This window comes from Taklimakanibacter albus (assembly GCF_016595235.1).
Taxonomy (GTDB): Bacteria; Pseudomonadota; Alphaproteobacteria; order Rhizobiales; family Aestuariivirgaceae; genus Taklimakanibacter; species Taklimakanibacter albus.
Genome location: NZ_JAENHL010000007.1, coordinates 833,526 through 942,513, shown reverse-complemented (window position 1 = coordinate 942,513; position 108,988 = coordinate 833,526). Strand labels below are relative to the sequence as shown.

Below are 108,988 nucleotides of genomic sequence, written 5' to 3'. Positions count from 1 at the left end.
CGCAAGGCGCTGCTGCTCGTCATGCCGGGCAATAACGCCACCAGCATCCGCCGCATCGAAGGCTTCGGCGACGTATGGCGGCAAGGCGGCGGTGAATTCGCGATCGTCAAATCGGACCTGACCGAGCAGGGCGGCCGCAAGGCGGTGCTGCCGCACATCGAGGCCCTGCGCTCCGGCGAGGTCACCGCCATCTTCGCGCTCAACGACTTCATGGCGATCGGCGCCATCAACCAGCTGCGGAAAGAGGGCATCGACGTGCCGGGCCAAGTCTCGGTCGTCGGCTTCGACGACGTCTCAGCCGGCTCCTATTGCTATCCGCCGCTCACCACCGTGCGCCAGAATGTTCTGGGCCTCGGCGTGGCGGCGACGACGACACTCATCGATTCCCTCGAAGGCGTGAAGCCGCTCACTGGCGAGCAGGTCGTGCTGCCCATCGAGCTGATCATCCGCGAATCCACAGGTCCCCGGCGCATATGACGAAGCCTCAGCAGAAATATTCGGTGTTCTTCGGCGATGTGGCGGAAGATGAATATTATGCCGCGCCGTTCTTCCCGTCGGCCGGCGACAAGCTCATCGTCAAGACGCTGCCGCCGCAATATGGCGGCATGATCGCCAATGCCGCTTCGATCTTCGCTCATTACGGGATGGCGACCACCTTCATCTCGCAGCTGAATTCCGGGCCCTTGACCCAGAAGCTGCTCCGGCAATTGCGCGAGGCCGGCCTCAATACCGACTATGTCATCTTCGACGAGGCGGTGCCTGATTCGAAGTGCATCATCCTGATCTCCGGCGATCAGCATATCGTCATCATCCCGAAGCTCGGCATCACGCATTCGGAAATCACGCCCCAGATGTTCGAGCATATTGCGGGCGCCGAATTCCTGTTCACCTCGCTGACCGACGCGCGGCCGTTCCGCATGGGCGAGCTCACCGCGCCGCAGGTGCTGCAAGCCTTGCGCCGGCGCGGCGTCAAGATCGTGATGGATCTCGATGTCTACAATCTCGAGAACCATCCTTCCGGCCTCATCGAATATTGCGACATCCTGTTCATGAATTCGCGGGGCAAGAAGCGCTTCACGTCCGTCGGCAACGATATTCAGCAGCTTCTCGCGGCGGGCGCCACGGCCATCGTCGTCACCAAGGACAGTGAAGGCTGCGACCTCCACACGGCCAAGGGCGTCAAGAGCATCCCAGGCTACAAGGTCGAGGTCGTCGATGTCACCGGCGCCGGCGACACCTTCTCGAGCTCATTTCTCTACGCCTATTCGCAATCCGGCGACCTCGCCGCCGCCGCCGAATTCGCCAATGCGGCAGCGGCCTTGTCGGTCGGCAAGGTCGGCGCCCGGGGCGGGATGACGACCGACAAAGCCGTGCGGGCCTTCATGCAGGAACGCGCGGTGCTCGTATGAACCATCAACACCAAGCAACAATTGGGAGGAGTGACTAATGTCTATCGATAATGCCATACAGGGCTATGGGCGTCTGACGATCTTCATGATACCGATCGGCATCGCCATCAATTTCGTGGGTGGCCAGTTCGCCCTGCTCTTGAAGCTGCCGGTCTATCTCGACAGCATCGGGACCATCCTGGTCGGCGCGACCTGCGGCGGCATTCCTGGTGCCATCGTCGGTGCGATCTCGAATGTGCTCAATTCGATCACCTCGCCGCCGACCATGGCCTTCGGCATCCTCAGCATCATGTTCGGCCTGCTCGCCGGCTGGCTCGCCAAAAAGGGCGTGTTCCTGAGCCTCACCAAGACGCTGCTCAGCGCCATTCCCTTCGCGCTCATCGGCGGCGTGCTCGGCGCCATCCTTACCATCTGGATCTTCGGCGGCCTCGCGGTCGGCGGCGGCGCGCTGGTGGTTGGTGCTCTCACGGCGGCCGGCTTCGACATCAATACCGCCAACTTCCTGGCGCAGGTGCCGATGGACATCCTCGACAAGGTACCGACGGTGCTCGTCGTCTATGCCATCCTGAAAGGCATGCCGAAGCGCATCTTCGCCAAGCTGCCGCTCGGCTACATCTATCTCGGCAAGCGCCCCGGCGCGGCGGCCTGAGATATGCAAAACGACGCCACGAAAGGGCGCGCCGGGATAGACCGGGATTTCGTCGAAAGCTTTCGACGCCCGGTCACCCAGGGAAACATGATCCGGGACATCAACCCGATCATCGCTTTCCTGGTCCTCGGCTGCCTTGCGATCATTCCCATCTGGATCACGGGATTGACCGCGCCGCTCATCATGTGCGCGGTTTTCGTGGCGATCTCGCTTCTTGCCGGCGTCGGCCGCCAGTTCATCCCCGGCTATCTCAAGCTGTTCCTGGCGGTCGGCTTCGTTCTTTTCATCCTGAGAGCGGCTTTCGAGCCCGGCAGCCATGTGCTGTTCACCCTGGGGCCACTGACTCCCACTCTTGAAGGCGCCATCGGTGGCGCCCGTTTCGCGCTCGTCGTCATGGTTCTGTGCGGCGCGCTCACGCTCTTTGCGGCGCTGATGCCGGCCAAATATCTGATGCTGGCGCTCGAGGAGCGCGGGCTGACTCCGCGCGCCACCTATGTGCTCCTGTCCTCGCTGCAGTCGATCACCGATCTCGGCCGCAATGTGCGCGTCGTCATGGACGCGCAGAAGTCACGCGGCATCGAGACGGAAGGCTCGATCTTCACCCGCAGCAAGGCGTTCTTTCCGATCATTGCGCCGGCCTTCCTCACCGCCATGACCCAGACGGAGGAACGCGCGGTAGCGCTCGATGCCCGCGCCTTCAATTCCAAGACCGCGCATACACGTCTCGCCTTCTTCCGGCAGCCGCGTCTTTGGGAATATGTCCTGCTCACTGTCGCCTTTGCCGGCCTCGTGCTGGCCGTCGTGGGAGCCGCGCTGTCATGGCTCTGATCTCGATGCAGGATGTGAGCTTCACCTATGCCTATTCCGAGGCGCCGGCGCTCAGCAATGTGTCGCTCACGCTGGAGGAGGGGCTTCTTTATGGCGTGATCGGCGTCAATGCGAGCGGCAAGACGACCTTGTGCAGCCTCATGCGCGGGCTCATTCCGCTGTTCCATCCGGGAACCCTGACGGGCAAGGTCGAGATCCGCGGGCGCAACCTGCTCGAATGGGATCCGGCCGAGCTTTCGCGCGCCATCGGCTGTGTGTTCGAAAATCCCTTCACCCAGATCAGCGGCATCAAGGACACCGTTTTCGAGGAGATCGCCTTCGGCCTCGAGAATATCGGCGTTCCGCGCGATGAGATGATCGAGCGCGTGCTCGAGGTGGTCGAAAGACTGGGCCTCGAGGCGCTCATCAAGAAGAACCCCAATGAGCTGTCGGGCGGCCAGCGCCAGAAGGTCGCCTTCGCCGCGATCGTCGCCATGGATGCCGATTTCATCGTCATCGACGAGCCGACGTCGCAGCTCGATCCGGAGGCGTCCGATGCGGTGTTCGAGATCATCGGCGATTTGCGCAAGCGCGGCAAATCGATCGTGCTGGTCGAGCACAAGATCGACCTGATGGCGCAGCATGCCGACCGGATCATCGTCATGAAGGACGGCCGTGTCATCGGTGAAGGCCCGACGGCGGAGATCGTCACTTCGGCGCTCATGGACGAGGCGGATGTGCCGCGGCCGGAGGTCACTGAACTGGCGCTGGCGCTACAGGGCGCCGGCAAGGCGTTCCCGTCGCTGCCGATCACGCGGGCCGAAGCCTTCGCCGCCTTGTCGTCCAGGCTGGGGCGGTGAGCATCATGGCCATAACCTTCACCAATGTCTCCTTCGCTTATCCCAGTGGCTGGCGCGCTGTCGACGATGTCAGCTTCACCGTCAGGCCAGGCGAGCGGCTCGCCATCGTCGGCCAGAACGGCGCCGGCAAGACGACGACCGTCAAGCTGATGAACGGTCTGCTCAAGCCGACCAGCGGTACCGTGACGGTCGATGGCGTCACGACGGCGGAGCGCACCACCGCCAGCATCGCCGCGACGGTCGGTTATGTGTTCCAGAATCCGGACGACCAGATCTTCGCCAGCACGGTGCGCGACGAGCTCGAATATATGCCGCGCTATCGCAAATGGGATGACGCCAAGCGCGACGAGCGGGTGGCGCGCGCCGCGCGGCTCGGCGGCATCGAGCGTTATTTCGATAGCAACCCCAACGATCTGCCGCTGGTCATCCGCAAATTCGTGGCGATCGCCGCCGTGCTCGTCGGCGAGTGCAAATATATCGTGCTCGATGAACCGACCGCCGGGCTCGACCGGCCGGGCCAGCGCCGTCTCGTCGGCCTGATCGACCAGCTCGAATCCGAGGGCGTATCGGTCGTCACCATCACCCACGACATGCGCTTTGTCGCCCAGACCTTCACACGCGTGATCGCCATGGCGAACCGCCACATCATCGCCGATGGCGACTGCGCCAGCCTCTTCGCCAGCGACGAGCTGCTTCGCCAGGCCAGCATAAGACGGCCCGAGCTCGCGCAATTGGTGAGGGATCTGGGCCTGAGCGACAGGGCCTACCGCCTCGACGAGATCGCGGCGCTCATTCCCGACAACCGTTAACCGACACAACACATGGCAGTTCTATGAGCGCGAACAGGTTTCTTTCGACTTTCAATAATCGCATCCCCGTCTTCGCCATGCTGCATCTCAAGGGGGACTCTCCCGCCGAGAAATTCGACATTGCGCGCCGCGAGACGCAGATCCTGTGGGAGAGCGGCGTCGATGCGGTGATCGTCGAAAACTATTTCGGCTCGGTCGACGACGTCGTCGCCGTCTGCCGGTGGCTCAAGGATGAGGCGCCTGAGGTGGTGTTCGGCGTCAATATCCTGAAGGACGACAAACGCGCCTTCGAGGTCGCCAATGAATTCGGGGCACGTTGCGTTCAGCTCGATTCAGTGTGCGGACATCTCCCCGTCGCCGATGACGGCGCCTTCGGTGACTGGCTGAATGCCCAGCGCGCCGCCTCCAAGGCCTTCGTCCTGGGCGGCGTGCGTTTCAAATACCAGCCCTATCTGTCGGGTCGGCCCCTGGTCGAGGACCTGCTCATCGGCATATCGCGCTGCGATGCCGTCGTCGTCACTGGCGAGGGGACCGGTCTGCAGACGCCAGTCGACAAGACAGCTGAATTCCGTGCCATTGTCGGGCCCGGCTTTCCGATCGTGATCGGCGCTGGCGTCACACCCGATAGTGCTGAGCGCGATCTCGCCAAGGCCAATGCGGTCATCGTCGGCAGCTATCTGAAGGATACCCATGTCGATACCGGCAATGTCGACAAGCAGCACACGCTCGATTTCGTCCGGGCCATCCGGGCCCTGGGCTGAGCACCGTAAGAACTGAGGGAATGAATATGGCTCACGAGAACATCACCGACACGGTGCCGGCCGGCCTGGTCGAGGCCCAGCGCCTGGCGATCCGGCTGGCGGAAGCGATTTGCGCCGATGCGAAGCCGGGCGAGACGGAGATCGAGGTACGCGACCGTGCCGACCGTTATGTGCGCGACTTCGGTGGCACCGGCCTGTGGACGCCGACCACGATCGGCTTCGGCATCGGCACGCTGAGCTGCTTTCCGACCGACAAGCCGACCGCGCGGCAATTGTGGAATCTCGATCTCGGCATGGTGGACATCCATCCGATCACGCCGGACGGCTGGTGGGGCGACTGCACGCGCAGCTTCCAGCGCGGCGACAATGTCGCGCAGCGCAAGGCGCTGGAGACGATCGACGCGATCCATGCGACGCTCCTCGCTTCGGTCCGGCCCGGCATGCGCGCCTGCGAACTCTTCGCCATTTTCGATGCGGAGGTGAAGAAGACACCGTTCCTGCTGCTCGACCGCCTGTCGAATATCGGCCACTCGCTCGACGCCAATTCCTCCTATGACGCCGGTTATATCGATGCCTGGAACGAAACCCCGATGACCGGCGCCTGGGCGATCGAGCCCTTCATCGGCAATCATCTCTATGGCGTGAAGAAGGAAGACGTCGTGTGGTTCGGCCCGGGCAAGTGCACGATCGTCCGGTGACCGCCGAGGCCGCCGCCTAGCGCATATTTTGCCATCTCAATAATTTTGGCCGCCGCGCAATATCTGTGCGGTGATTGATCCCTATTGACAGTCGTCGAATTTGCCTCCTAATCTGCGATCCCAGAAATAAGGAGGCGGCTTTGAACCTTCAGGGACTACGCGTCATCATCACCGGCGCGGCGGGGGGAGCGGGAATCACCATCGCGCAGCGTTTTCATGCGGCGGGTGCGCGCGTTCACGTCGCCGACATCGACGAAGCGGCCATCGAGGCGGTGAGCGACGGCGATGACGGAATCTCGGCAAGCCGATGTGATTGCGGCAATGCCGATCAGGTGGCGCGGCTCTTCGCCGAAGCCGACACGCGGCTGGGCGGGCTCGATGCGCTCATCAACAATGTCGGCATCGCCGGGCCGACCGCGGCCGCGGAGGATGTCTCGCCCGAGGAGTGGGACCGCACCATCGGCGTCAATCTCTCCGGCTTCTTCTATTGCGTCCGGCAGGCGATACCACGCCTCAAGCAGACGGGCGGCGGATCCATCCTCAATGTCTCCTCGACCAGTGCGCGCACCGGCCTGCCTATGCGGCTGCCTTACGCCGTCTCCAAGGTCGGCGTGCTCGGCATGACCGAAACATTGGCCCGCGAGCTCGGCCCCTTCAACATAAGGGTCAATTCCATCTTGCCCGGCTGGATCAACAATGCCCGCGGCAATGCGGTGATCGAGCGCAAGGCGGCGGAGCTCGGGGTTGATCTCGAACAGATGATCGCCGAGAACACCGAATTCATCTCGATGCGCACCCGCATCGAGCCGGAAGAGATCGCCGACATGATGATCTTCCTCTGCTCGCATCAGGCCCGGCACGTGTCGGGCCAGCATATCGGCGTATGCGGCAATGCGGAGTATGAGCGATGAGCGGCGCGGCGGCGGTCTCCTTCACCCGGGTCAGCAAGACCTATGATGGCAGGACCGCCGTGGTTGACGACCTCGATCTGACCGTCGGCGAGGGCGAGTTTCTAAGCCTTCTCGGCCCGTCGGGCTCGGGCAAAACCACGACCTTGATGATGCTCGCCGGCTTCGAGACGCCGACCGCGGGGGAGATCACGCTCGCGGGACGCTCACTCGCGCATGTGCCGGCGCATCGACGCGACATCGGCATGGTGTTCCAGGACTATGCCTTGTTCCCGCATATGAGCGTCGCCGACAATCTCGCCTATCCGCTGCGTCTGCGCGGGCTTGCGCGCGAGGAGATCCGCGCCCGCGTCGACAAGGCGCTCGCCATGATCAACATGTCGGGCTTCGGCCAGAGACTGCCCGCAGCACTTTCGGGCGGCCAGCGCCAGCGCGTGGCGGTGGCACGCGCCCTCATCTTCGCGCCGCGCCTGGTTCTCATGGACGAGCCCCTGGGCGCGCTCGACCGCCAGCTGCGCGAGCAATTGCAGATCGAGATCAAGCAGCTGCATCGCGAGCTCGGCCTCACCATCGTTTATGTCACGCATGATCAGGCGGAGGCGCTGACGCTCTCCGACCGCATCGCGCTCTTCCATCGGGGGCGGATCGAGCAGCTCGGCACGCCGAGGGATCTCTATGAGCGTCCCGACACGCCTTTCGTCGCGAATTTTCTCGGCGACAACAATCTCATCCGCTGCATGGTGGTCCGGTCGGACGGGCAGGACTGCCAGCTGCGGCTGCCTTCCGGCGATCTCCTGGCCGGAAAAGCCGCTTCGGGCCTCACATCCGGCGACAAAGCGGTCGTGGCGATCCGGCCGGAAGCCATCCGCCCATGCATCAACGGGCAGGCGGCGACCGCCGAGGCCGAGGTCATCGAGGCCATCTATACGGGCGATCAATTGCGCATGCGCTGCCGCGCATTCGGCATCGACAATCTGCAGATCAAAGTCTCGTCCGCCGACATGCCGGCCCAAGCGGCGGCGGGGACGCGATTGCGGTTTTCCATCGCGCCGGAGGCGGTGCGCGCCATGGCCGATAGCTGATTTTCGAAATTTCGAATCGTCCGCGCGTGACCGGGCCACGGCGGTGATCCAACAAGCAAGCCCGAGATGAGGAGAACGTTCATGCCAGGACTGAAAATCCTGCCGCTCGCGGCGGCAGCATTGATCGCCTGTTCGACATTGGCCATAGCTGAGGAGCTGCGCATCGCTAGCTGGGGCGGCGTCGTCACCGACGCCAACCGCGCCGCCTATTGGAATCCCTATGAGAAGGCGACGGGCACCAAGATCATCGACGACACCTTCAACGGCGAGATCGCCAAGGCGCGCGCCCAGGTCCAGGCGCAGTCCTATCAGTGGGACATCGCGGAAATGGAAGATGCCGAAGCCGTGGCCGGCTGCGAGGAGGGGCTTTACGAGAAGCTCGATCTGTCGCGCGTTCCGGTCGCCGATCTCCTGCCCGACAGCCATGACGAATGCAGCGTCGTATCGCTGACCTCCGGCACCGGGCTGACCTACAACAAAGCCAAGATGGAGAACGGTCCGCAAAACTGGGCCGATTTCTTCGATGTGCAGAAGTTTCCGGGCAAGCGCGGCTTGCGCAAGTCGGCGACCATCACGCTGGAGGTCGCACTTCTCGGCGCCGGCGTGCCGAAAGCAGACGTCTACAAGACATTGGCGACCAAGGAAGGCCAGGATCTCGCTTTCGCGACGCTCGACAAGCTGAAAGGCAACATCGTCTGGTGGTCGTCGGGAACCGAGCTGGTGCAGGGTTTCATGTCGGGCGAGTTCGACATGGCGGTCGCTTATAATGGCCGCGTTGCCGGCGCCAACAAGACGCAAGGCCAGAAGCTCGAATTCGTCTGGTCGGCCGGCTATCTCATCGGCAACAACCGCTGGGTGATCCTCAAGGGCACGCCCAAGGCCAAGGCGGCGATGGATTTCATCGCCTGGGCGACGACGCCTGAGCCGCAGGCGGAATTCATGCGCCATATCGACTATGCCTCGGCCAACAAGAAGGCCTTTCCGCTTCTCGAAGCCGAATATCTGGCCTATATGCCGAATACGGCGGAACGCGTGCCCTACGGCCTGACCGCCGATCTGGCGGTCTGGCGCGACAATCTCGACACGCTCACCGAGCGCTTCAACGCCTGGGCCAGCCAGTAATGGCGGCGGGCCTCGCGCAGGCCGCGACGCCACCCGGACAAGAGACGACTGCCGCGACCTCCGCGCGGCAGCCGTCCCATCAGGGTGTCACCGGTGCGTTCGCAGCCAATGACGATCTGCGCCGGCGCTTGCGGCGGATCGACAGGCTGCGCGAGGCGAAGGCGCTGGCGCTCACTTTGCCGGCGCTGCTGTTTCTCATCGTGGCGCTCATCGCGCCGCTCGTCTTCTTCATGAGCCGGGCGGCCGATAATGCCGATCTCACCGACCATCTGCCACGCACCAGCCAGGCGATGGCCGGCTGGGACGGCGATGGCCTGCCACCCGAAGACATTCAGCGGATTCTCGTAGACGAGCTCTCCGGCATCGCCGGCACGCCGGGGCTCGCCGTGCTGGCGCGGCGACTCAATTACCAGGAGCCCGGCTACCGCTCGCTCATCCAGAAGACGGCGAACGGCCTGCGCGCCGGCGGATCGGGAACCGCCGCCGAGCGGCTGACCGCGATCGATGCGCGCTGGGCCGAGCCGTCGATCTGGCAGACCCTGCGCCAGGAATCGGGGCGCTGGACATCCTTCTTCATGCTCGCGGCCATCGATCTCAAGAAGGATACTGCAGGCGCCATCGCCTCGGCGCCGCCCGAGCGCGCCATCTATCAGCGGGTCTTCGCGCGTACCTTCATCGCGAGCCTCAGCGTCACGCTGATCTGCCTGGTGCTGGGCTATGCCACCGCCTATGCCCTTCTGCGTTTGCGCACCGGGCTCGGCCGTATTGCCTTGCTGGTGATTCTGATCTCGCTGTGGACCTCGCTTCTGGTGCGCACGCTCGCCTGGATCATCATCCTGCAGAAAAACGGCGTGCTCAATTCGGCTCTGATGGGCGCCGGCATCGTCGATGAGCCGGTGCAGTTCATCCGCACCTGGTTCGCGGTCATTCTCGCCATGGTGCATCTGCTGCTGCCTTTGATGATCCTGCCCATTCTCGCCGTCATGCGCGGCATTCCGCCGTCTTACATGAGAGCGGCGCAGTCGCTCGGCGCCGCGCCATTCCGCGCCTTCTGGTCGGTCTATCTGCCGCTGACCTATCCGGGGATCGGCGCCGGCGTCGTGCTCGTCGCCACGACCTCGCTCGGCTTCTTCATCACGCCGGAGCTTCTGGGTGGCCCGGAGCATCAGATGATCAGCTATTTCGTCGCCTTCTTCACCAATATGAGCGTCAATTGGGGGCTGGCCTCAGCGCTCGGCGTATGGCTTTTCGTCATCACCATCGCGATGTTCGCCGGCGTTGCGAAGGGCTTCGGCATTGCGAGGATCAAGCCATGAGCACCACGTCCTTGCCGCAACGCGCAGGAAGCGCCTTCCTCAATACGATCCTGCTCGGCATGCTGGGTTTCCTGCTGTTGCCGATCCTGTTCGTCATCCCCTTGTCGCTGAGCGCCGGTGAGTTCTTCATCTATCCGATGCCGGGCCTGTCGCTGCGCTGGTATGAGGCGTTCTTCAGCGACCGGGCCTGGATCTCCTCCCTGTGGAGCAGCATCGTCGTCGCAACCTCGACCATGGTGCTCGCCACGGTCCTGGGCACCCTGGCGGCGATCGGGTTCTGGCAGTCGCGCAGCCGGCTCGGCATGGTCATTCTGGTCGTGCTGGTCTCGCCTCTGATCATACCGGTCGTCGTCGTGGCGATCGCCTTGTTCTTCTTCTATGCGCGTCTCGGCTTCGCCAACAGCATGTGGAGCCTGGTGATGGGACACACGGCGATCGCGTTGCCGCTCGTCGTGCTGACCGTGGCGGCGACGCTGCAGACCTACAATCCCAATCTGACGCGCGCCGCGGCGAGTCTCGGCGCCTCGCCGGTCCGCGCCTTCTTCGACGTGATGCTGCCGCTCATCGCGCCCGGTGTCGCGACCGGCGCGCTGCTCGCCTTCGCGATGTCCTTCGATGAATGCGTGCTGTCGCTGTTTCTCGGCAGTCCCGAGCAGCGGACCTTGCCGCGCCAGCTTTTCTCGGGCCTGCGCGAAAGCATCACGCCGGTGGTGGCGGTGGCGGCCACCTTGATCATCGTGCTGGCGAGCGCCTTGCTTCTGGCGAGCCTGTTGCTCAAGGCCCGTGCCGAGAGGCTGCGCGGAGAGAGTCCGTGAGACGGTCAGGCGCGGGCGCGCAATTGCGGGATGAGGTCCCTTGCGGCGCTGGTGAGGTCGTCGCGCAGTGCCGCCTCGGCCGCTTCGGGATCGTTGCTGGCGACCGCCTGCAGCATGCGGTTATGGAAGGTCGAGATGCTCATGTCGCCATGCGGCGGCATATGGCGCTGCAGCGTCGGGCCGATCCTGAGCCACAGCGTCTCGATCATTTCGACCAGGGTCCGCGAACCGGAGAGCTTGTAGAGCTCGAAATGAAAACGGAAATTCACCTGCAGCGAATAGGAGCTCGAGGGATCGGAGCCCGAAAGAATCTGCTGATATTCGTTGTTGATCTTGCTGAGGAGGACGAGATCGGCTTTCCGCGCCTTCATGGCCGCGAGCCTGATCGCCATGCCTTCGAGATTGAGGCGGATTTCGAGCAGCTCGGCGAAGTCGACCTTGTCGGGATCATAGACGAAGAAGGCGCTCTTGTTGCGGCTGACGACGGCACCGTCGGCATCGAGGCGCTTGAGCGCCTCGCGCACCGGCGTCGGGCTCACCCCCAGGGCTTCCGACAATGAGCGGGACGTCAGCCCGGCGCCCGGCTGTATGGCGCCGCTCATCAAAGCGAGGCGCAGCACCTGATAGGCCTGGCGTTCGACGGAGATGCCTTCGATCGGCACGAGGCGCGGAAGGGTCGGTGCATTCGCCTTGCGCCGGCCGGCCGCCGAACGGCCGGTCTTCTTCTTGCTCGTTTTGCGCATGCCGCTCATTTGCCTTTGGTTTTCCGCCATTTGCCTATTTCGCAGATTGACACGGCGCGCAACCCCATGCAACATTTCTGAGATCGCAAAAATAACAATCACCCCCACGCGACTTCCAAAAAACCTCCGCGAAAGGACCGCCAAATGAGCCGAAAGGTCATTCTCACCTGCGCCGTCGTCGGCGAGAACAAATACAACCGAGCCCATCCGAATTTTCCGATCACGCCGCAGCAGATCGCCGATTCCGCGCTCGAGGCGGAGCAGGCGGGCGCCTCGGCCGTGCATCTGCATGTGCGCAACCCCAAGACCGGTGAGGGCAGCCGCGATCCGGACCTGTTTCTCGAAATGGCGACGCGCGTGCGCGACAATGGCGTCAAGGCGGTGATGAACATCACCTGCGGCGGCGGCGGGGTCTATCGGCCGGATCCTGCCGATGAAAGCCGGGCGGGTCCCGGCTCCGACGTGGCGCCGGCCGCGGAGCGTGTGCGCCACATCGAGATGGCGCTTCCCGAAATGTGCTCGATCGATGTCACGACGCAGAACCAGATGGATGGTGACAGCGAATATATCTATCTCAATTCGCAGGCGACCTTGCGCAAGATGGCGAAGCGTTTCCAGGAGCTCGGCGTCAAGCCCGAGATCGAGGTCTTCGCGCCGGGCGACATCCTGCTCGCCAATCAGATGCTCGCCGACGGCTTTTTTGACGCTCCGCCGATGTACCAGATCGTCATGGGCACCAGATGGGGCCTGCCGGCGACGCCTGAAACCCTGATCTATATGCGCAACCTGTTGCCCGCGGGCGCCAACTGGGCGGCCTTCGGGATCGCCCGCATGCAGATGCCGATGGCGGCGCAGGCCGTCCTGCTCGGCGGCAATGTGCGCGTCGGGCTCGAGGACAATCTCTATCTGAAGAAGGGTGTGTGGGCCACCAACGGCACGCTCGTCGCCTGCGCCCGCGAAATTATCGAGCGCATGGGCTACGAGGTGGCGACGCCGGACGAGGCGCGCGCCATTCTCGGCCTGCGCAAGCGCTGAGACGGGAGAGGCGCATGACCAAGTTTCGTATCGGCCTCATTGGCCTGGGCGGCGTGGCGTCGGCCCATCTCGCCGCCTTTCGCTCACTCGATGAGGTGGAGATCGTCTCGGTCTGCGATATCGCGCAGGCTGTTGCCGAAACCACCGCGCGGGAATTCGGCGCGCGCGCTTATACGGATTATCACCGCCTCCTCGCCGATGGTGGGGTCGATCTGGTCCTTGTCCTGACGCCCGCCTCCACCCATCGGGTGATCGTCGAGGCCGTCGCTGAGGCGGGCTTGCACGTCTTCTGCGAGAAGCCGCTGGCGGTGACGCTCGCCGACGGCGAGGCAATGGTCGTCGCCTGTGAGCGTGCCGGTGTGAAGCTCTTCTATGGGTCCTGCTATCGTTTCCTGCCGGCCATCGTCAAAGCGCGGGAGCTCATCGCCGAAGGGGCGATCGGCAGGATCGTGCTGATGAAGGAACAGCTTGTCGGCGGCACGGGGCACGCGGCCTATCGCGAGCTGGGGCCGGTGCATTATCCACCGGGCGGTCCGGGCGGCGCCGGCATGGGCCTCGTCGACCACGGCATTCACTTGATCGATGTTTTTTCGTGGTTCGCAGGTGCTCCGCCCGACAAGGTGCTGGGCCGGGGCCAGATCGCCGGCGCGGCCCCTGTGAGCGAGTTCATGACGATGGCGTTTCCGGGCGGCGCCTCGGGGCATCTGCTCTACAACGCCGCGACCTTCAGCGCGGGCCTGCCCGGTGAGGGCATCTTCAATGGCGGGCAAGGCTGGCTCGCCGACGGCAGCATCGCCGAAACCGGGCGGTGGGAGGAGGAGCCCGGCTCGATCTCGGTCCACGGCACTGAGGGCGCGCTGCGGATCTTCCATTATGCCAATGCGCTGTTCATCCGGAATGAAGCAGGCCTGCGGCAGGTGCCGCTGCACGGGCGTCCGGCCTTCGGCCACTTCGCCACGCAGCTCGAAGCCTGCATCTGGGCGATCCGGCGGAACGAAGCGCCTCCGGTCGGCGGCGTCGATGGACTCAACGCGCTGAAAGCGCTGCTCGCCGTTTACACTTAGGAGGAACTCCCATCCATCGAACGACGTTGTCTCGCGGATAAACAATCATGCGAGGCTTGGATGACCACCATTCTTCTGGTTATTTTGATTCTGCTGCTCATCGGCGCGTTGCCGAATTGGGGGTATAGCCGCAACTGGGGCTATTTTCCGAGTGGCGGCGTGGGGATCATCTTCATCATTCTGCTTATTCTGGTGCTCACCGGACGGGCCTAGCCCGCCGTCGGCAAATTTCAGTCAGGACCTGCCTCAAAAGAAGAGCGGCTCGTTGCGTGAGGGCATATCACCGTAACGAGCCGCTGCTTCGGCTTTTTGCCGAACGCCCCTGAGGGCAGGGAGCGCCTTCAAGGTGTTCCGAAACTGACTTGTGAGCAAGTTGGACCAAGGGGTAACAAGCCGGGTCGGCCCGCCAGGGTTGTCGAGAGGGATTGAAAATGAGCACCTGGCGGGCCTTACGCCAGTTGGCACTATGATAATCGTGAGCGGCGACGTTTGTTCCCGACGCTTCTTGGCGCCATCATGCCCTAGAAAGTGCGGCGCAGCCTGGAGGCGACGATCAGCAGCAGGGTCACGATCGCGATATTGGCGGCCGCCAGATTCTGCAGCCCGCCGGCGTCGCTTACCGAGGACATGCCATGGAACATGAAATTGGTGAGTGAATCCATGGCATAGCCGGCGGGGAGCGCCTTCGACAGAGAGTAGAAGAAGAACCGTTCCGGATCGAATGCCGAGATCAGACCGGAAAACAGGAACGAGACGACGAAATAGACGAGCGCCATCATTATGATCCGTATTTCGCTGCGCAGAGCCAGCGAGGCCGTGAGACCGAGAAGGGCGCCCGCGGTCAGGGACAGAGCCTGTATCGCAATGGTCGTGAGATCCGGCGCCGTTATCGTGAATCCGTGGCGATTGGCCGATATCGCGAGCAGGAAACACAATACGGAAAGCGCCAGCAGGCTCGCCACCGTTGCGCGCGCCAGGATGGTGGGCCACCAGTGGCCGTGCGAAGCGGCGACGATCGTCGACAGCGTATTTCCGGCGATGTCCCTGGCGACACTGCGGCAAGCGAAGCCGAAGGCGACGAAATGGCAGAGCATCGCGATGATCTTCGGCAGGAAGATCCGCGCATGGCTCCCGGGGCTGGTCGCCGGGTTGGAGATGTTCACCGCCGTGGGCCAGTCCGTGGGCAGCTGGGCCACGTCCTTGTCGCCCCTGAACAGCTCACGATAGACCTTGATGAACCAGGGCTCGTGCCGGCTCAGGGTAATGGCGGCAAGCTGCGCGGCGCGAACCAGGCGTTGGTGCTCAAGATCGGAACGGCCGATGACCGATATCCGCCAGCCATCGTCACCGCAGAGGATGCCCAGATCGGCCTCATCCTGTATCATCTGGACCACGAGTTCCGACTGAGTCCAGGGCCGTCTCGAAATATCGAGATCCACCGTCTCGCGCAGGAGCTCATGCGCCTCGACGAGAAAGGTCTGACATTTCTCGGATGTGTCGTCACGGCTATAGAGCATCACCTTGATCCGGCCTTCGCCCACATCCAGGCTGGCGACACCATCAACCGTGAGAGCGAGGCCGAGAAAAAGCAGGACCAGCAGCGCGGGCCGTAGCGCGACTTCCAGCATCTCGAAGAGGATGAGTGACATCTTGGGCTCAGAATTTCAGGGGAGTGTTCCAGAGTTTCTCGAATTCGGCCGGCAATGCATTGCTCGTGGGCTGCGAGGCGATCACGATCTTCGCCGTGTTGAACGCCTCCTCGATCAGCGCGATCGCCTGGGCGAGACGTTGGTCGTCGAGCTGCGACAAGGGTTCATCGAGTATGATGACGTCGGAGCGGGTTGAGCACACCTGCTGCAGGGCGAACAGACGGCGATATCCGCCGGACAGCGTCCCGAGCGGCATGTGCGAACGGTCCTTGAAATAGGCTTCGACGACGTTCTCGTTCATCGCCACGCCGCGGCCGATGATGAGGCCGAGGAGCAGCCTGTTGAACCTGAGCGAAAGGTCGGTGAAGCCCATGATGGCCTGCGGAAGATACGAAACCGACAGGTGCTCCTGCGATTTCCGGATAAGCCCGCCCTCATCGGGCTCCGTCAGGCCGGCGACGATCCGCAGGAATGTGGATTTGCCGCATCCATTCGACCCGCGCACCAACACGCGTGCCCCCGGGCTCAATGCGAGATCGACCGGCTTGAAAATCTCCGGGCCGCCATAGGACTTGGTGATGTGCTCCAACCGCAGGAGTGGGGCCGTCGTCATTGCTTGGATGTCTCCCGCTTCAACGAAAGAGTTGCGGCAATGCCCTTGCCGTCCTCCTGTCCATTCAGGCTGATGGTCATCAACCTATAGGGAATATTGGTCCTCATCTCCGTGAGAGCGTTTTGTATGCTCTCTTCTTTTGAAAGGAAGGTCGATCCATCCACGGCCGCGTTGAACTTCGATGTCGATGGCTTTGTCGACATTGCCCTCTCCAGCTCCCTGATCAGCTTCGAATTTCCGCGCTGATAGAAGATGAGCGCGAAATTCGATCCGCTCATGTCGACGCTGTCGACCTGTAACTGTTGTCCCTCGAGGACCGGTTTCATTTTGTCCAGCTTTGCGCTCGCGCATGGAGCGCCTATCTCGTCAATCGTCGGAAGCGAAACGAACCATTCCAGAAGCCCGCCGTTATTGTCGTTCTGAGCGGGAGCCCACGCCGCGAGGGTCTCGGCGGTCTCCTGCATCGCCGAGACCTTGTCGATATCGTCGGTCATGGCGTCGCCCCAAAGCTTGATTGCTTCGTCGATTTGCGCCCGCATCACGTTCATCTGGTCGCCGTCAAGCAGATAGCCCCAATCGTGACGTGCTTGCTGCAAGAGGGCGGCGGCGCTCCGCAGGTCAGCTTTTATCTGCTCGCTGCTCTTGCTGATGAGCCCTCCGGTTTCACGATCTTCGATCGTCGGTGCTAGCAATTGATTGAATCTCGCGAGTTTTTCCTTCGACATGGCGGCGACGGAAGCGGTCATGCCGGCGAGCGCGGAGCCCCATGACAACTCGCCGGGAAACTCCATTGCGCCCATGCGTTTGGTGAACCCGATGCTGGACTCGCGCTTGAAATCGGGCGGATGACTGGCCATCAGCCGATCGAAGGCGGGAAGATCCTGCGCGGCGACGGCGTCGACGAATTCCTCGAGCTCGGGCGTGTTCTCCTCGCGCGTGCAGGACAGTTCCGACAGAGTGGCTTTGATTGCCGCGGCTTCGTCCAACGTCTTGTCCCGGTTTGCCTGTTGCGCCCGGCGCTCGATCATTTTGGTGAAGCAGTCTTTGCCGGAAGCAGACGCCAGAGTGCACGCCATCGTGAGATAACTGCCGAGACCGGACATGATCGCGGCATTGCGGCGTAGAGTGTCATGACGGGAAAGGACTTCCAGCAACCGTGAAACACCTGCCAGGTCGCTTTTGGCGTGTGACGTGACGATCGCCACGGGCGCCAGCCAGTCGGACGTTTTTTTCAACGACGCGAAGCTGACCGCGGAGATGCCATTGTCCAGGAGGTCGAAGAATAGGGGGTATACGCGGCCCTTGGCCTGGAGCATGCCGGTGAGATCGGGAAAGATGGTGTTGAGCAGCTTCGGGTATGATCGCAGGGAGGGATCGTTGAACGAGATCTGTATGCCGGAGCCGGGCGGTCCGGACCACTCGACGGCTTGCTGTTCCCCCGGTTTCAGAGCGATCAGTTTGAGAAGCTCCATATCTTGTGGAGCAAGGTTGACGATGAGCGAGACGATGAGTTCGTCCTTGTTCATCGAGATGGCCAGAGGTGTCGTGAGATAGAGAGGGATGGCGGGCAGGCGTGGATTCTTCTGGAGCCGCATACCGGAGGTCGGTCTTATGCCGCCAAGCAGCGTGACGTGATCGCGGTTCTGAGCGCGCAGAGAGGTAACTGCATCTTTGAAGGCTCCGTCGTGGCCGATACTCGTTGACGGCCTGTCCAGCCGCCTTGCGAGGGAGGCCTTGCCTTGATCGCCGACATAGGCGGAGAGTACGACGTAGTTGTCCAGTTTCTGGCCGGTATAGCCTCCGAAGCTGGCGGGGAGGCCGCTCTCGAAAAGGTCTGCTTCTTTGTCATCCAGAGCGGTGCGCGGCAATGGCAGGCTGTTGCGGTCCTGGCAGGCAATCGCGGAGCCTGCGACCATGAGCTCACATTGGCATTTCAATGTGGTCTTGCCGCGGAGCTTGCACATCGGCCTGACCGAGGCTTCCTTCAGCCCACTGCTGATGATGGGCACAAGCTCGATGTTCAGCATCTGGTCCGACTCGGCCGTGAACATTCCGTTTATCGTCAACTGATCTATCGCGTCTGTGCCGGGGGGCAGGGACAGGCAAGGCTGGTATCCGTCGGCGGAAATATTGAGAGATGCCCGACGATGAAGCGGTCCGGCCGTTTCGCGAGCCCAATATCCGATGCTGATTGTCGGCACCGGGTCCACCAGACCGGCGGAGAGATAGTTGATCAACGACAGCGGTTTCGTCGCCGGCAGAAGAAAATATAGGCGGTTATCCTTCCGGAACATTGCCGTGGACCCGGAGATGTCCAGGCCATTTTGCTTGAGCGTCTCGTCATCGCGGCTCAGCAGGCAATGCAGGCTCTTGTAGCCCCTGGGCGAGTCTCCGACCAGCAGGGCGTCGATCGACTGATCAAGCTGTTCTTGACTTCCGATCCCGCCGTTCGTCGGCCAACCGCCGCTATCATCCAGCGCTGAACGCATATAGGCCAGATGCGTGCCAGAGAGTGTGGTCAGGTCCTTTATGGTATCGGACAAGATGAACCAATCCGCGTCCGCCGGCACGTAGTTCACGCTTGCCGGCAGTTCTTGGGCGCGCCGCTGCTGCAGCCAGAAAAGTGTCAAGGGCAGGCAGACCGCCAGAAGCACCGCGAGGAGAACCTGCGGCATCCAGCTTGTCGCCAGCCGGGCAGCAATGGCTCGGTAAGCGCGAATGGCGGGAGCGATCCGCGAGAAGCTCTTTGCGTCGTCTCGCGGTTCATGCGCCATATTCTAGCCTTCGTTCAGCAAGGAAAGGACACGCGCAAGACTGCGCTGGTTGGCGTTGAAGCAGTTGAGATAAGTGGCGGTACTGCGCCCGCTGGAAGCACTCGGCCGACGATCGCCGACCCCGAGAAGCAGATCATCCATGGCCTGCTGGCTCTGCGGCGTCAGGAGCCAACCGAGCGGAGGAGAGGGTGCCATGTTGGGGCACAGCCTGAATTGGATGAAGAGTCCCTTTGGATTGTGCATGGTCTTGATCAGGGACTTCGAGGCCATGACCTCGCGCCCGCCGGACGTATTGTAGAGGCCGAGCAGCGCGCCGGCGACTTGCGAGAGCAAAGTGGGCACTCCTTTGTCTCCGGGCGGTGTCGTATTGGCGACCTGGATACCAAAATCATCCTGAATCTCGTTCCAGACCGCGTAATCCTGTTCGGCATAATTGGGATTGTTGAGAATCTCGATCACCACCGGCGTTGGGCGTCTTTTGCCTTCAGGCCACCGGTTATCGATAATCCGCATGGTTTCGGTCACCAGCTCTTCGAGCGTCGCCGCGCCGTTGTTCTCGAAGTAGCCGCCGTCGATGATGTGGCCGAGGGTGGTGTCTCCGCCATTGGCCCCGTCAACGACGACTCCCGAGGGTGAAACGATGGGAAATCGCGCCGAATTGAGCACCGAGGCGGCGATGGGGATATCCTTGCGGGTAAGGTTCGAAATGAAATCATAGGCATCGGTGAAGACGGCCTGCCTGATCTTGACATGTGAGGTGATGACTCGCTTTCCGGTTTCCTGGTGCGTGCCATTGAGCAGAAGGATGGGAATCCAAGCCAGGTTGACGGCGGCCGGCCGCCAGAAATCGCGCAGGGTCGAACGGCGCAAGGCGAAGAAAGATGTCTTGTCGAGATTGTTCGGCACGCAGGCCGCGTTGCTGCCCGGGCGGGCGCAATGTGCCTGCCAGGCGATCGACATTTCGTGTTCGAAGACGACGGCCCGGTCGGATCCGGGAGGAAGCGGCAGGAAAGCGGAAGCGATGTCCCTGAACAGATAAGTGCCGAGTACCGGCGTCAGGAAGTCGTAGGCGAGGATCTGCTTGGCTTGTGATTGATAAAGCCCGATGGGAAGCGGCACATCGGCCATGGACAGAGGATGGCGGGAGCATAATGGCGGAGGGTTTGGCGGTACTCTCGACCGCGCTTCGCCGTCCAGGCTGTTGCGCAATTGGGCAGCATGGATCACCGCGCCGAGGCTGCCGCCCGAAACCCCGCTTATGGCGAAGAGACGATCGGAAAATTTCTGTGAGCAATCGGCTACTCGCCCGAGAACGGCGGTCGTCCAATAGGCTGCGCGGATGCCGCCGCCGGCGGCATTCACGAAGAAGATGTAGGGGGGCGGATTCTCTTTCCATTCTGGCTTGTCCATCCAGCGCTGGACCTCATCTTCGAGGGGCGCCTGCAATTGCGGTGCGTCGTCCGCGGCCATGGAGGTTATGGTGTAGGCAACCCGGCTGTAATTCTGCAGGGCGGCGAAGGAAAGGAACGCCGCGATCCCGACTGCGATTGCCGCGGGCGGATTGCCGCGCCAGAGCAGAACCATGCCGAGCACGCCGAGGATCGCGCATCCGACCTGCGGCCATATTCCATAGGTGTTCAATCCCGTGGCGTTGATCAGGAACGGCAGCAAGAGCGGTAGAGATAAAAATAGCGCCGTGACCGGGAAGTTGGTGTTCCTGAAGAGCAGGCGCGGAATGGCGAAGAGCGGAACGTAGATCGCCATGGCCAGGATGACGATGCCTATGGTTCCGATGGTTAGGGCGAAATCCGCTCCCAGATACAGGGCAAGCAGCAGGCCGCCTATGCTGGCGGTGATGCTGAACGCCATGCAGATGCGCCAATAGGGTAGCGGCAGGTCGATCGCTTGGGCGGGGAGACGCAGCAGGCTCCGCATCGTAGGCCCGATCCGGCTCATGTTCCTGCTGGGGATGCGGGCCTCGTCTTCGCTGATCACGAAGCGCGCGGATCCCGCCATGATGGCGGCCATGACGAACAGGCTCGCGAGGCTGATCAGGAAGACGAGACCAAAACGTTCGGTGCTCCAGAAGTGATATAACTGTGAGCCGGCAACGAAGAAGGCCACGCCGATAGGCACGAGCGTGGTCGCGATCCTCCTGGTGTGCTGCTCGAGCGTCCGGTGCTTACGGTGCGCCGGCATGCCGCCGCCGAAGGCGTCGATGCTGCTGAGCTCAAGCCTGAGGCGGCTCCAGAACCAGACTTGAAAGCAGAGCAGTATCAGGGCTGCGAAAGTGAACCAGGCGCTGGCGCTGCGGGTTTCGTCATAGAGGGAGCCGATAAGCTCGGCACCCTGTCCGGTGAAAAACAGGATGTTGAGAATGAGGGGGACAAAAAGCATCGCCCGGCACTGGCGGAGCGCCCACCAGACGGATCGCAACGTAGCCCAACGAGTTGTCATATTTTCTTACCTTACGGCAAAATTATGATACTTTCAATCGGTGGATCTGGCGGATGTGTTGTTTATGCGCCGGCCGGCGGAACGTTTTCGATGACCACGGATTGATCTGGAAATGGACAAAAAAGCTCTATGGGCGAAAATTGCCGAGCTGCGTGATGCCGCCGAACAGGCGCGGGCACTGTCGGTCGATTTGAGCGATCCCAAAACGGAACAGGGCTTTCTGGAGCTCGCAAGGAAGCTCGAGGCGGAAGCTGCGGCGCTTGAAAAGAAGGCGGGCGACAAGCCGGATGAGGTGGCTGGCTCTTGGTGAATCCTGGATTAACTATCTTGCCGGCGCGTCGATCTCAGGCAGCGAGGGTCCGCGTCGCCTCGATCAGGGCGTCGGTGATGGTCTCGAGCGCATTGAACTGGCGATAATAGTCGATCCCATGCGTGTGCTGTTGTTTAAGGCCATGCCCGGAAGAGAGATGCCAGACCCCGCCGCCGGAGTTGTATTCGAGGGCGAATAGCTTGCCGGTGCCGTGCTCGCGAATGATGTCGATCCCCATCACCGGAAGATAGGGGACTTCCTTGTGGATGGACTTGGCGAGCGCGATGACTTCGGGGTCATTGGCGAGGGCGACCTTGCGCGGCATGCCATTCGCCGCCACGGCGATGTCCAGCGTGTCGTCGCCCGCCTGATCGAGCGGCGCGCGCGGCTCGACCGCCGTCGAGGTGACGGAGTAGATGGGCCGTCCGAGGACCGTGAACACCCGATAGCAGGTCACGAGAGGGCCGGTGTCGACGTAACGCTGCGCCAGGAGATCGACGCCATGCCGGGGATCGTCCTTCGGCAGCTTGGCGGTGTTCGTCCACTTGACGTCTCGCGTACGCATCAGGCGGACGCCGCGCCCCTGAAGTCCCTTATTCGGCTTGACGACGGTGAACGGCCCCCATTCGGCTTCATCGAGTTTCAGATCCGGTGTGATCACATGCGTTTCCGGTGTTGCCGCGCCGGTGCCCGCCAGAAGCCGCAGCTCCTCGAGCTTGCTGACCCCCGCCGACATGAGGCGGGTGCCTCGCGCGGGGACATCGATGCGCGCGAGATAGGAGGGAGAGAAAATGAGCGTCGGCCGTTTCGCGGCCTTCGTCCAGAATTCGGCGGGAATGACGCCGCCGGCGGAAATGATGTGAACCTGAATGTCGTTCGCCCGCCCGACCATCATGTTGCGAATGACCATGAAGTCGGAAATGCATTGCCGGGTCGGCACGTGATAGAGGACGAGATTGTAAGTCGGCTCCACGCGAGCATCCTCCGCCAGGGAGGGATGGCTTTAGCACGGCCTCATTGTCTTGGGCAAAAGGCCATCCGGTGCGTGAAGGAGCTTTCAGCGATGCCGGTTGAGTAGGGTGCGGCCCGCCTCTCGTGATGTGCCGTCCCTGGTTGGCGGGCCGCACCCCTTGCTGCGCCTTGGAGACGCAACAGTCCGTCGTCCGGCTGATATCCAGTTAAGTTACGACTTGCGACGAGGAGCAAGTCGTCGCACCGCTCGATCGCTCGCATTGCGCTGACCGCATGGCCGCTCATGCCATCATGGCAGTGCGAGCTTCCGTTTCCTTGTTTTCAAGGGGACGCCTCTTTCGCATGAATTGAAAGTTAAAAAGGACGCGCAGAGGCAAAAATGAATTCGAAGCGGCCCGCCAGGACAACGGGACGGCGAAGGTTGTTTGACGGGCCGCCGCCCTTCAGAAGCCTCCGAAAGGCGGGAAAATTATATCGGCTGGCCGATGGAATTCAATGGCTCTCAGTGCCGGTGTCTTGCAGCTGAGGGCAATTAGCCGGTCGCTCAGTCTACTTTCTGAAACGGCGGCGGGACCCATGCGCCGTCCAGCGCCTCAGGCTTCGGCGCGTAGATGCGAAGGGTTGGGCCCATCGCGCCCGACATGGGGGAGGGAAGCCAATTGGATTCCCTCTCCTTGCCGGGGGTTTCGGCCTGAATGTAGAGGTCGAGCGAGCCGTCTTCATTGAATTTCAGCTTGTCCCGGTCGCCAATGGCAAATCTGTCGATCGGATTGGGGATCTGGAAGCCCTGATTGTCATACATGGTGAGCGACCAGAAGGCGCCGGCCGGCGGTGTCTTGCCCTTGTCGAAATGCAGGACATATTTGCTGGCGCCGTCCAGGGGCTTTCCTTCGCCATCCACAAAGGCGGCAGGATAGATTGCGTCCGCCGGGAGATTGGCGCCGAGCCCCGCCAGGGCGACGATGGCGCGCTGCCGGTAGGAGGTGCCATAGGTCCCCATATTGTCGACGACGACGTTCCAGCCATTGACATGCGTGCCGCTACTCTTGATGCTGGCCACCATATCCTCAAGGCCCTCTTTTGCGCCGGCATTGATGGCATCGATCGTTGTTTTGTCGAGCTTGCTGCCGTCCCAGCTTTTGCCGGGCTCCAGCCCGATCGCCCGCATCCTGAACAGGATGGGATAGTCGTTGCCGTGCGCCGGGAACTTCCGCATCAGCTCGGCAAGACGGGTGAACAGCTCTACGCCCGTCATCTTGTCGACCTGGACGAGCGGCGGTGTCTTGGTGTCCACGCTGGCATCGACCGCAGTTGTCACCGGCGGCGCATAGGACTTGCCCCAGTGAGCGAGCGGCGTCAGCTTCAACCCGTCCTGGACCTTATGAACATTCTCGTAGTCGGCGGGACCATTGGTCTGGACACGTCCCATGATCCAGATCATCGATGTCGGTGCGTCGATCCGCTGGATGCCTTCAGGGAGGTCACCTTTCCAGCCCGGCGGCACGTAGGCGAAGTTGCCGGCGCCCGTTCCGGTCGTTCGGGCTCCCACCGACGCAAAGATGTCCGTCCACATGTCGAGAGACGGCACGAGATAGAAGCGCCCGCCGGTATCAGGCACCGACAGGATGATCGGTTCCTTGCTGAGATCTACCCAGGCGAAGGAATAGAGCGTGTCGAAGTTGAACCTGACAACGTCCTTCGCATCTGCTTTGGGATAGGTCCGGAAGTAAGCGAACTGATTGATCGGCGCGCGCCCCGATACCGCGGCGGCATTAGGTACCGCTGTGGTTTGGCGCGCCGTCATATCCATCAGAACGATGGGATAGCCATATTGGTAAACGTCACGGGCAAGGGCTCGGACTTGATCCGCGGACAGAGGTGCGTTTGCCTGTGCCGCAGCCAAAGTGAACCAGAATCCGATGAGAACGCTGATCAGATGCCTCATCACCCCTCCTCGAATTGCGACGGCCATGATTCATGGCGGGCGCTCACAGGTTATGAGCTTTCTCCAGAAGCAAGCTTTTCGCGGCGTGACTAGTTGGACCTAAGGCCCATGAAAAATTGCCCGATTTCTCGAGAGGGAAACCCGCCCTCCGCGCCTCAGCCCCTCGGCAGCTGAGGGACGCAAGCAAGCTCCATTTTTGGGACGCATCACCTTGAGTGCCTTCGTGTCGTCGACGGTGAGCGGGACGCAAAAAAGCGATGCCGGCTTTCGCGAGCGGGCTTTAAATAGCCCGCATGACAGCGAATCGGATCTGGGCGTTTTTGAGTGGTTGTGGAGTTGGCTCCCTCGGTGGTCTCATTGGCCTCGGTGGCGCAGAGTTCCGTTTGCCGATCCTGATCGGCCTGTTTCGCTTCGGCGCCCTTGAGGCCGTTATCCTCAACAAGGCTATGAGCCTCATCGTGGTCGCGACGGCATTGCCGTTTCGGTCTTCGACGGTGCCCTTAGCCTCTATCGCGGAGCAATGGCCGGTCATTCTCAATTTATTGGCCGGCAGCCTTATCGGCGCCTGGCTCGGTGCAGACTGGGCCACACGCCTCTCGTCGCAAACCCTCTACCGCGTCATTGCGGTCCTGCTCGTGGTCATTGCCGGTATTCTGCTGCTCGGTCACAGCGGCGAAGCCGCTGGCGCATGGCTTCATGGCCCTGCCCAGATCGCCGCCGGCGTGATGGCGGGGCTTGCCATTGGAGTCGTTGCGTCCCTCATGGGGGTGGCAGGCGGGGAGCTCCTTATCCCCACTTTGATCCTGCTGTTCGGCGCCGACGTAAAGCTGGCGGGCAGTCTGTCGCTTGCGGTGAGCCTGCCCACGATGCTGGTCGGGTTCGCCCGATACAGCCGCGACCAGAGTTTCGTGGTCCTGCGACGTAATCTCGGCTTCGTCGTGGCCATGGCGGTGGGCTCAATCGCTGGTACATTCATCGGTGGCCAATTATTGGGGCTGATACCCAGCTCAATCCTGCTGCCGCTGCTTGCGGCAATCCTGCTCGTATCGGCGGTCAAAGTCTGGAGACATGCCTGATCAGCCGCCCGCTTTGATGCGAACATGTTAGTGCGGGCGAGCGTTAAGCAAGTAAAACACCGGGGCAAATGCGGGGGCGAATTTGCCGTGCTTTTTCTGCCGTCACTGCAGTATAACTCCTGACATGCTTACCCGTTTCTGTTGCGCGATCGCGCTTGCTGCCAGCCTCTGTTTCTCCGCCGCGCTCTTGATCCAGGGCGCCGCTGTCGCTGCTGCCGTCTCCGGCCAGGCCGTCATCGTCGACGGCGATACTCTGCAGATCGGTCGGGTGATCGTCCGCCTTCACGGCATCGACGCGCCCGAGCTCGGGCAGAAGTGCCAGCTTCCGAAGGGCTCCTGGGACTGTTCCAAGGCCGCGATCGACGCCCTGTCGATGATGACCGCCGGCGAGACAGTTCACTGCGAGCCAAGGCAGCGCGACGACTATGGCCTGCTGATTGCCCGATGCTTCACCAAAGACGAGCCCGACATCGGCGCGAAACTCGTCGCCTCCGGACTGGCCTGGGCCTTCGTGAAGTACTCGGCCGACTACATTGATCTTGAGATGAAGCCGCGGCGCGAGGAGATCGGCATCTGGCAGTCGAAGACTCAAACGCCCTGGGAATACCGCGCCTGGCGCCGGGAGACGGCCAGGCAGGTCGCTCCTGAAGGTTGCCCGATCAAGGGAAACATCGATGCCAAAGGCCAAAAAATCTACCACGCTCCCTGGTCGCGACAATACGCGCTGGCGAAGATCGACCAGGCGAAGGGCGAACGATGGTTTTGCAGTGAGGCCGAAGCCATAGATTCCGGATGGCGAGCATCGCATCGATGAGGGTAGGACAATGAGCAACGGTCCAGCGGCGGGCAGAGTTATGAGGTCGTTGCGCGGTGCGTGGTCCTGATGAACCCCAGCCGCTGACCGATGCGTTCGCCGGGTCGTTGAAGGCGGCCTGGGCATCACCGTGATGCCTGCCGGTGCGTCGGCAAGCGAGGTCATCAAACGAGGACTTGCCTGCGTGCCGCTCGACCATGAATGGGCTCGCTGCGATATCTATATCGCGACAAAAGGCGGGACGGAGACCCAGACCGCGCTTTCTGGATTGAAAGACGCCTTGCTGCGGTAGCATCGCTACTTGCCGAAAACCGAACACAGATTGTTGAAAGGCCAATCGACTTTGCCTTCGCAGCATCGTTCGTTCCCTCCTTAGCGAGGAGCCCCATGAGCGAAGATGCAAGCAACCAATGCCCCCACGCCAAAGCACATGGGGTCCCGGAGTATGACGTGGATTTCTATGCGGACGACGTTATCCGTCATCCGTGGGATCACTATGCCGCAATGCGAACGCTTGGATCTGTGATCTGGCTCCCGCGGCACCGAAACTTTGCCTTTACACGCTATGCGGCCGTCCGGGAGGCACTACGCAACTGGAAAGTCTTCTCATCTGCAAGTGGCGTTGCGGGAGATGACTTTGGCTGCCAGTTCCTCCGAGGAAACACCCTCATGTCAGACCCTCCGCGGCACGACGAAATGCGTGCCGCCATGGCTACCCCCTTGCTACCGGCGGCGCTCGAAGGCCTTCGTGAGAGCATAGAAGTGGCCGCAGTGAAGGTGGTGGACCGTGTGGTCGGCAGCGGCGGGTTCGACGGGATGGCCGATTTCGCCCGCAAGCTGCCTCTCTCGCTCGTGACGGAGTTGGTTGGACTGCCCGACGACGGGCGCGCGAACATGCTGAACTGGGCGGCGGCGTCTTTCAACATTCTCGGCGTGCAGAACGAGCGCGGCCGCAGAGGCGTTGAAACGCTCACGGAAATGCGGCAGTGGATCGCTACGAAAGCAACGCTCGATCGCCTCAAGCCTGGAAGCTGGACGGCGCGCATCCATGAGCTTGCCAGAGATGGGGCGATCCCCGTGGATTTCGTCCCGCATCTGTTTCGCGACTACATCAATCCGAGCCTGGATACGACCATCTCTGCGACCGGCCATCTCATCTATCAGCTCGGTCGAAATCCTGAACAATGGGAACTGCTGCGAGCCGATCCGACCCTCGCAGCCAACGCGGTCAGCGAGGCCGTCCGCATCGGCTCGCCCATACGCTCCTTCACGCGAACGCTGACGCAAGACTGCACCATTGACGGGGTGGACATGCCACGAGGCGCCCGCGCCATGATGCTCTATGCGTCTGCGAACAGGGACGAACGTCGGTTCGAGAACCCCGACCGCTTTGATATTGCGCGTCGGGATCTCGACCATCTCGGTTTCGGACATGGTGTTCACGCTTGCGCGGGCATGCATTTGGCCCGGATGGAGATGGAATCGCTTCTCAAGGCCATGATGTCGCGTGTCGACCGGATCACCGTTGGGGAACCGGAAATTGCCCTGAACAACACTATTCATGCGTTCAGCCGCCTGCCGGTTATCTTCCATCCTGTTGCCGCCAGCGCGTCGAAGCTTGCCACAGGCAGTGCGGCGAGCGGCGCGATCGAGGTCCGGGTCATTGACCGCAGGCAGGAGGCTGAGAACATCATCTCCCTGCGCCTAGCCAGAACAGATGACAATCCACTCGAAAGCTTCACCGCCGGCTCGCATATCGATCTGGTCCTTGGGGATGGAATGATCAGGCAGTATTCATTGTGCGGCAGGCCAGGAGCCGAGGGGCCTTACCGTATCGCGATCCTTCGTGAAGAGCCGTCGCGAGGCGGTTCGGTCGCGGCGCATGACAGTCTGAAGGTCGGCGCCACCTTGCGTATCGGTTTTCCCCGCAATCTTTTTCCGCTGGATGAGACCGGGTCGAAATACATCCTTATCGCTGGCGGCATCGGCATCACCCCGATTCTTTCCATGGCGTACCGCCTGCATGAAATGGGCGGGGACTTCGAACTACACTATGCCGCCCGCAGCGAGGCCAACGCAGCCTTTCTCGAGGAGCTTCACGAGGCGCCATTTCGACGCCGCGTCAGCATCTATCTCGGCACAGATCCGTCCGGGATGCGCCTGGACCCGCGAAGGGTCCTGTCCGGCCCGAGGATCGACGGCCGTGTCTACTGCTGTGGTCCCGCACGTTTGAACAACGCGGTTGCAGCTGCCGCCAAAGCGACAGGCTGGCCCGTCGGCAGTGTCCGCTTCGAGCGATTTTCCGTTGGTTCGGACGACGTCGACACGGCGTTCACTGTGGTGGCGCGGCGCAGCAACCTACGCCTCATGGTGCCTGTTGGCCGTACGATCCTGCAAGTCCTTCAGGAAGCTGGCGTCAGCGTTGGGTCATCGTGCCAGTCGGGTGTCTGCGGCACATGCCTTACGCCTGTTGTGGAGGGACTGCCGGATCATCGCGACCAATGGCAGTCGGACGAGGAAAAGGCGACGAACAGGCAGATGACGATCTGCTGCTCGAGGTCGCTTACACGCGAGATCGTCATCGACATCTGAAGCACTAGCCGAAGGAAGAGGCGTGAGTGTGGAAATGATCAACAAGAATGGAGTAACGCCGTCCGCGGCGTTCCGGCTGCTTCATTTGGGATCTCGTCGATCGGACCGACATGTTCATCGTCCAAGAGACGATGCCGCTTGAGCCACTTTTACAAGCACGCGAAGCCGACAGAGCTTCGCACTGTAATTATCGCCCCGGCGCTCGTCGACCCGCACAGATCTTTTGGGGTTTCGAGAACGGCAAGTTCATGCACGACGTCCTTGAGTGCGATATTCGTGACATAGTGTGACTTTCCCAGCGCGAACACTGCGAACTTGTGGCTGCTAGCTAGGCGGTAGTGACGATTTGACGGCTTGGAGCTGGGAATTGCGGGCGTAGGCACAACTACCGCCATGTGGCTGCTCCAGTCGATGTATGACTTGAATGGTCGCGTTTCTGCAATTAGGGACGCAGCAGGAGACCTTCGAAGCGACTCAACCCAGTTTGGTGATGATCTCCGAAGGATCAATAGCCGGCTTGAAGAGAATTTTTCGATGTTGAGGTCCGATATCGGCGCGATCAAAGACAAGGTCGAGAAGCTGCAGAAGCCTCAATTGCCGCCCGACCGTCCCCGGCCATAGTGGCGGCGGGGCCTCCGCAATGCTTCCTGACGGCTGCATCGAAGGTCATGCTCGGCGACAATGCGTCCCCGGTCCACTCGGCTGATTTACAGGATGGCGCCGCATAGGGCGGATCAATTCGCCCTGTCGAAACCCGCCCCGGCCTCCTATATGCTTAGCGGAAAGCATTGGAGAGTTTATGTCAGTGTCTTCGTTTCTCTTTTCTGTGACGGTCAAGAAGTCTGATTCTACTGTCTTGTTTCGAGGGACGATATGGGCAGCGGGAGAGAGCGAAGCAGAGGCCGCTGTGATGGAAGATCACCGGGATATTCCATTGGTCGATGGCGACTTCTCGGTCACCGTAGAGCGCTTACATGCCTAAAGGCCCTAAAAAGGCGAGAAGAATTGTTCCTCGCCGGTACAATTCTCTAGGCGCATCAGTCAAATAGCCCGCTTCGCGTTCTCACATAGCGAATGACCTGCTTGTGACCTTCGCATCTACTGCACTTCCCTTCGTGGCGATCACAATTCGGCAACCGTGCCAGTGCACTCGTGTGGCGGCCCACATGTTGGTCGGCGCTCAGGCCGAGCTTCTCGGTTATGCAGTCGTCGCAAAAAGCGACGCAATTGGCATCCTTGATGAACTCTGCCACGTGCTCGAGCGGTGTCATATCAGACGGCTTTCTTCGCCTTGTCCACCTTGATGTGAACATCGGCGCCGATCTTGTCGAGGAAGCCAAGGAGGGCTTCCAGTGAGAACTTATCCACCTTGCTGTTGATGAACTCGGATGACCGGGGCTGGGTAATGCCAAGCTTCTTCGCGACCTCAGCCTGGCTCCACTTGCCCTTTTCGATCCAGTCCACCGCGCGATAGATGCCCGACACGTCCTTGGCTCGTATTTCCCGGAAAATCCGGATCTGATCCATTCGTCGTAGAGATCCTTCCGAAGCAGACCAGTCTCATCGAAGTTGAGATAGAAGCCTGAGACATTCCCGATCTGCTCCGGCACTCCTTTTGCGTCATCAATGGTGCGCACTTTGAGAACAAGGACTGCCGCAAAAAGAGACTAGAGAATTTATCGGCGGTTGCCGACGCGTTCGAGTTTTCCTCCTGAGCTTCCGCCCCATCTCTGCCCCATGAGAGCGATGAGATGCGTATTGCTCAAAATGGCCCGCTCGCAACTATCTGAAATTTTTGAAGAAGAAATGGTGGGCGGTACAAGGATCGAACTTGTGACCCCTACGATGTCAACGTAGTGCTCTACCGCTGAGCTAACCGCCCACGCCATTGCTTGAAGCGGCCTGCGTATATCGGGAAGCGGGCCTGAGTGCAAGACCTATGACCGGCTGTTCGCGGTTTTGCTGGCGGTCCTGCGCCGACCCGAGATAACCGGGCAGGGTGTTGCGATTTGTCGGGCTTCGGCAAGGGTTTAGCCGACTTTCCCTAGCGGTCGGCTTGAGTGAGAAGGCGACCTGCAATGGCCGGGCCTGGTGGCGCGTCTAAGCCGCCATCATGCGGTCGACTTCGGCGACCAGCTCGCGCAAGTGGAAAGGCTTGGACAGCACCTTGGCTTCCTTGGGGGCGCGCGAATCGGGATGCAGTGCCACCGCGGCGAAGCCGGTGATGAACATGATCTTCAGGCTTGGATCGAGCTCGGCGGCCCGGCGGGCGAGCTCGATGCCGTCCATTTCCGGCATGACGATGTCGGTCAGGAGAAGGTCGTACGTGCTCTGCTTGATTTCCTCGAAGGCGCTGGCGCCCTCGCCGAAAGACACGACGGCATGGCCGGCGCGCTCCAGCGCCCGCACCAGAAACCGCCGCATATCCTCGTCATCCTCAGCCAAAATGATCTTGGCCATCATATCCCTGATCGTTCGCCATCGTTGAGCTGACGGGTGTTATAGTCCAGCACACTAGGCCGGACAGGTAAATGTCCTATAAAGCGCGTCTATCCTGTGGACAACGGCGCTTTTGACCGCGATACTTGGCGTGAATAAGCCACCAGGGAGCTTCGCGAATTGGGCAAACCCGCCGAGTTGGAAGCCTTCGCCATCATCGCCCCCCGTAAGTGGACACGGCCGGTGATCTTCAACTCACCGCACAGCGGTCGCGTCTATCCGGCGGAATTCCTCGCCGCCTCGCGGCTCAACCCGCATGCGCTGCGCAAATCGGAAGACTGTTATATCGACGAGCTCTTCTCGTTTGTCGCCGATCTGGGCTCACCCTTGCTGCATGCCCATTTCCCGCGCGCCTTTCTCGACGTGAATCGCGAGCCCTATGAGCTCGACCCGCGTATGTTCCGCGAGGAGCTGCCGGGCTTCGCCAACAGCTCCTCCATGCGCGTGGCCGGCGGGCTCGGCACCATCCCGCGCATCGTCAGCGAGGGCGACGAGATCTATCGCGGTCCCCTCAAGCTCATCGATGCACTGGCGCGCATCGAAACGATCTACCGGCCCTATCACCGCACTTTGGCCGATCTGATCAACCGGGCGCGGGACGCCTTCGGCTATTCGCTGCTGATCGACTGCCATTCCATGCCGTCGACCGCCTGCTCGCATGTGACGCCGCATCAGGCGGGGCGGGTGGATATCGTGCTGGGTGATCGCCACGGGGTGGCCTGCGCCGATGAGATCGTCTCGACGCTCGAGGAGCTGATCCGCAGCCAGGGCCTCCGGGTCTTGCGCAATAAGCCCTATTCCGGTGGCTTCATCACCCAGAATTACGGCTCGCCCAATCACCACCGGCATGCGCTGCAGATCGAGATCAACCGGGCCCTTTATCTCGACGAGCGCAGCCTGGAGCGTAACCGCGGCTATGCCGCCGTAAAGCTCACCTTGCACCGGATATTCGCCGGTCTGCTCGCCAGCCTCCCCGATATCATGCAACCCCGGCGTGAGGCGGCCGAGTAAGAAAAAAGGCCGGTATCACTTTCGTGAACCGGCCCAAGTCTAGGGAGGAAACGCCCAGGAAGGGCATGCGAGGGAGGACGTCGTCCTCACTCACGAGACCTATTTGGCAGTGCAGCAGCGAAATTTCAAGTCAAAGAGTCAATCGAAGTGAATAATTCGGATCAACTTTAAGAAAACGCAGATCATATAATTTGTGTCTATCATTTTGTTTTTATTCGAAAATATTTGAATTTTAGAAGGGCATCCATACATCTTTCGATAAAGGGCATGCGCTCGGTGCATGCCTCGAGCCTGGATAACTCTGCTGCGATGCAGCAAGATTTCTCCGGTTTTGAATAGAAACTCCATAAAAGTGGTCGAGTTTTTGCTTTTGTGGGAATCGAATCGGAAAAGCGATATCCCTCATTTCCCGGCGCCTCACGCCAAACTAGAAAAAATCCTCCGCTAGCGCGGGATGCGAAAAGTGGATCCCGGTTTTCGCAAGAATCCCGCGCTAAAATATTAGAATCGATCACGTTCATGAATTTGGATCGATCCGATCCAAATTCATCGTGATCCAGAGCCAGAAAGCTGCCCCATGCCCACCCCGAACTGGACTGAACTCACTCGATTCGCGCTGGACCTCGCCGAGGCGTCAGCCCAGGAGATCATGCCGCATTTCCGCAAGGACATCCCAGTCGACGTCAAGGCCGGCGCCGTCTGGGACCCGGTCACCGAAGGCGACCGGGCCGGCGAGCGGATCATGCGGGCGATGATCGAGGCGCGTTATCCCGATCACGGCATCCATGGCGAGGAATATGGCAAGAAGCCCAGCCGGTCGGGCCTGACCTGGGTGCTCGATCCGGTCGACGGCACCCGCGCCTTCATTTCCGGCATGCCGACCTGGGCGACGCTCATCGGCCTCAATTTCGAGGGCAAACCCAAGGTCGGGGTGATGAACCAGCCTTTCGTCGGCGAGACCTTCTACGGCAATCCCGACGGCGCCTGGTCGCGCCACGGCGGGGCCGAGCGCAAGCTCGCCACCCGTCCCGCGCGGCCCCTGGCGCAGGCCACCTTTACCACCACCGCGCCCGAGCTCTACCGCTCGGATGCCGAGAAGGAAGTGCTGCGGCGGATGACCCAGGCGGCGCGGCTCACACGTTATGGCGGCGATGCCTATTTCTTCTGCGTGCTGGCCGCCGGCCAGACCGATGTCGCTTTCGATGCGCGCATGGAGCCCTATGACATCGCGCCGCTCATCCCGATCATCGAAGGCGCCGGCGGCATCGTCACCACCTGGGAGAAGGGCGATCCGGCGCAGGGCGGCAATGTGATCGCCGCCAGCTCGGCCGCCCTTCACGACGAGGCGCTGGCCCTCATCACGCCCGCGTAAAGGCGTCGAAAGCGGCGAAGAACTGCTCGCGGATGCTGTCGCGCTCGAACAGGATCTCGTGGCGCGCCTCGGGAATGACGGCGAGCGACACGCCGGTGGCCGCCGCGCAGAAGCGCCGCGTCGCTTCATTGTCGACGATGCGGTCGCGTCCTGCCGCCACGATGAGGATCGGCGAGCGAAACACCATGGACTTGCCGAACGCATTCATCTGGCGCAGCGCATGCAGCGCGGCGTTGAGCCAGGAGAAGGTCGGCCCGCCGACGCCGAGATCAGGCTGCTGCGCCAGAGTGGTGGTCGCCTGATGGAAGCGGCGCTGGTCGCTGGTCAGGTTGTTGCCGGGAAAATTCTGCGGCGCGATCGGCAGCTTGCTCTGGCCCGGCAGGAACAGCCGGCCAAGTCCGACCTTGGGCGCCACCGCGCACAGGAGACGCACGACCGACAGCGGCCAGAATCCCGTATCGACGCCGATCAGCGGCGCCGACAGCACGGCGCGCTCGAACCAGGTACGCTTCGTCAGCGCGCGCAGCAGGACGAGGCCGCCGGTCGAATGCCCGATCGCGTAGAAGGGCGGCGGGCAATCCGGCAGGACGACCTGCATCATGAAGGAGGTGAAATCGTCGTCATATTCGGAGAAGGTCTTGAGGCCATCGCGATAACGGTCCTCATAGGCGCGCTCCGATCCGCCCTGGCCACGGAAATCGAAGGTGGCGACGGCGAAGCCGCGGCGGACGAAGTCGGCGATCGTCTCGAACCAGCGCTCGATGAAATCGCCGCGGCCGCAGACCAGGACGACCGTGCCCTTCGGCGAATTGGGAACCGCATAGGCGGCGCGCAGCTTGCGCCCGTCCTTGGCCGTCACCAATGTGGCGACGAGGCCTTCCGGCAAGCCATTGCCGGGCAGGGGAGTCAGCGGAATCAAGGGCGGGTGCAGATCCACGGGCCTAGCGCTTACAGGAGGCCGGTCCGGCCGGCAAGAAACAGAGTTTCACCCTGTTTCCCGCCTTGCCGGTGAAGCTATTTGAGCAGCTTGACGTCGGTCAACTGGCCAGAGGACGAGTTGAGCTTGACGGAGAAGGGCTTGCCGTCGCGCGTCGCGTTGAAGGCGTAGACCTGGCCTTTGCAGGTCACCTGCTTGACACTCTTGAAGCCATAGCCGGAAACGATCTCGCCGGCCTTGGCGCAGGTGATCGAGGTCGGCTTCTTCCTGGTGGCCTGCTGCTGCTTGCGCGGGGTCTGCGGCCGTTCCTGGAACTGCGGCTTCGCATAGACCTTGCGCTTGCGCGGCGGGATATATTCGGGCTCGTAATAGTCCGGCTCGTAAGCGTAATCGTCGTAATCATCCTGATCTTCATAGAGATAAGCGGGACGATCGCGACGGAAGTAGCGATAGTAGCGCGGCTCCGGAATGTATTCGGGGCCGTAGTAGTAATCATAGTCCGGATCTTGGGTGTAATATCTGAACTTCAGCTTCGATCCGGCATCCGCGGCGCCCGCGAAAGCGATCGTCCCGCACACCAGGGCAGTCGCTACAAGTCCAAGCTTGGTCAGCATGATCTCAAACCTTCTTTTGTCGGAGGGGGAGCGTTTGCGCTCCCCCATGGATCTCACTCTCAATAGTCGTCGTAGTCGTCATCGTAACCGCCGCCCCAGCCGCCGCCGCCTCTGCGGATCCGGTCGACATCCTTGATCTGGCCGGAGCGCGAGCGAATCTGAATGCGGTACAGATCGCCACGACGCAAGCCGTGATACACATACTCGCTGCCGCTGCAGTCCACCGGACGCACCCGGCGATAGCCCGCCGAGGCGGCAATCCGCGCACCCTGGCGGCAACTGATGCGGCCACGACCATAAGACGGACCAGGCTGGTAATATCCGCCGCCGCCACCAACGCCAATTCCGATATCGATATCGGTGCCGGCCACGGCCTGACCCGCCGCGCCGAATCCCATCACGCCAAGAGACACCACTCCGGCGGTAATCAATTTCTTGAGCATAACCCCAGTACTCCTCAGCTGCACCCTCTCGTGCAACGAGGGCACGTTGCGTGAGGATCGTGAAGAAAATGCGGCGGACATGGCGCCTTTCCGCCGTGGTTTGTAACACTCTGTAATAGCAAAGGGGCCCCTTGTCGGGGCCCCGGAAAAGCGATCCATTACAGTCGTATCGGACTTTCGACCTACAACCGATGGCGTTTGAGAACATCGCCGGTGCGCGGGTCGAGCTCGATTTCAAGCCGTCCGCCGTCGCGTTTGGCGCTGAAACGATAGGACGATCCCGAACAACTCAGCTCCTCGATGTCCTCATACCCCTTCAGTTTGAGAAGGCCTACAGCCTCACGGCAGCTCAAGGTCAGATTGACGCCCTTATAGGCGGGCTTGGCATAGGCCGGGCCACCGCCCTTGGTGCCATAGGGGACGTAAAAGTCGTAATGCGAGGGCCATTCATAGCCCGGCTTGTCCTTCGGCGGATCGGACTGCGCGCTGGCGGGAGCCGTTGCGAGCGGCAAAGCGAGAGCGAGAAAGGGAAGGGCGTAGCGCAACTTGACCGTCATGATGGCTCCTTGTGTCCGGTTGATCACAAGCATCGCAGAATGCGCCTGAATATCCTCACAAGGAGATATTCACTCGGGGTTCATTCCCCAAACGAAAAGAGCGCCCGGGGGCGCTCTTTCCATAAAGCCTATGGGAACTCTTAGAGGGGGTCGACATCGACGATGTTGCCCCAACGGTTGACCTTCACGCGATACCAGTCGCCGGACTGCTTCGCGTTGAAGCGCATGTGCTTGCCGCTGCAATCGACGGCCTTGACCTTGTAGAAGCCGTGGTTCTGCACGATCTTCCTGGCCTTCATGCAGCTGATGCCGCCATAGCCGCCGCCATAGACCGGGTAGTAGCCGTAGCCGCCGCCATAGTAGCCGTCGCCATAGCCATAACCGCCACCGTAGCCGCCGCCAAAGCCCAAGCCGACATTCACATCGATATTGGTCTTCGCCTGGGCCGGCGCCGTGGCAACGGCAGCAGCGGTCAGAGCGGCAGCGGCAACGAGAAACTTCGTAAACATTGTTGTCTCCTTGACCTTCTTCAGTGATGGCCTCGCCATCGATGGGCAGGAGATTACGGCTTTGTAACTGAATGGGGATCGAAGGGACCGTTCATTCGTCATTCATTTTTCGCGCCAAAGATTCTGAATTAAGCGGCTGTAATATATAGGGAAAATCAAATCCCCCGCGCGCCCTTGAAAATCCCCGGACAGAAATTATTTGAGTTGATGCGAGCGCCGCCCCGGCGGGTTCGCAAATTGAACGGCCCGGTCAATGAAGACGGGCTCACCCCACTGCACCTTGCTCAAGGAGAATGTGCACATGTTTGACCTTTCCCCCCTTTATCGTTCGACTGTCGGCTTTGACCGCCTGGGCCAGCTTCTCGACAATGCCGGGAGCTTCGAGGTTCCGGCCTATCCGCCCTATAATATCGAGCGCGTCAGCGAGGACGAATATCGCGTGACCATGGCGGTCGCCGGTTTCGGTCAGAACGACATCACGATCGAAGTGAAGCAGAACACGCTCAGCGTCTCCGGCAAGAAGGCCGAGAAGAGCGAAACCAAGAGCGAGTTCCTGCATCAGGGCATCGCCCAGCGCGCTTTCGAGCGCCGCTTCCAGCTCGCCGACTTTGTACAGGTCGTCGGCGCCGAGCTCGACAATGGCCTCCTCCATATCGCTCTCAAGCGTGAGATTCCGGAAGCCATGAAGCCGCGCACCATCGCCATCACGGGCAGGAACGAGCCCAAGGTGATCGAGAACAAGAAAGCCGCCTAGAGCGCTTGCCGCCAAAGTTGCTCGACTTTGGCGATAAGGAAGCGCTCCAGATTATATGTTTTCGAGCCCTTTTACCCGTTTTGATCGAATCGGAACGATTCGATCAAAACGGGAAGGGCTCTAATACCGGCTGCTTGATCTGAACGGGGCGTCCGCGTCGCAAGATGCGGGCGCCTTTTGCCATTCAGCGCCCGGTATGGACACCGGCGAGATTGATCAGGTGGATCAAGGCGAGGAAGGCGATGAAGCCTCCGATGACGATGACCGGCGTCGTCGGGATCAGGCGCGGGTTGATGCTGGTGCGCGGGCGCTTCTCGATGATGACCATTCGGGCGACAACCGCCAGGGCGGCCAGGAGAACCAGGACCGTGATAATGAAATTCGTCGTGAACATCGTGAGTTGGACCGTCTGAACCGGGCGGGAAAGCGCAAGGGCGGAATTGACAGGTCAGGTCCATATCACTATGGTCCCGCCTCGAAAAGAGGCACCCGGAAACACGTTCCGGGTGCGATTTATTTGGTGATTGTCATGAAGATCCGTAACTCATTGAAATCGCTCTTGAAACGCCACCGTGACAATCGTCTCGTGCGGCGCAAGGGTCGCGTTTATATCATCAACAAGACCAATCCGCGGTTCAAGGCCCGCCAGGGCTGACGCGATTCCGTCTACGGTTTTGTGATCACCGCCGCGAGACCATCGCGGCGGTGATCATTTTGTTGCCGCAGGTGCTGCGGTATACTGGCGCCATGATGATCCGGCGCAGCCTTGTCGCTTTATCCGCCCTTGTCTTTCTCGCTTCGGCCGCCGCAGCGCAGACCGAGGCGCGCGACAAGAGTCCCGAGGCAATTCCCGCCGCCGTGACCCGGCTCAAGCCCGCGGAAATGCGGGCCGAGCAGATCGACAGGCTTTTCGCCCGGCTGATCAAGAGCGAGGACGGGCCTGAGGCGCAGCGGGCCGAGCAGTCAATCTGGAATCTGTGGATGACCTCCGACAGCCCGACGGCCGACGCGCTCCTGGCGCAGGCGATGCGCGCCTCGGCGGCGAAGGAGACCGGCACGGCTCTCGCCATCCTCGACAATGTGATCGAGGTCCATCCCGATTATGCGGAAGCCTGGAACAAGCGGGCGACCGTCTATTTCTTGATCGGGCGCTTCAATGATTCGCTCCAGGACATCGAAAAGGTGCTCGAGCTGGAGCCCCGGCATTTTGGTGCATTATCCGGGCTCGGCATGATCAAGCGCCAGCAAGGCGATCTCGCCGCCGCCCGCGCCGCCTTCAGCGAGGCCTTGACCTACAACCCACATCTCGACGGCGCCAAACGCGCGCTCGAGGAGATCGAAGCCGAAGAACGGCCGATCTGATCCGGCAAACACAGTGCTTCCACGTGGCGCCCGGGTGACGCTGTTTGATCACGTCCCCGTATCGTGGCAGAAAGTCGAAATGGATAAGATCGCTCTGCTTGCCCTGTTCACGAAGGCCCGTCGGCGTGCGGAAGCCGGCGACCTTGGCATCGCGGATCAACATGAAATCGTGACGGAACTCGAAAGGCAAGGGCTCTCATCCGAGGAAGCGCGGCTGATTCTCGCCAAGCTCGTAGATGCCCAGGAACTCGACCTTGCTGAGATGGAGCGGCTTCTGGATGTGATGGACAAAGGTTGAGATGGAACTCTTTTGCGGCGCCGGCGTTATCGAACTGCACCAACCCCTTCTGGCGCATCTACCCTTACTAGAAACCCGCTGACGCGGGTTTTCTTTTTGGAACACTCTTAGCGTTGGATTGAATTCACCGCGAGGGCCTGGATCACGACGAGTTTGGGTTGAATCAACCCGGACTCGTGAACGTGATTGATTGTCATATGTTGGCGTGGGTTTCTTCGGCATCCACTTTTTCGCATCCCGCGCTAGTGACTTTCACATTCATCCATTGGATCCGCCGCCGGTCTAACCTTCTGCCAAATTCAGAAGTGATCAGCAGCCTGTTATGGCTGCCGTCATTCATCACAAGTTCCATTTGCTTTGCAGGACGCTTCAGCCAGACAACCTGATCGGCGCCTCTTCATCAGGAACTCCAAGCCAGCCGGCGGGTTAGCGTGCGCTCAGGAGATTGTTCCAGGGCAAACATGGAGGCATCACATGGGCCGCGGCATATTGCTTTGGTTATTGGGCGTTCCGATTCCGATCATCCTGCTTCTTTTCATCTTCTTTCGATAGGAGGGCCTCATGGCCAATGTCACTGTAGAGACCCCTCTTGCGGAAGGCTCACGGCCCGCCGTTGTCTGGGGGCCTATCTTCGCCGGCGCATTTGCCGCGATCGTCGCGACTGTTGTGCTGATGCTGCTCGGTTCCGGTTTGGGGCTGACTCTCGTATCCCCGTGGTCGGCGGAAAGCGCCAGCCTGACGACCATCGCCGCTTCGACGGCAATCTGGCTGGTCATCGTTCAATGGCTTTCGTCAGCCCTCGGAGGTTATCTATCCGGCCGGCTGCGTACCAAATGGGTCGGGGTGCACACGGATGAAGTGTTCTTCCGCGATACCGCCCATGGCTTCATGGCATGGGCTGTGGCAACGCTGGTCATCGTCGGACTCATCGGGCTCCACACGACCACGCTTCTCGGTGCCGGCACTCAGGTTGCGGCCAGCGTTGCCGGTGGTGCGGCCAATGCCGCAGGTCAGGCCGCTCAGTCGAGCGGCCAGAATGATCCGACGGGCTATTTGGTGGACAGCTTGCTGAGGCCCGCCGACCCTTCGCGTTTGGCCACCTCAGGCGTGGAAGGCGATCAAGCCGCGGCAGCACAAGCGTCGCGTATTCTCGCCATGGGCGCCATCCAGGGCGAGGTAACGCCTGAGGACCGGACCTATCTCGCCAGCCTCGTCGCCGCGAGAACAGGGCTTGCACAACAGGACGCACAGGCACGCGTGGAGGCTTTCCTGACCAAGGCCAGCGAGTGGAAGGCCAAGGCACAGCAGGCGGCCGATGAAGCCCGCAAAGCGAGTGCCACGGCGGCTATTCTCGCCGCCCTTTCAATGGCGATCGGGGCATTCATCGCTTCCGTGGCCGGCGCTATGGGGGGAAGGCAGCGGGACGATGACGAGCTTCTAGTTATCAGTTCGGCTCGCTAGAACCTGCGCAAATCGCGCAGATCCCTTTCGTGAGAAGTCGTCACCCGGGACTGCGAACCTTTGGTTCGCGGTCCCAAATCCGCTGATGTTTGGCCATGCGTATATAGGCTTCGATGCCGGCGGCATCTTCGATGGTGATCACACCTTCATCGAACATTCCTGACAATCCGGCTTTGTTCAGGAGCGCTACCGAGGGGCCGTTCAAGCCGATAACCTTCAGATGTCCAAATGCATCTCGTACCCAATCGATGGCGGCCGCCTCTTCGGCGAGCTCGTTCGCCCCTTCGTCGCTCGTGAGAATGGCCACCGCATCGAAAATGACGGACGGCGCGGCGGAAAGAGCGTGATCCGCCGGCAGCTTGATCTTGTCCGAAAGGGTTACCCCGCCGATCTTGCGGCAGACGACAGCCATTTCCGCGCCTTCTGCCTCGATCGCTTTCTTCAACCGTTTCAAGAAGCCGCCGTCGACGCCATTCGACAGCAGGACGCCTATCGTCCGCCCGCGCAGGGTAGCGGGGGCCTTCTTGATCAAGCTCAAAGCGGGTGACGGCGCCAGGTCGCGTGGTTCAAGAGCGGGCGTGATGGGATCTATCTCATTCGTCCCCAGCGCTTTGCTGACACCCCCGCATAGCGTCTTGTCGATAATGGCGAGATGCCCGAGCATCCGCTTGCGAATGGCCGGTGTTTCGACCTTGCCGAGCTCGAATGCGAACGCGCTGACAATATGCCGTTGCTCCGGCTCCGACATGGAATTGAAGAACATACGCGCCTGGCTGTAGTGGTCCTTGAAGGTTGCGGACCGCTCGCGCACTTTCTCCGAGCCGAAATCACCTTGCGGATGAGTGACGAAGCCAGACGGGGTTTCTCGCGGACCATCGGGGGCGAGGCTGTTCGGTTCATAGGCTACACGGCCCTTGGGAACGTCCATGCGGCGCATGCCGTCACGCTGGAAATTGCGCATCGGACAGCGCGGCCGATTGACCGGAATTTCGTGAAAATTGGCGCCGCCCAAGCGCGAGAGCTGCGTATCGAGATAGGAGAACAGCCGGCCTTGCAAAAGCGGATCGTCCGAGAATTCGATGCCCGGCACGAGATTGGCCGGGTGGAAGGCGACTTGCTCGGTCTCGGCGAAGAAATTGTCGGGGTTACGGTCCAGCACCATTTTCCCGACGATCTGCACGGGAACCATCTCCTCCGGGATGAGTTTGGTGGCATCGAGAATATCGAACTCCAGTTCGGCGGCGGCCCGATCGTCCAGGACCTGAACGCCGAATTCGAATTCCGGGAAATTCCCGCTGTCTATCGCTTTCCATAAATCACGCCGGTGAAAGTCCTGGTCCGCCCCATTGATCTTGACAGCCTCATCCCACAGGACGGAGGCCGCACCGAGAACCGGTCGCCAATGGAATTTCACGAAATTTGATTCACCCTCGGCGTTCACAAAGCGGAAGGTGTTGACGCCGAAGCCCTCGATCATGCGCAGTGAGCGTGGAATTGCCCGGTCCGACATGACCCACATGAGCATGTGCATGCTCTCAGGCATAAGCGAGACAAAGTCCCAGAACGTATCATGGGCGGAGGCGTTCTGCGGAAAGCCGCGATCGGGCTCCATCTTGACCGAATGAACCAGATCGGGAAATTTCACCGCATCCTGGATGAAGAAGACGGGAATGTTGTTGCCGACGAGATCGAAGTTGCCTTGGTCGGTATAGAATTTTACGGCAAAGCCGCGAACGTCCCGGGGAAGATCCACCGATCCAGCGCCGCCGGCGACGGTGGAGAAGCGCACGAAAACCTCGGTGCGCTTTCTCGTGTCCTGCAGGAACGTCGCTTTGGTGAGATGCCGGAGCGATTTATTGAGCTCGAAGTAGCCATGGGCGCCAGATCCTCGAGCATGCACTATCCGTTCCGGAATCCGCTCGTGATCAAAATGCGTGATTTTCTCACGCAGCAGAAAGTCTTCGAGCAGCGTGGGTCCACGCGTCCCCGATTTGAGAGAGTTCTGATTGTCGGAGATCTCGATGCCCTGATTGGTGGTCAGGTTTTCGCCGGATTTCCCGCTCTTCTGATGCAGCTCGCCGCCAGAACCATGTTGCTGTTTCGGGCCCGGTGTGCGTGAGGATGGCATGTGAGACTCCTGTTGAACAGCTTTTCAAGCAAGGTGAGTTGATGTGGCCAAACGCCCGTGGGCCTAACCGGCATTAAAGAATTAGCCCCGAGGTGAGTCGGGGCTAATAAGAGATGGGCAGCCTAGTTCGGTCGCCTGATGCGCTCGATCTCGGCTTCGGTAAGTTTATAGGGAGGGGCTTCGGGATTGTAGGATTCCCAGCCTGTCTTCTTGTAGTCTTCGCCCAATCTCACCGGGTCGAGAGGCTCATTCCTGTCAAGGATTGCCTGCGCGCGCACAGCGTGCTGACTATCTGTCTTCACCGACAGCAAGGTGCCGCCGCGCCGGATGGCTTCGGAATAGACATGAGCATGTTCTTCAGGAACACCGACATCGACAAGCGCGCCCACAATACCGCCCGCAGCTCCACCTGCAACGGCGCCTGCAGCTGTAGCCGCCAACCAGCCTGCCGCCACGATGGGCCCGACTCCAGGAATGGCCAGCATGCCCAAGCCCGCCAGCAGACCGGCACCACCGCCGACGGCGGCGCCAAGGCCGGCGCCCGCCGCTGTGTTGGACGCCTCATCCTTGTCGACATACTTCGCGTTTACATGACGGTTGGCGATCAAGCTGATATCCGTCGAGGGAATACCCGCCGCCTCAAGGTCGCTCACGGCTCTCCTGGCCCGCTCGTGACTGTCGAATACCTTCGTTATCGTTTGCATGGAGTACCTCTTTCTGAATGGCTGGAATTAGTTGGCGACGACGTTGCCCTTGTAATCGACGGCGACTTGAACGGACTTGCCGTCCTTCATAGCGGTGCCGCGCCATATACCCTTGTCGTCCTTGGCCAGAGCTGACACATCCGCATAACCTGCGGCAAGTGCCCGATCCTGAGCCTGGCCTTCGGTGAAGCTGTTCGCGCCTTCCAGCGGAGCGCCTTCATCGATCGCGGCAGACGCAAACACGCCAGTTTTACAGTTCTCAAGGAAGGCCGCCTTGGCGATCGTGCTATCCGCCGGCACGCTTTGTCCATTGATCCGCATCCATGCAGCGTAGCGGCTTGCTTCTCCACCACTCAATGAACCGTCGTTATTCGCATCGGCTTGCGACCACATCGTGTTGCATTCCGCATCGGTCATCGCGAAAGCAGGCGTGGTGAGCAAAAGACAAGCCGCGGCCGTCATGAGAAAAGATTTCATGTAGATCTCTCGGTTGTTGAAGGTTTCCCGCGGGAAGCGAGGTACACTTAATGCTTGCGATGCCGGTTGGTTCCTTCTCACCTGACAATTTCTGGATCGCCGGGCTCCGACTCCTCATCCAATTTTGGAGAAATCATTCTTCCCGGTGTCTGACCACCAACTAGGCCATCTTCATTCGGGCCCTGCGGTGAATGCGGCTCGTCAGAGAAATGACTTTCCTCGCCGGCACTTTTGTTGCCGTCCGACAATCGTGAGACCTCATGTTCTCTTGCCAGTTGCTTGGCCACGAGCGGCTGCGGCGGACGGCCCGTGCGGGCGTCATGCGTCGCATCATAAGATGGAAGAGGAACTTCAGAGGCTGGCGTAGACGCGTCCTCGTGAGATGGTTTTTGACTCTCGATGATACGGTCGGGGAGGCGGTCCACATATTCTTCGGCGGCCAGATCCTCGCCGGTTGCGCCTTCGGCTAAAACGCGTGTCGCCGCCTCATCCTTGAGTTTGGGGTCAGTCGGAATAGGAGCGGTGCGGGCCGTTGCCGTAGGTCCTGTGACACCTGCCTGCTCTCCGTGCCGAGCGGACTCGGCAAATTGGGCGAGCGCTTCCGGGCGTTCGTTTGTCATCGCGGATTTCCTCCTTGTGGAATCAAAGGAGCAAACCGTTCTTCACCCGGCAAAGTTCCTATTCGCGGGCTTGGGCATCACCGAAGCGGTCGAACACGGTGAATTGCTGCCGTGGTTGGACTTGGATCAAAGAGCCATGTTCTCAAGTGAAACCTGCTCGTCCGCAGCGAGACTAGTATCCCTTTAGGAACGAATAGACACGTTTCGCTTTGATCCTGGCGTGTTCCGTTATTGCCCCCCGGGGCACGCGGGCCCGCTGGGAGTTAATCCGCTCTGCGGATTCCCGGCGGGTCGACGGCATTGTTCAAATTCATCGCGGCGGCAGTGATAAGGCGTCGGGGCTTGACTCGCGGTACTGCGTAAGTCCGCAGCGCTTGGCGCCTCGACGCAAATCGGTGTGCGGAACAATTATTACGGTCGACGCCTGGCCAGCTACATTCCGACCAAGTGCCAAGCGTCTTCCGAGAAATATTTTCTAGGCGTGACCGTTGCCTTCCGAGCTCGACCCGCCGTCGAGAACGCCGAAAGTCGAGGACCGCTGCCCTTCTTCGGCGGTGTTAAACCCTTCAGCCGCCAAGCCGCGTCTGATGAGTTCCCGGACAGCAGCGGCGCGGCTGGGCATTCTGGCCTTGAAGCGGAAATTATCCAAAGCTCTAAGCTCTTGAATATCCAGCATAATTTGGAGACGTTCTTCGCGTTTCTCGATCATGGCAGAATCTCACAGCGTTTTGAACAAGAGTGGGTTTATGAGTAAGTAGTGCTTTTTGCTGGAAATGACAAGATTATGTAAGTGGCTGAAAATCAGTGGAATTGCTCGCTGGAGCCTCTGGCGCATATGCCGCAGACACTGTTGCTTCCGCTCTTGCGGGATTGAAGTTGCGTGAGGGAGGCGTAGCGTCGCCTCAAACAAGGAGGCTCCGATGACAAAAGTTTTGTCACCTGCCGCAACTGCTGCCGTGAAAGAGATTGTCCGAGAGGCCGAGGCCAACAATGAAATCGTTGATGCCTATGGCGTGGCGGAAAGGATCAGACGGTCCTTTCCCGACGAAGAATTCATGCCCGGCGAAGTCATCGCGGTGATGCTCAGGTCAGGTCTTCAAGCCGTAGAGTTGGCGCCAGCGCCTCTTATTATCGAGATCATACTTCCACCTGAAGCTCCCGGTGAGAATGAAGATCTGGAAGAACAACGTCCAAGCTGATTTACGGCATGTGTTGTACTGAAAAGACAGGCGCTGCGTCCGCGGGATCGTCTTTTTGACCGCATACGCGCGCGGAGACCAAAACTATAAGAGCTAGGTTTGAGCCGTCACGCAGGAGCCGTGGGTTCGGTAACGACGAACTACTCTTTATCTTTGTCGGTAGAATGAGACGGCTTCTTGTATTTGTCGGCGATCTTATTTGCCTTCCCCACTTCCGTGTCCGCGTCAGGACCGGATTCGGTAAGCTCTGCATCAATTGGTGTGGCAGGTCTGAGGGGCGCTTTTGACATCTGAAACCTCCAATGACTGGCCTATGCTTTCATTTGGTCGGATCGGCCCGAGGGTCGATCATCGAGAAAACAGCGCGCTTTGGCGGAAAGGACGGCAATCGGCGCGGGGGCGGTCCATCACCCGTATTGTGACGTTGCCCTTGCAGCGACGAAGGAGAACTTCGACGGGTGTGCGAACAGTCATCGGTGATTTTATCAGCCCATTGCGTCGAGTCTTCGAATTGCACCGTGTCTACCTCTAATTCTGTCGCTTTATCGCCATACAATCGGAGCGATCCTCGCCACCAACGAACGGCGTGACAATACGTTCCAACAGGAACATCTGCGTTGGAGGCGCGATTCAGCTGGACGGTAGCCACCATGGCAGCTGATTGGTCCTCCCCGATCGCATCCGAACCCCCGAATATGAGCCCTCTATTCCCCCTCTATTCCAATGCCGCACGGAAACCGGAAGTGCTTTGATGCGTTATTGTTGCATGGTTCGGGAGGAGCTCATGCGGCGGTTAACCGAGGCGCGCGACCGAGCGGAACGGGCTTATCTGGACATAGTCATTCACACTCACGAGGCGGATAAATTGCGGGAAGCCGGGCTGGACGCGTCGGAAAGCCATCGGCGCATGAAGCTCGCTGAGAACGCAGAGCAAAAGCATCTTCAGGAAATGACCTGGATTCTAGATCGATTGGACAAGCTCTAGAGGCTGGGCATGGGCAAGATAAATGCCGCCTTTAATTGACCTGCGTCGGGATATCGAGGGCGCAATATAGAAAGAAAACAATGCCGAATGGATGGTTATCTCTCTCCACTCAGATGATGAGACTGGGAATGGAGAGCCAATTGATGATTCTGCGTCGCTTGTCGTGTCTTCAGGCTGGCGGCTCGTTTGCGCGAAATGAGGCCGAGAGAATGGTCACCGAAAAAACCACCGCTGCCGCAGTCGAGACTTTCGCACTGAGTGTCGCCCTGATGTCCGGCAAAGCACCCCTTGCCGCCCTGGAGTCGACGGTGAAATCCTACCGTAAGAAAGTCGCTGCAAATCGGCGACGCCTGACTCGGCGCCCTAAAAAATAACCTGCCGTCTGACGGTCGGGCGCCGCAATCATGCGCGGCGCCCGGCATCAGATGTCTGATGCTATCTCTTCCGGCTCTTCCGGTTGGCTGGCCCGCTAGAAGGCCGGCGCCGGCTCGCAGGCATCGGACGGCGATACCGGGGTGCCGAGATTGTGGACATCATTCGCATTCACCTTCACCCGCGGATAAGAGGCGTTCGGTAAAGCCGGGCCGAATGTATAGGTTCCGCTATAGACTACGCGGACGATACCGTTGGTGGACGGGTTGGCGACATCGACGATATTGCTGTTGATCAACACCTCGCCGCCATCGGTCGCCGCGGCGATCCCCCACAGACAATTGCGCACGACATTGCCGGTGACGAGGAGGTCGCGCGTGTTGCCGTTGACGCCGAGATTGATGCCGACCAGATCGCAGCATTCGACGACATTGCCGGTGACCGAGGCGTCGCCGCTGACGCTGATCCCCTGTCCCTGGCCTTCCGGGCCATGGCAATTGCGCACGATATTGTTGGCGACCGTTGACAGGCGGCAGCCGGCATTGTTGAACACGAAGTTGGTGACGGTGATGCCAAAGCGGCACTGGTTGACCGCGTTATTGGCGAAGATCGACTGCACCGGATGGCTGCCGGGAACATAGCTGCCGTCCGGCTCCTCGCAATAGAGGGCCGTTTCGCCCAAAGCGTAGCAATCATTGCCGGTCACCGTGACGCCCGAGCATGAGTTGAAGCGCGCCGCCGAGAATCGGCAGAAGCGGATGGTGTTGTTGCTCACGGTTACATTGTTGGCGAGCCAGCAGGTGATGCCGTTGCCTTCCTGGCCGGTGGAGGAGGGATCGACCACCTCGATGTCGGTGATGAAATTGTCCTCGATGCGGGCGCCGGAGAACTGGCTGTAGAACAAAGATGTGCCGCCGGGGCCCGGACGGCTGGTAAAGTCCCAGTGCATCACCGATACGCCATTGCCCTTGATCGCGCGGATCACGTTGTTCTTGATGAGGAGGCCGGTGCTGCGGTCTGAGGTGATCGCATTGCCGAAGCAGGCGAATATCTCGTTGTCGATGATGGTGGCGCCCTTGTCCTTGAAGCCTGTCGTCACGCTGTTTGGTTGGCCATGAGGCCACCAGACGGCGGGTGGTGAGAAGGCGGCCTGGGTGCCGCATTTTTCGAGCCGAAGGCCGGCATCCGAGCTCGCGAAGATCCGGCATTTCTCGATCCTGACGCGATTGGAGAGCAGCGCATAGATGGCGCCCCATGTCACGGTGATCGGGGAAGGTGCGGCCGGATCATAGGAGGCGTCGAAATCGATGCCGCTCACCTCCACTTCCGAGGCGCTCTCGATCTTGAGGATGTGGCTGGCGGATTGGCCGAGCTTGAGGGTCACGGTGCCGGGCGCGGCGAAGAGGCGCAAGGCTTTCTTGTTGTTGTTCGCCGTCTGCGGCCGGATTTCGAGATTGCCGACGGTGTAGATCGCGGGCACGGTCGGGCTTGTCGGCGCAGGCGTCAGATAAAGCGCCCGTCCGTTCTTCATCGCCAGGTTGATGGCGTTCTGCAGATCGGTGCTGGTTCCACCATTGAACACGATGACGTCATCGGTCGAGAGTGTGGCCATGTCACAGGCTCCTTGGTGCAAGGTTGGGGGAGACGGAGTCGGGATGGGGCTAACGCGGCATGCAGGCGTTGGCGCGGGATCACTTCAGATCGGGTCGACCTGATTTATTGCCGACGCTGGAAATTCCCGTGTTTGCGTCCGCGAATGCAAGCGGAAAGAGTGATCGCCTTGCGGAGGATGACTCTTGCATCATTGGGCGCAAGGGTGGAATCACTGCCGAGGTGAGTTCCGCTGTTTCGCGAATTTTGCGGAGATCCCTGCAAATCCCTGCAGATCCGCTGATAATCCCCTGCAAATTCCGCTGTAAATTACAGGGGAATTGCAGCGGATCTAGAGCATGATCCGGAAAAGTGCGAAGCGGTTTTCCGGAAAGATCATGCGCAAACAAATAGACTAAAGCGCGCTGGCGACGCTTCCTGAAGTCATCGCGCTTTAGTCTCGGTTGAGATAAGCGACGCGCAGCATGTTGGTGGCGCCCGGCGTGCCGAGCGGAACACCGGCGGTGACGATGATGCGTTCGCCGGGAGCGGCGAAGCCCTCGGCCTGCGCGATGTCGCAGGCGCGCGAGACCATGTCGTCGAGATCATGGGCGTCGTCGGTGAGCACGCAATGCAGGCCCCAGACGAGGGCGAGGCGGCGGCTCGTGGCGGTGATCGGCGACAGAGCGATGATCGGCACGTCGGGGCGCTCGCGCGACATGCGGATGCCGGTCGAGCCCGAGGCCGTGTAGCAGACGATGGCGGAGAGCTTGAGCGTCTCGGCGACCTGGCGCGCCGCCGCCGATATGGCATCGGCGCTGGTCGGCTCGGGCTCGCTTCTCTGCGCGGTGATGATGCCGCGATAGAAGGCGTCGTTCTCGACCGATCGGGCGATCGCGTCCATGGTGGCGACAGCCTTGTCCGGCCATTTGCCGGTAGCGCTTTCGGCCGAGAGCATGATCGCGTCGGCGCCTTCATAGACGGCGGTGGCGACGTCAGAGACCTCGGCGCGGGTCGGCACCGGCTCGACGATCATCGATTCGAGCATCTGGGTCGCGACCACGACGGGGCGGCCGGCGCGGCGCGCCGCGCGGGTGATCTGCTTCTGGCGGGCCGGCACCGTCTCGAGCGGCAATTCGACGCCGAGATCGCCACGCGCCACCATGATGCCGTCGGAAATCTCGAGGATCTCCTGCAGCACGTTGAGGGCCGAAGGCTTCTCGATCTTGGCCATGACGCCGGCGCGCCCGGCGATGAGCTTGCGCGCCTCGGCCACGTCTTCGGGACGTTGGACGAAGGAGAGCGCGATCCAGTCGACGCCGATATTGGCGGCGAAATCGAGATCGGCGCGGTCCTTTTCGGTCAGCGCCGGGATCGGCAGGATCGTGTCGGGCAGGTTCAGGCCCTTCTTGTCCGACATGACGCCGCCGAAGATCACCCGTGTGCTGATCCGGTCCGGTTTCACATCGGTGATCTCGACGCGCAGGCGTCCGTCATTGACGAGCAGGTTGTCGCCCGGCTTCACCGCCGAGAAGATCTCGGGATGGCGCAGATGGACGCGGGTCGCGTCGCCCGGCGCGGGGTCGGTGTCGAAGGTGAAGGTCTGGCCGGCGGTGATGCGCACCTCGCCGCCCTGGAAGGTGCCGAGGCGTAGCTTCGGGCCCTGGAGATCGGCCAGAATGCCGATCGGCCGGTTGAGCTTCTGCTCCACCTGACGGATAGCGCCATGGAGCTCCTCGAGCAGCTTGTGCGAGGTATGGCTCATATTGATGCGGAAAACGTCGGCGCCGGCGAGAAACAGCTTCTCGATCATCTCCGGGCTGGAGGAGGCAGGCCCGAGAGTGGCGATCACCTTGACGCTGCGATTGCGCCTCACTGTGGTTGCGCGCCGCCGTTGGTGCTCGTCTTCTCGCCGGAAAGAGAGATCGTCCAATCGGTTTCCTCTTTGGTGTCGACCTCGAAGAAGCCGGTCTTGTTGTAGCCGCGGTCAGTGCAGTTGCCGATGCCGCGGATGGTGAAGATCTTGTCCCGGGTGCACATCATCGATTTGCCGCCCCAGGAGCCGCCTTTGTCATAGTCGACGGCGAAAATATAGTAGTAGCGGGCGATGAGCGGGCCCTTGAGCAGGGTCTCGCAGCCATTGGCGCCGATATTCCACCAGCCCTCCGACGCCCAGCCGTCCTTGTCCTTGTAGCCGAGCGCCACGCCGACGCGGCTCTCGGTCTTGTTGCAAAGCTTGAGATCGGCCTTGGCGCTCTGCGCCATGAAGGCGAGCGCCACGACCGCCGTAGCCAATACTGCCGAAAACTGTGCCATCCGTCCCCTGGACCCCGGTGATACTAGCGAATCGATCATAACATTCCCTGTCAAAGAACATGCGTCAACAGGCGGGCCTAGGGCGAGCCAAGTTGTGCCACGACCAGTCCTGCCGTCAAGTTTGGCAAGATGATGACTGGCCGAATGGGACCCCCTATAAAACCTCGAATGTTTGAAACAAGCCTTAATGATAGTTTTGCCCGAATTGACGGGAATTTGAAGCGGGGATTGATCCTTCTCGCCGACCATGCCCGCAATACGATTCCCCCCGAATATGGCGCCCTGGGGCTGCCGCCGGAGCAGTTCGAGCGCCATATCGCCTATGACATCGGGGTCGAGGCGGTGACGCGGGGGCTCGCCCGGGCGCTCGATTGCCCGGCCCTGATGGCGACCTATTCGCGCCTCCTCATCGACCCCAATCGCGGCGCCGACGATCCCACCCTCATCATGCGGGTCTCGGACGGGGCCATCGTGCCGGGCAACGCCCTAGTCGACGACGCCGAGCGGGAGAGGCGCATCGCCCGGTTTCACCGGCCCTATCACGGCGCCATTACGGCCGAGATCGAGCGGGCGAAGGCGCTGGGCGTCGATCCGGTGCTGGTGTCGCTGCACAGCTTCACGCCCTTCTGGAAGGGCATCGCGCGCCCCTGGCATGTGGGTGTCCTGTGGGACACCGACCGGCGCTTCGCCGGGCATCTCCTGGCCGCGTTCCGGGCCGCGGGCGACCTCTGTGTCGGAGACAATGAGCCCTATTCCGGCGCGCTCGTGGGCGACACCCTATATACCCATGGAACCAGCCGGGATTTGCAGCATGGCCTCATCGAAATCCGCCAGGATCTGATCGCCCGGCAATCAGGTGTGGATGAGTGGATATCGCGGCTGGCGCCCATCCTCGAAGCGTATATGAAAGGTGGCTCATGATGATCGATCCGAAGACCCAGACCGAGCTCGAAGCCGCGGTGTTCCGCCGGCTTGTCGAGCATTTGCGCGGGCGCAGCGATGTCCAGAATATCGATCTGATGAATCTGGCGGGATTCTGCCGGAACTGCCTGTCGAACTGGTATGAGGAGGCGGCCAAGGCGCAGGGCCTCGAGGTGTCGCGCGATGATGCGCGCGAGCGTGTCTATGGCATGCCCTACGCCGACTGGAAGGCCAAATACCAGCGCGAGGCGAGCCCGGCCCAGGACGCGGCCTTCAAGTCAACCCACAAGCACTAGATCAGCTCAGGACACCTTCTATGGACGCCAAGACCAGTTTTGCCCAAGGCCAGCTCAAGAGCATCGTCGAGCGCATCGAAAGGCTCGAAGAGGACAAGAAGGCGATCGCGGCCGACATCAAGGAAGTCTATGCCGAGGCCAAGGGCAACGGGTTCGACACCAAGATCTTGCGTAAGGTTATCTCTTTGCGGAAGAAAGACCGCCACGAGCGCGAGGAGGAGGAAGCGATCCTTGACCTCTATATGAACGCGCTCGGCATGCTGCCGGCGGAAGAAGCGGCGTAACCAAAAAATATTTTTTTGTGGCCGGAACCAACCGGCGTGCTTTGTGTTCGCCCATCTGGAGCGGGCGCGACGTGACGGCCGGTATCGCATAAGCCCGCCCAGCCGCAGTGGAGGGCACGACTATGACGCATTACCAGCCGGCGAGCCGACCCCCTATCCAGAAAGCCCAGATCGTCGAAACGCTCCTGCGCATGGCGGGCGGCGGCTTGACTATCGGCTTGCTGATCGTGCTGCCGGCCCTGAAGATCCTGGGCGTCGCCTGAGCTTGGACAAACGGGCGCAACTGATCCTCGAACGAGCGCGCGAGCTGCATGGGCGCGATCATCCCGGCCAGCCCTGGCCCGTGGCCGCCGGCAAGGATGACAACGCAGCCCTGGCCATCCAGGGACGCTATCTTGCCCGGGCCGAGGACCTGCTTCTGAAGGAAGGCGTGATCGAATCGGTCGATCAGAGCTGACCGCATGTCCTGAAGATTTTCTCAAACCTCGGCGCGATGTGAAGTCATTCTGCGGTCGCCGCGAAGTGCTGGAGGCCCAATTCCCGACCCTGTTGCATGAAGAACACGACCGCATCGCAATGCGCGGCCGATAGCGGCCTGGTCGATTGACCGGCACGCTTTGGCGCGCTTATGTCCGCGTCACCACGCTGCTTTTGAAGCTTACCCTGGTCCCAGCCCAGGGAAGGTGACCGGAGAGTGGGCGATGCATGCTCAAGCCTCTCTCGACAGCAGGTACGTGTCTGCTCTCCGGTTTTCTCTCAAATCCGAATTTGGACGGAAACGCCCGGCCGGTCAGTTGCCGTCGGTGACGTCTTCGATGAACTGGCCGAGGGTCTGACGCTTCTTCTGCATCACGACCGGCTCGTTCATGAGCATGCTGCCCTTGGCGGAACGGTTGACCTCGAGCATGTCGCCCTTGCCGCTCGTTACCGTCTGCAGCGACGGCATGACGGCGGGCGTCGCGGCATTGGCCTGCGCCATCATCAAGGTCGAGGACGACGAGAGCTGCGGTGCTGCCATCTCGGCGATGGTTTCGCTGTCATCCGGCACGACTTCTTGCGGCATGCCATCGCGGCGGACGGCCTGGTCGGGGCTGAAGGTCAGCTGCTTGGGCCACCAGAAGAGGTCGTCATTGCCGGCGGAAGCGGCGAGCGGGCGGATCAACGGGACATCTTCCGCCGTGCCGTCACGCAAAGAGTCGGCGAAGCTACCCTTGGCGGAGACATTGGCGGTCTGGGTGACGTCGGGCTCCTCGACCATCGACTCGGCACCGGCCACGGGGCCCAGATTGTCGTTATAGATGCGCGACTTGAAGTTGGTCTCGACGCCCTTCGGCGGGGCGGAGGCCGGCTCGATCTGCATGTTGGCGGCGGCCATCATCAGGACTTCGATGGGCTTCGGCCGCGGCAGCGGCACCGGATAGGCCTCGACCACCTCGACCGGGCGCTGAACCACCGGCTTGGCGCGCGGTGTCGGGGCGGCGGGTGCTTTGGCTTCCGTCTCCACCACGGCAGCAGTGGTGGTGGTGGCATCGGCAGCGCCGCCATCCTCGTCGTCATCGCCGCTATAGCTGTTGGCGATGGAAGCCAGCTTCGCCTTCATGGCGCCGTGATCAGGCTGCGACTCGGAGGTCGCGACCATGATCTGGTCCTGGGCGTTGCGGCGGGCGCCGACGGTCTTGCGGTAGTCGCGGAAAATCTTGGCCAGCTGGCTCGGCGACACGCGCGGCCACATGCGGACCTTGCCCGAATCGACGTGAACGAAGCCGTACTGGCCGGAGGTCGGATAATAGCCGACGCCGCCCACTTGGCGGACGAGGGCGCTGTTGCGGACCTTTTGGGTCGGAACGTCGGGGAAATAGATGTCGATGGCCTTGCCGACCATGTGCTGGCTCTTCTTCGCCACGTTACGGCCGATGCGCTTCAGGAAGGCATTGGTCTTCGGCGAGCGGAAGCCGGAAACGATATGGACGGGCCTCGTGGAGCCCAGATCGGCGTGCAGCTCCCAGACCAGGTCGATGGTCTTGGGATCGATGCGGATGACTTCATTCCGGCGCCAGTCGCGCAGGATATAATTGAGCTTTTCCATGGCCGAAGGAATGTAGCGCCCATTCACTTTGTAGGTGACGGTCAGGCTTTCCTTGGTGTGGGTCTGGTAGAGGGAGAGGGTGCGGGTCTCGCCACCGGCGGTCGCCTCGCCATTGCTGAATCCGAACCACAGTCCGGCGGCAAGGGTGCCGGCCAAAAATGTCGAGAAAGCGATCCGTTTCGCGCGCGAGGTCAATGATCCACGGTGTCCGTTTTCAGCGGCCAGGAAACCCATACTCACTTTTAGACCGGCTGAACCCCGGTTCCCCTAGTTAGTGTCCCGAAAACAATGGTCACCCGTCCCAGAAACGGATTACACCAGTTCCATGCTTGCGACAAGAATACGGCTACTCTTAGGCAATCCGTCTGTCGATAGGTAACCTAAATCACTATCATTAACAGGGGCTTAAGCAATAAAGGCAGGATGACTCTGGGGCAATCCGCAAGGTCACCTTACCGCCACAGCCGTGGCGGAGAAAGCGGTCTCCATGCGCTGATCGCGGCCATAGACGTCGTCATAATAGACGATTCTGCCGCTCTGGTCGGGCCAGGCGGTGAAATAGGTCAGATGAACCTTGAACTCATCGCGCACCTTGGCGCTCTGGCTGACGCCGCTGTCGATGCGCTTGGCGACTTCGTCGGCATCGAGCTTGAGCAGTGTTTCGGCGAAGATACGCGGATTTTCCACGCGCACGCAGCCATGGCTGAAGGCACGGGCGGAACGCTCGAACAGCGAGCGCGCCGGCGTATCATGGAAGTAGATGCTGTGTGAGTTGGGGAACAGGAATTTCACCTCGCCCAGCGCATTGTCGTCGCTCGGCGGCTGCTGGATCGAATAGGGCACGCCCTTGTTGTAGGCCGACCAGTTGACCGAGCTCGAGCGCACGATCTGGCCGTTCCTGGTGACCACCCGATAGCCCAGCCGGTCCAGATAGGACGGATCACGCCGCAGAATCGGCAGCATCTCGTTCTTGATGATCGAAGGCGGCACGCCCCAGGACGGATTGAACACCACCGTTTCCATGCGGTCATGGAAGGCCACCGTCTGGGTGTTGGGTTTGCCGATGATGACCTTGGTGCGCCACACCTCGCGGCCATTGTCGACGACCTCGAGCTGATAAGCGGCCTGGTTCACGAAGATATATTTGCTGCCGAGCGATTTCGGCAGCCAGCGCAGGCGCTCCATGTTGTAGCCGAGCTTGGCGACCATGCGCGCTTCGCTGCGCCCGTTGAGGGCGTTGACCGTCGCCTGATCGAGGGCGCCGGTGACTTTGATCTGGGCTTCGGTCTGAAACACCTTGAGCGCCGCCGAGACGTCGGCGTCGAGAACCTCTTTGGCGTCCGCCGCGCTGCCGCCGGTGGCGGCGGGAACGATGTCCGGCTCGGTGCCGGCGACTTTCAGATAGCCGAGGCGCTCGAGATGGTGGCGTGCCAGAACGATACGCGGGTCCTTTTCGCCGGGCTTCACCCGGCGCCCGAGCGGAATGGTCTCGCTCTCCGCCGCATGAAGCTGGGCCCGCTTCTGGGCGAGCTCGGTCTTGAACAGGGCATAGGCCGGATGTTTGGGCTGCAGGCCTTTCAGATATTCAACCGGGAACGGGCTCCAGGCCAGGACCTTGACGGCAGTGGCCGGCGCCACGGGATCCGGCGTGATGTCGTTGTATTTCGTCAGGCGGTTGGGAATGATCCGGCCACCCGAGGCATGGCGGGCATATTTCAGCGCCATCGCGGTGAGGCCGAGATCGAGCCTCGCCAGATGGACCATGTCGCCTTTGAACGAGGCAGGGCTGTCGCTGAAGGCGCCGAGCGCCGGGGGCAGATAGTCGGAGGGCTCCATCGCCTCATCGGCGCTCATCGCCAGGAGGTTCAGGACGTCCTGGCCGCGCTGGTCGAGGCCATCGGCCGTCGTCCACAGCGGCTTGAATCCATTGGTCCGGTAGAGCTCGATGATTGCCGACTTTTCGTCGCGGGTGACGCGCGCGGTGGCCTCTCGGCTCTGCAATTCACGGTAAACGGCCTGGGCCAGAGGCTCGGTCGGCTCAGTTTCGGTAAAGCTGTCGGCGCGCAGAGCCTCAAGCTTTTCGGGCTGGTAGACCAGCGGCGGCTCAGGCTTGTCGGCCTCGATCAGGGGCGCATTCTGGATGCGCGGGCCGGGTTCGCGGTTGCGGCGCAGCTCGTTGCGGCGATCCTCGCGCTTGCGCTTGAAATAGTCGAAAATGGAGCCCGACTTCTGGACCCGGCTGGGCGAATGAGTGTCGCGTTCAGCAAAGGCCTCCGGTGCCGCAAAACACCAAGCCAAAACAAGCGCAGAGGTGCCCGCCAATCCCCGCCGCAGCCGCATTATCGGTATACTCCCAAGAGTTGCTGCCTTAGCTAACCGGGGCTTCATGGCATTTCAACGGTCAGAGCTTCCCTTGGTTGCATTAAACCAGGACTGTCACGTTTTTGCCGCAACCCCGGACCATCAGGCGGTCGAACGGCCGTTTTCGTCGTCGTCGAGGCCGAGGTCACGCATCTTGCGGTAGAGTGTCGACCGCCCGATGCCCAATTTCCGTGCAACTTCCGACATTTGGCCGCGATAGCGGTGGAGCGCCAGGCGAATCATGTCGGCCTCGATCTCCTCCAGCTTGCGGATATGGCCGCCATCGGTAACCGCCGGGATACCGATCGCCATGCCATCCGAAATGACCGAGCCGGTCGAGCGTGACGGGCCGGCCCCGACGGGCGCCGGCGCCGGGATTGCCGGCAGCTCGGGGATCTTCACCTCATAACCTTCGACCAGCGAGGCGATCTGGGGGAAATCCTGGATTTCGAGAGTGTCGCCTTCGCACAGGACGATGGCGCGGAACACGGTGTTCTCGAGCTGGCGGACATTGCCCGGCCAGCTATAGAGCTGCAGCATCGCCAGCGCCTTGGGCTCGATGCCGTGAACCTTGCGGCCTTCCTCGGCGGCGAAGCGGGTGATGAAGTGGTTGACGAGGGCGGGGATGTCGTCCTTGCGGTCCTTGAGCGGCGGCACCATGACCGGGAAGACGTTCAGACGGTAATAGAGATCCTCGCGGAACTCGCCGGCCTTGACCATCTCGATCATGTTGCGGTTGGTGGCCGAGATCAGCCTTATGTTGACCTTCGTGGGCTTGCGCGATCCGACCGGATCGATCTCGCCTTCCTGAATGGCGCGCAGGAGCTTCACCTGCATGTCGAGCGGCAGCTCAGCCACTTCGTCGAGGAACAGCGTGCCGCCATCGGCTTCCTGGAACTTGCCGATATGCTTGGCGGTGGCTCCGGTGAAGGAGCCCTTCTCATGGCCGAACAGGATGCTTTCGACCAGGTTTTCCGGTATGGCGCCACAATTGACGGCGACGAAGTTGCGGCCGCGCCGCTCGCTCTCGCCATGAATGGCGCGGGCGATGATCTCCTTGCCCACACCCGACTGGCCTTCGATCAGGATCGGGATGTTGGACTGGGCGCCGCGCCGGCCGAGCCGGATGACGCCCGCCATCCCGGCGGATGAGGCGATGAGGTCGTCGAAGGTCAAGGCGCCGCCGACCTTCTTGTTGAGGCGTTTGACCTCCTCGGTCAGCGCGTTGACCTTGAGCAGATTCTGCACCGAAACGCGCAGGCGTTCGGGCGAAATCGGCTTGACCACGAAATCATCGGCGCCGGCACGCATCGCCTTGATCACCGTCTCGATCGAGCCTTGCGCTGTCTGCACGATCACCGGAATGTGGCCGCGCACGCTGTTCATGCGCTCGAGGAACTCGAGACCGTCCATGCCCGGCATCATGAGGTCTAAGATGACGAGCTCGATCTGGCCGCCGGTCGTGCCGGCCAATATGTCGAGCCCCTTGGCGCCGCTGTCGGCGCTCACCGCTTCGAAGCCGAAGCGTTTCATCATCTCTTCCAGAATGCGCCGCTGGGCCGGATCGTCTTCAACTATAAGAACGCGCGCTGTCATGCTTGACCGACACCACTCAGATAAAATGGCCATTCGGGGCAAAAGCCGTCTTGGGATGCGCACCGCCCAGCAGCATCCCGGCCTTCCCCCGTCTCAGGGTCGACTGTGGCAAAGAAGGGTAAAGGGCACATTAAGGACATGGCGAGAATGGGGACAGTTGCGCGCGCTGTCCAGTGTCCTCGGAAAGTGGCCTTGCGTCAGGCGAGGCACGCGGCCTTATTGCCGAGGTCACATGCATGGGCCATATGAACAGCAAAACAATCGAACGGATGGATCATGGACACTGCCGCCACCGCCAAGAAACTGGGCCCGTTGCCCGAATGGAATCTCGCCGATCTCTACGCGTCACCCGAAGATCCCGCTTTCGCTGCCGACATGCGGCGCGGCGAGGAGGACGCGAAGGCCTTCGCCGAGACCTACAAAGGCAAGCTCTCAGGGCTCGCCGGCGGCGATCTCGCCAAGGCCATCAAAGCCTACGAGGCCTTGAGCGATCTTCTCGGCCGCGCCGGCTCCTATGCGCAGCTCTATTATGTCGGCGACACGACCGATCCGGCGCGCGCGAAATTCTATGGTGATGCGAGCGCCAAGCTGACCAATATCTCGACCGTGCTGCTGTTCTTCGAGCTCGAGCTCAACAAGATCGCCGATGACGATCTGGCGGAGAAGCTCAAAGTTCCGGCGCTGGCGCATTACCGGCCGTGGATCGACAATCTGCGCATGGAGAAGCCCTATCAGCTCGACGACAAGATCGAGGAGCTCTTCCTCGAGAAGTCGCAGACGGGTTATTCGGCCTGGAACCGGCTCTTCGATGAAAGCCTCGCCGAGATGCGTTTCACCGTCGATGGCGAGGAGCTGTCGCTCGAGCCGACACTGACGCTGATGATGCATCCCGACGAGACGAAGCGCAAAGCGGGCGCCGAAGCGCTGGCGCAGACCTTCAAGAAGAATCTCCGGCTGTTCACCCACATCACCAACACGCTCGCCAAGGACAAGGAAATTTCCGACCGCTGGCGCGGCTTCAAGGATATCGCCGACGCGCGGCATCTGTCGAACCGGGTCGAGCCGGAAGTCGTCGCCGCTCTCGTCGAGGCGGTGCGCACCGCCTATCCGCGCCTGTCGCATCGCTACTACCAGATGAAGGCCAAATGGCTCGGCAAGGCGAAGCTCGATCACTGGGACCGCAACGCGCCCTTGCCGCATGAGGACACGCGCGAGGTCGCCTGGGAGGACGCCAAGGCGACCGTGCTCGACGCCTATAAGGGCTTCGCGCCGGAAATGGCGGAGATCGCCGGTCGCTTCTTCGATAAGAGGTGGATCGACGCGCCGGTCAGACCCGGCAAGACGTCAGGCGCCTTCGCGCATCCGACGGTGCCTTCGGCGCATCCTTACGTGCTTCTCAATTACATGGGCAAGACGCGTGACGTGATGACGCTCGCCCATGAGCTGGGCCATGGCGTGCATCAGGTGCTCGCCGCCGATCAGGGCGCGCTCATGGCGCAGACGCCGCTGACGCTCGCCGAGACGGCATCCGTCTTCGGCGAGATGCTGACCTTCCAGGCGCTGCTCAAGCAGGCGACCGACCCCAAGAAGCGCAAGGCCATGCTCGCCGGCAAGGTCGAGGACATGCTCAATACGGTCGTGCGCCAGATCGCCTTCTATACATTCGAGCGCAAGATCCACACGGCGCGCAAGGAAGGCGAGCTCACCGCCGACCAGATCAATGCGCTGTGGCTCGAGGTGCAAGGCGAGAGCTTAGGCTCCGGTATCGCCTTCTCGGAAGGCTATGAGACCTTCTGGGTCTATGTCTCGCACTTCATCCATTCGCCCTTCTATGTCTATGCCTATGCCTTCGGCGACTGCCTGGTGAACTCGCTCTATGCGCGCTACCAGGAAAGCGCGGAGGGCTTCCAGGACAAGTATTTCACCATGCTCAAAGCCGGCGGCACCCAGCATCACACGGAATTGCTGAAGCCCTTCGGCCTCGATGCGAGCGATCCGGCCTTCTGGCAGAAGGGGCTCAAGGTCATCGAGGGCTTCATCGACGAGCTCGAGGCGATGGAAGCTGCGTGAGGCATTAGGTGGCAGACGACGAGAACAGCCTGACTGGTCGACTGCTCCGCTACGCCAATGTCGGAACGGGGGTGGGCGGCGCCGTGGCGCGCATCGCCGCCGGTCGGCTCTTCGGTGGCGAGCGGGGCTCTTCGGCCGAGGGCCAGCTTCTCGCCGAAGCGCTCGGTAATCTCAAAGGCCCGCTGATGAAGGTGGCGCAATTGCTCGCCACCATTCCTGATGCACTGCCTGAGGCTTACGCCGCCGAGCTGGCGCAGCTCCAGTCGCAGGCGCCGGCGATGGGCTGGGCCTTCGTCAAGCGGCGCATGGCGGCGGAGCTCGGTCCGGACTGGCGGAAGTCCTTTGCCGAATTCTCGCATGAGGCGGCGCATGCGGCCTCCCTCGGCCAGGTGCACCGCGCCTCGTCGCATGACGGCCGGCTGCTCGCCTGCAAGCTGCAATATCCCGACATGGACTCGGCCGTAGAGGCCGATCTCAAGCAGCTGAACATCATCTTCGCCCTGCATCGGCGGATGTCGCCGGTGATCGACACCAGCGAGATCGGCGAGGAGATCGCGGCACGCCTGCGCGAGGAGCTCGACTATGTGCGCGAGGCGAAGCACATCCGCCTCTACACGGAAATCCTCAAAGGTCATCCCACCATCCATGTGCCCGAAGTCGAGCCGCAATTGTCGACGCGCCGGCTCATCACCATGAACTGGCTGGAGGGGCGAAAGCTGCTCGAGTTCAGGGAGCATGATCTCGACACGCGCAATCTGCTTGCCCGGCATCTTTTCGAGGCGTGGTGGATGCCGTTCTGCGGCCACGGCGTGATCCATGGCGATCCGCATCTCGGCAATTACTCCGCCTCCCTCGACGAGACGGGCCGGCCCAAGGGCTTGAATCTTCTCGATTATGGCTGCATCCGCATCTTCCCGCCGCGCTTCGTCCAAGGGGTCGTCGATCTTTATCATGGCCTTCGCACCGATGACCGGGCCCGCATCGTCCATGCTTATGAGACCTGGGGTTTCCAGAATCTCAGCAACGAGCTGATCGACATTCTCAATATCTGGGCGCGCTTCATCTACGGCCCTTTGATGGAGGACCGGGTGCGCGCCATCGCCGACGGCGTGTCGCCCGCCGAATATGGCCGCCGCCAGGCGTTCACCGTGCATCGGGCGCTGAAGGAGAAGGGGCCGGTCAAGGTGCCGCGCGAATTCGTATTCATGGACCGCGCCGCGATCGGCCTCGGCGGAGTGTTTATCCATTTGAAGGCCGAGCTCAATTTCTACCGGCTGTTCAACGAGGCGCTGGAAGGCTTCAGCGTCGAAAACGTCGCGGCCCGGCAGGCGGCGGCGCTCGCGTCGGCTGGACTTACATCCAGTTCCCCATGAGGATGAAGGCGGCCCAGTAATAAGGATGAGCGGTGGGGACCTCGCTGACGGTTTCCTCCGTGTCTTCGAGCGCGGTCATTGCACGGCTGGCCTGGGCGACTTGCGGTTCCGGCTTGGCGCCTTGGATCAGATCGAGCTGGGCCTGTCTCAGGGCCCGGGCCTTATCGAGGTTCTGGTTGATAAGACCTTCATAGAAGTCCGCCATGAGCTTTGCCGTCGACTCGTCGGCAATCTGCCAGAGCGTCGACATCACGGCTGAGGCGCCCTTGTTTTGCGCGAGCACGCCGAAGCTTTCGATTTCCTCCCCCTCGGCGCCGCCGCCGAGAGCCGTCTCGCAGGCCGAAAGCGTGATCAGATCGATGCCCCGGAAATTATACTGCTTCTGTGAGCGCAACTGATCCAGGGAAAGACCGTCGCCATTGCCGAGGAGCAGATAGGAGTTGGCTTCGTTGCCGGGCCGAAAGCGGAAATGACTCGCAATATGGAGGATCTGAGGTTTGCTCGAGAGCGCCTTGGCGAGGCTTTTTTGGGTGAAATCGTCGTCTAGTCTGGGCTTGCCCGCGATGATCTTGAAAACTGTTTCCAGCTCGCGCGCCGTGCCCGGCAAGGCCGCGAAGCCGGGGAATGGTCGCGTGACGCCGAAGCCCGCACCTTTGATCCGATCACGGCGCATGGGCGTGAAACTTGTCGGGCTGGCCGGATTGTAGAGTGCCGGTGCGAAATCCTCGACAAGATAGCGCCGGCCGTCATAAAGCGCGGCGAAGGGCACGTAACGCAGGAAGCCGGACAGATCGAGGAGAAGAACCGGCGCGTCGGTGCTCTTCAGATCGACTGCGGCATCGAGATCGGAACGCACCGGCCTGATGATGTCATCATAGAGGGCCGCCAGTTGGGCAAGGGCGTCCTCGTCGTGATCCCGCACGGCGGCGAGCGCTGCCGACACCTTGTTGGCAAGCTCCGTGCGGCCCACGGGCAGCATGCGATAGATCATCTGGCGTCCGGCGGCTCTGATGAAGACATGCAAATTGTTATCCTGGCTCATGATCTGCAGGAGGACCGTATTGGGGCTCATGGAGCGCAGATCCGACTCAATCTTGTCCGCATAGCGTTGCCCAAACTGGACTGCCGTCTTCTTCGCCGTTTCGGTGCGGTCGATGAGGTTGCGGGCGGATGCAACAAAGACCTGCATGGCCTGATCACGCTTGGCGGCGAGCTCCTGCATCTTCAGCTTGTCTTCAAGCAAGGCGGTTCCTGTCTCCTCCCGCGTAGCCTTGAGCGCGCGCATTTCCGAAGCGATCTGGAGGACAGGTTCCATCGATGCCCGCATGTCCGTCCAGAAGCTCTGTTCGACTTCGTCGAGACGAATGCTGCCCGGTTCAATATCCCGGCTTGCCGAAGAGCGGCCGGCGCCGCCGCGCGTGAACTCGTAGAATTCCTGCTGCTTCAGCAAGCCGGCGACGAACTGCGCTTCCGAGAATTGTCCATCGGCGAGAAGCAAGTCCGACAGTAGGCGATAGGAGGGCTGAAAGCTCTGCCCGAGCGCCGCTCTTGTTTCATCCGACAGGTTGCTGTTGCGGGCGCGCACCTCCTGGTGCGTATTGACCGCCTGCTTGGCGAAGAAGATGGCCGTCGTCCTGTTGCCGGTGGCCGAAAGAGTGCGCGCCAGCATGCGATAGGTGTAGCGCTCATTGTCGACATCAGCATCCGTGGCGCTGGTTTGAATGAGCAATGCCTGAAGGCCGTATTCGAGAGCCGCGTCGTAGCGTTTGAGCTTCAAGGACGTATTGCCGATCCGGCTCAGCATGCCGGCCGTCTCGGCATGATCGGGGCCGTAGGTATCGAGGATGATGCTTAAGGCTTGTTGATAGTTCGTCAGGGCGCTCTCGAATTCCCTGAGCTCGTCATCCACATTGCCGAGATTGATGAGCGGATGCATCATATCAATGCGACTGGCGCGGGGGTTGTTCTCGATTATCGTTGCGGCGGCGCGAAATTGCGCGCGAGCGTCGTCGTAGCGGCGAAGGTCCCGATAGGCGAGGCCGAGAATGCCGTGGGTGGCGGCGAGCGTGCTTTGATCGGGTGAGGGTATCTGACCGTAGAGGGTCAGCGCGCCTTGCGCCGCCTCGATCGCTTCCTGATTGCGGCCAACCAGATTCAGGACGCGGCTGCGGTTCCTGAGGACATCGGCGATCCGGACGGCTTGAGCGCCGAGCTGCTGGTAGACAACCTCGGCTTGATCGACAGCCGCAAGCGCCTCGCCGTAGCGTGCGAGGCTGATGAGACTGACCGCCTTGTTCAGATAGAGACTGCCCAGGGGCTCTTGGTCAGTGCCGGGAAGCCGGGAGATCACCCGTATTGCGGTCTCCGTGGCGGCGAGGGACTCTTCCTGGCGTCCGGCGCCGGCGAGGCCGTTGGCCAGGTTCATATAAGCGCCTGCGACCTGCGGATGGCTCTGGCCCAGCCTTTCCTCGAAGATGCGGCGGGCCGCTTCATAGGCGACGACGGTCTCGTCGAAGCGGCCGAGCTTTTCGTAGATGAAGCCGAGCTGAGACTGGATATTGGCTTCGAGGAATTCCTGCCCCTTGCGTTTCTTTGTCAGGCTCAAAGCTGTGACCGCATTGCGCAAGGCCTCGTCGAGATCGCCAGGCCTGCCCCTTTCCCTGAGCGCGAAGCTCAGCAGATAAAGGGCGTCGGCGTCATTCGTGCGGGCAAGAGGAGTGAACCAGCCAACGGCTTTATCGAGATCGCGCTTGACGCCGTTGCCGTCCAGATAGGCCTCGCCAAGCGCGAGCATTGCGCCCCGGTAGCCGGCCTCAGCCTGCCGCGTGAGGAGAGGGATATCGAGCGGTGTAGAATCCTGCGCCACGCACAGTCCCGCCAGTCCCGGAAGTCCCAGGAGAAACATGAGCCAGAGGACAACCAATCGCCGTCGCATGTGCCGTCCGGGGCAGGGGAACGGCGAGGATATTGCCCTTCCTTTGCGGGATTTTGAAGGCGGGTCTGGGACTCATCGCCGCGCCGGGCCTCAGTTCTTGCGGCGGGTAAGGCTCTAGGCTAGGTAAGTCTCCTCAGATTCCAAGGTTTTGAGGGGATTTTCGACATGGCGGAGCAATCAGTCGACCACCATCTGGATATGGATGCGCATCGCAGGACCTATAGCGCCTTTATCCGGGGCTCGGTGGCGCTCGGCATCATCTGCGGCTTCGTGCTCGTCGCGCTCAGCTGCTTCGCCTTCGGCAAGTCCTTGAATGTATTCATCGGTTTCGCCGGCCTGATCATCGGTTGCATCGCGGTTCTCATCGATGCGCGCTCGGGCTCGGAGCGCTGGCTGCTGTCGGCCGGCGCCCTCGTGCTCTTCGGACTGATCACCGCCGTCAACGTCGGCTAGGACCTCCGACATATGAAGATCGCGGTCTCAGCCGAAACATTCCCGGGCGAGAGCCGCGTTGCGGCGACGCCCGACACCATCAAGGCCTTCATTAAGAAGGGTTTCGACGTCGCCGTCGAGGCCGGGGCGGGCAAGGGCGCGTTCATTTCGGATGACGCTTTCGCTGGTGCCGGCGCCAAGATCGGCAATGGCGAGGCGGCGCTCCAGGACGCCGACATTCTGCTCAGCGTCCGCCGTCCCGAGGCGCGGACCACGGGATCGCTCAAGAAGGGCGCCCTGGTGGCGGCCATTCTCGACCCCTATGGCGACCGGCCAGGGCTCGAGACGCTCGCCAAGCAGGGCCTGACCCTGTTCGCCATGGAGCTGATGCCGCGCATCACGCGCGCCCAGTCGATGGACGTGCTGTCGTCGCAGGCCAACCTCGCCGGCTACAAGGCGGTGATCGACGCCGCGGCGCAATTCGGCCGCGCCTTCCCGATGATGATGACGGCGGCGGGCACGGTTCCGCCGGCGAAGGTCTTCATCATGGGCGTCGGCGTCGCCGGTCTTCAGGCCATCGCCACGGCGCGGCGCCTGGGCGCCATCGTGTCGGCGACCGACGTGCGCAAGGCGACCGAAGAGCAGGTGAAGAGCCTCGGCGCCAAATTCGTCTTCGCCGACGTCGCCGATGCGGCGACCGCCGGCGGTTATGCGCGCGAGCTCTCGGCCGAGGACAAGGCCAAGCAGGCGGCCCTCGTCGCCGAGCATATCAAGATCCAGGATATCGTCATCACCACCGCCCTTATTCCAGGCCGGCCGGCGCCGGTGCTGGTGACTCAGGAAATGGTCGAGACGATGAAGCCCGGCTCGGTGATCGTCGATCTCGCGGTCGAGCGTGGCGGCAACTGCCCGCTGTCGAAGCCGGGCGAGATCGTCATGCACAAGGGCGTCACGATCATGGGCAATCTCAATCTCGCCGGCCGGCTGGCCGGCAATGCCTCGCCGCTCTATGCCAGGAATCTGCAGAACTTCCTCGATCCCCTGATCAAGGACGGGGCGCTCAAGATCGACTGGGCGGACGAGATCATCACCGGCACGCTTGTCGCCAAGGACGGCGAGCTGGTGCACAAGATGTTCAAATCCTAAAGGGGCTCCCCGCGATGGAACATGCGATCGATCCCTTCGTCTCGCTTTTCGCGATTTTTGTGCTGGCGGTGTTCGTCGGCTACTATGTGGTGTGGAACGTCACGCCGGCGCTGCACACGCCCTTGATGTCGGTCACCAACGCGATCTCCTCGGTCATCGTGGTCGGAGCACTTCTCGCGGTCGGCGCCGGCGCCATCGCGTCGGGTTCGACGCTGGCGATGATCTTCGGCTTCCTGGCGCTCATCCTCGCCTCGGTCAACATCTTCGGCGGCTTCCTCGTCACCCAGCGCATGCTGGCGATGTACAAGAAGAAGGACCCCGGCGCTTCCAAGACGCCCGCGAAGGGACATTGATGGGCCTTCTGGCGAAATGGTCGCGCCTCTGCCTCATGACGGTGGTCATGGGGCTGTTGCCGCTCGCCGCCGTTTCAGCCAGGGATCTGACTTCCGCCGAGCGCGCCGCCTTGGCGCAGACGGTGGAGCGCTTCAACGGCCTGATGAACACGCAGGACTGGCAGGCGATGGTCGAGACGACGATCCCGCCGCGCATCATGGACAATATGCTGACGCGCAGCGGTGTCACCAAGGAGCAGATGCTCAAATCCATCGCCGCCCTCATGGCCGAGACGATGGCCAAGGTCACCATCGATTCCTATGCGATGGACCTCGCCAAGGGTGATGAGAAAGAGCTCGCGGATGGAACGCCCTATGTGCTCGTGCCGACCGAAACGGTCGTCAAGGTCGAGCAGGGCGACAAGATCGCGGTGCGCTCGCACACGCTGGCGATGATGGATACGGAGAAATGGTACCTGCTGCGGATCAGCGATCCGAAGCAGGTCAACATGCTGGTCGAAGTGTATCCCGAATATAAAGGGATCGAATTTCCCGGCGACAAGACGGAGATCTTGAAGGAATAGCCATGGGCACGTCACTCGCTGCATTTCTGCGCCATCATGGCCGGGCTCGACTGCTCGCGACGGCTGTGGCTGTCCTGTGCCTCGCCGGCACCGCTTCGGCGCGCGACCTCACTGACGCCGAGAGCACCATGCTCAATTCGGCCGTCGAGATGTATGACAAGGCGATGGAAGGCAAGGATGTGCCCATCCTCGTCAAGGCCATCCCGCCGCGCATCATCAAGCAGATGGCCGAGCACGACAAAGCGAGCGAAGACGACATCCGCAAAGCTCTGGGCGACCTCATCGGCCAGACATTGGAAGCACTGCCGGTGCATTCCTTCACGATGGACATGGCCAAGGCCGAGCATGGGCATGTGGCGGACGGAACGCCTTATCTGCTCATTCCGACCGAAACGGTGATGACGACCGGTGGTGAGGGCAAGACCCTCATGCGCACGGCGACGCTCGCCATGCTGGACGGCGACCTCTGGTACATGGTCCGCGGCAGCGATGCGCAACAGGTCGCGGCGCTACGCGAAGCTTATCCCGAATATGAAACGGTGGTGTTCCCGGACGCCACCATGGAGCTGGTCAAGGAATAGTCATGAGCGCTTCTCTCGCCGCCTTCCTCTATCTGGTTTCCGGTGCCTTGTTCATCATGGCGCTGCGCGGCCTGTCGAGCCCCGAGTCATCGCGCCAGGGCAACATGTACGGCATGATCGGCATGGGGCTCGCCATCGTGACGACGCTGCTCCTTGCCGCACCCGCCAGCGGGCTCGCCTGGGCGCTCATCATCGGCGGCATCGCCATTGGCGGCGCCATCGGCGCCGTCACCGCCAAACGCATCGCCATGACGGCGATGCCGCAGCTCGTCGCCGCCTTCCATTCGCTGGTCGGCCTCGCCGCCGTCTTCGTCGCCGCCGCCGCCTATTATTCGCCGGAGGCTTTCGGCATCGCCACCAATGGCGAGATCCATGCCCAGAGCCGTGTGGAGATGGCGCTCGGCGCCGCCATCGGCGCGCTCACCTTCACCGGCTCGATCATCGCCTTCCTCAAGCTCGACGGGCGGATGAGCGGCAAGCCGATCATCCTGCCGGCCCGGCATCTCATCAATATCGCGCTCGCCCTGGCGCTCATCGTCTGCATCTACAGCTTCTTCGCCAGCCAGAGCGCCATTGCCTTCTGGCTCATCGTCGTCATCAGCCTGGTGCTCGGCCTCTTGCTCATCGTGCCGATCGGCGGCGCCGATATGCCGGTCGTCATCTCGATGCTGAACTCCTATTCCGGCTGGGCCGCGGCCGGCATCGGCTTCACGCTCGCCAATACCGCGCTCATCATCACCGGCGCCTTGGTCGGCTCGTCGGGCGCGATCCTGTCCTACATCATGTGCAAGGGCATGAACCGTTCCTTCATCAGCGTCATTCTGGGCGGCTTCGGCGGCGAGACCGCAGCCGCGGCGGGCGGTGGCGAGGCCAAGCCCGTGAAGCAGGGCTCGGCCGAGGACGCGGCTTTCATCATGAAGAATGCCGGCTCGGTCATCATCGTGCCGGGCTACGGCATGGCGGTGGCGCAGGCCCAGCATGCGCTGCGCGAGATGGCCGACCATCTCAAGAAAGCGGGCGTCACGGTCAAATACGCCATCCATCCGGTGGCGGGCCGCATGCCCGGCCATATGAACGTGCTCCTGGCCGAAGCCAACGTGCCCTATGACGAGGTGTTCGAGCTCGAGGACATCAATTCCGAATTCGCGCAGTCGGACGTCGCCTTCGTCATCGGCGCCAATGACGTGACCAATCCCGCCGCCAAGGACGACCCGACCTCGCCGATCTTCGGCATGCCGGTGCTCGAAGTATGGAAGGCGAATACGGTGATGTTCATCAAGCGCGGCATGTCGTCTGGTTATGCCGGCATCGACAACGGCCTGTTCTATCGCGACAATACGATGATGCTGTTCGGCGACGCCAAGAAGATGACGGAAGAGATCGTCAAGGCGATGGGCTGACGCTTGCCGGCGTCCGACTTCGAGCGCGACGGTGTCGCGCTCCGCGAGAACGCCGTCGACGTCGCTATCATTGCGACACTGGCCGAGGAATTCGATGCGGCCGGCGTGCGCATCGGCGCGCGGCCGTTCGATCTCTCGCCCACCATCAGAGCATTGATCGGTCCTGAAGGCGCGCTCGGGCGGAGAGCGCGCGAGCTTTCGGGTGCACCACCGCGGCCGGTGCGGGTTCTCGCTTTCGACAAGACGCCCGATGCCAACTGGCATCTGCCCTGGCATCAGGACCGGGTCATCGCGGTGAAGCGCCGTGTCGTGCTCGCGGGCTTCGGCACCTGGACGATCAAAGGCGGCCAGCCGCATGTCGAGGCGCCGGCCGGCCTGCTCGAGAAGATGTTCAATCTGCGCCTCCATCTCGACGACTGCGATGCCGGCAATGGCGCGCTGAAGGTCCTGCCCGGCACGCATCGCCTGGGGCGCCTGAGCGATGCCGAGGTCAAGAGCGCGGCCGTCAAGGGGCAGGCCATCCTGTGCGAGGTCAAGGCCGGCGGCCTCCTGGCGATGAAGGCCCTGGCGCTCCATGCCAGCGACGCTTCGACCTCGCCACGCCGCAGGCGTGTGCTGCATGTCGATTACTGCTGGGGCGAATTGCCGAACGAGCTCGACTGGGCGCTCGATGCCTAGTCGTGAGCTTGCGGGCTCCCGGTGAGCCCGTAACGGTTCTCCAGAACGGACAGGACTTGCTCATATTTGTCGCCCGGCCTGATTGCCGGCAGGCCATGCAGGTAAGCAGTCACAGCCAGCCCAAGGACATAGGTGCTCGCTGGTGGTTTGATCTTGTGGTAGAGGTGCACGCCGAGAGTGTTCATCACGCCTGATGCCCGCACGAGCTCGAAGGCCATGCACAGGCTCTGCAGGTGAGAGGCGGCATCACTGTCGATATAGATCAGCGACTTTTTGATGACGCCGGTGCGTTTGTCGTAATACATGACCGTTCAACAAGGGGCGGCGACATGTCCAAAGGCGGCAGGGCCAAAGTTCACGATCGTCTTGGCCGTGATGTGGGCGTTCAGACGAAGCAGCGTATCGGTATCGTGATCCCGCCGGGTGAATTCTTCGGGCTCCGGCGCCATGTAGACTTCAATGCCGGAGGTGTCGGCCGCGCCGGTAAGCTGGCCGATCGCGCCAGGTGCATAGGACTGGAGGGTCTTCAGGCTACCCATGGCGGCCGGTGCACAGCCGCCCTCCGGACAGGTCACGTAGATTTGAGGCGGAGTTCGATATTTGAGGATGCCGGGAGACATCACGCTCGCCCAAGCGTAGCTCTCGACCAGCCAGCTGCGCCTCTCTTGCGGCAAGTCCTTGATATAAGCATCCATTTTGTCGATGGGCGTGGCGGTATCGGGGGCGGCGGCAGATGCCGCCATCCACAGAGCCGCAACGACATCCCGAGACGCAAACCAAGGCAGCAGGGCCATGGGCTCCCTCTATCCACGCCGGGAAATATAGGTAGCCGCCGCCTGGAAACCACGAGGCGCCGGAAAAGCTTCACCGTCTCGCTGTTAACCCGCCACGCAATCGTCTAGATTTACGGTCATTTACCGCGCCCTGAGGTTCCCAAGCCGCCCATGACCGACGCCAAAGAACATACGGTTCTCGAACTGCCGAAAGTCTACCTCGTCCGCATGATGGTGTTCACGCTGGTCGTCACCATCCTGGTGGTCGTGCTGTTTCCTCATATGCAACGGGCCTTTATGGCCAATCCGGCACTCAACGGCGTGATCATCGGCGCCCTCATTCTGGGCGTGGGCTATTCCTTCCGCATCGTCTGGCGGCTGTGGCCCGAGATCAACTGGGTCAACAGCTTCAAGATCAACGACCCCGACCATGATACGACTCACCTGCCGCGGTTGCTCGGGCCGATGGCGACGCTCTTCCGCGACCGGCCTAACCGCACCGTGCTGTCGCCTCTGTCGATGCGCTCGCTGCTCGATTCGCTCGCCTCCCGCCTCGATGAAGCGCGCGACATCTCGCGCTACCTGGTCGGCCTCCTGATCTTCCTGGGCCTTCTCGGCACTTTCTGGGGCCTGCTCGAAACCGTGACGTCGGTCGGTGACGCCATCCGGTCGCTCGACGTCTCCTCGGCCCAGTCGGCCACCGTCTTCGAGGAGCTCAAGACCGGCCTCGAGGCGCCCTTGTCGGGCATGGGCCTCGCCTTCTCGTCCTCGCTTTTCGGTCTCGCCGGATCGCTGATCCTGGGCTTCCTCGAATTGCAGGCCAGCCAGGCGCAGAACCGGTTCTACAACGATCTCGAAGACTGGCTGTCGACCATCACCGATCTCCAGGCCGGCGAAAGCGGGACACTGAGCGTGCCGCATTATCTAAGACTTGACGTGGCGGGCCTGCAAAAGGGCATCGAGCGCATCAACCAGACACTCGACGAGGCGCTCGCCTCCGAGCCGGCTCCGTCGGCTTCAGCGCCGGCGCCGGTTTCCTCGGGGCTCGGCCTGCCGGCGCTCTCCGCCCAGGACGGCGAATCCATGGAGAAGCTCGCCGACGCGGTGGCGAGCCTGGTGCAGCAGATGCGCGAGGAGCAGAAGATCGTGCGGCAATGGGCGCAGGCCCAGCAGGTCCAGCAGAACGAGATGCAGAAGCTCATCCTGCGCGCCTCCAAGCAGCAACCGCCGCAGAGCCAGGGCCCGGCGAGCCGGTTCAGCCAGGCCGCCGCGGTCGAGGACGAATAAACCATGGCGCAAGCCCTCTCGCGGCGCCGGCGCCATGACGATGCCCCTTATTGGCCAGGCTTCGTCGACGCGATGGCGCAGCTCCTGCTCGTCATCACCTTCCTCTTGTCGGTCTTCATCGTCGCGCAGTTCCTCCTGGCACGCGAGATCTCAGGCCAGGACAGCGCGCTCGGGCAATTGCGCTCGCAGATCGCCGAGCTGACCCAATTGCTGGCGCTCGAAAAATCGGCCAAGGCCGAGCTCGAACTCAATTTCGCGACGCTGGGCGATGATCTCCAGGCCGAGAAGACCAAGTCGTCCAACCTGATGCTGCAGCTCGAGGGCGAGGCCGCCAAGGGCGACAGCGCCGGCTCCACCATCACCGGCCTGCGCACCGCGCTCGACCAGGAGAAGCAGCTGTCCGCCGACGCGCTCGCCAAGGTCGAACTGCTCAACCAGCAGCTCGCGGCGCTCCGCCGGCAGATCGCAGCCCTGTCAGGGCTGCTCGCCGATGCCGAAACACGCTCGCGCACCGACCAGGCGCAGATCATCGATCTCGGCAAGCGGCTCAATTCGGCGCTGGCGCAGCGCGTGCAGGAGCTGACGCGTTATCGCTCGGAATTCTTCGGCCGCTTGCGCAAGATCCTGAGCCAGCGCTCCGATATCCTCGTCGTCGGCGACCGCTTCGTCTTCCAGTCGGAAGTGCTGTTCCCGAAGGGCTCGGCGACCATCAATCCGGCCGGGCTCGTCGAAATGGACAAGCTTGCCAGCGCGCTCAAGGAGCTCGAAGGCGAGATCCCGCCCGATATCGCCTGGGTGCTGCGCGTCGACGGCCATACCGACACTGACCCGATCCAGACGACCTTCAAGTCGAACTGGGAACTGTCCTCGGCCCGCGCCATCGCGGTCGTCAACTACCTGATCCAGCAAGGTGTGACGCCCAAACATCTGGTGGCGGCGGGCTTCGGCGAATTCCAGCCGCTCGATCCGGGCGACAGCGAAGAGGCGAAGACGCGCAACCGCCGCATCGAGCTCAAGCTCACCGAACGGTGATTCAACTACAATCCTCACCCTGATGTGCGCGCCGAAGGCGGGCCTCGAAGGGTGGCAAGCGGCAAGATCCTTGTACCTGGATCATGCTTCGAGGCTCGCTGCGCTCGCGCCTCAGCATGAGGGTGTATTAGTAATAAGCCTAGGCCGACTGAGCGCTGAACTGCAGCTTGGCGAGGCGTGAATAAAGCGGGTTCGTCTGGGCGAGCTCACCATGCTGGCCCTCGGCGACGATGCGGCCTTCATCGAGGACCAGGATACGTCCGGCATTCCTCACCGTCGCCAGGCGATGGGCGATGACCAAAGTCGTGCGATGCTGGGTGAGTTCGGTGATCGCTTCCTGGATCAGGGCCTCGCTCTCGGCATCGAGCGCGCTTGTCGCCTCATCGAGGAGAAGGATCGGCGCGTCGCGCAATATGGCGCGGCCGATGGCGATGCGCTGGCGCTGGCCGCCTGACAAAGTGATGCCACGCTCGCCGACTTCAGTGTCGTAGCCTTTCGGCAGACGCTCGGCGAATTCATCGATGCGGGCGGCGCGCGCCGCTGCCTTGATCTCGGCGAGCGATGCTTCGGGCCGGCCGAAACGGATGTTGTCGAGGACGCTCCCCGAGAAGATCACGGTCTCCTGCGGCACCACCGCGATACGCGACCTGACGGCGCGCGGATCGGCCTGGCGCACATCGACGCCATCGACCAGGACGCGGCCCGTCTGCGGATCATAGAAGCGCTGCAGCAGCGCGAAGATCGTCGACTTGCCGGCCCCCGATGGGCCGACAAGGGCCACCGTCTCACCCTTGGCCACGGCGAAGCTCACATCTTCGAGCGCCGGGCCATCGGGCCGGGTCGGATAGTGGAAGCTCACTCTGTCGAAGACGACCTCGCCCTTGGCGGGTGAAGGCAGCGGCACGGGCGAAAGCGGCGCGGCGATGGCGGGCTTTTCGTCGAGAAGCTCGGCAATGCGTTCGGCGGCACCCGAGGCGGCCTGAACTTCGCCCCAGACCTGCGACAGCTCGCCGAGCGCGCTCGCCGCGAGCACGGCATAAAGCACGAACTGGCTGAGCGATCCCGCCGTCATGGCGCCGGTGATGACCTCGCGGGCGCCATACCAGAGCACCGCCGTCACCGAACCCAGCGACAGGAAGATGATGGCGCCGGTGAGGAAGGCGCGGGCGCGGGTGCGCCTCGCGGAGGCGTCGAAGGCGACAGCGGTCGCATCCTTGAAGGCCTTGATCGCGGTGAGCTCCTGGACGAAGGACTGCACCGCCGTCACCGCCAGAAGACGCTCCTGAGCGTAAGCCGCCGAATGGGCGAGCGTGTCCTGGGCCTCGCGCGACAGCGCGCGCACCCGGCGGCCGAAGAAGATGAGCGGCAGCACGATCAACGGAATGGCGAGGAGGACCAGGCCCGACAATTGCGGGCTCGTGACCACCATCATCACGGCGGCGCCGATCAGCATCACCAGATTGCGCAAGGCGATCGAGGCCGAGGTGGAGAAGGCCGACTTGATCTGGGTCGTGTCGGCGGTGAGGCGCGAGACGATCTCGCCCGAGCGGTTCGCTTCGTAGAAGGCGGGGCTGAGATCGAGCAGGTGCTTGAACAGGAGGTCGCGGGTATCGGCGACGATACGCTCGCCGAGCCAGGTGACGAGGTAGAAGCGGGCGGCGGAGGCGAGTGCCAGGACCGCGACGACGGCCAGCATCACGGCAAAATACTGGTTGATGAGGAGGCTGCCCTCGGCCGAAAAGCCATGGTCGATGACCCGGCGGACCGCCAGCGGCACGATGAGGGTGGCGAGGGCCGCCACCACCAGGGCCAGGAAGGCCAAAGCGACGGGCAGGCGATAGGCCGTGAGCAGGGGTAAGAAGCGGCGGAGCGGCTTCAGGCTCTTGCCGGCAGGCCGGGCCGGGGCGGTATCTTCGGTTGAACGAGCCATTTTGCTCCAGTTAGACCAGCCGGACCGCCCTAAAAAGGGGCCAAGCCGCCGCACTTGCGCTGGGGCCCCCCCTCCTGTATAGACGCCGCCCGAAGCCCCTAAATTCGCAGTTTCCGGGCGCCGCGGGCGCGCCTCCAAGAGAGTTTACGCCATGAAGAAAGACATTCATCCCGAATACCACATGATCAATGTGGTGATGACCGACGGCAGCAAGTTCCAGACCCGTTCGACCTACGGCAAGGAAGGCGACACGCTCAATCTCGACATCGATCCGAAGTCGCATCCGGCCTGGACCGGCGGCCAGCAGACGCTCCTCGATCGCGGAGGCCGCGTCAGCAAGTTCAAGCAGAAGTTCGGCTTCCTCAACAAGTAGGCCTGGCTTTCAGCTTTGCGCCCTAAACCCGGCCTCGCGCCGGGTTTTGTGTTTTGGGAGTCCCGTTACCCGGCTGGCATTTCGGTCGATTGATAGGCCACATTCTGCCAGCGGCCGTCTTCTCTCACCCAGACCGACAGGAAGCGCGCCTGATAGTCGAATGAGGCGGCGCCATTCCGTCCGCAGGCGCTCCAGCGGCCGGTGACGACGGCCGTCCCGTCATAGAGGCGGATGTCGAGCTGATCCACCGAGGCCTTGTCCCAATGGCGCGCGCCCTTGCGAAAGGACGCCAGCGTCTCGGCTTTGTTCTCGGCGGCGCCACCTGGCTGGATGATGATGTAGTCCTTGTGGAGAAGCTGATCGAAGAGTGCCAAATCGAGACTGAGATGCGCGTCGGCCAGCGCTCGCTCAGCCTGAGCAACGGCCAGCAGGTCATCGAAGTTCTTGGCTGAGGCCATAAATGCAGCTTTCGGTGGGCAGGGATGGATAGCGTTGGAGCCAGCGCTTACATAGCAAGCTTTGTGAATCAGGGAACCAGCCATGCCGACGGAAACCCAGCCCCGCATCGCCATCACCTATTGCACCCAGTGCCAATGGCTGCTCCGTGCGGCCTGGATGGCCCAGGAGCTGCTGTCGACCTTCACCACCGAGCTGGGTGAGGTCGCCCTCATACCTGGCACCGGCGGAATCTTTCAGATCACCTGCGGGGATGAGCTCATATGGGACCGCAAGCGCGACGGCGGCTTTCCGGACGTGAAGACGCTCAAGCAGCTGGTGCGCGACCGGGTGGCGCCGGAACGCGATCTCGGCCACACCGACCGGGCGGCGGAAGAGCGCAAATGACGTTGGCCTTCCGGCCACTCAGCCGGGATAATCTTGCCGATGTGGCTGGGCTCGATGGCGCCTTCACGGTCGAGGCCGAGCTCATCCCTTCGGCGCGCCACGGCGTCGTCACATATGACATCGAACCGGTGCCGGCCTACCTAAAGCGGTATGCCGACAATGAGGAAGGCGAGCTCGCCGACTTCATCGATGCGCCGGACAAGATGTTTCTCCTGGCCTATGCCGACGGCGAATTGGCGGGGCATATTTCGGTGGCGATCCATTGGAACCGCTATGCCTTCATCGATCATCTCGCGGTCGACGCCCGATCCCGGCGCCATGGCGTGGGCAGGGCGCTGCTTGCACAAGCAATCGACTGGGCGCGTGCGCGGCAACTGCCGGGCGTGATGCTCGAAACCCAGAACAACAATGTCGCCGCCTGCAGGCTCTATGAACGGCTGGGCTTCACGCTCGGCGGCTTCGATCGTTTCCTTTATCGCGGCGAGATGCCGGAGACGCGCGAGATCGCGCTGTTCTGGTATCTGCCGCTCGGCTGAACTGACGCGAGCATTAGCTCGTTCACATTCATGCCGCCAAATCCCCGTCCGGCTGGTTGAGATAGATCAGCACGCCGATGATGGCGACGTAGAATTTGAAGGCGGCTTCCTGGCCGTTCCAGGTCTGCGACTGCCACATCGCGAACCATTCGCCGCCCACCACCATGAAGCCGAAGAACCAGACGAGGAAACCCATGGTGGCGGCGATGACGGCTAAGCGTTTGGCCTTGTTGAATTGAGCACCGGTTGCGTGGCGCGCCTGCCAGAGATGGAGGGCGCCGATGAGGAATAGGAGGAACGTCACGGCCTCGCCCAGAATGATGAGCCAGTAGGCGACGTGCCAGAGACTCTCACTGGTGATGGCACGATACATCAGCTTGTTGCCCGGGAAGGTCGTGTCCATGCTGAGCACATGCTGGACGAAGGCGAAATTGGAGCCGTAATCGGTGATGTTGCCGAAGGCCACCATGAAGGCGAAAGCCGCCAGGCACAGGCACATGATGATCTTGGAAAGGCGCACGGTCATGGTCGAATCTTCCCCATATGCGATTGCGTCATTTTAACTGGAGAGTGATCCTGTCGCCATGGGATAGTCGGCCGACCCCGGAGGATCCGCCATGCGCAAGACCAGCATCGCCTTGACCGACAGCGCTGGACGTTATGTCGAGCGACACGGCATCAGGGCGGAAGTGACAAAGCTCGATCTCGACGCCCAATGCACGATCGGCGACATCGTTTCACTCGAGCGTGAGGAGATGCCGCATGACTTCGTCGTCCTGCGTCGGCGCTGGGTGATCTCAGGCAAGGGCCGCGAGCTCGAAATCACGCTCGATTATCCGGCTCGCCCCCTGAAGATCTGAAGCGCTGAGTTCCCTGTAACATGCAGGAGCATTTACAGTGGAATTACAGGGGTTTTCAGGGAATTTTCGCGAAATCCGCGGAACAGGGATCTCGCCCTCATCCGGCGATACTCGCAATATCCAACATCTGCGCCCGGGAGTTCAACCCCGCGAGATCTACCGGCGTGCCGTTTTGAACACCGCCGCCAGCCGGTCCATCTGGTGGCTGACGGGGCTGGGCTGCGGCGGGGCGACCCGCGCTTTGGTGGACAGCATCTCGTCGAGCTTCTGAATGCGCTCATGCAGCCTGAGCGAACGGTCGACGAGGTCCTTGAGGGCCACCGGAATCTGCTCATAGCCGGTCATGACATGGCCGGCCCCGATTTCGGAAAGATGGATGCGGTGCTTCTCCTTGGAGGCGTCGTCGACCGAGATTTCCCCGGCCGAGACGGCGCGCTGGAGCAGAAGCCACGAGGCGAGCTGCATCAGCCTGGTGGTCAGGCGCATGCTTTCGGTGGCATAGGCGATGGCGCCGGTGCGGTCGAGCAGGCGGGCATCCTGGCGGCCGGGACCGTCGAGATAATTCGCGGTCTCCTCGACCAGGCCCATGCCTTCCTTGAAGATCGAAGCGAATTGATCCGAGGCGGTGAAGCGCGCCAGAAAGTCGACCAGGCTCTCGCCGCGGCCATTCGTAGAATTGTCCCCTGTCACCATCATGAGAATCGTTTCTTTCGTTCTTTCTCCGTCGCACCCTCAGCGGAATGGGTTTAACGGAACATTAAAACCTGCGTCATTTTCGGCCACTATCCACAGAAAATGGCCCGGTGCTCTGGTGACGAGCAAATCGCGGGCCAAAAAAAAGCCGCGCAAAAGCGCGGCTTAAAAGGTTCTAACAGGGAGGCGTCAAACAGAGTGGACAGGAGCCACTCGGAGAATCCAGATGACTGGATTACATTGATGAAAATACAACCGAATCCCTTACTGATTGGTTAACGATACGGTTGCTTAACGCAAAAAGAGTCTAAACGCCTCCTCAGCTCCTGAAAAATGCGTCGGCAGCGGCCTTGCTCGACTGCTTGCCGGCGATGGCTTCACGGATGCGAACGATCTCGGATTCCAAAAGGTGAACGCGGTGTTCGAGTTCGGCTACCGACAGGAGGGCCAAATCCTCACCGATGACGATCTCGGGCTTCTTGATCCGACGGATGTCGTCGAGGTCCATGCGCCTACTCCCTTGACGATGTGAACAGAATGGGCAGTTTGGCCTGCGCCCTCCGCCTCTGCAAGTCCGGCCGCGATCAGGCAAAGGGGATCGCCCGCCACCCGAACAAGGAGTCCTCCATGACCGCGCTGCCCGCCAAGATGACCGCCATCGCCATCACGACGCCGGGCGGTCCGGAGGTGCTCAAGTCCGCCCTGATCGCTGTGCCGGTCCCCAAGGACCATGAGGTGCTGATCAAGGTCGCCGCCGCCGGCGTCAACCGACCGGATGTGCTGCAGCGGCAGGGCGGCTACCCGCCGCCCGCCGGGGCGCCCTCGACACCGGGCCTCGAAGTGGCGGGCCATGTGGTGGCGAAGGGCCCGCAAGTGACGCGCTATAAGGAAGGCGACATCGTCTGCGCCCTGGTGCCGGGCGGCGGCTATGCCGAATATTGCGTGGCGGCCGAGGACAATGCGCTTCCGGTTCCGGGCGGCATTTCGCTCATCGAAGCCGGCGGCATTCCGGAGACTTTCTTCACCGTATGGACCAATGTCTTCGAACGGGGCGGGCTTAAACCCGGCGAGACGTTGCTCGTCCATGGCGGCTCGAGCGGCATCGGCACCACGGCCATCATGATGGCGCATCAGCTGGGATCACGTGTCTTCGCGACCGCGGGCTCGACCGACAAATGCCGCGCCTGCGAGGCCTTGGGCGCCCAACGCGGCATCAATTACCGGGAGGAAGACTTCGGCCAGGTCGTCAAGGCCGCCACCGACGGAAAGGGGGCCGATGTGATCCTCGACATGGTGGGGGGCGATTATGTCGGGCGCAACCTTGCCGCCGCAGCGATGTTTGGCCGGATCGTCAATATCGCCTTCCTCAAGGGCTCCAAGGTCGAGGTCGATCTCCTCCCCATCATGTTGAAGCGGCTGACCCTGACCGGTTCGACGCTCAGGCCGCGCAGCGTCGCCGAAAAGGCGGAAATCGCCCGGGCGCTCGAGGCCCGGGTGTGGCCGCTCCTGTCCCAAGGCAAGATCCGGCCGCAGATCTTCAAGACATTCCCCCTGGCGGAGGCTGCGCAAGCGCACCGGCTGATGGAATCGAGCGCCCATGTCGGCAAGATTGTGCTTGTGCCGTGAGGGCCCTCGCGCCTATATAACCCTTATTCCATTCATCTTTTGATCTCGCGATCACAGAGCCATCGGTTCTGAAGGAGTTTTTCCCTATGTCACGCGCACCTTTGATGCCCAAGGCCACCGCCGTGTGGCTCGTCGAGAATACCGCGCTCACCTTCCGCCAGATCGCCGATTTCTGTGGTCTGCATGAGCTCGAGGTAAAGGGCATTGCCGATGGCGATGTCGCGCAGGGGATCAAGGGCCTCGATCCGGTGACCGGCGGCCAGCTCACCCGCGAGGAGATCGAGAAGGGCGAGAAGGACGCGGAATACCGTCTCAAGCTGCTCGAGCCCAAGGTCAATATCGCGATCCAGAAGGCGACCAAGGGGCCGCGCTATACGCCGGTGTCGAAGCGCGGCGACCGTCCCGACGCCATCGCCTGGCTCCTGCGCTACCACCCCGAGCTGCCGGATTCACAGATCATGAAGCTGGTCGGCACCACCAAGACGACCATCGCCGCAATCCGCGACCGCACCCATTGGAACGCGCCCAACATCAAGCCGGTCGATCCGGTGTCGCTGGGCCTGTGCTCGCAGATTGATCTCGATTTCGCGGTGCAGAAGGCGGCGCGCAAGTCGGGCCGGGGCTATGTGCCTGATGCCGAGCCGGTGCGCACCCTCATCCCGGCGGCGGCCGCCGTGGCGCCCGCCGAGCCGCATCACGAGGAAGCAGCCCCGCATGCGAAGAAGCATGAAGAAGAGGAATATGACGCCGATTCCGTCTTCGCCAAGCTGAAGGGCCTTAAAGCTCCGTCCGAGGACGAATAATGCGTGTACTGATCATTGGCGCGTCGGGCGCGCTCGGCCAGGCCGCCGTCGCGGCATTGAAGGGCCGCCATGAGATCGTCACCGCCGGACGTTCGTCGGGCGATGTGAAGGTCGACCTTACCGACCGCGCCTCGATCGAGCGCATGTACAAGGATGCCGGCAAGCTCGACGCCGTCGTGGCCTGCACCGGACATGCGCATTTCGGTCCGCTCGCGACGATGACCGAAGATCAGTTCATGCACGGCCTCAAGGACAAGCTGATGGGCCAAGTGAATGTGGTTCTCATCGGCCAGTCGCTGATCAATGACGGCGGGTCCTTTACGCTGACCGGCGGCGTGCTCGACCGCGATCCGATCCGCAAGGGCGTCAATGCCTCGACGGTCAACGGCGCGCTCAACGCTTTCGCCCTGAGCGCCGCCATCGAGCTTTCGCGCGGCATCCGCATCAATGTGGTGAGCCCGACCGTGCTCGAAGTGTCGGCCAAGAAATATGACGGCTTCTTCCCGGGCCACCAGCCGGTCTCCTCGGCGCGCGTGGGTCTCGCTTATGTGAAGAGCGTCGAGGGCGCCATCACCGGCCAGGTGATCAAGCTCGACTGAGCAAACTCGCAAATTGGTTTCGCCGAATACGGAAAGGCCGCCTCATGAGGCGGCCTTTCGCATTTGTGGGACTATTCGGCCCATATCCGCTCCCGCACAGGTTGATTTCTCTGCAGGAAACATTTCTGCGGCATTCTGTCCATATTTTTGTTGTAAGCACAACATTTGCATTGTAATATGCGAATTACTCTAAGCGATTTCGCTGAGCGGCAAGTGTCCATTCGCCGCGAGCAACAACAAAAACTGTAGTTATTACAATGGGTTCTTGATGAACCCCATATGAACGGAGGAACGGGGAATTGTTCAGCCAGTGAATTTTATGTTGGACATTGCAACACTGGAGATAATTAAATGTTCAACACATTCACTTTCAAGATCCTGTCTTCCCTGGCCCTGATTGCAGCGGTGACGGTCGCCGCGGCCGGACCCGTCGAGGCCGGCAAGAAGAACAAGATCCCCGGTCATTGGGAGCGCGGCCAGGATGGCGGCTTCGAATGGGTCGGCAAGAAGAAAAACAAGCCGATGAACGTTCAGCCGGTGGTGCGTGACCACCGCAATGGTTCGGGCGGCGGCGGGGTAACGGTGACTGAGACCGGCGCTCCGATCGTTCGCGACCATCGCACCGAGCCTGTCGTGCGTGATCATCGCGCGCAGCCGGAGGTGCGCGACCATCGCAAGAAGAAGATTTTTGGAATGCCCGGTTTTTGACGAAGGAGAAGTGAGAAGGCTGTTCATCACAAGGTTGGGGCGCCGGTTCGATGGAGCCGGCGCCGGGACGCGGGAATACCGAATTTTTCACAACGATGCGGTGTATGGGAATGACCAAACTTGTATGGGATGAATTCAGCACCCAGGTGCTGCCGGAACGCGATCACTTCGCGGTCTTTCACGACGAAACAACAAGGCGTGAGCCGGCGCTCAGCGTCGTCACGCAGAACGACACCCAGTTCTCGGGCACGATCAAGCGCTGCCGGCTCGGCATTGTCGGTGTTTCCAAAGTCACGGCCAATGCGACGAGCTATATACGCACGCCGGAGCTGGCTCAGGATGGCGGCGACGCCATCGTCGCGGTCTTATGCCTGCAGGGCAGCATGCTGTGCACGCAAGGCGACGCTCCGGTGCAGCTCGGTCAGGGCGATGGCGTTCTATACGACAGCGCCGAAGCGGACGGGCTGCATATAAGTCCCGGCGCCTGCTATTGGGCCCTCAAGATTGCGCGCGCCGACATGGCGAAAGTGGCGCCGCATGTGAAACGCTTCGCCGGGCTCAAGCTCGCCAATACCGGCATGGCGCTCAAACTCCTGAGCAGATATCTCGACGGGCTTCAGGACAGCGAGGCGCTGGGCGACGAGCAGGAGGCGCGGATCTTCGGCGACCATCTCGTCGACCTGATCAGAATGGCGATCAGCCACGAAAGCGAAGCCCTGCAGCTCGCCGAGCGGCGCGGTGTGCGCGCGGTGCGCCATGCCGCGGTACTGCGCGAAATCGAGCGCAATCTCGCCGACACCACTTTGAGCGCCGCGGCGGTGGCCGATCGTCTCGGCGTGACGCCCCGCTATGTGCATTTCCTGCTCGCCGAAAGCGGTCTCACCTTTTCCGAGCATGTGCTGGTGCGGCGGCTGCGGACCGTCGAAACAGTGCTCGCCGATCCCGACAAGGTCATGCTCAAGATCTCGGCCATCGCTCGCCAGGCGGGCTTCACCGACATGTCCTATTTCAACCGCAGCTTCCGCAATCGCTTCGGCGATACGCCCTCGGGCTTCCGCAAGCGGGCGGTGAATGGCGCAATGGAGCCGAATGACGTTGCGGCATAAGACTGACCCCTGATGGCTGAAAACGCTGTCAGGGGAACTCTCTTTATTTTTACGCATCGGCTTGCCCGAAAACCGCAGGCACTTTTCGGGCCGATGCTCGCGGATACCAGGTCTTGTAATTCGGCAGGTCGACCCCATATTGGGTGTGTCGAAGTTTCGCCCAACATTGTTGGCCGACGCGCTTTATGAGCGCGGAAATCACCGATTTCAGAACATCGATCTCACGGGCTTGGCCCGAGTCAGCAGCGCAGACCGCGGATGTACCGGCTGCGCTGCCGACGAATTGTGCATTTTGACTAGCTGCTTGAGAGAGTTCAGATGTCCTATTCCATCAGTGCGGCCAAGGCCAAGGCCACCCATGACACGGCCATGAGCATCATCGAAAAGGAAGCGCGGGATCGCGCCTCGCGGACCGCTCATCTGCGTCAATTGCGTCTCGCCAAAGAGGCCGAGACGGTCGATCAAATCGTCGCGGTCGCCGGCGCGAAAACGCGCGCGCGCAAGAAGAGCAACTAGAGCGCCGGGCGATTCTCATAGAATCGCGCGTGAACTCTCTATCTCATTGTCTTGCGCATCGGATTATCCGAAAGCCGCTTCGCACTTTTCGGCCCGATGCTTTAGATCCGATCAGCCAATGAGCGACTTGCGGAACAGCGTGTCGCCAGGATCGCCCTCATCCGTCGCGCACCAGCCTTTCAACGCATAGAAGCGCGCCGCGCGTGAGCCGGTCGCGGTGGTAAGCCAGGCTTCCTGATGGCCAAGCTTCGCGAGCCACGCCTCGGCCGCGGCGAGAAGCGCCGATCCGTAGCCACTTCCTTCACAACCGGGCTTGGTGAAGAGCGCGAAGAGCGAGGCATCACGGCGGTCGGCCATGGCGAAGGCGACGATGCCGTCACCATCCTCCGCCACCCAGGCGCCGAGATCGCCTGCCGCCATTTGGGCAAGGGTTGCCTCAGGGGTGATGCCGCGCTCCGCCATCTGCGCGATGCTCATATGATTTTCAGTCACCGAAATGCGGATCGCCGTCAGCGCCGGCAGATCTTCCGGCCGCGCCGCGCGGATCATGATTTCACCGGCACCATATAATTCAGCGGCAACCTGCCGCCATCGGCATAGATGGTCTGGCCGGTGATGTAGCTGGCATCGTCGGAGGCGAGGAAGGCCGCGATGGCGGCGATCTCCGCCGTCTCGCCGATACGCCCGAGCGGCGTGCGCGACAGCAAGCGATGGCGCGCTTCCGGATCATTGTTCACCGTCGTCAGCATGTCGGTCATGATCGAGCCAGGCCCGATGGCGTTGACGCGAATGCCGTGCTCGGCGAGGCCGAGCGCCATCACCTTGGTGAGCTGGTTGATGCCGACTTTGGAAGCGGAATAGGGCACCTGTGTCGCGATGGTGACCACGGCATTGACGGACGACATATTGACGATGGCGCCTGGTTTGCGTCCGTCCTTTACCTGCTTCACCATCTGACGCGCCACCGCCTGACCCATCAGGAAGGCGCCCTTCAGATTGACCCTGATGACGCGGTCGAAATCGGCTTCCGAAATTTCGAGTATGTCGCCCGCGGCGGTGACGCCGGCATTGTTGACGAGGATGTCGATCGCGCCGTGGCTCGCCGTGACCGCGCGTACAATGCCGTTCACTTGCGCCGAGTCGCCGACATCGCAATGCAGGTAGGAGGCATCCGGCCCGAGCTGCCGCGCGGTTTCGTTTCCGCGCGTGTCTTCGATGTCGGTGAGAATAACGCGCGCACCTTCGGCGAGAAGGCGCTCGGCGCAGGCACGGCCAATGCCTCTTGCCGCGCCGGTGATGATGGCGGTTCTGTCCTTGAGCTTCATATCAGTCCTGATCTTATTCCGAGAAAGTGCCGCCGTGATCGGGGTCGATGACGAGCGAGGCGAGAGTCACATGTCGGGGCCGCGTCAATGCGAAGATGCCGGCCTCGACGATATCGCGATTGGTGACGAGAGAGTCCGCCGGGCGCGGGGCTTCCCAGGCTTGTGTATCGAGCGGCGAAATGTCGACGAGATTGGGCGGATAGAGCGCGCTCACCCGGACGGGACGGCCCTTGAGCTCCTGCTTGAGGCCCTCGGTCATGCCGGTTTGCCCGTGCTTGGCGGCGTGGAAGGCAATCGACGCGCCCTGAAGCGGCACATTGGGGAGACCCGAGATCGAGACGATGTTGAGGATGTCGCCGGCGCCCGACGCCTCGAGCGGTTTGATGAGGCCGCGGGTGAACAGCAATGTCCCGGTGACGCCCGAGGAAATCGTGCTGACGATGGCATAGGCGTCGTGCTCGTCCATCTTGCCGGCGAGCCATTGCGCGCCGTTGTTGATGAGGATGTCGATCTTCGCCATTTCGTCGCGCAGCTTCTTGGCGGTGAGGGTAACCTGGCCCGGATCGGCGAGATCGAAGACGAGGGTGCGCGGCCGCTTGCCGGTGCGCAGGCCGATCGCCTCAGCGGCGGTGGTCACCTGCTCGGTGTTGCGCCCGGTCATGATGACCTCGGCGCCGAGATCGGTGAGGACGACGGCGAAGGCGGCACCCAGGCCGCGGCCGGCTCCGGTGATCACCACGGTCTTGCCCGTGAAATCCGGCTTGCTCATCATGTTTCCCTCTGTTCGTCGCGTTGGCGAGTCTAGCTAATAGCGGTCAGCCGCGCCAGCGGCGCGGGCCGAGACGGCAATGACGAGTGACGCCAGCACGACGAGGCCAAGCGCCATGGGCAATCCGCTCAGCTCGGCGACGAAGCCGATCAAGGGAGGGCCGGCGAGAAAGCCGGTATAACCGAGCGTCGTCACCGCGGCGATGCCGCGTCCCGGCGCGTCGGGCTCAAGCCTACCGCCACCGGCGAAAAGCACGGGCGCCGCATTGCCGAGCCCCATGCCGGTCAAAGCAAGGGCGGCAATAGCGATGGGGGCCGATGGAATGACGAGGGCGATGGCCATTCCTGCGGCCGTCATGAGCGCGCTCCAGCGCAAGAGCCGAATGGCGCCGAATTTGAGGCGCAGCCGGTCACCCAAAAGGCGCGCGGCTGTCATGCCGACCGCGAAGGCCGCGAAGCCCAGCGCCGCCGTGGTGGCCTCGAGCAGGAAGCGCTGGCGCAGAATGAGACCGGACCAGTCGATGACGGCGCCCTCCGACATCAAGGTCAGGAAGCAGAGGGCGCCTAATCCGAGAGAGGCGCGTGTCGGCCAGACGAAGATCGCCCCCGGCGTCCCTCTGTCGACGCCTGATGGGAGGTAGTAAGGGATGCAGGCGAGGAACAGAGCGAGGCCCAGCGCGCTGGTGAGCAGGATCTGCGGCGTCTCGCCGATCACCTTGAGGAGCAGGGCGCCGAGAACCGTCCCGATCAGGGCGCCCGCGCTGTAAGCGGCGTGGACCACGGACATGGTCGGTCGCCGCATCGCCTTTTCGACCGCAACGCCATGAGCGTTCATCGCGACATCCATGCCGCCCAAGGCGGCGCCAAAAAGGAGAGCGGCCGGCAGGAAGGTTGCGAGGTCCGGCGCCATCGGCGGCAGGATGAAAGCCAGGCACAGGGCGATGCCGGTCACCGCCGCGACCTTGGCGCTGCCGAAGCGGCTCGTCATGCCGGCGGAAATCGGCATGGCGATGATGCCGCCGATCGCAATGGCGAGAAGGGCCATGCCGAAGATGCCGTTGCCGACGGCGAGCCGGTCCTTGGCCAGCGGAATATGCGGAACCCAGGCGCCGACGATCAGCCCATAGACCAGGAACGTAACCGAGATGGCGCCGCGCGCTCTGCGAATGACGGAAGGGGACATTAGGGAGGCGCGCCTTGAAGCTGGTTGAGAAGGTTCCCTATCACTTTGCGGGTGAGGCGACAAAATGCGGATTGCGCCGGGCCGGGAAATGTAGAACAAACGGGCCGTGCGAGAGATTTGTCGCGAGGTAAGCGGCGCCGGCACCAAGATCGACAGTGACACTATCTATGGGTGAGTGAGGGAACTTACTGCATGATGCTGCGCAGCTTCGCTGCCGCCGCCATCGTCCTGGCGGCGACGATGTCCGTCCCGTGCGTTGCAAGCGATCAACGTCTGCTGGTGCTGGAAGGCTCCTGGGTCAAATGGGGCGCGCCCAAATGGAGCACAGGCGCCACGGTGACCTATGGCTTCGCCACGGCCGACGTGATGTCGCCGTCGGCACGCAATTGCGCGACGCTTCGGCCGCTCGATGGATTCGAGAAGCAGACTGGGCTTGCCGATCATCGCGTGCGCGCTGAAGCCACCGCCGCCTTCGCGGCGTGGTCGAGGGCCGCTAATCTCGCTTTCGTCGAGGCGCCGAATGCGACCCAGGCCGACATCCTCATCGGCGCGCAAGGCAATCCGATAGGACGCGCTTTCACCAATATCGAGCTCGAGTCCGGGCCGCTCGCTTCGGCGCCGGCGACGGAAAGAGGGCTGGTCGCCAGCGAGCAGCCGAGGGAGCCACCCGCCAAAGCGCACAGTGTGAGGACGATCCGCCAGGCGGTGATCTGCCTCAACCCGCGGGCCAAATGGAAGATCGGCTTCGACGGCGATCTCGATGTCTATGACCTGCGCTATACATTCATGCATGAGATCGGTCATGCCATCGGGCTCGATCACCCGGGTGCGGCCGGCGCGCTGATGGGCTTTCGCTATGACGAGAAGCTCAAAGGTCCGACGCGGAGCGACGGTGACGCGGCGCGCAAGCTCTATGGTTCGCCGCTCACTCCAGCCACTCGGTAATGAACTTGCCGCTTGAGTGAATATCGATGGTCTCGAGCGGGCCGGGGCCGACATTGCTGAACTTATGCGGTGTATGCGCCGGTGCGATGAGGATCTGGCCTTCGGTTGCGGTGATCTCGCGATCGCCCAGGGTGAACAGGCCGGTGCCTGAGCGCACGATGAAAGTCTCGGCATAGGGATGCTTGTGCAGGCGCGGTCCGCCGCCTGGCCCCGCGATAAAATTGAAGATGATGCAGAGATCGCCGCCAAAAGCACCGAGCTCGACTTCACCCTGCCAGCGGTCGGGATGCTCCGCCCAGTTCGCGCGCGCGATGACATCCATCATGGTGATCAGCCCAGTCCCTTCGTCTTCAAAGCCTTGGTGATCTCATCGAGGATCACCGGATCGTCGATGGTCGCCGGCATCTTCCATTCCTCGCGGTCGGCGATCTTGCGCATGGTGGCGCGCAGGATCTTGCCCGAGCGCGTCTTGGGGAGGCGCTGGACGATCATCACCGTCTTGAAGCTGGCGACCGGACCGATTTCTTCACGGATGCGCTGGATGCATTCCGCTTCTATTTCCTTCGCTTCGCGCGCAACGCCCGCCTTCAGCACGACGAAACCCACCGGCACCTGGCCCTTGAGCTGATCGGCGATGCCGATGACCGCGCATTCGGCGACATTGGGATGGCCGGCCAGCACTTCCTCCATGCCGCCGGTGGAGAGGCGATGGCCCGCCGTGTTGATGATGTCGTCGGTGCGCGCCAAGATGTAGAGATAGCCGTCTTCATCCATGAAGCCCGCGTCGGCGGTTTCGTAATAGCCCGGGAAATGCTCGAGATAGCTCGAGCGGAAACGCGCATCGTTACCCCACAGCGTCGGCAGGCAGCCGGGCGGCAGCGGCGTCTTGATGCAGATGGCGCCGAGCGTGCCGCGTTTCACCTCATGTCCGCCCTCATCGAGCACGCGCACGTCATAGCCCGGCATGGCGACGGTGGGTGAGCCGTATTTGACCGGCAACCGGCCGAGGCCGATCGGGTTGGCGGCGATCGGCCAGCCGGTCTCGGTCTGCCACCAGTGATCGATGACCGGCACATTGAGACGCTCCTCGGCCCATTTCACCGTATCGGGATCGGCGCGCTCGCCGGCGAGGAACAGAGTGCGGAACTGCGACAGATCGTATTTGCGGATGAAATTGCCGTCCGGGTCCTCCTTCTTGATGGCGCGGAAGGCGGTCGGCGCGGTGAACAGCGCCTTCACGCCATGCTCGGCGATGACGCGCCAGAACGTGCCGGCATCAGGCGTGCCGACCGGCTTGCCTTCGAAGAGGATGGCGGTGGCGCCATGGAGCAGCGGCGCATAGACGATATAGGAATGGCCGACGACCCAGCCGACATCGGAGGCCGCCCAGAAGGTCTCGCCGGGCGCGATGCCGTAGATATTCGGCATCGTCCATTTGAGCGCCACCAGATGCCCGCCATTGTCGCGCACCACGCCTTTGGGCTGTCCAGTGGTGCCTGACGTGTAGAGCACATAAAGCGGGTCGGTGGCCTTCACCGGCACGCACTCCGCCTTGCGTCCTGCTGTGCGGGTCGCGGCGAGGCCTTGGGCCCAGTCATGATCGCGGCCTGGCGTGAGCTCGGCGGCAAGCTCCGGCCTTTGCCAGACGAGACCATGTGCCGGCTTGTGCTGGGCGAGTTCGATCGCCTTGTCGATGAGCGGCTTATAGGCGACGACGCGGCCGGGCTCGATGCCGCAGGAAGCCGACATGATGAGCTTCGGCTTGGCGTCGTTGATGCGCGTGGCGAGTTCGGCCGGGGCGAAGCCGCCGAAGACGACGGAATGGACGGCGCCGATGCGGGCGCAGGCCAGCATGGCGAATACGGCTTCAGGGATCATCGGCATGTAAAGGAGAACGCGGTCGCCTGTGACGATGCCGAGATCCTGCAGCAGGGCCGCGAGCGTCGCGACCTCGTCCTGAAGCTCGGCATAGGTGAAGCGCTGCTTTCTGCCGGTGAGCGGGCTGTCATAGATGAGGGCGGCGCGCCCGCCGTGGCCGGCCGCGACATGGCGGTCGACGGCATTCCAGCAGGTGTTGCATAGGGCGCCGACGAACCAGCGGTCGAGGCCGTCGACCTTGGCATAGACATGGTCCCAGGGCTTTATCCAGTCGATGTCGCGCGCCGCCTCGGTCCAGAAGGCTTTGGGGTCTGACTGCCAGCGCTGATAGGTCTTCTCGTAGGTGCTCATCGAAATTCCTGACGTTTCCGAAGCTTAGTCTTGGATATCGGGGACTGAAGGACAACAGGAAAATGGTCTGGTTTTACCGGGGCAGACTTGCTAGGACACTGACCTCTTCCATCAGGCAGGAACACACCGTGGCTCAGTCGGCTAATCTCACCGTCATGATCGCTGCCGTCCGCAAGGCGGCGCGCGGCGTGCAGCGCGATTTCGGCGAAATCGCCAATCTTCAGGTTTCGGTCAAAGGGCCGGGCAATTTCGTGACCGCCGCCGACAAACGCTGCGAAAAGGTGCTGCGCGACGAGCTGGAAAAAGCGCGGCCGGGCTACAGCTTCCTGATGGAGGAATCGGGCAAGGTCGTGGGCCGCGACGCCGATCACCGCTGGATCATCGATCCGATCGACGGCACCACCAATTTCATCCATTCCATCCCGTTCTTCGCCATCTCCGTGGCGCTCGAGCGCAAGGGCGATCTGCTGTGCGGGGTGACGTATAATCCGATCACCGACGAGCTGTTCACCGCCGAGCGCGGGCAAGGGGCTTTCCTCAACAACCGTCGCCTGCGGGTCGCGGCGCGCAAGACTCTCTCCGACGCGGTGCTCGCCTGGGGCATTCCCTCGATCGGTGAGGCGGATCGCCACGACCAGTCCCAGCGCGAGCTGGCGCGGCTGCAGCCCAAGGTCGCGGCGCTCCGGCAGATCGGCTCGGCGGCGCTTGAGCTCGCTTATGTGGCGGCGGGCCGTATCGATGTCATGCAGGGCCGGGGCCTCGAGCCCTGGGACACCGCGGCGGGCATTTTGATGGTGCGCGAGGCGGGCGGCATCGTCACCTCGGCGGAGGGCGAGAAGGCGCCTTTCGATACGGGAACGGTTCTTGCCGGCAATGCCGACCTCGTTCCGTTGATCAAGGCCGAGATCGCCAAGGCGCGCGCAGGGGAGTGATTCTCTGGTTCAAGCACAAACGCTAAAGGCCGGGACATGCCCGGCCTCGTTCTTCACTGCCTTGACGGCGTGATTACGGCTTGACGATCTTCTTGGGCGCCGGGAGCAGGCCTTCGCGCTGCAGGCGCTTGCGGGCCAGCTTACGGGCGCGGCGGACGGCTTCCGCCTTTTCGCGGGCCTTCTTCTCGGAAGGCTTTTCGTAATGTCCGCGGAGCTTCATCTCGCGGAAAATACCCTCACGCTGCATCTTCTTCTTGAGGGCCTTGAGCGCCTGGTCGACGTTATTGTCGCGAACGATAACTTGCACGAGATCTGACCTCGGTTCCTTTAGAAAGCGGTTGTGTCCAGAAAAGCGACCCGGAATAACCCGTGCCGTCCGAAAGGGCTGCCCCCTTCAAGCTGGCGGGCGAAATAGCACAGGGTTTTAGCCCTGTCGAGGGGTTAAGCGGTTAATATGGCCCATTTTACGGCCGGCGCGGCATTCCGCCTTGCCGTAAAGATGGAGGCCGGAATGGGGTTCCCGAGCCAGATTCTGCCAGTTTTCGGCGTCCTCGCCCAAGAGATTGGTCATGATGACGTCGCTGTGGCGCTCCGGGCTGCCGAGCGGCCAGCCGGCGACGGCACGGATATGCTGCTCGAACTGCGAAACGGTGCAGGCGTCCATGGTCCAGTGGCCGGAATTATGGACCCGGGGGGCGATCTCGTTGACGATCAGCCGCTCGGCGCCCTGGCCCCTGGCGAAGAACAGTTCCACCCCGATGACGCCCACATAATCGAGGGCGGCGGCGATCCGGGCGGCGATTTCGCGGGCCTCCGCGGCCGTTTCGGGGGCGATGGCCGCGGGCACGATCGACTGGTGCAGGATATGATTCGCATGCCGGTTTTCCGGCACGTCATAGACGGCGATGGCGCCGTCCCAGCCGCGCGCCGCGATGACCGAGACTTCCTTCTCGAAAGCGACGAAGCCCTCCAGGATGGCCGGGCGGGCGCCGATCTGGGCCCAGGCGGCAGCGAGCGCGGTTTCGGCGCGGAGCGTGGTCTGGCCCTTGCCGTCATAGCCGAAGCGGCGCGTCTTCAGGATCGAAGGCCTGCCGATGCGGGCGACCGCCCGCTCGAGCCCGGCTTCGTCATCGACGGCGGCGAAGGGCGCGGTCTCGAGGCCGATGCCGGCAAGGAAGGTCTTCTCGACGAAACGGTCCTGGCTGGTGGCCAGCGCCTCGGCGCCCGGCGCCAGGGGCTTCAGCCGGCCCAGAATGGAGGCGGTCTCGGCCGGCACATTCTCGAATTCATAGGTCACGACATCGACGGCGGCGGCAAAGGCCTCGAGCGCGTCACGGTCGTCATAGGCGGCACAGGTAAAAGCGGCGGCGACCTGGAAGGCCGGGCTGTCCGCTTCGGGCGCGTAGATATGGCAGCGCAGTCCCAGGCGTGCCGCGGCGAGCGCCAGCATGCGGCCGAGCTGGCCGCCGCCCAGAATGCCGATCACGGAATTGGGCGGCAGAGGATGGGCAAGCCGCATCAGGCGCCGTCCCTCGGGGCTGCCGCAACGGCAGCGGTCTGCTTGGCACGCCAGGCTTCCAGCCGTCCGGCCAGAGCCTTGTCGTTGAGCGCCAGGATCGCTGCGGCGAGGAGGGCGGCATTGACGGCGCCGGCCTTGCCGATGGCGAGCGTCCCGACCGGAATGCCCGCCGGCATCTGGACGATCGAATAGAGGCTGTCCTGGCCCTTGAGCGCATGGCTCTCGACCGGCACGCCGAGGACGGGCAGGCTGGTCATGGAGGCGGTCATGCCGGGCAGGTGGGCGGCGCCGCCGGCGCCGGCGATGATGACGCTGAAGCCTTCCGCCTTGGCGCCCTTGGCGAATTCATAAAGCCGGTCCGGCGTGCGATGCGCCGAGACGATGCGCGCCTCATAGACGACGCCGAGCTCGGCCAGCGTGTCGGCGGCATATTTCATGGTGGTCGGCCAGTCGGATTGGCTGCCCATGATGATCGCCACTTTGGCCGTCATGCGATGATATCCGGGATCAGCTTGTCCTCGACCTTCTGGATCTCGTCCTTGATCTGCAGCTTCATTTTCTTGAGCCGGCGCAATTGCAGCTGGTCACCGGTGCCCGAGTCCTCGAGCGACGAAATAGCGGCATCCAGGTCGCGATGTTGCTGGCGCAGCGTCATGAGCCTTGTCTGCAGAAGATTCTCTTCAGTCCCGTCGATCATCCGGCGCCTACCCCAGTTTGCGCACCGATTTTTTCCACACTCCCTATGCCCTTGTACGGGGTTCGACAAGACCCCAAGTCTGTGTCACACTCATATGGTCAATCACAGGAGGCTTTGATGAGCGTTCAGGCGCATCTCGGTGAACTGGCGGCAAAACATAGGGCTCTGGAAGCGGAGCTCGAGGACGTGATGTCCCACCCCGCTTCGACAGATGCCGAAATTGCCGAGCTGAAGCGCAAGAAACTCCGAATCAAAGACGAAATTTCCAAGCTCGCCGTCCAGATGAGGCACTAGGCAGCTTACAAGATCAAAGCCAAGAAAATCTCGTCACTTCAGGCCGCTTGACGGTTCTGAAGTGACGGAGACCTCCCAAAGTTTTTCCAGCTTTCAAACTGACATAGACGCCAGGCGATGCTGGCGGCGTGTTCTTCAGGATTTTATGCGCTGCCGGTCGGGCAGGCCGTCATGCGGGCCTAGCGGCCGCGGTGGATCGATCTTCCAGTGACGGTCGCCGATCTCTTCGTTGCGCTTGGGGTGCATCGGATAATGGATGCGGCTGCGGATGCGTGTCGCTTCACCCGCCACCAGCAGCCGTACTTCCTGATCGGTGTTGTTGATGAAGGTGTGGGCAAGGCCGGTACCGGCGGGAAAGGACACGCCGTCGCCGGGCTGCAGCCGCTTGAGATGGCCGTCGGCCCACAGATCAGGTTCACCTTCGAGAACGAAGACGAACTCTTCCTCATCGGCTTCCGCATGCGGCCAGGAGACACGCCGGCCAGGCTGAAGCCGCTCGTGATGGATGCCGAGACGCATCAGGCCGTGTTTCTCGCCATAGGAGGCGCTGATCGCCTGGAGCTCGTCGGAGCCATTATAGTGGTTGTCGTCCTTGCCCTCGATGTCGCGCCAGTGGGCGACGAAGGCCGAAAAATCGATGGGGCCGGTCATGTGGTGATCTCCCTAGAGAGTTATCACCGCACTATACCGGCCCCGAAGACAGGCAACAGTCAGCAGCGTTAAATTCAGGCTGCCTTTTCGAGTTTCTGCGACCACTTGCCGGACGCGGCGAGCGAATTCATCTCGGCGCGGTGGTTGAAAGCGCTCTGCGCGGCGGCGACATTCTCCGCCTTGCCCTTCCAGGTCTTGAGCGCGGCGGCCTGCAAAGCGCGGCCATAGGAGAAGGTGAGCTTCCAGGGCAGGTTGCCGATGGCGTTCATGTAATGGAGATGCGCGGTCGCATCCTCATCCGACTGGCCGCCCGACAGGAAGGCGATGCCCGGCACGGCCGACGGCACGCAGCGCTTCAGCACCGTCACTGTTTTCTCGGCTACTTCCTCACGCGAGGCCTGCTTGGCGCAGTCCTTGCCGGAGACGACCATGTTCGGCTTGAGGATGGTGCCCTCGAGCACGACGCCGGCATAATAGAGCTCGCGATAGAGCTCGTTCAGCGCCCATTCGCTCACCTTCATGCAGGTGTCGATGTCGTGATTGCCTTCCATCAGCACTTCCGGCTCGACGATCGGCACGAGGCCGCCTTCCTGGCAGAGGGCCGCATAGCGGGCCAGAGCATGGGCATTGGCGTGGATCGAGTTATGAGTGGGGAGGCCCTGGCCGATATCGATCACGGCGCGCCATTTGGCGAACTGAGCGCCCAGGCCAACGTAATCCTTGATGCGCTCGCGCAGGCCATCGAGACCTTCGGTCACCGTCTCCTTGGGCGACAGCGCCAAGGGCTTGGCGCCGACATCGAGCTTGATGCCCGGAATGGCGCCCGTCGACTTGATGAGGTCGACCAGCGGCGTGCCGTTCTTGCCCTTCTGGCGGATCGTCTCGTCGAACAGGATGACGCCCGAAATATACTTCGACATGCCTTCCTTGGCGGAGAACAGCATCTCGCGATAGTCGCGGCGGGTTTCCTCCGTGGACGGAGTATTGATCGAATCGAGGCGCTTCTTGATCGATCCGGTGCTTTCATCGGCGGCCAGGATGCCCTTGCCGGGCGTCACCATCGCTTCGGCGACTTTTGCGAGTTTCTCGGTCATGCTTACGCTCCTCTCAAAGCTTTCACGCCTGGCAGCGGCTTGCCTTCCAGCCATTCGAGGAAGGCGCCCCCTGCCGTTGAAATATAGGTGAAATCGTCAGCCGCTTTCGCCTGGTTGAGGGCGGCGACGGTGTCGCCGCCGCCGGCAATCGAGACGAGCTTGCCAGCTTTCGTGAGATCGGCCGCATGACGTGCGGCCGCATTGGTGGCCTTGTCGAAAGGCGCAATTTCGAAGGCGCCGAGCGGACCGTTCCAGACGAGCGTGCCGGCCTTGTCGAAGGCGGCCTTGATGGCGGCAACACTCCTGGGGCCGGCATCGAGGATCATCTCATCGGAGGCGACGGCGGTGATATCGACGACGTGGGATTGAGCGCCGGCCTTGAATTCCTTGGCGACGACGGCATCAACGGGGAGCAGGATCTCGCAGGATTTCGATTTCGCCGTGGCGAGAATGTCCCGTGCAGTCTGGGCCAGATCATGCTCGCAGAGCGACTTACCGACCGGGTGACCCTGAGCGGCAAGGAAGGTATTGGCCATGCCGCCGCCGATCACGATCACATTGGCGACACCGGAGAGATTGCCGAGAAGCTCGAGCTTGGTCGACACCTTGGCGCCGCCGACGACGGCAATGAGCGGCCGTTTCGGCTTTTCGAGCGCGGCTTCGAGCGCCTTGAGCTCGGCCTCCATGGCGCGCCCGGCAAAGGCCGGAATCAGATGGGCGATGCCTTCGGTCGAGGCATGGGCGCGATGCGCGGCCGAGAAGGCGTCGTTCACATAAGCATCGCCGAGGCTCGCGAAGATCCTGGCGAGCGCTTCATCGTTCTTCTCTTCGCCCGCATGATAGCGGGTATTCTCCATGAGAAGGCACTGGCCGGGCTTGGCGTTCTTCGCGGCATCGATCGCCTTGCCGTCATGCCAATCGGAGAAGACGAAAGTGACAGGGCGGCCAAGCACCTTTTCGAGCGCCGGTGCAATCGGCCGCAAGGACATTTCCGGCACGACCTTGCCCTTCGGCCGGTCGAAATGGGCGAGCAGGATGACCGCAGCCCCCTTGTCCAGGAGCTCCTTGATGGTCGGCTCGATGCGCTCGATGCGGGTCGCATCACGCACTTCGCCATTCTCGATCGGCACGTTGAGATCGACGCGGACGACAACACGCTTATTCCGGGCGTCGAGCTGATCGAGGGTCTTGAAGGCAGGCATCAACACAAGGCTCCCTGGTATTTAGCTCAGACGGTTGCGGATCAACGTGTCTTCTTCTTGACCGCCTGCAACACATGTTTGGCGGTGATGCCAAAATGCGGATAGAGCTTCTCGATCGGGCCTGAAGCGCCGAAGCTCGACATGCCGACGAAGATACCGTCGAGGCCGATGAAGCGGTCCCAGTTGTTGCGCACCGCGGCTTCGATGCCGACGCGGATCTTCTCCGTGCCCAACACCTTGTCCTTGTAAGCCTTGCTCTGCTTCTCGAAGAGATCCATCGAGGGCACCGAGACGACGCGGGCCGGGATGCCGGCCTTGTCGAGGAGCGCCTTGGCGTCGAGAGCGATCTCGACCTCGGAGCCCGAGGCGAAGATGACGGCTTTCGACTTCTTGGCGCTCGGCGCGATCTCGTAAGCGCCTTGCGCGCAGAGATTCTTCGCCGAGTAAGTGAGGCGCGCGGGCCTGAGCTTCTGGCGGGTCAGCGCCAAAACGCTCGGCGTCTTCTCGGATTCGAGCGCCAGCTGCCAGCATTCCGCCGTCTCGACCGCATCGCAGGGGCGGAAGACATGGAGATTGGGCATGACGCGCAAGGCGGCCAGATGCTCGACCGGCTGATGGGTCGGACCGTCCTCGCCGAGGCCGATCGAGTCATGCGTCATCACATAGATCACGCGAATGCCCATCAGCGCGGAGAGGCGGATCGAGGGCCGGCAATAATCGGTGAAGACCAGGAAGGTGCCGCCATAGGGAATGACGCCGCCATGCAGCGCCATGCCGTTCATGGCCGCCGCCATGCCATGCTCGCGGATGCCGTAATAGACATAACGCCCGCCATAGTCGGCGGCGTTGAGCGGTTTCAAATCCTTGGACTTGGTGTTGTTTGAGCCGGTGAGGTCGGCCGAGCCGCCGATCGTCTCGGGCACCGCGACATTGATGACGTCGAGCGCGTTCTGCGAAGAGTTGCGGGTGGCGAGCGCCGGCGGTTCCTTGGCAAGCTTCTTCTTGTAGTCGGCGATGACGGTGTCGAAATTGGCGGGCAGGGCGCCCGAGATCGCGCGCTTGAATTCGCTCTTGGCCGAGTTGGCGGCGAGACGCTTCTCCCAAGCCTCGCGCTCGGCGCGGCCACGTTTGCCGGCGGCGCGCCAGAAGGCGAGGATGTCGGCCGGAACCTCGAAGGGCGGATAGTCCCAGCCCAGCGTCTTGCGGGCGGCGGCCACTTCATCGGCGCCGAGCGGCGAGCCGTGGGTCGCGGCGGTGCCCTGCTTATTGGGAGCACCGAAGCCGATGATCGTCTTGCAGGCGATGAGCGACGGCTTGTCGCTCGACTGGGCGGCTTCGAGGGCGGTGGCGATGGCTTGCGCATCATGCCCGTCGATGAGCGTGGTGTTCCAGCCCGAGGCGGCGAAGCGGGCAAGCTGGTCGGTCGAATCCGACATCGTCACCTTGCCGTCGATCGAGATGCCGTTGTCGTCCCACAGCACGATCAGGTGATTGAGCTTGAGGTGGCCGGCCAGCGTGATGGCTTCCTGCGAGATGCCTTCCATCAGGCAGCCGTCGCCCGCCAGCACATAAGTCTTGTGATTGACGAGATCACCGCCGAAGCGGGCATTGAGATGGCGTTCGGCGATCGCCATGCCGACCGCATTGGCGATGCCCTGGCCGAGCGGACCGGTGGTGGTTTCGATGCCCTCGGCATGACCATATTCGGGGTGGCCGGCGGTCTTCGAACCGAGCTGGCGGAAGTTCTTGATCTGGTCCAGCGTCATGTCCTTGTAACCGAGCAGGAACAGCACCGAATAGAGCAGCATCGAGCCGTGGCCGGCGGACAGCACAAAGCGGTCACGGTCGGGCCAATGCGGGTCGGCCGCGTCGAATTTGACGAACCGCGAGAACAGGACGGTGGCGATGTCGGCGGCGCCCATGGGCAGGCCCGGATGGCCGGAATTGGCCTTCTGGACGGCGTCCATGCTCAAGGCGCGGATGGCGTTGGCAGAGGTCCGGAGCTTCAAGCGTTCGTCATCCGAAATCAGGGGGGCGGTGCGGAAATTCGCGGCTTGGGCGGCCGTGTCGGATGTCATTGGGGCTGCTCGCTCTCGGTGAATGCGGGGGGCCAGAGATAGCATCCGAGCCCCTTGAGTCAACCTCTGTGAACAAGTTTGGAACCGGTTGCGCCGATGGGCCGCTGCGCTTAGTTTACGGGGGTGCCGGAAGGGATTCGCAAGTGACCGGCCAGCAGTTGGGATGAAATGGCGGATACGCGCAAGCTCGACGAGGTATTAAATCGGTTCGACGCTGCGCTCAGGCAGTTCGAGGCCGCTGTCGAGCGGCAGAATGAGCGCAAATCGAATGAGGAGTCGCTCGAGGCGGCGGCGGAAGCCTTGCGGCTGGATCGCTCGCGCCTGGCGCAGGAGCTCGACGGCGTGCGTTCCAAGGCCAACGACCTCGTCAACACAAATCAGAAGGCGGTCGGCAAGATCGACGCGGCGATGTCGCGCATTCGCGCCGTTCTCCACAGCAACAGTGGGGGGTAAAAGCCCGATGGCGCAAGTGATCGTCCAGGTCAATGACCGCCCTTATACGATGCAGTGCCCGGATGGTGAGGAAGATCATCTGCGCGAGCTCGCCAAGCTGCTCGATACCGAAGTGTCGCGCATCAAGAGCAATGTCGGCACGGTGGGCGATATTAGGCTTCTGGTGATGGCGGGCCTCATGGTGGCCGACCGGCTGTCGGAATCGGTCCGGCGCATCGAGGAGCTCGAGGACCAGCTGCGGGGGGCGCGCGAAGCACGCAATGCCACCGTGCAGCAGGCCCGCGAAATGGAAGCGAAATTCACCGAAAGGCTGGAAATCGCGGCGCAGCGCCTGCAGGGCCTCGCCGGTAAAATGGGCTGAGAGCTCAGGCCCGCAACCTCTTGCGATAAGCCGCCTTCTTCACCTTGTTGCCGCAGCCATTCATAGCGCACCAGCGCCGTTTGCCGGGTCGCGACATGTCGACGAACAGAACCGAGCAATGATCATCGGCGCATTTGCGTAAGCGTTTCGTCATCTCGCCCGACAGGAGATCGATGGCATCGCGCGCCACGCTGGCGAGCACCGCGTCATAGGGGGCGTCGGCTTGCCAGATCCTGGCCTCACCCAGGCCGGCGAGCTGCGGGACCGGCGGTGCTTTGCGCGCCCAGCGATTGAGCAGGTCAAGATCGGCGGCGACGGGGGCGCTTTGTCCAAGAGCGGCAAGGGCCAGACGGTAGAGCGCCTCACGAAGCCGGCGCGCCTCTTCGAGCTCAGCTGCGGTGACTGCGACCGCATCCGGCAGCAGGCCGGCGGCCACACACCAGCGACCGAAATCGGAGTCGTTCTGCCAGCGGTCGAAGCTCATATGATCGCGGTCGCCGACGGTGGCGATAAAGTCCAGGCACAGGCGGCCGGAGCGGAAGCGGAAATTCCAATCCGACGGGTGGATGTATTGCATGGGTACTTGTTTAACTGGTTCCGATTCGCTAGTCTAGGCACCTGTTTAACAGGTGCCCAGGAGAGGATCCCATGCTGCAAGCCTGTCTCAATGGCGCGCGCAGCCGCCATGACCATCCGCAAATCCCACAGACGCCGGAGGAGCTGGCCCGTGATGCCACCCGGGTGGTGGTGCGAGGGGTGGCGGAGCTCCATGTCCATCCGCGCGACGCGCAAGGCCTCGAAACACTCGACCCGCAGGATACGGCCGCGGCTCTTACCGCCATCCGCCAGGCAGTCCCCGGCATTCCGGTCGGGCTTTCGACGCGGGAGGGAATCCGCCGCGATACGAGCCGAGGCTTCGCCCAGATGAAGGCCTGGCAGCTTTTGCCCGATTATGTCTCGGTCAATCTGAGCGAAAGCGACGCCGCCCGGATCATCGATCTGATGCTGGCAAAAGGGATCGGCGTCGAAGCCGGGCTCGCCACGGCCGCCGATGCGCGCAACTTCGTGACGCTTGCGACAGCAAAAGCCTGTCTGCGCATTCTCGTCGAGATCGATTTCGAGAAGGATGTTGCGAGCGCGCTGGCACTTGCCGACGAGATGATCGGCATCATCGCGCAGAGCCATATCGATCTGCCGATCCTGCTGCATGGCTTCGACCAGACGATGTGGCCACTCTACCGCAAGTCGCGTGTGCTTGGGCTCGATGCGCGACTCGGTTTCGAGGACGGGCTCGTGCTTCCCGACGGAAGCATCGCCGCCGACAACCTGGCGATCATTGCCGCCGCGGCCGAATTGACTTAGCGCGTGATCAGGAAAAGTGGATACCGGTCTTCCGTCCGATCACGCGCTAAAACTCAGTATTTCGATCACGTTTATCAGTTCAGGCCGCTACGGCCTGAACTGATCGTGATCTAGGGGCGGAAAGTCGTGGTGGAGTTTCTGCTTCGGTCCTGGATTTCAGGCTTGCTTGCGCCTAAATAGGGGTCGGCGAGCTGCCCGGTACGTGAGGAGATCTTTTCCCTGGGGCCTATACGATTCTCGCGGGAGCTGTCCCTAGGCTTGGCCGTGGCCTTGCCCACATGGCGCCCACCTACACTTGTAGGTACCCGGGATCGTCATTCTCCCACGGCCATGGCGGCCCGCCACTCGAATTGCCTGCACTAGAGCGCTTCCCGCCAAAGTTGCTCGACTTTGGCGATAAGGAAGCGCTCAAGATTATATGTATTCGAGCCCTTTTTCCCGTTTTGATCGAATCGTTCCGATCCGATCAAAACGGGAAGGGCTCTAAGCGAGGGATGATATGCAAGTTGCTAAGCGCTCCGGCGACGTTCTCGATCTCAAGCGCCGGGCGCGGACGGCCGCCAATGCGGCCCGAGCGCATGCGCATAAGACCCTCGGCGACCGGGCCGGCCTCATGCTGGCGCAGCACGAGCTGCCGATCGAGCGTCGAACCGATCGCGCCTCTCTTTCAGGCTTCTATCCCTATCAGGCCGAGATCAATGTCCTGCCGCTGCTGGCACGGCTCGTGAGCGAGGGCTGGCAGACCGCCTTGCCGGTGGTCATGGCGAAGGGCGCGCCGCTGACCTTCCGCGCCTGGGCACCCGGTGAGCCCACCGGCCGTGGCATCTGGGACATCCATATTCCGCTCGAGACGGCGCCTGAGCTCCAGCCCGACGTGCTGTTGGTGCCGATGCTGGCTTTCGATCGGCGCGGCTATCGGCTCGGTTATGGCGGCGGCTTTTATGACCGCACCCTTGCCGAACTGCGCAAGCTGAAGCCGGTGACGGCGATCGGTGTCGCCTATGCCGAGCAGGAAATGGCCGAAGTTCCGGTTTCCGATTACGACGAACCGCTGGACTGGATCCTGACCGAGCGTGGCGTCATCGAGCCGAAGCGCTGAACCTCCATGCGTCTCCTCTTTCTCGGTGATGTGGTCGGCCGCTCAGGCCGCGAGGCGGTGGCGCGGGTGCTGCCGCAATTGCGCGAGCGCCATGCGCCCGATCTCGTGGTGATCAATGGCGAAAACGCCGCGCATGGCTTCGGCATCACCGAGGACATTTATAATGGCCTCATCGATGCCGGCGCCGATGTGGTGACGCTCGGCAATCATTCCTTCGACCAGCGCGAGGCGCTCATCTTCATCGAGCGTGTGCCCAATATGCTCCGCCCACTGAATTATCCGCCGGGCGTGCCGGGCAAGGGCGTGGGCCTGTTCGTGACCAGGACCGGCAAGCGGGTTCTGGTGATGAACATCATGGGCCGGGTGATGATCGAGCCACAGCTCGACGATCCGTTCCGCGCCGTCGACCGCGAGCTCGAGCTCTGTGCGCTCGGGCGCGACTGCGACGCGGTGATCATCGACTTCCATGCCGAGGCGACCTCGGAGAAGATGGCCTTCGGTCATTATGTCGACGGGCGCGCCAGCCTCGTCGTCGGCACGCATACGCATGTGCCGACCGCCGATCATCACATCCTCAAGAACGGCACCGCCTATATGAGCGATGCCGGCATGTGCGGGGATTACGATTCAGTGATCGGCATGGCGAAGGAAGAGCCGATCCAGCGCTTCACCCGCAAATTGCCGGTGGAGCGCATGCGCCCGGCGGAAGGCGAGGCGACAGTCTCAGGCGTGGCGGTCGAGACCGATGATGCGACCGGTCTCGCCGTGAAGATCGCGCCGGTCCGGATCGGCGGGCGTCTCGCCGAAGCGCGGATCGATTTCTGGTAGTTAGCGCGCGAGTGCCTTCGCCTTGGTGGCGCTGGCGGGCTGGCCGCTGCGGGCTTCTTGCGCAAGTTGGCTCATCACGCTCACTGCCTGAGCCCATTCAGTCTGAGCTCCTGCGGTATCGCCGCGGCCGAGCGCGTCATTGCCGGCCGTGAGATGGGTTTCCGCGCTCTGCGAAAGATCGCTCAGCGTCGCGATGGCGGCGAAAGCCCGCCCCGACGGCGCGGCGCTCGCCAGCGAGCGCACTTTATTCAGGGCGGCGGAACAGGCGGCCCCTGCGAGGCCCTCCGCCGCGAAAACAATCTGACCAACCGAACCGGACTTCACCGTCATGGAACTACGCTCCTCGTTACTCACCTTTTCTTCAAATTGGGCGATCCGCCTTAAGGACGGGTTAAGTCGAGCGGGACGGCATTTTACGATGCATTTACTATGCCGGAGCGCTTGTTAATCTTATCAGGAGGGGGCTATAAGGCCCCCGATAAGGGACATTTCCGAGGATCCATGGCAGGTCATTCTCAATTCAAGAACATCATGCACCGGAAGGGCAAGCAGGACGCCATCCGGTCGCGATTGTTTTCCAAGCTCGCGCGCGAAGTGACGGTGGCGGCGAAGACCGGCCTGCCTGACCCCGAGAAAAATCCGCGTCTTCGGCTCGCGGTGCAGAATGCCCGTGCCGAGAACATGCCCAGGGACAATATCGAACGCGCCATCAAGAAGGCGCTGGGTGGCGATGTCGATACCTATGAAGCGATCCGCTATGAGGGCTATGGACCGGGCGGCGTCGCCATCATCGTCGAGGCGCTGACCGACAACCGCAACCGCGCCGCCAGCAATGTGCGTTCGCTGTTCACCAAATATGGCGGCAATCTCGGTGAAACCGGTTCTGTCGCCTTCATGTTCACGCGCATGGGCGAGATCACCTACAAGGCGGCGGCGGGTTCAGCGGATGCGGTGATGGAAGCTGGCATCGAAGCGGGCGCCGATGACGTGCAGTCGGACGAGAGCGGCCATGTCATCCTGTGCGCCTTCGAGAGCATCGGCGAGGTGACGCATGCGCTTGCCGCCAAGCTCGGCGATGCCGAGACGGTGAAGGTCGTGTGGAAACCGCAGACGGTGACGCCGGTCGATGAAGAAACCGCGACGACGCTGATGAAGCTTATCGACGCGCTCGACGAGGATGACGACGTCCAGAACGTCTTCACCAATTTCGAAGTCTCCGACGACGTGATGAAGAAGCTCACCGCCGCCTGAGGATGGTGCGCGCTGTCAGAGCGCCGGGCGTTCTCATGGAATCACGCCGGCGCTCTATTTTTTTGTTTTGCGCATCGGTTTATCCGAAAAGCGCGTCGCACTTTTGGGACCGATGCTCTATTTCAGAAACTCCAGCACGGCCTGATTGAACAGCTTCGGGTCCTGCAGCATGGCGAAGTGGCTTACATTGGGCAGGATCACCAGCTTGGCGCCGGGGATAGCCTTGGCCATCTCGACATCATGCTCCTGGCGGATCGCCTCGTCATGCTCGCCATCGGCGATCGCCACGGGAGCGGTGATCTTGGCCAGCTGCTCCGGCTTGTAGTCGGGCTGCGTCGCCCACATCTGGCTGATTGCGCCGACGAAGTCGTTATAGTCCTTGGGTGTCTTCGACAGGCGCTCATAGTCCTTGCCGGCATTCTCGATGTATTTCGAGAAGGTCGGGTCCTTGTCGATATTGGGCTTGAGCCCCGCGACATTCGTATTGGCGCCGAAGGCGAAGAGCCGGTCGAGGCGGTCGGGATAATTCATCGCGATGTCGAGGCCGATGATGCCGCCATCGCTCCAGCCGACGATCGAGGCCTTGTCGATCTTGAGATGATCCATGAGGCCGATGACGTCCTTCGCCATCAGGCCGTAGCTGTAAGGATCGGCATTGCGGGTCGACTGGCCGTGGCCACGGCTGTCCATCGCGATCACGCGATATTGCTTGGCGAGCTCCGGAATCTGGCCGCCGAAATATTCCATATTGCCGAGCCCGCCATGCAGCAGGATGAGCGGCGAGCCGTCGCCCCAGATGGCGTAATGAACGGTGATGCCGTTGATCGGCACGTCGCCGCTGTCGCTGGCGGGCGGCAAGGCTTGCGGCGCGGGCAGCGTTTTCCACAGTTCCTCGGCCCGGAGTGGCAGAAGCGTGAGGAAGCCGGCCAGGATCACAAGCGCGAAAGTCGTCAGGAATCTGCGCATGACACGTCCCCAATGAAGCTGAAGTAGGCGGGAAAGAATGCTATGCCCCAGCCCATGGCTCTGTCCACTGTTCGAATCATCGGCATCGATCCTGGTCTCCGGCGCACCGGCTGGGGGCTGATCATCTGTGAGGGCTCCAGACTTTCCCATGTCGCCGATGGCGTGGTCACCAGCGATCAGGCGCTGACGCTGGCCGAGCGGCTGGTGCAGCTCAAAGTGCAGCTGGCGCAGGTCGTGGCGGAATGGCGGCCCGATGAGGCGGCGGTCGAAGAGACCTTCGTCAACAGCGACCCCCGCGCCACGTTGAAGCTCGGCCAGGCGCGCGGCATCGCCCTCCTGGTGCCAGCGGAAGCGGGAATCCCGGTCGCCGAATATGCCCCCAATCAGATCAAGAAGACGGTGGTCGGCGCCGGCCATGCCGAGAAGGAGCAGATCCACCATATGGTGAAGGTTCTGCTCCCCCGCGCCCAGCCCAAATCGGCCGACGCCGCCGACGCGCTGGCGATCGCCATTTGTCATGCCCATCACCGGGGCGCCCAGAGCCTGGCCAAGAGGCTCGCTCGTTCTTGACTTGTTCTCGAAATTGCGTTAAATATGTAGGTACGTTTCTACATTGGCTTCTCGTGGAGGAACAACACCATGACCGTTACGACATTGACCAGTCGGGAATTCAATCAAGATACGAGCCGGGCCAAGAAAGCGGCGCAGGAGGGGCCGGTATTCATCACGGATCGTGGGAAGCCTGCTCATGTGCTGCTGACTATCGAAGAATATCGACGTTTGGCTGGCAAAAAGGGTGACATCATCGATATTCTGGGCATGCCTCCGGGAGTCGGAGATGTGGAGTTTGATCCGCCGCGTATTGAGATCGAGATCAAGCCGGCTGATTTCTCCTGATGTTCATTCTCGACACCAATGTCGTTTCCGAATTGCGAAAGGCTCGGGATGGCAAGGCCGACCCGAATTTTGTGCAATGGCTTCGTACCGTCGTTGCGGCGGAACTTTTTCTGTCGGCGATCACGGTGATGGAACTCGAGATTGGCGTGTTGCAGATGGAACGACGTGACCCGGTGCAAGGAAATATCCTCCGCCAATGGTTGGACAGACACGTCATTCCCGAATTCCTGGGGCGCATACTGTCGATCGATTTCGACGTGGCCGGGCATTGTGCCCGCCTGCACGTGCCTAATCGCAGAAATGAGCGCGATGCAATGATCGCGGCCACAGCAATCGTCCACGGCATGACTGTCGTCACGCGTAACGTTGTTGATTTTGAAACGACCGGCGCTCTTGTCCTAAATCCCTGGAATGCAATGGCATGATCAGTAAGCTCAAAGGCCGCATCGACACCTATGGCCCGGACTGGGTCGTCATCGACGTGAACGGCGTCGGCTATCATTGCTTCTGCTCGACCAAGACTTTGTCGGTGCTGCCGGCCGCCGGCGAGTTCGGCGAGCTCTTCACCGAGATGCTGGTGAGCCAGGACATGATCCGTCTCGTCGGCTTCGCCACGCAAGGCGAGCGGGAATGGTTCAAGCTGCTGCAGACGGTGCAGGGTGTGGGCACCAAGGTCGCGCTGGCACTGCTCTCGACGCTGTCGACCGCCGAGCTCGCGCAAGCCATCGCGCTGCAGGACAAGGCGATGGTCGCGCGTGCCCCCGGCGTCGGACCCAAGGTCGCGCAGCGGATCGTCAGTGAGCTGAAGGATAAAGCGCCGGCCTTCGCGCCCGCCGATCCGGCGCTGGCAAAACTGCAGGCCGAGATCGGCGGGCCCAAACCTACGGCCGCGTCGGATGCCGTCTCGGCGCTCGTCAATCTGGGCTATGGTCAATCGCAAGCGGGTGCTGCGGTAAGTGCCGCCATGCGCAAGGCGGGCGATGACGCGGCGACCGAGCAACTGATCCGTCTCGCGCTCAAGGAATTGGCACTGGCATGAGCGCGGTTATTGCATCCGCTCCCGTCGGCCGTCCGCTATGGGTAAAGCTGATCATGACAGTCTTGCTGACCGTCGGCGCCGGTCCGCTCGTCGGTACGATTCTCGTCTATCTGGCAGACGCCACCGGCCTGACGCCTGAGGCGATTTCGATCTACATGCAAGGCCAGACCATATTGTCGGTGCTGGTTTCAGGTTATGTGTCGGGGGGACTGCAGGCCTTCATTTGTGGACTGGTCTTTGCGCTTGTCGGCTGGTTGTCCGGCAGACTGCCGGTCTCTGTTCCGATCGTGACTGCATTGGCGCTGGCCGCGCTCTTCGCGCTTGCGCTTTTCGGCGTGTCAGGCAACGGCATTGTCTTTAGTGTGATCATCCATATCGTGCCGGCGCTCGTCACCTGGTGGCTGGTGAAGGCCTATTGGCAGAAAGCAGTAACATGAACGCGGCGTCCGACCGTTTCATAGGCCGCGAACAGCGCCCCGAAGACCAGCTCGACACGCATTTGCGCCCGCAGATGCTGAAGGAATTCGTCGGCCAGTCGAAGGCGAAGCAGAATCTGCATGTCTTCATCGAAGCGGCGAAGGGGCGCAACGAGGCGCTCGACCACGTGCTCTTCGCAGGTCCCCCCGGCCTCGGCAAGACGACGCTCGCCCAGATCGTGGCGCGCGAGCTCGGCGTGAATTTCCGCGCCACCTCGGGCCCGGTCATCGCCAAGGCCGGCGATCTCGCCGCACTCCTCACCAATCTCGAAGAGCGCGACGTGCTGTTCATCGATGAGATCCATCGGCTCAATCCGGCGGTCGAGGAAGTGCTCTATCCGGCGATGGAGGACTTCCAGCTCGATCTCATCATCGGTGAAGGCCCCGCGGCGCGCTCGGTGCGCATCGATCTGGCGAAATTCACGCTGATCGGCGCCACAACCCGAACCGGGCTCCTCACCACGCCGCTGCGTGACCGCTTCGGCATTCCGGTGCGTCTCGATTTCTATACCGAAGAGGAACTGCTCGATATCGTCAGGCGCGGCGCGCGCGTGCTGCAGGTCGTCATGGCGGAAGAGGGCGCGCGCGAGATCGCGCGGCGCTCGCGCGGCACGCCGCGCATCGCCGGCAGGCTGTTGCGCCGGGTGCGCGACTTCGCCTCCGTCGCCGGCGCCGCGATGATTGACGCCAAGGTCGCCGACAAGGCGTTGCGCAGCCTCGACGTCGATACGCGCGGCCTCGATGCGCTCGATCATCGCTACCTCTCCTGCATCGCAATCAATTTCGGCGGCGGACCGGTCGGCGTCGAAACCATCGCCGCCTCGTTGTCGGAAGCGCGCGACGGGATCGAGGAAGTGATCGAGCCGTTCCTCATCCAGCTCGGCTTCGTCAACCGCACGCCGCGCGGCCGGCTGCTCACGCCGCATGCCTTCCGCCATCTGGGTCTCTCGGTGCCGCAGCGCCCCGAGATCACGCAAGGCATTCTGCCTCTGGAGAATGGCGATGACTGAGTGGCCGGATCTCGCCGGGCGCATCGACGGCAACCGGCATGTGCTGCCGGTGCGCGTCTATTACGAGGACACGGATTTTTC

The 108,988-nt window shown here is 62.0% G+C and carries 122 protein-coding genes, 1 tRNA gene and 1 other RNA gene (2 of these 124 only partly in view); 73 read left to right on the top strand and 51 right to left on the bottom strand.

All coding sequences use genetic code 11. The features are described 5' to 3' along the window. The 13 genes from JHL16_RS16150 to JHL16_RS16090 form a co-directional block, all read left to right on the top strand. Positions 1–477 carry the end of a substrate-binding domain-containing protein gene (locus tag JHL16_RS16150; protein ID WP_200185915.1) on the top strand. The gene continues 528 nt to the left of window position 1, outside the view, so the window shows 477 of its 1,005 coding nt (coding positions 529–1,005); the start codon falls outside the window, past its left edge; its stop codon occupies positions 475–477. Continuing rightward, positions 474–1,409, top strand: a complete 936-nt coding sequence (locus JHL16_RS16145) for a carbohydrate kinase family protein (protein WP_200185914.1) — start codon at positions 474–476, stop codon at positions 1,407–1,409. Before JHL16_RS16150 ends, JHL16_RS16145 begins: the two co-directional genes overlap by 4 nt. A gap of 37 nt (positions 1,410–1,446) precedes the next feature. Further along, entirely contained in the window at positions 1,447–2,058 is a 612-nt protein-coding gene (locus tag JHL16_RS16140; protein WP_200185913.1) for an ECF transporter S component, read from the top strand. Between the two features lie 87 nt (positions 2,059–2,145). After that, positions 2,146–2,886, top strand: coding sequence for an energy-coupling factor transporter transmembrane component T (locus JHL16_RS16135; protein WP_200185912.1), 741 nt, complete (start codon positions 2,146–2,148; stop codon positions 2,884–2,886). Then, a complete protein-coding gene (locus tag JHL16_RS16130) occupies positions 2,877–3,725 on the top strand; it encodes an energy-coupling factor ABC transporter ATP-binding protein (RefSeq protein ID WP_200185911.1) in 849 nt (282 codons plus the stop codon). Before JHL16_RS16135 ends, JHL16_RS16130 begins: the two co-directional genes overlap by 10 nt. A gap of 5 nt (positions 3,726–3,730) precedes the next feature. Beyond that, complete coding sequence (locus JHL16_RS16125) at positions 3,731–4,534, top strand: energy-coupling factor ABC transporter ATP-binding protein (protein ID WP_200185910.1); 804 nt, start codon at positions 3,731–3,733, stop codon at positions 4,532–4,534. A 23-nt stretch (positions 4,535–4,557) separates the two neighbouring features. Next, on the top strand, positions 4,558–5,295 hold the full coding sequence (locus JHL16_RS16120) for a BtpA/SgcQ family protein (protein ID WP_200185909.1): 738 nt from the start codon (positions 4,558–4,560) through the stop codon (positions 5,293–5,295). Between the two features lie 26 nt (positions 5,296–5,321). Continuing rightward, positions 5,322–5,993: a M24 family metallopeptidase gene (locus JHL16_RS16115; protein WP_200185908.1), complete on the top strand. Its 672-nt coding sequence runs from the start codon at positions 5,322–5,324 to the stop codon at positions 5,991–5,993. Positions 5,994–6,133: 140 nt separating this feature from the next. Next, the gene (locus JHL16_RS16110; protein WP_200185907.1) at positions 6,134–6,904 is read left to right on the top strand and encodes an SDR family oxidoreductase; all 771 of its coding nucleotides are present in this window, start codon (positions 6,134–6,136) and stop codon (positions 6,902–6,904) included. Beyond that, the gene (locus tag JHL16_RS16105) at positions 6,901–7,983 is read left to right on the top strand and encodes an ABC transporter ATP-binding protein (protein WP_200185906.1); all 1,083 of its coding nucleotides are present in this window, start codon (positions 6,901–6,903) and stop codon (positions 7,981–7,983) included. The genes JHL16_RS16110 and JHL16_RS16105 overlap by 4 nt, the downstream gene beginning before the upstream one ends. 81 nt (positions 7,984–8,064) lie before the next feature. Next, complete coding sequence (locus JHL16_RS16100) at positions 8,065–9,105, top strand: ABC transporter substrate-binding protein (protein WP_200185905.1); 1,041 nt, start codon at positions 8,065–8,067, stop codon at positions 9,103–9,105. After that, on the top strand, positions 9,105–10,421 hold the full coding sequence (locus tag JHL16_RS16095) for an ABC transporter permease (RefSeq protein WP_200185904.1): 1,317 nt from the start codon (positions 9,105–9,107) through the stop codon (positions 10,419–10,421). The genes JHL16_RS16100 and JHL16_RS16095 overlap by 1 nt, the downstream gene beginning before the upstream one ends. Further along, the gene (locus tag JHL16_RS16090; protein WP_246770949.1) at positions 10,418–11,236 is read left to right on the top strand and encodes an ABC transporter permease; all 819 of its coding nucleotides are present in this window, start codon (positions 10,418–10,420) and stop codon (positions 11,234–11,236) included. The genes JHL16_RS16095 and JHL16_RS16090 overlap by 4 nt, the downstream gene beginning before the upstream one ends. A 5-nt stretch (positions 11,237–11,241) precedes the next feature. Here JHL16_RS16090 and JHL16_RS16085 read toward each other — a convergent pair whose 3' ends face one another. Next, positions 11,242–11,979, bottom strand: a complete 738-nt coding sequence (locus tag JHL16_RS16085) for a GntR family transcriptional regulator (RefSeq protein ID WP_200185903.1) — start codon at positions 11,977–11,979, stop codon at positions 11,242–11,244. A 144-nt stretch (positions 11,980–12,123) separates the two neighbouring features. On the opposite strand from JHL16_RS16085, the gene JHL16_RS16080 reads away from it, so the two are divergent. Genes JHL16_RS16080 through JHL16_RS16070 form a run of 3 tightly spaced genes read left to right on the top strand, consistent with a single transcriptional unit; the run spans position 12,124 to position 14,291 of the window. Continuing rightward, entirely contained in the window at positions 12,124–13,014 is an 891-nt protein-coding gene (locus tag JHL16_RS16080) for a beta-keto acid cleavage family enzyme (protein WP_200185902.1), read from the top strand. A 14-nt stretch (positions 13,015–13,028) separates the two neighbouring features. Further along, positions 13,029–14,078, top strand: a complete 1,050-nt coding sequence (locus tag JHL16_RS16075; RefSeq protein WP_200185901.1) for a Gfo/Idh/MocA family protein — start codon at positions 13,029–13,031, stop codon at positions 14,076–14,078. Between the two features lie 60 nt (positions 14,079–14,138). Further along, on the top strand, positions 14,139–14,291 hold the full coding sequence (locus JHL16_RS16070) for a DUF3309 domain-containing protein (protein WP_200185900.1): 153 nt from the start codon (positions 14,139–14,141) through the stop codon (positions 14,289–14,291). 308 nt (positions 14,292–14,599) lie between these two features. On the opposite strand, the gene JHL16_RS16065 is transcribed toward JHL16_RS16070, so the two are convergent. The 4 genes from JHL16_RS16065 to JHL16_RS16050 are packed head-to-tail and all read right to left on the bottom strand — an operon-like array spanning position 14,600 to position 21,313. Continuing rightward, complete coding sequence (locus tag JHL16_RS16065; protein WP_200185899.1) at positions 14,600–15,727, bottom strand: ABC transporter permease; 1,128 nt, start codon at positions 15,725–15,727, stop codon at positions 14,600–14,602. Between the two features lie 7 nt (positions 15,728–15,734). Continuing rightward, positions 15,735–16,340 (bottom strand): ABC transporter ATP-binding protein, encoded by a 606-nt coding sequence (locus JHL16_RS16060; RefSeq protein WP_200185898.1) that lies wholly within the window; start codon positions 16,338–16,340, stop codon positions 15,735–15,737. Further along, positions 16,337–19,114 carry a hypothetical protein gene (locus tag JHL16_RS16055; protein WP_200185897.1) on the bottom strand — a complete coding sequence of 926 codons (2,778 nt, stop codon included), beginning with the start codon at positions 19,112–19,114 and terminating at the stop codon, positions 16,337–16,339. Before JHL16_RS16055 ends, JHL16_RS16060 begins: the two co-directional genes overlap by 4 nt. Positions 19,115–19,117: 3 nt before the next feature. Then, the gene (locus JHL16_RS16050) at positions 19,118–21,313 is read right to left on the bottom strand and encodes a hypothetical protein (protein ID WP_200185896.1); all 2,196 of its coding nucleotides are present in this window, start codon (positions 21,311–21,313) and stop codon (positions 19,118–19,120) included. On the opposite strand from JHL16_RS16050, the gene JHL16_RS16045 reads away from it, so the two are divergent. Together JHL16_RS16045 and JHL16_RS16040 are read left to right on the top strand one after the other, a co-directional pair. Further along, entirely contained in the window at positions 21,293–21,676 is a 384-nt protein-coding gene (locus JHL16_RS16045; RefSeq protein ID WP_200185895.1) for a hypothetical protein, read from the top strand. The two genes, JHL16_RS16050 and JHL16_RS16045, sit on opposite strands and share 21 nt — an antisense overlap. 7 nt (positions 21,677–21,683) lie before the next feature. Continuing rightward, positions 21,684–21,881, top strand: coding sequence for a hypothetical protein (locus JHL16_RS16040; RefSeq protein WP_200185894.1), 198 nt, complete (start codon positions 21,684–21,686; stop codon positions 21,879–21,881). Positions 21,882–21,915: 34 nt separating this feature from the next. Here the strand turns inward: JHL16_RS16040 and JHL16_RS16035 are convergent, their stop codons facing one another. Next, complete coding sequence (locus JHL16_RS16035; protein WP_200185893.1) at positions 21,916–22,854, bottom strand: ATP-grasp domain-containing protein; 939 nt, start codon at positions 22,852–22,854, stop codon at positions 21,916–21,918. A 543-nt stretch (positions 22,855–23,397) separates the two neighbouring features. Then, the gene (locus JHL16_RS16030) at positions 23,398–24,798 is read right to left on the bottom strand and encodes a DUF1254 domain-containing protein (RefSeq protein ID WP_246770948.1); all 1,401 of its coding nucleotides are present in this window, start codon (positions 24,796–24,798) and stop codon (positions 23,398–23,400) included. Between the two features lie 293 nt (positions 24,799–25,091). On the opposite strand from JHL16_RS16030, the gene JHL16_RS16025 reads away from it, so the two are divergent. The 3 genes from JHL16_RS16025 to JHL16_RS16015 all read left to right on the top strand — a co-directional run bounded on the left by JHL16_RS16025 (position 25,092) and on the right by JHL16_RS16015 (position 29,280). After that, positions 25,092–25,874, top strand: a complete 783-nt coding sequence (locus JHL16_RS16025; protein WP_200185891.1) for a sulfite exporter TauE/SafE family protein — start codon at positions 25,092–25,094, stop codon at positions 25,872–25,874. A 124-nt stretch (positions 25,875–25,998) separates the two neighbouring features. After that, entirely contained in the window at positions 25,999–26,688 is a 690-nt protein-coding gene (locus JHL16_RS16020) for a thermonuclease family protein (protein ID WP_200185890.1), read from the top strand. A 387-nt stretch (positions 26,689–27,075) separates the two neighbouring features. After that, complete coding sequence (locus tag JHL16_RS16015) at positions 27,076–29,280, top strand: cytochrome P450/oxidoreductase (RefSeq protein ID WP_200185889.1); 2,205 nt, start codon at positions 27,076–27,078, stop codon at positions 29,278–29,280. Positions 29,281–30,552: 1,272 nt separating this feature from the next. Here the strand turns inward: JHL16_RS16015 and JHL16_RS16010 are convergent. The 3 genes from JHL16_RS16010 to cpdR form a co-directional block, all read right to left on the bottom strand. Further along, positions 30,553–30,807, bottom strand: a complete 255-nt coding sequence (locus tag JHL16_RS16010; protein ID WP_210346029.1) for a helix-turn-helix domain-containing protein — start codon at positions 30,805–30,807, stop codon at positions 30,553–30,555. Positions 30,808–31,087: 280 nt separating this feature from the next. Next, positions 31,088–31,162, bottom strand: a tRNA-Val gene (locus JHL16_RS16005). Positions 31,163–31,380: 218 nt separating this feature from the next. Further along, positions 31,381–31,743, bottom strand: a complete 363-nt coding sequence (cpdR, locus tag JHL16_RS16000) for a cell cycle two-component system response regulator CpdR (RefSeq protein WP_246770947.1) — start codon at positions 31,741–31,743, stop codon at positions 31,381–31,383. A gap of 156 nt (positions 31,744–31,899) precedes the next feature. Here cpdR and JHL16_RS15995 point away from each other — a divergent pair, with 156 nt between their 5' ends. After that, positions 31,900–32,790 carry an N-formylglutamate amidohydrolase gene (locus tag JHL16_RS15995; protein WP_210346028.1) on the top strand — a complete coding sequence of 297 codons (891 nt, stop codon included), beginning with the start codon at positions 31,900–31,902 and terminating at the stop codon, positions 32,788–32,790. Positions 32,791–33,367: 577 nt separating this feature from the next. After that, positions 33,368–34,162 carry a histidinol-phosphatase gene (gene hisN, locus JHL16_RS15990; RefSeq protein WP_200185887.1) on the top strand — a complete coding sequence of 265 codons (795 nt, stop codon included), beginning with the start codon at positions 33,368–33,370 and terminating at the stop codon, positions 34,160–34,162. Here hisN and JHL16_RS15985 read toward each other — a convergent pair. From JHL16_RS15985 to JHL16_RS15965, 5 genes are all read right to left on the bottom strand, one after another. Further along, a complete protein-coding gene (locus JHL16_RS15985) occupies positions 34,149–35,099 on the bottom strand; it encodes an alpha/beta fold hydrolase (protein ID WP_200185886.1) in 951 nt (316 codons plus the stop codon). The genes hisN and JHL16_RS15985 overlap by 14 nt on opposite strands. A gap of 77 nt (positions 35,100–35,176) precedes the next feature. Then, positions 35,177–35,713, bottom strand: a complete 537-nt coding sequence (locus JHL16_RS15980; RefSeq protein ID WP_200185885.1) for a hypothetical protein — start codon at positions 35,711–35,713, stop codon at positions 35,177–35,179. Positions 35,714–35,772: 59 nt separating this feature from the next. After that, a complete protein-coding gene (locus JHL16_RS15975) occupies positions 35,773–36,156 on the bottom strand; it encodes a hypothetical protein (protein WP_200185884.1) in 384 nt (127 codons plus the stop codon). 182 nt (positions 36,157–36,338) lie between these two features. Continuing rightward, the gene (locus JHL16_RS15970) at positions 36,339–36,713 is read right to left on the bottom strand and encodes a PepSY domain-containing protein (protein WP_200185883.1); all 375 of its coding nucleotides are present in this window, start codon (positions 36,711–36,713) and stop codon (positions 36,339–36,341) included. Between the two features lie 140 nt (positions 36,714–36,853). Then, complete coding sequence (locus JHL16_RS15965; RefSeq protein WP_200185882.1) at positions 36,854–37,222, bottom strand: hypothetical protein; 369 nt, start codon at positions 37,220–37,222, stop codon at positions 36,854–36,856. Between the two features lie 295 nt (positions 37,223–37,517). Between JHL16_RS15965 and JHL16_RS15960 the strand changes: the two genes are divergently transcribed. From JHL16_RS15960 to JHL16_RS15940, 5 genes are all read left to right on the top strand, one after another. Then, positions 37,518–37,976 carry an Hsp20 family protein gene (locus JHL16_RS15960; RefSeq protein WP_200185881.1) on the top strand — a complete coding sequence of 153 codons (459 nt, stop codon included), beginning with the start codon at positions 37,518–37,520 and terminating at the stop codon, positions 37,974–37,976. 529 nt (positions 37,977–38,505) lie between these two features. After that, positions 38,506–38,631 carry a type B 50S ribosomal protein L36 gene (gene ykgO / locus JHL16_RS15955; RefSeq protein WP_137856281.1) on the top strand — a complete coding sequence of 42 codons (126 nt, stop codon included), beginning with the start codon at positions 38,506–38,508 and terminating at the stop codon, positions 38,629–38,631. 50 nt (positions 38,632–38,681) lie between these two features. Then, positions 38,682–39,338: a tetratricopeptide repeat protein gene (locus tag JHL16_RS15950; protein ID WP_200185880.1), complete on the top strand. Its 657-nt coding sequence runs from the start codon at positions 38,682–38,684 to the stop codon at positions 39,336–39,338. A gap of 79 nt (positions 39,339–39,417) precedes the next feature. Beyond that, positions 39,418–39,636, top strand: coding sequence for a hypothetical protein (locus JHL16_RS15945; RefSeq protein WP_200185879.1), 219 nt, complete (start codon positions 39,418–39,420; stop codon positions 39,634–39,636). Positions 39,637–40,197: 561 nt separating this feature from the next. Then, entirely contained in the window at positions 40,198–41,097 is a 900-nt protein-coding gene (locus JHL16_RS15940; RefSeq protein WP_200185878.1) for a hypothetical protein, read from the top strand. Between the two features lie 40 nt (positions 41,098–41,137). On the opposite strand, the gene JHL16_RS15935 is transcribed toward JHL16_RS15940, so the two are convergent. The 5 genes from JHL16_RS15935 to JHL16_RS15915 all read right to left on the bottom strand — a co-directional run bounded on the left by JHL16_RS15935 (position 41,138) and on the right by JHL16_RS15915 (position 45,735). After that, the gene (locus JHL16_RS15935) at positions 41,138–43,225 is read right to left on the bottom strand and encodes a catalase (protein WP_200185877.1); all 2,088 of its coding nucleotides are present in this window, start codon (positions 43,223–43,225) and stop codon (positions 41,138–41,140) included. A gap of 122 nt (positions 43,226–43,347) precedes the next feature. Further along, a complete protein-coding gene (locus JHL16_RS15930) occupies positions 43,348–43,929 on the bottom strand; it encodes a hypothetical protein (protein ID WP_200185876.1) in 582 nt (193 codons plus the stop codon). 27 nt (positions 43,930–43,956) lie between these two features. Beyond that, positions 43,957–44,250: a PepSY domain-containing protein gene (locus JHL16_RS35530; RefSeq protein ID WP_420884559.1), complete on the bottom strand. Its 294-nt coding sequence runs from the start codon at positions 44,248–44,250 to the stop codon at positions 43,957–43,959. Between the two features lie 233 nt (positions 44,251–44,483). Beyond that, positions 44,484–45,026, bottom strand: a complete 543-nt coding sequence (locus JHL16_RS15920; RefSeq protein WP_200185875.1) for a hypothetical protein — start codon at positions 45,024–45,026, stop codon at positions 44,484–44,486. A 475-nt stretch (positions 45,027–45,501) separates the two neighbouring features. Further along, positions 45,502–45,735 (bottom strand): hypothetical protein, encoded by a 234-nt coding sequence (locus tag JHL16_RS15915; protein WP_200185874.1) that lies wholly within the window; start codon positions 45,733–45,735, stop codon positions 45,502–45,504. A 211-nt stretch (positions 45,736–45,946) separates the two neighbouring features. Between JHL16_RS15915 and JHL16_RS15910 the strand changes: the two genes are divergently transcribed. Both JHL16_RS15910 and JHL16_RS15905 read left to right on the top strand, forming a co-directional pair. Further along, positions 45,947–46,225 carry a hypothetical protein gene (locus tag JHL16_RS15910; RefSeq protein WP_200185873.1) on the top strand — a complete coding sequence of 93 codons (279 nt, stop codon included), beginning with the start codon at positions 45,947–45,949 and terminating at the stop codon, positions 46,223–46,225. Between the two features lie 784 nt (positions 46,226–47,009). Next, positions 47,010–47,210, top strand: a complete 201-nt coding sequence (locus JHL16_RS15905; RefSeq protein WP_200185872.1) for a hypothetical protein — start codon at positions 47,010–47,012, stop codon at positions 47,208–47,210. A 469-nt stretch (positions 47,211–47,679) separates the two neighbouring features. Here JHL16_RS15905 and JHL16_RS15900 read toward each other — a convergent pair whose 3' ends face one another. The 3 genes from JHL16_RS15900 to JHL16_RS15890 form a co-directional block, all read right to left on the bottom strand. Next, entirely contained in the window at positions 47,680–49,194 is a 1,515-nt protein-coding gene (locus JHL16_RS15900; RefSeq protein ID WP_200185871.1) for a right-handed parallel beta-helix repeat-containing protein, read from the bottom strand. Between the two features lie 432 nt (positions 49,195–49,626). Next, a complete protein-coding gene (pyk, locus tag JHL16_RS15895; RefSeq protein WP_200185870.1) occupies positions 49,627–51,048 on the bottom strand; it encodes a pyruvate kinase in 1,422 nt (473 codons plus the stop codon). Next, entirely contained in the window at positions 51,045–51,488 is a 444-nt protein-coding gene (locus JHL16_RS15890) for a DUF1036 domain-containing protein (RefSeq protein ID WP_200185869.1), read from the bottom strand. Before JHL16_RS15890 ends, pyk begins: the two co-directional genes overlap by 4 nt. A 168-nt stretch (positions 51,489–51,656) precedes the next feature. On the opposite strand from JHL16_RS15890, the gene JHL16_RS15885 reads away from it, so the two are divergent. From JHL16_RS15885 to JHL16_RS15865, 5 genes are all read left to right on the top strand, one after another. Beyond that, a complete protein-coding gene (locus JHL16_RS15885) occupies positions 51,657–52,409 on the top strand; it encodes an N-formylglutamate amidohydrolase (protein WP_200185868.1) in 753 nt (250 codons plus the stop codon). After that, entirely contained in the window at positions 52,406–52,705 is a 300-nt protein-coding gene (locus tag JHL16_RS15880; protein ID WP_137856293.1) for a DUF1244 domain-containing protein, read from the top strand. Before JHL16_RS15885 ends, JHL16_RS15880 begins: the two co-directional genes overlap by 4 nt. Positions 52,706–52,725: 20 nt before the next feature. Beyond that, positions 52,726–52,989, top strand: a complete 264-nt coding sequence (locus JHL16_RS15875) for a DUF2312 domain-containing protein (protein WP_137856294.1) — start codon at positions 52,726–52,728, stop codon at positions 52,987–52,989. Between the two features lie 122 nt (positions 52,990–53,111). Then, positions 53,112–53,252 carry a hypothetical protein gene (locus JHL16_RS15870; protein WP_171028346.1) on the top strand — a complete coding sequence of 47 codons (141 nt, stop codon included), beginning with the start codon at positions 53,112–53,114 and terminating at the stop codon, positions 53,250–53,252. Positions 53,253–53,254: 2 nt separating this feature from the next. Beyond that, positions 53,255–53,446 carry a hypothetical protein gene (locus JHL16_RS15865; protein WP_200185867.1) on the top strand — a complete coding sequence of 64 codons (192 nt, stop codon included), beginning with the start codon at positions 53,255–53,257 and terminating at the stop codon, positions 53,444–53,446. Positions 53,447–53,779: 333 nt separating this feature from the next. Here the strand turns inward: JHL16_RS15865 and JHL16_RS15860 are convergent, their stop codons facing one another. From JHL16_RS15860 to JHL16_RS15850, 3 genes are all read right to left on the bottom strand, one after another. Further along, positions 53,780–55,270, bottom strand: a complete 1,491-nt coding sequence (locus JHL16_RS15860) for a peptidoglycan L,D-endopeptidase MepK (protein WP_200185866.1) — start codon at positions 55,268–55,270, stop codon at positions 53,780–53,782. A gap of 252 nt (positions 55,271–55,522) precedes the next feature. Beyond that, positions 55,523–57,415, bottom strand: a complete 1,893-nt coding sequence (locus tag JHL16_RS15855) for a L,D-transpeptidase family protein (protein WP_200185865.1) — start codon at positions 57,413–57,415, stop codon at positions 55,523–55,525. Positions 57,416–57,538: 123 nt separating this feature from the next. Then, on the bottom strand, positions 57,539–59,032 hold the full coding sequence (locus tag JHL16_RS15850) for a sigma-54-dependent transcriptional regulator (protein ID WP_200185864.1): 1,494 nt from the start codon (positions 59,030–59,032) through the stop codon (positions 57,539–57,541). 276 nt (positions 59,033–59,308) lie between these two features. Here JHL16_RS15850 and JHL16_RS15845 point away from each other — a divergent pair, with 276 nt between their 5' ends. After that, positions 59,309–61,102: a M3 family oligoendopeptidase gene (locus tag JHL16_RS15845; protein ID WP_200185863.1), complete on the top strand. Its 1,794-nt coding sequence runs from the start codon at positions 59,309–59,311 to the stop codon at positions 61,100–61,102. An 8-nt stretch (positions 61,103–61,110) separates the two neighbouring features. Continuing rightward, the gene (locus tag JHL16_RS15840; RefSeq protein WP_200185862.1) at positions 61,111–62,475 is read left to right on the top strand and encodes an AarF/UbiB family protein; all 1,365 of its coding nucleotides are present in this window, start codon (positions 61,111–61,113) and stop codon (positions 62,473–62,475) included. Here the strand turns inward: JHL16_RS15840 and JHL16_RS15835 are convergent. After that, entirely contained in the window at positions 62,456–65,410 is a 2,955-nt protein-coding gene (locus JHL16_RS15835) for a CHAT domain-containing protein (RefSeq protein ID WP_200185861.1), read from the bottom strand. The genes JHL16_RS15840 and JHL16_RS15835 overlap by 20 nt on opposite strands. A gap of 165 nt (positions 65,411–65,575) precedes the next feature. Here JHL16_RS15835 and JHL16_RS15830 point away from each other — a divergent pair, with 165 nt between their 5' ends. The 7 genes from JHL16_RS15830 to JHL16_RS15800 are packed head-to-tail and all read left to right on the top strand — an operon-like array spanning position 65,576 to position 70,563. After that, positions 65,576–65,863 (top strand): hypothetical protein, encoded by a 288-nt coding sequence (locus tag JHL16_RS15830; protein WP_200185860.1) that lies wholly within the window; start codon positions 65,576–65,578, stop codon positions 65,861–65,863. 12 nt (positions 65,864–65,875) lie between these two features. Further along, positions 65,876–66,988 carry a Re/Si-specific NAD(P)(+) transhydrogenase subunit alpha gene (locus JHL16_RS15825; RefSeq protein ID WP_200185859.1) on the top strand — a complete coding sequence of 371 codons (1,113 nt, stop codon included), beginning with the start codon at positions 65,876–65,878 and terminating at the stop codon, positions 66,986–66,988. Positions 66,989–67,002: 14 nt separating this feature from the next. Continuing rightward, positions 67,003–67,341, top strand: a complete 339-nt coding sequence (locus JHL16_RS15820) for a proton-translocating transhydrogenase family protein (protein WP_200185858.1) — start codon at positions 67,003–67,005, stop codon at positions 67,339–67,341. Next, the gene (locus JHL16_RS15815; RefSeq protein WP_200185857.1) at positions 67,341–67,904 is read left to right on the top strand and encodes a hypothetical protein; all 564 of its coding nucleotides are present in this window, start codon (positions 67,341–67,343) and stop codon (positions 67,902–67,904) included. The genes JHL16_RS15820 and JHL16_RS15815 overlap by 1 nt, the downstream gene beginning before the upstream one ends. Positions 67,905–67,906: 2 nt before the next feature. Continuing rightward, the gene (locus JHL16_RS15810; RefSeq protein ID WP_200185856.1) at positions 67,907–68,485 is read left to right on the top strand and encodes a hypothetical protein; all 579 of its coding nucleotides are present in this window, start codon (positions 67,907–67,909) and stop codon (positions 68,483–68,485) included. A gap of 2 nt (positions 68,486–68,487) precedes the next feature. Beyond that, positions 68,488–69,885 carry an NAD(P)(+) transhydrogenase (Re/Si-specific) subunit beta gene (locus tag JHL16_RS15805; protein ID WP_200185855.1) on the top strand — a complete coding sequence of 466 codons (1,398 nt, stop codon included), beginning with the start codon at positions 68,488–68,490 and terminating at the stop codon, positions 69,883–69,885. 3 nt (positions 69,886–69,888) lie between these two features. Then, positions 69,889–70,563 carry a phytanoyl-CoA dioxygenase family protein gene (locus tag JHL16_RS15800; protein WP_200185854.1) on the top strand — a complete coding sequence of 225 codons (675 nt, stop codon included), beginning with the start codon at positions 69,889–69,891 and terminating at the stop codon, positions 70,561–70,563. Here JHL16_RS15800 and JHL16_RS15795 read toward each other — a convergent pair. Both JHL16_RS15795 and JHL16_RS15790 read right to left on the bottom strand, forming a co-directional pair. Then, on the bottom strand, positions 70,560–70,868 hold the full coding sequence (locus tag JHL16_RS15795; RefSeq protein ID WP_200185853.1) for a hypothetical protein: 309 nt from the start codon (positions 70,866–70,868) through the stop codon (positions 70,560–70,562). The genes JHL16_RS15800 and JHL16_RS15795 overlap by 4 nt on opposite strands. 6 nt (positions 70,869–70,874) lie before the next feature. Continuing rightward, complete coding sequence (locus tag JHL16_RS15790) at positions 70,875–71,357, bottom strand: hypothetical protein (RefSeq protein ID WP_200185852.1); 483 nt, start codon at positions 71,355–71,357, stop codon at positions 70,875–70,877. Between the two features lie 150 nt (positions 71,358–71,507). Between JHL16_RS15790 and JHL16_RS15785 the strand changes: the two genes are divergently transcribed. Continuing rightward, on the top strand, positions 71,508–72,623 hold the full coding sequence (locus JHL16_RS15785) for a flagellar motor protein MotA (RefSeq protein WP_200185851.1): 1,116 nt from the start codon (positions 71,508–71,510) through the stop codon (positions 72,621–72,623). Positions 72,624–72,626: 3 nt separating this feature from the next. Next, on the top strand, positions 72,627–73,655 hold the full coding sequence (locus JHL16_RS15780; RefSeq protein ID WP_200185850.1) for a peptidoglycan -binding protein: 1,029 nt from the start codon (positions 72,627–72,629) through the stop codon (positions 73,653–73,655). A 139-nt stretch (positions 73,656–73,794) separates the two neighbouring features. On the opposite strand, the gene JHL16_RS15775 is transcribed toward JHL16_RS15780, so the two are convergent. After that, positions 73,795–75,585, bottom strand: coding sequence for an ABC transporter transmembrane domain-containing protein (locus JHL16_RS15775; protein WP_200185849.1), 1,791 nt, complete (start codon positions 75,583–75,585; stop codon positions 73,795–73,797). Positions 75,586–75,736: 151 nt separating this feature from the next. On the opposite strand from JHL16_RS15775, the gene rpmE reads away from it, so the two are divergent. After that, positions 75,737–75,958 carry a 50S ribosomal protein L31 gene (gene rpmE / locus JHL16_RS15770; RefSeq protein WP_200185848.1) on the top strand — a complete coding sequence of 74 codons (222 nt, stop codon included), beginning with the start codon at positions 75,737–75,739 and terminating at the stop codon, positions 75,956–75,958. A gap of 65 nt (positions 75,959–76,023) precedes the next feature. Here rpmE and JHL16_RS15765 read toward each other — a convergent pair whose 3' ends face one another. After that, the gene (locus tag JHL16_RS15765) at positions 76,024–76,416 is read right to left on the bottom strand and encodes a nuclear transport factor 2 family protein (protein ID WP_200185847.1); all 393 of its coding nucleotides are present in this window, start codon (positions 76,414–76,416) and stop codon (positions 76,024–76,026) included. An 82-nt stretch (positions 76,417–76,498) separates the two neighbouring features. On the opposite strand from JHL16_RS15765, the gene JHL16_RS15760 reads away from it, so the two are divergent. Together JHL16_RS15760 and JHL16_RS15755 are read left to right on the top strand one after the other, a co-directional pair. Continuing rightward, complete coding sequence (locus tag JHL16_RS15760) at positions 76,499–76,801, top strand: Rdx family protein (RefSeq protein WP_200185846.1); 303 nt, start codon at positions 76,499–76,501, stop codon at positions 76,799–76,801. Next, entirely contained in the window at positions 76,798–77,337 is a 540-nt protein-coding gene (locus JHL16_RS15755; protein WP_200185845.1) for a GNAT family N-acetyltransferase, read from the top strand. Before JHL16_RS15760 ends, JHL16_RS15755 begins: the two co-directional genes overlap by 4 nt. Positions 77,338–77,365: 28 nt before the next feature. On the opposite strand, the gene JHL16_RS15750 is transcribed toward JHL16_RS15755, so the two are convergent. After that, a complete protein-coding gene (locus JHL16_RS15750; protein WP_200185844.1) occupies positions 77,366–77,863 on the bottom strand; it encodes a DUF2165 family protein in 498 nt (165 codons plus the stop codon). A 91-nt stretch (positions 77,864–77,954) separates the two neighbouring features. On the opposite strand from JHL16_RS15750, the gene JHL16_RS15745 reads away from it, so the two are divergent. Next, a complete protein-coding gene (locus JHL16_RS15745; RefSeq protein ID WP_200185843.1) occupies positions 77,955–78,197 on the top strand; it encodes a hypothetical protein in 243 nt (80 codons plus the stop codon). Between the two features lie 156 nt (positions 78,198–78,353). Here the strand turns inward: JHL16_RS15745 and rcdA are convergent, their stop codons facing one another. Both rcdA and JHL16_RS15735 read right to left on the bottom strand, forming a co-directional pair. Next, positions 78,354–78,893 carry a protease adaptor protein RcdA gene (gene rcdA / locus JHL16_RS15740; RefSeq protein WP_246770945.1) on the bottom strand — a complete coding sequence of 180 codons (540 nt, stop codon included), beginning with the start codon at positions 78,891–78,893 and terminating at the stop codon, positions 78,354–78,356. 316 nt (positions 78,894–79,209) lie between these two features. Next, positions 79,210–79,398 (bottom strand): DUF1192 domain-containing protein, encoded by a 189-nt coding sequence (locus JHL16_RS15735; protein ID WP_200185842.1) that lies wholly within the window; start codon positions 79,396–79,398, stop codon positions 79,210–79,212. 119 nt (positions 79,399–79,517) lie between these two features. Between JHL16_RS15735 and JHL16_RS15730 the strand changes: the two genes are divergently transcribed. The 6 genes from JHL16_RS15730 (at position 79,518) to JHL16_RS15705 (ending at position 84,248) form a co-directional block, all read left to right on the top strand. Next, entirely contained in the window at positions 79,518–80,516 is a 999-nt protein-coding gene (locus JHL16_RS15730) for an NAD(P)H-quinone oxidoreductase (protein ID WP_200185841.1), read from the top strand. An 86-nt stretch (positions 80,517–80,602) separates the two neighbouring features. Continuing rightward, complete coding sequence (locus JHL16_RS15725; protein WP_200185840.1) at positions 80,603–81,319, top strand: DUF1013 domain-containing protein; 717 nt, start codon at positions 80,603–80,605, stop codon at positions 81,317–81,319. Further along, the gene (locus JHL16_RS15720) at positions 81,319–81,918 is read left to right on the top strand and encodes a short chain dehydrogenase (RefSeq protein ID WP_200185839.1); all 600 of its coding nucleotides are present in this window, start codon (positions 81,319–81,321) and stop codon (positions 81,916–81,918) included. Before JHL16_RS15725 ends, JHL16_RS15720 begins: the two co-directional genes overlap by 1 nt. A gap of 351 nt (positions 81,919–82,269) precedes the next feature. After that, a complete protein-coding gene (locus JHL16_RS15715) occupies positions 82,270–82,626 on the top strand; it encodes a hypothetical protein (RefSeq protein ID WP_200187237.1) in 357 nt (118 codons plus the stop codon). A gap of 110 nt (positions 82,627–82,736) precedes the next feature. Continuing rightward, positions 82,737–83,732, top strand: a complete 996-nt coding sequence (locus JHL16_RS15710) for a helix-turn-helix domain-containing protein (protein WP_200185838.1) — start codon at positions 82,737–82,739, stop codon at positions 83,730–83,732. Between the two features lie 318 nt (positions 83,733–84,050). Then, the gene (locus JHL16_RS15705; RefSeq protein ID WP_200185837.1) at positions 84,051–84,248 is read left to right on the top strand and encodes a hypothetical protein; all 198 of its coding nucleotides are present in this window, start codon (positions 84,051–84,053) and stop codon (positions 84,246–84,248) included. Positions 84,249–84,359: 111 nt separating this feature from the next. Here JHL16_RS15705 and JHL16_RS15700 read toward each other — a convergent pair whose 3' ends face one another. The 4 genes from JHL16_RS15700 to JHL16_RS15685 are packed head-to-tail and all read right to left on the bottom strand — an operon-like array spanning position 84,360 to position 87,524. Then, entirely contained in the window at positions 84,360–84,797 is a 438-nt protein-coding gene (locus tag JHL16_RS15700; RefSeq protein ID WP_200185836.1) for a GNAT family N-acetyltransferase, read from the bottom strand. Continuing rightward, positions 84,794–85,573: an SDR family NAD(P)-dependent oxidoreductase gene (locus JHL16_RS15695; protein WP_200185835.1), complete on the bottom strand. Its 780-nt coding sequence runs from the start codon at positions 85,571–85,573 to the stop codon at positions 84,794–84,796. The genes JHL16_RS15700 and JHL16_RS15695 overlap by 4 nt, the downstream gene beginning before the upstream one ends. 13 nt (positions 85,574–85,586) lie before the next feature. Beyond that, positions 85,587–86,345, bottom strand: a complete 759-nt coding sequence (locus JHL16_RS15690; RefSeq protein WP_200185834.1) for an SDR family oxidoreductase — start codon at positions 86,343–86,345, stop codon at positions 85,587–85,589. Between the two features lie 33 nt (positions 86,346–86,378). Further along, positions 86,379–87,524 carry an MFS transporter gene (locus tag JHL16_RS15685; RefSeq protein ID WP_200185833.1) on the bottom strand — a complete coding sequence of 382 codons (1,146 nt, stop codon included), beginning with the start codon at positions 87,522–87,524 and terminating at the stop codon, positions 86,379–86,381. Positions 87,525–87,716: 192 nt separating this feature from the next. Here JHL16_RS15685 and JHL16_RS15680 point away from each other — a divergent pair, with 192 nt between their 5' ends. Beyond that, positions 87,717–88,469, top strand: a complete 753-nt coding sequence (locus tag JHL16_RS15680; protein ID WP_200185832.1) for a matrixin family metalloprotease — start codon at positions 87,717–87,719, stop codon at positions 88,467–88,469. Here the strand turns inward: JHL16_RS15680 and JHL16_RS15675 are convergent. Together JHL16_RS15675 and JHL16_RS15670 are read right to left on the bottom strand one after the other, a co-directional pair. Continuing rightward, positions 88,450–88,794 carry a cupin domain-containing protein gene (locus tag JHL16_RS15675; RefSeq protein ID WP_200185831.1) on the bottom strand — a complete coding sequence of 115 codons (345 nt, stop codon included), beginning with the start codon at positions 88,792–88,794 and terminating at the stop codon, positions 88,450–88,452. The two genes, JHL16_RS15680 and JHL16_RS15675, sit on opposite strands and share 20 nt — an antisense overlap. Positions 88,795–88,799: 5 nt before the next feature. Next, a complete protein-coding gene (locus tag JHL16_RS15670) occupies positions 88,800–90,698 on the bottom strand; it encodes a propionyl-CoA synthetase (protein ID WP_200185830.1) in 1,899 nt (632 codons plus the stop codon). Between the two features lie 128 nt (positions 90,699–90,826). Here JHL16_RS15670 and JHL16_RS15665 point away from each other — a divergent pair, with 128 nt between their 5' ends. Then, positions 90,827–91,630: an inositol monophosphatase family protein gene (locus JHL16_RS15665; protein ID WP_200185829.1), complete on the top strand. Its 804-nt coding sequence runs from the start codon at positions 90,827–90,829 to the stop codon at positions 91,628–91,630. Between the two features lie 73 nt (positions 91,631–91,703). On the opposite strand, the gene rpsU is transcribed toward JHL16_RS15665, so the two are convergent. The 4 genes from rpsU to JHL16_RS15645 all read right to left on the bottom strand — a co-directional run bounded on the left by rpsU (position 91,704) and on the right by JHL16_RS15645 (position 93,846). Next, positions 91,704–91,937 (bottom strand): 30S ribosomal protein S21, encoded by a 234-nt coding sequence (gene rpsU / locus JHL16_RS15660; RefSeq protein WP_137856333.1) that lies wholly within the window; start codon positions 91,935–91,937, stop codon positions 91,704–91,706. A 117-nt stretch (positions 91,938–92,054) separates the two neighbouring features. Then, positions 92,055–93,149: a 5-(carboxyamino)imidazole ribonucleotide synthase gene (locus tag JHL16_RS15655; protein ID WP_200185828.1), complete on the bottom strand. Its 1,095-nt coding sequence runs from the start codon at positions 93,147–93,149 to the stop codon at positions 92,055–92,057. Further along, positions 93,149–93,640, bottom strand: a complete 492-nt coding sequence (gene purE / locus JHL16_RS15650; protein ID WP_200185827.1) for a 5-(carboxyamino)imidazole ribonucleotide mutase — start codon at positions 93,638–93,640, stop codon at positions 93,149–93,151. The genes JHL16_RS15655 and purE overlap by 1 nt, the downstream gene beginning before the upstream one ends. Next, positions 93,637–93,846, bottom strand: a complete 210-nt coding sequence (locus JHL16_RS15645) for a YdcH family protein (protein ID WP_137856336.1) — start codon at positions 93,844–93,846, stop codon at positions 93,637–93,639. The genes purE and JHL16_RS15645 overlap by 4 nt, the downstream gene beginning before the upstream one ends. A gap of 117 nt (positions 93,847–93,963) precedes the next feature. Between JHL16_RS15645 and JHL16_RS15640 the strand changes: the two genes are divergently transcribed. Further along, positions 93,964–94,140, top strand: coding sequence for a YdcH family protein (locus JHL16_RS15640; protein WP_200185826.1), 177 nt, complete (start codon positions 93,964–93,966; stop codon positions 94,138–94,140). Positions 94,141–94,275: 135 nt separating this feature from the next. Here JHL16_RS15640 and JHL16_RS15635 read toward each other — a convergent pair whose 3' ends face one another. The 4 genes from JHL16_RS15635 to tkt all read right to left on the bottom strand — a co-directional run bounded on the left by JHL16_RS15635 (position 94,276) and on the right by tkt (position 99,165). Next, positions 94,276–94,791 carry a cupin domain-containing protein gene (locus JHL16_RS15635; protein WP_200185825.1) on the bottom strand — a complete coding sequence of 172 codons (516 nt, stop codon included), beginning with the start codon at positions 94,789–94,791 and terminating at the stop codon, positions 94,276–94,278. Between the two features lie 74 nt (positions 94,792–94,865). Next, the gene (locus JHL16_RS15630; RefSeq protein ID WP_200185824.1) at positions 94,866–95,885 is read right to left on the bottom strand and encodes a class I fructose-bisphosphate aldolase; all 1,020 of its coding nucleotides are present in this window, start codon (positions 95,883–95,885) and stop codon (positions 94,866–94,868) included. Positions 95,886–95,887: 2 nt separating this feature from the next. Further along, a complete protein-coding gene (locus tag JHL16_RS15625; RefSeq protein ID WP_200185823.1) occupies positions 95,888–97,087 on the bottom strand; it encodes a phosphoglycerate kinase in 1,200 nt (399 codons plus the stop codon). A gap of 41 nt (positions 97,088–97,128) precedes the next feature. Beyond that, complete coding sequence (tkt, locus tag JHL16_RS15620; RefSeq protein WP_200185822.1) at positions 97,129–99,165, bottom strand: transketolase; 2,037 nt, start codon at positions 99,163–99,165, stop codon at positions 97,129–97,131. A 168-nt stretch (positions 99,166–99,333) separates the two neighbouring features. Here tkt and JHL16_RS15615 point away from each other — a divergent pair, with 168 nt between their 5' ends. After that, positions 99,334–99,618 carry a DUF4164 family protein gene (locus tag JHL16_RS15615; protein ID WP_200185821.1) on the top strand — a complete coding sequence of 95 codons (285 nt, stop codon included), beginning with the start codon at positions 99,334–99,336 and terminating at the stop codon, positions 99,616–99,618. Between the two features lie 7 nt (positions 99,619–99,625). After that, entirely contained in the window at positions 99,626–99,979 is a 354-nt protein-coding gene (locus tag JHL16_RS15610) for a cell division protein ZapA (RefSeq protein WP_200185820.1), read from the top strand. 4 nt (positions 99,980–99,983) lie between these two features. On the opposite strand, the gene JHL16_RS15605 is transcribed toward JHL16_RS15610, so the two are convergent. Beyond that, the gene (locus JHL16_RS15605; RefSeq protein WP_200185819.1) at positions 99,984–100,556 is read right to left on the bottom strand and encodes a CGNR zinc finger domain-containing protein; all 573 of its coding nucleotides are present in this window, start codon (positions 100,554–100,556) and stop codon (positions 99,984–99,986) included. Positions 100,557–100,627: 71 nt separating this feature from the next. Between JHL16_RS15605 and JHL16_RS15600 the strand changes: the two genes are divergently transcribed. The 4 genes from JHL16_RS15600 (at position 100,628) to JHL16_RS15585 (ending at position 103,268) form a co-directional block, all read left to right on the top strand. Then, a complete protein-coding gene (locus JHL16_RS15600) occupies positions 100,628–101,341 on the top strand; it encodes a 3-keto-5-aminohexanoate cleavage protein (protein WP_200185818.1) in 714 nt (237 codons plus the stop codon). Positions 101,342–101,526: 185 nt separating this feature from the next. Beyond that, a non-coding RNA gene (gene ssrS, locus JHL16_RS15595) (6S RNA) lies at positions 101,527–101,685 on the top strand. A 155-nt stretch (positions 101,686–101,840) separates the two neighbouring features. Continuing rightward, complete coding sequence (locus JHL16_RS15590; protein WP_200185817.1) at positions 101,841–102,440, top strand: 5-formyltetrahydrofolate cyclo-ligase; 600 nt, start codon at positions 101,841–101,843, stop codon at positions 102,438–102,440. A gap of 6 nt (positions 102,441–102,446) precedes the next feature. Beyond that, a complete protein-coding gene (locus tag JHL16_RS15585; RefSeq protein WP_200185816.1) occupies positions 102,447–103,268 on the top strand; it encodes a TIGR00282 family metallophosphoesterase in 822 nt (273 codons plus the stop codon). On the opposite strand, the gene JHL16_RS15580 is transcribed toward JHL16_RS15585, so the two are convergent. Next, a complete protein-coding gene (locus tag JHL16_RS15580; protein WP_200185815.1) occupies positions 103,269–103,598 on the bottom strand; it encodes a hypothetical protein in 330 nt (109 codons plus the stop codon). It abuts the gene before it with no gap. A 171-nt stretch (positions 103,599–103,769) separates the two neighbouring features. Here JHL16_RS15580 and JHL16_RS15575 point away from each other — a divergent pair, with 171 nt between their 5' ends. Then, on the top strand, positions 103,770–104,519 hold the full coding sequence (locus JHL16_RS15575; RefSeq protein ID WP_137856349.1) for a YebC/PmpR family DNA-binding transcriptional regulator: 750 nt from the start codon (positions 103,770–103,772) through the stop codon (positions 104,517–104,519). A gap of 117 nt (positions 104,520–104,636) precedes the next feature. On the opposite strand, the gene JHL16_RS15570 is transcribed toward JHL16_RS15575, so the two are convergent. Beyond that, the gene (locus JHL16_RS15570; protein WP_200185814.1) at positions 104,637–105,485 is read right to left on the bottom strand and encodes an alpha/beta fold hydrolase; all 849 of its coding nucleotides are present in this window, start codon (positions 105,483–105,485) and stop codon (positions 104,637–104,639) included. Positions 105,486–105,527: 42 nt separating this feature from the next. Between JHL16_RS15570 and ruvC the strand changes: the two genes are divergently transcribed. From ruvC to ybgC, 7 genes are all read left to right on the top strand, one after another. Beyond that, positions 105,528–106,055, top strand: a complete 528-nt coding sequence (ruvC, locus tag JHL16_RS15565) for a crossover junction endodeoxyribonuclease RuvC (protein WP_420884541.1) — start codon at positions 105,528–105,530, stop codon at positions 106,053–106,055. Positions 106,056–106,124: 69 nt separating this feature from the next. After that, positions 106,125–106,382 carry a type II toxin-antitoxin system Phd/YefM family antitoxin gene (locus JHL16_RS15560; RefSeq protein WP_200185813.1) on the top strand — a complete coding sequence of 86 codons (258 nt, stop codon included), beginning with the start codon at positions 106,125–106,127 and terminating at the stop codon, positions 106,380–106,382. Beyond that, positions 106,379–106,807, top strand: coding sequence for a type II toxin-antitoxin system VapC family toxin (locus JHL16_RS15555; protein WP_200187148.1), 429 nt, complete (start codon positions 106,379–106,381; stop codon positions 106,805–106,807). The genes JHL16_RS15560 and JHL16_RS15555 overlap by 4 nt, the downstream gene beginning before the upstream one ends. Then, complete coding sequence (gene ruvA / locus JHL16_RS15550) at positions 106,804–107,421, top strand: Holliday junction branch migration protein RuvA (RefSeq protein WP_200185812.1); 618 nt, start codon at positions 106,804–106,806, stop codon at positions 107,419–107,421. Before JHL16_RS15555 ends, ruvA begins: the two co-directional genes overlap by 4 nt. Before the next feature lie 53 nt (positions 107,422–107,474). Continuing rightward, complete coding sequence (locus JHL16_RS15545) at positions 107,475–107,858, top strand: hypothetical protein (protein ID WP_200185811.1); 384 nt, start codon at positions 107,475–107,477, stop codon at positions 107,856–107,858. Further along, positions 107,855–108,907, top strand: coding sequence for a Holliday junction branch migration DNA helicase RuvB (ruvB, locus tag JHL16_RS15540; protein WP_200185810.1), 1,053 nt, complete (start codon positions 107,855–107,857; stop codon positions 108,905–108,907). Before JHL16_RS15545 ends, ruvB begins: the two co-directional genes overlap by 4 nt. Continuing rightward, positions 108,900–108,988 carry the start of a tol-pal system-associated acyl-CoA thioesterase gene (gene ybgC, locus JHL16_RS15535; RefSeq protein WP_200185809.1) on the top strand. It continues 355 nt past the right edge of the window, so only the first 89 of its 444 coding nucleotides appear in the window; it begins with the start codon at positions 108,900–108,902; its stop codon lies beyond the right edge, outside the window. Before ruvB ends, ybgC begins: the two co-directional genes overlap by 8 nt.

Coding starts and splice junctions, on each gene's coding strand:
- JHL16_RS16145 (WP_200185914.1), top strand. CDS start 474: ATGACGAAGCCTCAGCAGAAATATTCGGTGTTCTTCGGCGATGTGGCG.
- JHL16_RS16140 (WP_200185913.1), top strand. CDS start 1,447: ATGTCTATCGATAATGCCATACAGGGCTATGGGCGTCTGACGATCTTC.
- JHL16_RS16135 (WP_200185912.1), top strand. CDS start 2,146: ATGATCCGGGACATCAACCCGATCATCGCTTTCCTGGTCCTCGGCTGC.
- JHL16_RS16130 (WP_200185911.1), top strand. CDS start 2,877: ATGGCTCTGATCTCGATGCAGGATGTGAGCTTCACCTATGCCTATTCC.
- JHL16_RS16125 (WP_200185910.1), top strand. CDS start 3,731: ATGGCCATAACCTTCACCAATGTCTCCTTCGCTTATCCCAGTGGCTGG.
- JHL16_RS16120 (WP_200185909.1), top strand. CDS start 4,558: ATGAGCGCGAACAGGTTTCTTTCGACTTTCAATAATCGCATCCCCGTC.
- JHL16_RS16115 (WP_200185908.1), top strand. CDS start 5,322: ATGGCTCACGAGAACATCACCGACACGGTGCCGGCCGGCCTGGTCGAG.
- JHL16_RS16105 (WP_200185906.1), top strand. CDS start 6,901: ATGAGCGGCGCGGCGGCGGTCTCCTTCACCCGGGTCAGCAAGACCTAT.
- JHL16_RS16100 (WP_200185905.1), top strand. CDS start 8,065: ATGCCAGGACTGAAAATCCTGCCGCTCGCGGCGGCAGCATTGATCGCC.
- JHL16_RS16095 (WP_200185904.1), top strand. CDS start 9,105: ATGGCGGCGGGCCTCGCGCAGGCCGCGACGCCACCCGGACAAGAGACG.
- JHL16_RS16090 (WP_246770949.1), top strand. CDS start 10,418: ATGAGCACCACGTCCTTGCCGCAACGCGCAGGAAGCGCCTTCCTCAAT.
- JHL16_RS16085 (WP_200185903.1), bottom strand. CDS start 11,979: ATGCGCAAAACGAGCAAGAAGAAGACCGGCCGTTCGGCGGCCGGCCGG.
- JHL16_RS16080 (WP_200185902.1), top strand. CDS start 12,124: ATGAGCCGAAAGGTCATTCTCACCTGCGCCGTCGTCGGCGAGAACAAA.
- JHL16_RS16075 (WP_200185901.1), top strand. CDS start 13,029: ATGACCAAGTTTCGTATCGGCCTCATTGGCCTGGGCGGCGTGGCGTCG.
- JHL16_RS16070 (WP_200185900.1), top strand. CDS start 14,139: ATGACCACCATTCTTCTGGTTATTTTGATTCTGCTGCTCATCGGCGCG.
- JHL16_RS16065 (WP_200185899.1), bottom strand. CDS start 15,727: ATGTCACTCATCCTCTTCGAGATGCTGGAAGTCGCGCTACGGCCCGCG.
- JHL16_RS16060 (WP_200185898.1), bottom strand. CDS start 16,340: ATGACGACGGCCCCACTCCTGCGGTTGGAGCACATCACCAAGTCCTAT.
- JHL16_RS16055 (WP_200185897.1), bottom strand. CDS start 19,114: ATGGCGCATGAACCGCGAGACGACGCAAAGAGCTTCTCGCGGATCGCT.
- JHL16_RS16050 (WP_200185896.1), bottom strand. CDS start 21,313: ATGCCGGCGCACCGTAAGCACCGGACGCTCGAGCAGCACACCAGGAGG.
- JHL16_RS16040 (WP_200185894.1), top strand. CDS start 21,684: ATGGACAAAAAAGCTCTATGGGCGAAAATTGCCGAGCTGCGTGATGCC.
- JHL16_RS16030 (WP_246770948.1), bottom strand. CDS start 24,798: ATGAGGCATCTGATCAGCGTTCTCATCGGATTCTGGTTCACTTTGGCT.
- JHL16_RS16025 (WP_200185891.1), top strand. CDS start 25,092: ATGACAGCGAATCGGATCTGGGCGTTTTTGAGTGGTTGTGGAGTTGGC.
- JHL16_RS16020 (WP_200185890.1), top strand. CDS start 25,999: ATGCTTACCCGTTTCTGTTGCGCGATCGCGCTTGCTGCCAGCCTCTGT.
- JHL16_RS16015 (WP_200185889.1), top strand. CDS start 27,076: ATGAGCGAAGATGCAAGCAACCAATGCCCCCACGCCAAAGCACATGGG.
- JHL16_RS16010 (WP_210346029.1), bottom strand. CDS start 30,807: ATGGATCAGATCCGGATTTTCCGGGAAATACGAGCCAAGGACGTGTCG.
- cpdR (WP_246770947.1), bottom strand. CDS start 31,743: ATGATGGCCAAGATCATTTTGGCTGAGGATGACGAGGATATGCGGCGG.
- hisN (WP_200185887.1), top strand. CDS start 33,368: ATGCCCACCCCGAACTGGACTGAACTCACTCGATTCGCGCTGGACCTC.
- JHL16_RS15980 (WP_200185885.1), bottom strand. CDS start 35,713: ATGCTGACCAAGCTTGGACTTGTAGCGACTGCCCTGGTGTGCGGGACG.
- JHL16_RS15975 (WP_200185884.1), bottom strand. CDS start 36,156: ATGCTCAAGAAATTGATTACCGCCGGAGTGGTGTCTCTTGGCGTGATG.
- JHL16_RS15970 (WP_200185883.1), bottom strand. CDS start 36,713: ATGACGGTCAAGTTGCGCTACGCCCTTCCCTTTCTCGCTCTCGCTTTG.
- JHL16_RS15965 (WP_200185882.1), bottom strand. CDS start 37,222: ATGTTTACGAAGTTTCTCGTTGCCGCTGCCGCTCTGACCGCTGCTGCC.
- ykgO (WP_137856281.1), top strand. CDS start 38,506: ATGAAGATCCGTAACTCATTGAAATCGCTCTTGAAACGCCACCGTGAC.
- JHL16_RS15945 (WP_200185879.1), top strand. CDS start 39,418: ATGGATAAGATCGCTCTGCTTGCCCTGTTCACGAAGGCCCGTCGGCGT.
- JHL16_RS15940 (WP_200185878.1), top strand. CDS start 40,198: ATGGCCAATGTCACTGTAGAGACCCCTCTTGCGGAAGGCTCACGGCCC.
- JHL16_RS15935 (WP_200185877.1), bottom strand. CDS start 43,225: ATGCCATCCTCACGCACACCGGGCCCGAAACAGCAACATGGTTCTGGC.
- JHL16_RS15930 (WP_200185876.1), bottom strand. CDS start 43,929: ATGCAAACGATAACGAAGGTATTCGACAGTCACGAGCGGGCCAGGAGA.
- JHL16_RS35530 (WP_420884559.1), bottom strand. CDS start 44,250: ATGCGGATCAATGGACAAAGCGTGCCGGCGGATAGCACGATCGCCAAG.
- JHL16_RS15920 (WP_200185875.1), bottom strand. CDS start 45,026: ATGACAAACGAACGCCCGGAAGCGCTCGCCCAATTTGCCGAGTCCGCT.
- JHL16_RS15915 (WP_200185874.1), bottom strand. CDS start 45,735: ATGATCGAGAAACGCGAAGAACGTCTCCAAATTATGCTGGATATTCAA.
- JHL16_RS15910 (WP_200185873.1), top strand. CDS start 45,947: ATGACAAAAGTTTTGTCACCTGCCGCAACTGCTGCCGTGAAAGAGATT.
- JHL16_RS15905 (WP_200185872.1), top strand. CDS start 47,010: ATGCGGCGGTTAACCGAGGCGCGCGACCGAGCGGAACGGGCTTATCTG.
- JHL16_RS15900 (WP_200185871.1), bottom strand. CDS start 49,194: ATGGCCACACTCTCGACCGATGACGTCATCGTGTTCAATGGTGGAACC.
- JHL16_RS15890 (WP_200185869.1), bottom strand. CDS start 51,488: ATGGCACAGTTTTCGGCAGTATTGGCTACGGCGGTCGTGGCGCTCGCC.
- JHL16_RS15885 (WP_200185868.1), top strand. CDS start 51,657: ATGTTTGAAACAAGCCTTAATGATAGTTTTGCCCGAATTGACGGGAAT.
- JHL16_RS15880 (WP_137856293.1), top strand. CDS start 52,406: ATGATGATCGATCCGAAGACCCAGACCGAGCTCGAAGCCGCGGTGTTC.
- JHL16_RS15875 (WP_137856294.1), top strand. CDS start 52,726: ATGGACGCCAAGACCAGTTTTGCCCAAGGCCAGCTCAAGAGCATCGTC.
- JHL16_RS15870 (WP_171028346.1), top strand. CDS start 53,112: ATGACGCATTACCAGCCGGCGAGCCGACCCCCTATCCAGAAAGCCCAG.
- JHL16_RS15855 (WP_200185865.1), bottom strand. CDS start 57,415: ATGCGGCTGCGGCGGGGATTGGCGGGCACCTCTGCGCTTGTTTTGGCT.
- JHL16_RS15850 (WP_200185864.1), bottom strand. CDS start 59,032: ATGACAGCGCGCGTTCTTATAGTTGAAGACGATCCGGCCCAGCGGCGC.
- JHL16_RS15845 (WP_200185863.1), top strand. CDS start 59,309: ATGGACACTGCCGCCACCGCCAAGAAACTGGGCCCGTTGCCCGAATGG.
- JHL16_RS15835 (WP_200185861.1), bottom strand. CDS start 65,410: ATGCGACGGCGATTGGTTGTCCTCTGGCTCATGTTTCTCCTGGGACTT.
- JHL16_RS15830 (WP_200185860.1), top strand. CDS start 65,576: ATGGCGGAGCAATCAGTCGACCACCATCTGGATATGGATGCGCATCGC.
- JHL16_RS15825 (WP_200185859.1), top strand. CDS start 65,876: ATGAAGATCGCGGTCTCAGCCGAAACATTCCCGGGCGAGAGCCGCGTT.
- JHL16_RS15820 (WP_200185858.1), top strand. CDS start 67,003: ATGGAACATGCGATCGATCCCTTCGTCTCGCTTTTCGCGATTTTTGTG.
- JHL16_RS15815 (WP_200185857.1), top strand. CDS start 67,341: ATGGGCCTTCTGGCGAAATGGTCGCGCCTCTGCCTCATGACGGTGGTC.
- JHL16_RS15810 (WP_200185856.1), top strand. CDS start 67,907: ATGGGCACGTCACTCGCTGCATTTCTGCGCCATCATGGCCGGGCTCGA.
- JHL16_RS15805 (WP_200185855.1), top strand. CDS start 68,488: ATGAGCGCTTCTCTCGCCGCCTTCCTCTATCTGGTTTCCGGTGCCTTG.
- JHL16_RS15795 (WP_200185853.1), bottom strand. CDS start 70,868: ATGTATTACGACAAACGCACCGGCGTCATCAAAAAGTCGCTGATCTAT.
- JHL16_RS15790 (WP_200185852.1), bottom strand. CDS start 71,357: ATGGCCCTGCTGCCTTGGTTTGCGTCTCGGGATGTCGTTGCGGCTCTG.
- JHL16_RS15785 (WP_200185851.1), top strand. CDS start 71,508: ATGACCGACGCCAAAGAACATACGGTTCTCGAACTGCCGAAAGTCTAC.
- JHL16_RS15780 (WP_200185850.1), top strand. CDS start 72,627: ATGGCGCAAGCCCTCTCGCGGCGCCGGCGCCATGACGATGCCCCTTAT.
- JHL16_RS15775 (WP_200185849.1), bottom strand. CDS start 75,585: ATGGCTCGTTCAACCGAAGATACCGCCCCGGCCCGGCCTGCCGGCAAG.
- rpmE (WP_200185848.1), top strand. CDS start 75,737: ATGAAGAAAGACATTCATCCCGAATACCACATGATCAATGTGGTGATG.
- JHL16_RS15765 (WP_200185847.1), bottom strand. CDS start 76,416: ATGGCCTCAGCCAAGAACTTCGATGACCTGCTGGCCGTTGCTCAGGCT.
- JHL16_RS15760 (WP_200185846.1), top strand. CDS start 76,499: ATGCCGACGGAAACCCAGCCCCGCATCGCCATCACCTATTGCACCCAG.
- JHL16_RS15755 (WP_200185845.1), top strand. CDS start 76,798: ATGACGTTGGCCTTCCGGCCACTCAGCCGGGATAATCTTGCCGATGTG.
- JHL16_RS15750 (WP_200185844.1), bottom strand. CDS start 77,863: ATGACCGTGCGCCTTTCCAAGATCATCATGTGCCTGTGCCTGGCGGCT.
- JHL16_RS15745 (WP_200185843.1), top strand. CDS start 77,955: ATGCGCAAGACCAGCATCGCCTTGACCGACAGCGCTGGACGTTATGTC.
- rcdA (WP_246770945.1), bottom strand. CDS start 78,893: ATGATGGTGACAGGGGACAATTCTACGAATGGCCGCGGCGAGAGCCTG.
- JHL16_RS15735 (WP_200185842.1), bottom strand. CDS start 79,398: ATGGACCTCGACGACATCCGTCGGATCAAGAAGCCCGAGATCGTCATC.
- JHL16_RS15730 (WP_200185841.1), top strand. CDS start 79,518: ATGACCGCGCTGCCCGCCAAGATGACCGCCATCGCCATCACGACGCCG.
- JHL16_RS15725 (WP_200185840.1), top strand. CDS start 80,603: ATGTCACGCGCACCTTTGATGCCCAAGGCCACCGCCGTGTGGCTCGTC.
- JHL16_RS15720 (WP_200185839.1), top strand. CDS start 81,319: ATGCGTGTACTGATCATTGGCGCGTCGGGCGCGCTCGGCCAGGCCGCC.
- JHL16_RS15715 (WP_200187237.1), top strand. CDS start 82,270: ATGTTCAACACATTCACTTTCAAGATCCTGTCTTCCCTGGCCCTGATT.
- JHL16_RS15710 (WP_200185838.1), top strand. CDS start 82,737: ATGACCAAACTTGTATGGGATGAATTCAGCACCCAGGTGCTGCCGGAA.
- JHL16_RS15705 (WP_200185837.1), top strand. CDS start 84,051: ATGTCCTATTCCATCAGTGCGGCCAAGGCCAAGGCCACCCATGACACG.
- JHL16_RS15700 (WP_200185836.1), bottom strand. CDS start 84,797: ATGATCCGCGCGGCGCGGCCGGAAGATCTGCCGGCGCTGACGGCGATC.
- JHL16_RS15695 (WP_200185835.1), bottom strand. CDS start 85,573: ATGAAGCTCAAGGACAGAACCGCCATCATCACCGGCGCGGCAAGAGGC.
- JHL16_RS15690 (WP_200185834.1), bottom strand. CDS start 86,345: ATGATGAGCAAGCCGGATTTCACGGGCAAGACCGTGGTGATCACCGGA.
- JHL16_RS15685 (WP_200185833.1), bottom strand. CDS start 87,524: ATGTCCCCTTCCGTCATTCGCAGAGCGCGCGGCGCCATCTCGGTTACG.
- JHL16_RS15680 (WP_200185832.1), top strand. CDS start 87,717: ATGATGCTGCGCAGCTTCGCTGCCGCCGCCATCGTCCTGGCGGCGACG.
- JHL16_RS15675 (WP_200185831.1), bottom strand. CDS start 88,794: ATGATGGATGTCATCGCGCGCGCGAACTGGGCGGAGCATCCCGACCGC.
- JHL16_RS15670 (WP_200185830.1), bottom strand. CDS start 90,698: ATGAGCACCTACGAGAAGACCTATCAGCGCTGGCAGTCAGACCCCAAA.
- JHL16_RS15655 (WP_200185828.1), bottom strand. CDS start 93,149: ATGCGGCTTGCCCATCCTCTGCCGCCCAATTCCGTGATCGGCATTCTG.
- purE (WP_200185827.1), bottom strand. CDS start 93,640: ATGACGGCCAAAGTGGCGATCATCATGGGCAGCCAATCCGACTGGCCG.
- JHL16_RS15645 (WP_137856336.1), bottom strand. CDS start 93,846: ATGATCGACGGGACTGAAGAGAATCTTCTGCAGACAAGGCTCATGACG.
- JHL16_RS15640 (WP_200185826.1), top strand. CDS start 93,964: ATGAGCGTTCAGGCGCATCTCGGTGAACTGGCGGCAAAACATAGGGCT.
- JHL16_RS15635 (WP_200185825.1), bottom strand. CDS start 94,791: ATGACCGGCCCCATCGATTTTTCGGCCTTCGTCGCCCACTGGCGCGAC.
- JHL16_RS15630 (WP_200185824.1), bottom strand. CDS start 95,885: ATGACCGAGAAACTCGCAAAAGTCGCCGAAGCGATGGTGACGCCCGGC.
- JHL16_RS15625 (WP_200185823.1), bottom strand. CDS start 97,087: ATGCCTGCCTTCAAGACCCTCGATCAGCTCGACGCCCGGAATAAGCGT.
- tkt (WP_200185822.1), bottom strand. CDS start 99,165: ATGACATCCGACACGGCCGCCCAAGCCGCGAATTTCCGCACCGCCCCC.
- JHL16_RS15615 (WP_200185821.1), top strand. CDS start 99,334: ATGGCGGATACGCGCAAGCTCGACGAGGTATTAAATCGGTTCGACGCT.
- JHL16_RS15610 (WP_200185820.1), top strand. CDS start 99,626: ATGGCGCAAGTGATCGTCCAGGTCAATGACCGCCCTTATACGATGCAG.
- JHL16_RS15605 (WP_200185819.1), bottom strand. CDS start 100,556: ATGCAATACATCCACCCGTCGGATTGGAATTTCCGCTTCCGCTCCGGC.
- JHL16_RS15600 (WP_200185818.1), top strand. CDS start 100,628: ATGCTGCAAGCCTGTCTCAATGGCGCGCGCAGCCGCCATGACCATCCG.
- JHL16_RS15590 (WP_200185817.1), top strand. CDS start 101,841: ATGCAAGTTGCTAAGCGCTCCGGCGACGTTCTCGATCTCAAGCGCCGG.
- JHL16_RS15585 (WP_200185816.1), top strand. CDS start 102,447: ATGCGTCTCCTCTTTCTCGGTGATGTGGTCGGCCGCTCAGGCCGCGAG.
- JHL16_RS15580 (WP_200185815.1), bottom strand. CDS start 103,598: ATGACGGTGAAGTCCGGTTCGGTTGGTCAGATTGTTTTCGCGGCGGAG.
- JHL16_RS15575 (WP_137856349.1), top strand. CDS start 103,770: ATGGCAGGTCATTCTCAATTCAAGAACATCATGCACCGGAAGGGCAAG.
- JHL16_RS15570 (WP_200185814.1), bottom strand. CDS start 105,485: ATGCGCAGATTCCTGACGACTTTCGCGCTTGTGATCCTGGCCGGCTTC.
- ruvC (WP_420884541.1), top strand. CDS start 105,528: ATGCCCCAGCCCATGGCTCTGTCCACTGTTCGAATCATCGGCATCGAT.
- JHL16_RS15560 (WP_200185813.1), top strand. CDS start 106,125: ATGACCGTTACGACATTGACCAGTCGGGAATTCAATCAAGATACGAGC.
- ruvA (WP_200185812.1), top strand. CDS start 106,804: ATGATCAGTAAGCTCAAAGGCCGCATCGACACCTATGGCCCGGACTGG.
- JHL16_RS15545 (WP_200185811.1), top strand. CDS start 107,475: ATGACAGTCTTGCTGACCGTCGGCGCCGGTCCGCTCGTCGGTACGATT.
- ruvB (WP_200185810.1), top strand. CDS start 107,855: ATGAACGCGGCGTCCGACCGTTTCATAGGCCGCGAACAGCGCCCCGAA.